Origin of the sequence: Rhizobium sp. BK456 (assembly GCF_014194045.1) — a bacterium.
In the GTDB taxonomy this organism is placed as follows: Bacteria; Pseudomonadota; Alphaproteobacteria; order Rhizobiales; family Rhizobiaceae; genus Rhizobium; species Rhizobium redzepovicii.
In genome coordinates, this window is record NZ_JACIAO010000012.1 from 115344 (window position 1) to 230686 (window position 115343).

The 115343-nt window shown below is 62.5% G+C and carries 101 protein-coding genes and 2 riboswitches (2 of these 103 cut by a window edge); of the genes, 39 read left to right on the forward strand and 62 right to left on the reverse strand.

Features of this window, described 5'->3' with window-relative positions; all coding sequences use genetic code 11:
* The 8 genes from atzF to FHX03_RS28130 form a co-directional block, all read right to left on the reverse strand.
* Positions 1-1751, reverse strand: partial view of an allophanate hydrolase gene (atzF, locus tag FHX03_RS28095; protein WP_183856452.1) — the 5' portion only. The gene continues 55 nt to the left of window position 1, outside the view; 1751 of the gene's 1806 nt are visible here — the first part of the coding sequence; its start codon is at positions 1749-1751; its stop codon lies off the left edge, out of view.
* Position 1752: 1 nt separating this feature from the next.
* Positions 1753-5292, reverse strand: coding sequence for an urea carboxylase (uca, locus tag FHX03_RS28100; RefSeq protein ID WP_183856454.1), 3540 nt, complete (start codon positions 5290-5292; stop codon positions 1753-1755).
* Between the two features lie 3 nt (positions 5293-5295).
* On the reverse strand, positions 5296-5946 hold the full coding sequence (locus FHX03_RS28105; protein ID WP_018516560.1) for an urea amidolyase associated protein UAAP2: 651 nt from the start codon (positions 5944-5946) through the stop codon (positions 5296-5298).
* 12 nt (positions 5947-5958) lie between these two features.
* On the reverse strand, positions 5959-6780 hold the full coding sequence (locus FHX03_RS28110) for an urea amidolyase associated protein UAAP1 (protein WP_097627865.1): 822 nt from the start codon (positions 6778-6780) through the stop codon (positions 5959-5961).
* Positions 6777-7607, reverse strand: coding sequence for an ABC transporter ATP-binding protein (locus FHX03_RS28115; RefSeq protein ID WP_097627866.1), 831 nt, complete (start codon positions 7605-7607; stop codon positions 6777-6779). Before FHX03_RS28115 ends, FHX03_RS28110 begins: the two co-directional genes overlap by 4 nt.
* The gene (locus FHX03_RS28120) at positions 7604-8422 is read right to left on the reverse strand and encodes an ABC transporter permease (RefSeq protein ID WP_097627867.1); all 819 of its coding nucleotides are present in this window, start codon (positions 8420-8422) and stop codon (positions 7604-7606) included. The genes FHX03_RS28115 and FHX03_RS28120 overlap by 4 nt, the downstream gene beginning before the upstream one ends.
* 65 nt (positions 8423-8487) lie before the next feature.
* Positions 8488-9561 (reverse strand): putative urea ABC transporter substrate-binding protein, encoded by a 1074-nt coding sequence (locus FHX03_RS28125; RefSeq protein ID WP_097627868.1) that lies wholly within the window; start codon positions 9559-9561, stop codon positions 8488-8490.
* 74 nt (positions 9562-9635) lie between these two features.
* Positions 9636-9744, reverse strand: a riboswitch (guanidine-I (ykkC/yxkD leader).
* Between the two features lie 211 nt (positions 9745-9955).
* Positions 9956-10876, reverse strand: coding sequence for a helix-turn-helix domain-containing protein (locus FHX03_RS28130; RefSeq protein WP_097627869.1), 921 nt, complete (start codon positions 10874-10876; stop codon positions 9956-9958).
* Positions 10877-10962: 86 nt separating this feature from the next.
* Between FHX03_RS28130 and FHX03_RS28135 the strand changes: the two genes are divergently transcribed.
* From FHX03_RS28135 to FHX03_RS28155, 5 genes are all read left to right on the forward strand, one after another.
* Entirely contained in the window at positions 10963-12237 is a 1275-nt protein-coding gene (locus tag FHX03_RS28135; RefSeq protein ID WP_097627870.1) for an extracellular solute-binding protein, read from the forward strand.
* A 79-nt stretch (positions 12238-12316) separates the two neighbouring features.
* Positions 12317-13177 (forward strand): carbohydrate ABC transporter permease, encoded by an 861-nt coding sequence (locus tag FHX03_RS28140; RefSeq protein WP_017992298.1) that lies wholly within the window; start codon positions 12317-12319, stop codon positions 13175-13177.
* Positions 13174-14010, forward strand: coding sequence for a carbohydrate ABC transporter permease (locus FHX03_RS28145; RefSeq protein ID WP_183856456.1), 837 nt, complete (start codon positions 13174-13176; stop codon positions 14008-14010). The genes FHX03_RS28140 and FHX03_RS28145 overlap by 4 nt, the downstream gene beginning before the upstream one ends.
* Before the next feature lie 20 nt (positions 14011-14030).
* Complete coding sequence (locus FHX03_RS28150; protein WP_183856458.1) at positions 14031-15113, forward strand: ABC transporter ATP-binding protein; 1083 nt, start codon at positions 14031-14033, stop codon at positions 15111-15113.
* Between the two features lie 38 nt (positions 15114-15151).
* Positions 15152-17155, forward strand: coding sequence for an aldo/keto reductase (locus FHX03_RS28155; protein ID WP_183856460.1), 2004 nt, complete (start codon positions 15152-15154; stop codon positions 17153-17155).
* Positions 17156-17198: 43 nt separating this feature from the next.
* Here FHX03_RS28155 and cydX read toward each other — a convergent pair whose 3' ends face one another.
* The 7 genes from cydX to FHX03_RS28190 form a co-directional block, all read right to left on the reverse strand.
* The gene (gene cydX, locus FHX03_RS28160) at positions 17199-17321 is read right to left on the reverse strand and encodes a cytochrome bd-I oxidase subunit CydX (protein ID WP_018448946.1); all 123 of its coding nucleotides are present in this window, start codon (positions 17319-17321) and stop codon (positions 17199-17201) included.
* Positions 17322-17421: 100 nt separating this feature from the next.
* The gene (gene cydB, locus FHX03_RS28165; protein ID WP_097627874.1) at positions 17422-18576 is read right to left on the reverse strand and encodes a cytochrome d ubiquinol oxidase subunit II; all 1155 of its coding nucleotides are present in this window, start codon (positions 18574-18576) and stop codon (positions 17422-17424) included.
* A gap of 6 nt (positions 18577-18582) precedes the next feature.
* Positions 18583-20163: a cytochrome ubiquinol oxidase subunit I gene (locus tag FHX03_RS28170; protein ID WP_183856462.1), complete on the reverse strand. Its 1581-nt coding sequence runs from the start codon at positions 20161-20163 to the stop codon at positions 18583-18585.
* Between the two features lie 74 nt (positions 20164-20237).
* Entirely contained in the window at positions 20238-21926 is a 1689-nt protein-coding gene (locus FHX03_RS28175) for an amino acid ABC transporter ATP-binding/permease protein (RefSeq protein ID WP_183856464.1), read from the reverse strand.
* Positions 21923-23653, reverse strand: coding sequence for a thiol reductant ABC exporter subunit CydD (cydD, locus tag FHX03_RS28180; protein WP_183856467.1), 1731 nt, complete (start codon positions 23651-23653; stop codon positions 21923-21925). Before cydD ends, FHX03_RS28175 begins: the two co-directional genes overlap by 4 nt.
* A 4-nt stretch (positions 23654-23657) precedes the next feature.
* Complete coding sequence (locus tag FHX03_RS28185; protein ID WP_097627878.1) at positions 23658-24236, reverse strand: GbsR/MarR family transcriptional regulator; 579 nt, start codon at positions 24234-24236, stop codon at positions 23658-23660.
* A gap of 287 nt (positions 24237-24523) precedes the next feature.
* Positions 24524-25123: a HupE/UreJ family protein gene (locus FHX03_RS28190; protein ID WP_183856469.1), complete on the reverse strand. Its 600-nt coding sequence runs from the start codon at positions 25121-25123 to the stop codon at positions 24524-24526.
* Between the two features lie 269 nt (positions 25124-25392).
* Here FHX03_RS28190 and FHX03_RS28195 point away from each other — a divergent pair, with 269 nt between their 5' ends.
* Positions 25393-26424: a hydroxyacid dehydrogenase gene (locus FHX03_RS28195; protein WP_183856471.1), complete on the forward strand. Its 1032-nt coding sequence runs from the start codon at positions 25393-25395 to the stop codon at positions 26422-26424.
* A gap of 20 nt (positions 26425-26444) precedes the next feature.
* Here FHX03_RS28195 and FHX03_RS28200 read toward each other — a convergent pair whose 3' ends face one another.
* Positions 26445-27452, reverse strand: a complete 1008-nt coding sequence (locus FHX03_RS28200) for a Tim44 domain-containing protein (protein WP_097627880.1) — start codon at positions 27450-27452, stop codon at positions 26445-26447.
* An 83-nt stretch (positions 27453-27535) separates the two neighbouring features.
* Positions 27536-27994 carry a YbaK/EbsC family protein gene (locus FHX03_RS28205; RefSeq protein ID WP_054184262.1) on the reverse strand — a complete coding sequence of 153 codons (459 nt, stop codon included), beginning with the start codon at positions 27992-27994 and terminating at the stop codon, positions 27536-27538.
* Positions 27995-28338: 344 nt separating this feature from the next.
* On the opposite strand from FHX03_RS28205, the gene FHX03_RS28210 reads away from it, so the two are divergent.
* The 7 genes from FHX03_RS28210 to FHX03_RS28240 are packed head-to-tail and all read left to right on the forward strand — an operon-like array spanning position 28339 to position 35522.
* Complete coding sequence (locus FHX03_RS28210; RefSeq protein WP_097627881.1) at positions 28339-29685, forward strand: extracellular solute-binding protein; 1347 nt, start codon at positions 28339-28341, stop codon at positions 29683-29685.
* 59 nt (positions 29686-29744) lie between these two features.
* Complete coding sequence (locus FHX03_RS28215) at positions 29745-31046, forward strand: carbohydrate ABC transporter permease (RefSeq protein WP_183856473.1); 1302 nt, start codon at positions 29745-29747, stop codon at positions 31044-31046.
* Between the two features lie 2 nt (positions 31047-31048).
* Complete coding sequence (locus FHX03_RS28220; protein ID WP_003595691.1) at positions 31049-31891, forward strand: carbohydrate ABC transporter permease; 843 nt, start codon at positions 31049-31051, stop codon at positions 31889-31891.
* Positions 31891-32946, forward strand: coding sequence for an ABC transporter ATP-binding protein (locus FHX03_RS28225; protein WP_183856475.1), 1056 nt, complete (start codon positions 31891-31893; stop codon positions 32944-32946). The genes FHX03_RS28220 and FHX03_RS28225 overlap by 1 nt, the downstream gene beginning before the upstream one ends.
* A complete protein-coding gene (locus FHX03_RS28230) occupies positions 32946-33725 on the forward strand; it encodes a glycerophosphodiester phosphodiesterase (protein WP_097627884.1) in 780 nt (259 codons plus the stop codon). The genes FHX03_RS28225 and FHX03_RS28230 overlap by 1 nt, the downstream gene beginning before the upstream one ends.
* On the forward strand, positions 33709-34713 hold the full coding sequence (locus tag FHX03_RS28235; RefSeq protein ID WP_097627885.1) for a LacI family DNA-binding transcriptional regulator: 1005 nt from the start codon (positions 33709-33711) through the stop codon (positions 34711-34713). Before FHX03_RS28230 ends, FHX03_RS28235 begins: the two co-directional genes overlap by 17 nt.
* Positions 34713-35522, forward strand: a complete 810-nt coding sequence (locus FHX03_RS28240; RefSeq protein ID WP_097627886.1) for an inositol monophosphatase family protein — start codon at positions 34713-34715, stop codon at positions 35520-35522. Before FHX03_RS28235 ends, FHX03_RS28240 begins: the two co-directional genes overlap by 1 nt.
* A 74-nt stretch (positions 35523-35596) precedes the next feature.
* Here the strand turns inward: FHX03_RS28240 and FHX03_RS28245 are convergent, their stop codons facing one another.
* The 11 genes from FHX03_RS28245 to FHX03_RS28295 form a co-directional block, all read right to left on the reverse strand.
* Positions 35597-37255, reverse strand: a complete 1659-nt coding sequence (locus FHX03_RS28245; protein ID WP_183856564.1) for a GGDEF domain-containing protein — start codon at positions 37253-37255, stop codon at positions 35597-35599.
* 128 nt (positions 37256-37383) lie between these two features.
* Positions 37384-38247 (reverse strand): glycerophosphodiester phosphodiesterase family protein, encoded by an 864-nt coding sequence (locus FHX03_RS28250; RefSeq protein ID WP_179867144.1) that lies wholly within the window; start codon positions 38245-38247, stop codon positions 37384-37386.
* Between the two features lie 71 nt (positions 38248-38318).
* Positions 38319-39413 (reverse strand): aminotransferase class V-fold PLP-dependent enzyme, encoded by a 1095-nt coding sequence (locus tag FHX03_RS28255; RefSeq protein ID WP_183856477.1) that lies wholly within the window; start codon positions 39411-39413, stop codon positions 38319-38321.
* Between the two features lie 11 nt (positions 39414-39424).
* Positions 39425-40204, reverse strand: a complete 780-nt coding sequence (locus FHX03_RS28260) for an ABC transporter ATP-binding protein (protein ID WP_183856479.1) — start codon at positions 40202-40204, stop codon at positions 39425-39427.
* Positions 40201-40995: an ABC transporter ATP-binding protein gene (locus FHX03_RS28265; protein ID WP_097627890.1), complete on the reverse strand. Its 795-nt coding sequence runs from the start codon at positions 40993-40995 to the stop codon at positions 40201-40203. Before FHX03_RS28265 ends, FHX03_RS28260 begins: the two co-directional genes overlap by 4 nt.
* Positions 40992-41825, reverse strand: coding sequence for an ABC transporter permease (locus FHX03_RS28270; protein WP_183856481.1), 834 nt, complete (start codon positions 41823-41825; stop codon positions 40992-40994). The genes FHX03_RS28265 and FHX03_RS28270 overlap by 4 nt, the downstream gene beginning before the upstream one ends.
* Positions 41822-42811 carry an ABC transporter permease gene (locus FHX03_RS28275; RefSeq protein ID WP_097627892.1) on the reverse strand — a complete coding sequence of 330 codons (990 nt, stop codon included), beginning with the start codon at positions 42809-42811 and terminating at the stop codon, positions 41822-41824. Before FHX03_RS28275 ends, FHX03_RS28270 begins: the two co-directional genes overlap by 4 nt.
* Before the next feature lie 40 nt (positions 42812-42851).
* Positions 42852-44462 (reverse strand): ABC transporter substrate-binding protein, encoded by a 1611-nt coding sequence (locus FHX03_RS28280; RefSeq protein WP_183856483.1) that lies wholly within the window; start codon positions 44460-44462, stop codon positions 42852-42854.
* 122 nt (positions 44463-44584) lie between these two features.
* Positions 44585-45982 (reverse strand): LLM class flavin-dependent oxidoreductase, encoded by a 1398-nt coding sequence (locus FHX03_RS28285; protein WP_183856485.1) that lies wholly within the window; start codon positions 45980-45982, stop codon positions 44585-44587.
* 17 nt (positions 45983-45999) lie between these two features.
* Complete coding sequence (locus FHX03_RS28290) at positions 46000-47061, reverse strand: ABC transporter permease (protein WP_064650313.1); 1062 nt, start codon at positions 47059-47061, stop codon at positions 46000-46002.
* Positions 47058-48542 (reverse strand): sugar ABC transporter ATP-binding protein, encoded by a 1485-nt coding sequence (locus tag FHX03_RS28295; RefSeq protein ID WP_183856487.1) that lies wholly within the window; start codon positions 48540-48542, stop codon positions 47058-47060. The genes FHX03_RS28290 and FHX03_RS28295 overlap by 4 nt, the downstream gene beginning before the upstream one ends.
* Before the next feature lie 235 nt (positions 48543-48777).
* Here FHX03_RS28295 and FHX03_RS28300 point away from each other — a divergent pair, with 235 nt between their 5' ends.
* Together FHX03_RS28300 and FHX03_RS28305 are read left to right on the forward strand one after the other, a co-directional pair.
* The gene (locus FHX03_RS28300; protein ID WP_183856490.1) at positions 48778-49824 is read left to right on the forward strand and encodes a substrate-binding domain-containing protein; all 1047 of its coding nucleotides are present in this window, start codon (positions 48778-48780) and stop codon (positions 49822-49824) included.
* An 80-nt stretch (positions 49825-49904) separates the two neighbouring features.
* Positions 49905-51113 (forward strand): acyl-CoA dehydrogenase family protein, encoded by a 1209-nt coding sequence (locus FHX03_RS28305; RefSeq protein ID WP_183856491.1) that lies wholly within the window; start codon positions 49905-49907, stop codon positions 51111-51113.
* A 74-nt stretch (positions 51114-51187) separates the two neighbouring features.
* Here the strand turns inward: FHX03_RS28305 and FHX03_RS28310 are convergent, their stop codons facing one another.
* Positions 51188-52405: an SfnB family sulfur acquisition oxidoreductase gene (locus tag FHX03_RS28310; RefSeq protein ID WP_183856493.1), complete on the reverse strand. Its 1218-nt coding sequence runs from the start codon at positions 52403-52405 to the stop codon at positions 51188-51190.
* Between the two features lie 322 nt (positions 52406-52727).
* On the opposite strand from FHX03_RS28310, the gene FHX03_RS28315 reads away from it, so the two are divergent.
* A complete protein-coding gene (locus tag FHX03_RS28315) occupies positions 52728-54065 on the forward strand; it encodes an LLM class flavin-dependent oxidoreductase (protein ID WP_097627900.1) in 1338 nt (445 codons plus the stop codon).
* 6 nt (positions 54066-54071) lie between these two features.
* Here FHX03_RS28315 and FHX03_RS28320 read toward each other — a convergent pair whose 3' ends face one another.
* The gene (locus FHX03_RS28320; RefSeq protein WP_183856495.1) at positions 54072-55130 is read right to left on the reverse strand and encodes a substrate-binding domain-containing protein; all 1059 of its coding nucleotides are present in this window, start codon (positions 55128-55130) and stop codon (positions 54072-54074) included.
* A 135-nt stretch (positions 55131-55265) separates the two neighbouring features.
* Here FHX03_RS28320 and FHX03_RS28325 point away from each other — a divergent pair, with 135 nt between their 5' ends.
* The 7 genes from FHX03_RS28325 (at position 55266) to FHX03_RS28355 (ending at position 62535) form a co-directional block, all read left to right on the forward strand.
* Positions 55266-56300 carry a Gfo/Idh/MocA family protein gene (locus FHX03_RS28325; RefSeq protein ID WP_183856497.1) on the forward strand — a complete coding sequence of 345 codons (1035 nt, stop codon included), beginning with the start codon at positions 55266-55268 and terminating at the stop codon, positions 56298-56300.
* Positions 56301-56311: 11 nt separating this feature from the next.
* Entirely contained in the window at positions 56312-57214 is a 903-nt protein-coding gene (locus tag FHX03_RS28330) for a sugar phosphate isomerase/epimerase family protein (RefSeq protein ID WP_183856499.1), read from the forward strand.
* Positions 57215-57276: 62 nt separating this feature from the next.
* A complete protein-coding gene (locus tag FHX03_RS28335) occupies positions 57277-58509 on the forward strand; it encodes an ABC transporter substrate-binding protein (RefSeq protein WP_183856501.1) in 1233 nt (410 codons plus the stop codon).
* A gap of 284 nt (positions 58510-58793) precedes the next feature.
* Positions 58794-59696 (forward strand): carbohydrate ABC transporter permease, encoded by a 903-nt coding sequence (locus tag FHX03_RS28340; protein ID WP_183856503.1) that lies wholly within the window; start codon positions 58794-58796, stop codon positions 59694-59696.
* On the forward strand, positions 59693-60523 hold the full coding sequence (locus FHX03_RS28345) for a carbohydrate ABC transporter permease (RefSeq protein ID WP_183856505.1): 831 nt from the start codon (positions 59693-59695) through the stop codon (positions 60521-60523). The genes FHX03_RS28340 and FHX03_RS28345 overlap by 4 nt, the downstream gene beginning before the upstream one ends.
* Positions 60520-61590 (forward strand): ABC transporter ATP-binding protein, encoded by a 1071-nt coding sequence (locus FHX03_RS28350; RefSeq protein WP_183781263.1) that lies wholly within the window; start codon positions 60520-60522, stop codon positions 61588-61590. The genes FHX03_RS28345 and FHX03_RS28350 overlap by 4 nt, the downstream gene beginning before the upstream one ends.
* Positions 61591-61701: 111 nt before the next feature.
* Entirely contained in the window at positions 61702-62535 is an 834-nt protein-coding gene (locus FHX03_RS28355) for an inositol monophosphatase family protein (protein ID WP_183856507.1), read from the forward strand.
* A gap of 5 nt (positions 62536-62540) precedes the next feature.
* Here the strand turns inward: FHX03_RS28355 and FHX03_RS28360 are convergent, their stop codons facing one another.
* The 4 genes from FHX03_RS28360 to FHX03_RS28375 are packed head-to-tail and all read right to left on the reverse strand — an operon-like array spanning position 62541 to position 66509.
* Complete coding sequence (locus FHX03_RS28360) at positions 62541-63620, reverse strand: ABC transporter ATP-binding protein (RefSeq protein ID WP_183856509.1); 1080 nt, start codon at positions 63618-63620, stop codon at positions 62541-62543.
* Positions 63621-63649: 29 nt separating this feature from the next.
* On the reverse strand, positions 63650-64477 hold the full coding sequence (locus FHX03_RS28365; RefSeq protein WP_183856511.1) for an ABC transporter permease: 828 nt from the start codon (positions 64475-64477) through the stop codon (positions 63650-63652).
* A complete protein-coding gene (locus FHX03_RS28370; RefSeq protein WP_183856513.1) occupies positions 64474-65364 on the reverse strand; it encodes an ABC transporter permease in 891 nt (296 codons plus the stop codon). The genes FHX03_RS28365 and FHX03_RS28370 overlap by 4 nt, the downstream gene beginning before the upstream one ends.
* Entirely contained in the window at positions 65364-66509 is a 1146-nt protein-coding gene (locus tag FHX03_RS28375; RefSeq protein ID WP_183856515.1) for an extracellular solute-binding protein, read from the reverse strand. The genes FHX03_RS28370 and FHX03_RS28375 overlap by 1 nt, the downstream gene beginning before the upstream one ends.
* Before the next feature lie 189 nt (positions 66510-66698).
* Between FHX03_RS28375 and msrA the strand changes: the two genes are divergently transcribed.
* Entirely contained in the window at positions 66699-67208 is a 510-nt protein-coding gene (msrA, locus tag FHX03_RS28380) for a peptide-methionine (S)-S-oxide reductase MsrA (RefSeq protein WP_097627911.1), read from the forward strand.
* Positions 67209-67451: 243 nt separating this feature from the next.
* Positions 67452-68231 (forward strand): class I SAM-dependent methyltransferase, encoded by a 780-nt coding sequence (locus tag FHX03_RS28385; protein WP_183856517.1) that lies wholly within the window; start codon positions 67452-67454, stop codon positions 68229-68231.
* A 51-nt stretch (positions 68232-68282) separates the two neighbouring features.
* On the opposite strand, the gene FHX03_RS28390 is transcribed toward FHX03_RS28385, so the two are convergent.
* From FHX03_RS28390 to FHX03_RS28415, 6 genes are read right to left on the reverse strand one after another with little or no spacing between them, the layout of a single operon-like run.
* The gene (locus FHX03_RS28390; protein ID WP_183856519.1) at positions 68283-69572 is read right to left on the reverse strand and encodes an amidohydrolase family protein; all 1290 of its coding nucleotides are present in this window, start codon (positions 69570-69572) and stop codon (positions 68283-68285) included.
* A 25-nt stretch (positions 69573-69597) separates the two neighbouring features.
* On the reverse strand, positions 69598-70542 hold the full coding sequence (locus tag FHX03_RS28395) for an ABC transporter permease (RefSeq protein WP_183856521.1): 945 nt from the start codon (positions 70540-70542) through the stop codon (positions 69598-69600).
* Positions 70539-71588: an ABC transporter permease gene (locus tag FHX03_RS28400; RefSeq protein WP_183856523.1), complete on the reverse strand. Its 1050-nt coding sequence runs from the start codon at positions 71586-71588 to the stop codon at positions 70539-70541. The genes FHX03_RS28395 and FHX03_RS28400 overlap by 4 nt, the downstream gene beginning before the upstream one ends.
* Positions 71578-73110 carry an ABC transporter ATP-binding protein gene (locus FHX03_RS28405; RefSeq protein WP_183856525.1) on the reverse strand — a complete coding sequence of 511 codons (1533 nt, stop codon included), beginning with the start codon at positions 73108-73110 and terminating at the stop codon, positions 71578-71580. The genes FHX03_RS28400 and FHX03_RS28405 overlap by 11 nt, the downstream gene beginning before the upstream one ends.
* Complete coding sequence (locus FHX03_RS28410; RefSeq protein ID WP_183856527.1) at positions 73107-74519, reverse strand: amidase; 1413 nt, start codon at positions 74517-74519, stop codon at positions 73107-73109. The genes FHX03_RS28405 and FHX03_RS28410 overlap by 4 nt, the downstream gene beginning before the upstream one ends.
* Before the next feature lie 8 nt (positions 74520-74527).
* Entirely contained in the window at positions 74528-75514 is a 987-nt protein-coding gene (locus FHX03_RS28415; protein WP_183856529.1) for a BMP family protein, read from the reverse strand.
* A 269-nt stretch (positions 75515-75783) separates the two neighbouring features.
* Here FHX03_RS28415 and FHX03_RS28420 point away from each other — a divergent pair, with 269 nt between their 5' ends.
* The 3 genes from FHX03_RS28420 to FHX03_RS28430 are packed head-to-tail and all read left to right on the forward strand — an operon-like array spanning position 75784 to position 77956.
* A complete protein-coding gene (locus tag FHX03_RS28420) occupies positions 75784-76413 on the forward strand; it encodes a CDP-alcohol phosphatidyltransferase family protein (RefSeq protein ID WP_183856531.1) in 630 nt (209 codons plus the stop codon).
* The gene (locus tag FHX03_RS28425) at positions 76410-77030 is read left to right on the forward strand and encodes a lysophospholipid acyltransferase family protein (RefSeq protein WP_183856533.1); all 621 of its coding nucleotides are present in this window, start codon (positions 76410-76412) and stop codon (positions 77028-77030) included. The genes FHX03_RS28420 and FHX03_RS28425 overlap by 4 nt, the downstream gene beginning before the upstream one ends.
* Positions 77027-77956: a phosphatidate cytidylyltransferase gene (locus FHX03_RS28430; protein WP_097627921.1), complete on the forward strand. Its 930-nt coding sequence runs from the start codon at positions 77027-77029 to the stop codon at positions 77954-77956. Before FHX03_RS28425 ends, FHX03_RS28430 begins: the two co-directional genes overlap by 4 nt.
* Before the next feature lie 13 nt (positions 77957-77969).
* Here the strand turns inward: FHX03_RS28430 and FHX03_RS28435 are convergent, their stop codons facing one another.
* The 3 genes from FHX03_RS28435 to FHX03_RS28445 form a co-directional block, all read right to left on the reverse strand.
* Entirely contained in the window at positions 77970-78293 is a 324-nt protein-coding gene (locus tag FHX03_RS28435) for a chaperone modulator CbpM (protein ID WP_183856535.1), read from the reverse strand.
* 2 nt (positions 78294-78295) lie between these two features.
* A complete protein-coding gene (locus FHX03_RS28440) occupies positions 78296-79210 on the reverse strand; it encodes a DnaJ C-terminal domain-containing protein (protein WP_097627923.1) in 915 nt (304 codons plus the stop codon).
* A 120-nt stretch (positions 79211-79330) separates the two neighbouring features.
* Positions 79331-79798: a universal stress protein gene (locus FHX03_RS28445; RefSeq protein ID WP_183856537.1), complete on the reverse strand. Its 468-nt coding sequence runs from the start codon at positions 79796-79798 to the stop codon at positions 79331-79333.
* 160 nt (positions 79799-79958) lie between these two features.
* Here FHX03_RS28445 and FHX03_RS28450 point away from each other — a divergent pair, with 160 nt between their 5' ends.
* Both FHX03_RS28450 and yghU read left to right on the forward strand, forming a co-directional pair.
* Entirely contained in the window at positions 79959-80861 is a 903-nt protein-coding gene (locus FHX03_RS28450) for an NAD(P)-dependent oxidoreductase (protein ID WP_183856565.1), read from the forward strand.
* Positions 80862-81053: 192 nt separating this feature from the next.
* On the forward strand, positions 81054-81929 hold the full coding sequence (yghU, locus tag FHX03_RS28455; RefSeq protein WP_097627926.1) for a glutathione-dependent disulfide-bond oxidoreductase: 876 nt from the start codon (positions 81054-81056) through the stop codon (positions 81927-81929).
* 84 nt (positions 81930-82013) lie between these two features.
* Here yghU and FHX03_RS28460 read toward each other — a convergent pair whose 3' ends face one another.
* From FHX03_RS28460 to FHX03_RS28480, 5 genes are read right to left on the reverse strand one after another with little or no spacing between them, the layout of a single operon-like run.
* Positions 82014-83528 (reverse strand): ABC transporter substrate-binding protein, encoded by a 1515-nt coding sequence (locus FHX03_RS28460; RefSeq protein ID WP_183856539.1) that lies wholly within the window; start codon positions 83526-83528, stop codon positions 82014-82016.
* Positions 83529-83547: 19 nt separating this feature from the next.
* Positions 83548-85257, reverse strand: a complete 1710-nt coding sequence (locus FHX03_RS28465) for a dipeptide ABC transporter ATP-binding protein (protein WP_183856541.1) — start codon at positions 85255-85257, stop codon at positions 83548-83550.
* A complete protein-coding gene (locus tag FHX03_RS28470; protein WP_097627929.1) occupies positions 85254-86105 on the reverse strand; it encodes an ABC transporter permease in 852 nt (283 codons plus the stop codon). Before FHX03_RS28470 ends, FHX03_RS28465 begins: the two co-directional genes overlap by 4 nt.
* Positions 86102-87040, reverse strand: a complete 939-nt coding sequence (locus FHX03_RS28475; RefSeq protein WP_097627930.1) for an ABC transporter permease — start codon at positions 87038-87040, stop codon at positions 86102-86104. The genes FHX03_RS28470 and FHX03_RS28475 overlap by 4 nt, the downstream gene beginning before the upstream one ends.
* 51 nt (positions 87041-87091) lie before the next feature.
* Positions 87092-87982 carry a proline iminopeptidase-family hydrolase gene (locus FHX03_RS28480; RefSeq protein WP_183856543.1) on the reverse strand — a complete coding sequence of 297 codons (891 nt, stop codon included), beginning with the start codon at positions 87980-87982 and terminating at the stop codon, positions 87092-87094.
* A 142-nt stretch (positions 87983-88124) separates the two neighbouring features.
* On the opposite strand from FHX03_RS28480, the gene FHX03_RS28485 reads away from it, so the two are divergent.
* Entirely contained in the window at positions 88125-88901 is a 777-nt protein-coding gene (locus tag FHX03_RS28485) for a helix-turn-helix transcriptional regulator (protein WP_183856566.1), read from the forward strand.
* 83 nt (positions 88902-88984) lie between these two features.
* Complete coding sequence (locus tag FHX03_RS28490) at positions 88985-89887, forward strand: proline iminopeptidase-family hydrolase (protein WP_183856545.1); 903 nt, start codon at positions 88985-88987, stop codon at positions 89885-89887.
* A 43-nt stretch (positions 89888-89930) separates the two neighbouring features.
* Here the strand turns inward: FHX03_RS28490 and FHX03_RS28495 are convergent, their stop codons facing one another.
* The 3 genes from FHX03_RS28495 to FHX03_RS28505 form a co-directional block, all read right to left on the reverse strand.
* Positions 89931-90842 (reverse strand): acetamidase/formamidase family protein, encoded by a 912-nt coding sequence (locus FHX03_RS28495; protein ID WP_183856567.1) that lies wholly within the window; start codon positions 90840-90842, stop codon positions 89931-89933.
* A 300-nt stretch (positions 90843-91142) separates the two neighbouring features.
* Entirely contained in the window at positions 91143-94616 is a 3474-nt protein-coding gene (locus FHX03_RS28500; protein ID WP_183856547.1) for an ATP-binding protein, read from the reverse strand.
* A complete protein-coding gene (locus tag FHX03_RS28505) occupies positions 94616-95884 on the reverse strand; it encodes an exonuclease SbcCD subunit D (RefSeq protein ID WP_097627934.1) in 1269 nt (422 codons plus the stop codon). Before FHX03_RS28505 ends, FHX03_RS28500 begins: the two co-directional genes overlap by 1 nt.
* Before the next feature lie 405 nt (positions 95885-96289).
* On the opposite strand from FHX03_RS28505, the gene FHX03_RS28510 reads away from it, so the two are divergent.
* Positions 96290-96994 carry a GntR family transcriptional regulator gene (locus FHX03_RS28510; protein ID WP_097627935.1) on the forward strand — a complete coding sequence of 235 codons (705 nt, stop codon included), beginning with the start codon at positions 96290-96292 and terminating at the stop codon, positions 96992-96994.
* Between the two features lie 112 nt (positions 96995-97106).
* Positions 97107-98075 (forward strand): dihydrodipicolinate synthase family protein, encoded by a 969-nt coding sequence (locus FHX03_RS28515; RefSeq protein WP_097627968.1) that lies wholly within the window; start codon positions 97107-97109, stop codon positions 98073-98075.
* A gap of 122 nt (positions 98076-98197) precedes the next feature.
* On the opposite strand, the gene FHX03_RS28520 is transcribed toward FHX03_RS28515, so the two are convergent.
* The 7 genes from FHX03_RS28520 to FHX03_RS28550 form a co-directional block, all read right to left on the reverse strand.
* Complete coding sequence (locus tag FHX03_RS28520; RefSeq protein ID WP_097627936.1) at positions 98198-99232, reverse strand: Ldh family oxidoreductase; 1035 nt, start codon at positions 99230-99232, stop codon at positions 98198-98200.
* A gap of 150 nt (positions 99233-99382) precedes the next feature.
* Complete coding sequence (rbsK, locus tag FHX03_RS28525) at positions 99383-100312, reverse strand: ribokinase (protein WP_097627937.1); 930 nt, start codon at positions 100310-100312, stop codon at positions 99383-99385.
* On the reverse strand, positions 100309-100770 hold the full coding sequence (locus FHX03_RS28530) for an RbsD/FucU family protein (RefSeq protein WP_097627938.1): 462 nt from the start codon (positions 100768-100770) through the stop codon (positions 100309-100311). Before FHX03_RS28530 ends, rbsK begins: the two co-directional genes overlap by 4 nt.
* A 39-nt stretch (positions 100771-100809) precedes the next feature.
* Positions 100810-101838, reverse strand: a complete 1029-nt coding sequence (locus tag FHX03_RS28535) for a LacI family DNA-binding transcriptional regulator (protein WP_097627939.1) — start codon at positions 101836-101838, stop codon at positions 100810-100812.
* Between the two features lie 16 nt (positions 101839-101854).
* Positions 101855-102766 (reverse strand): carbohydrate ABC transporter permease, encoded by a 912-nt coding sequence (locus tag FHX03_RS28540; protein WP_088936811.1) that lies wholly within the window; start codon positions 102764-102766, stop codon positions 101855-101857.
* Positions 102766-103884, reverse strand: a complete 1119-nt coding sequence (locus tag FHX03_RS28545; RefSeq protein ID WP_183781280.1) for a carbohydrate ABC transporter permease — start codon at positions 103882-103884, stop codon at positions 102766-102768. Before FHX03_RS28545 ends, FHX03_RS28540 begins: the two co-directional genes overlap by 1 nt.
* Positions 103885-103956: 72 nt before the next feature.
* The gene (locus tag FHX03_RS28550) at positions 103957-105600 is read right to left on the reverse strand and encodes an extracellular solute-binding protein (protein ID WP_183781283.1); all 1644 of its coding nucleotides are present in this window, start codon (positions 105598-105600) and stop codon (positions 103957-103959) included.
* A gap of 336 nt (positions 105601-105936) precedes the next feature.
* On the opposite strand from FHX03_RS28550, the gene FHX03_RS28555 reads away from it, so the two are divergent.
* On the forward strand, positions 105937-107004 hold the full coding sequence (locus tag FHX03_RS28555) for an ABC transporter ATP-binding protein (RefSeq protein WP_097627942.1): 1068 nt from the start codon (positions 105937-105939) through the stop codon (positions 107002-107004).
* 111 nt (positions 107005-107115) lie between these two features.
* On the opposite strand, the gene FHX03_RS28560 is transcribed toward FHX03_RS28555, so the two are convergent.
* Positions 107116-107562, reverse strand: a complete 447-nt coding sequence (locus tag FHX03_RS28560; protein ID WP_183856549.1) for a GNAT family N-acetyltransferase — start codon at positions 107560-107562, stop codon at positions 107116-107118.
* 135 nt (positions 107563-107697) lie between these two features.
* A riboswitch (TPP riboswitch) is annotated at positions 107698-107828 on the forward strand.
* Between the two features lie 93 nt (positions 107829-107921).
* Between FHX03_RS28560 and thiC the strand changes: the two genes are divergently transcribed.
* The 4 genes from thiC to FHX03_RS28580 are packed head-to-tail and all read left to right on the forward strand — an operon-like array spanning position 107922 to position 111694.
* Positions 107922-109748, forward strand: a complete 1827-nt coding sequence (gene thiC, locus FHX03_RS28565) for a phosphomethylpyrimidine synthase ThiC (RefSeq protein ID WP_097627944.1) — start codon at positions 107922-107924, stop codon at positions 109746-109748.
* A 1-nt stretch (position 109749) separates the two neighbouring features.
* A complete protein-coding gene (thiO, locus tag FHX03_RS28570) occupies positions 109750-110730 on the forward strand; it encodes a glycine oxidase ThiO (protein ID WP_131711324.1) in 981 nt (326 codons plus the stop codon).
* Positions 110721-110918: a sulfur carrier protein ThiS gene (thiS, locus tag FHX03_RS28575; protein WP_097627946.1), complete on the forward strand. Its 198-nt coding sequence runs from the start codon at positions 110721-110723 to the stop codon at positions 110916-110918. Before thiO ends, thiS begins: the two co-directional genes overlap by 10 nt.
* Before the next feature lie 2 nt (positions 110919-110920).
* Positions 110921-111694 (forward strand): thiazole synthase, encoded by a 774-nt coding sequence (locus FHX03_RS28580; protein ID WP_097627947.1) that lies wholly within the window; start codon positions 110921-110923, stop codon positions 111692-111694.
* Between the two features lie 124 nt (positions 111695-111818).
* Here the strand turns inward: FHX03_RS28580 and FHX03_RS28585 are convergent, their stop codons facing one another.
* The 3 genes from FHX03_RS28585 to FHX03_RS28595 all read right to left on the reverse strand — a co-directional run.
* Positions 111819-112715 carry a GGDEF domain-containing protein gene (locus tag FHX03_RS28585; RefSeq protein WP_183781297.1) on the reverse strand — a complete coding sequence of 299 codons (897 nt, stop codon included), beginning with the start codon at positions 112713-112715 and terminating at the stop codon, positions 111819-111821.
* A gap of 171 nt (positions 112716-112886) precedes the next feature.
* Positions 112887-113639, reverse strand: coding sequence for a DUF6030 family protein (locus FHX03_RS28590; RefSeq protein WP_246699302.1), 753 nt, complete (start codon positions 113637-113639; stop codon positions 112887-112889).
* Between the two features lie 503 nt (positions 113640-114142).
* A protein-coding gene (locus FHX03_RS28595) for an HlyD family type I secretion periplasmic adaptor subunit (RefSeq protein WP_183856550.1) crosses the window boundary here: on the reverse strand, positions 114143-115343 show its 3' portion. 239 nt of this gene lie beyond the right edge of the window; the window shows 1201 of its 1440 coding nt (coding positions 240-1440); its start codon lies beyond the right edge, outside the window; it ends in the stop codon at positions 114143-114145.

Genomic DNA, 115343 nt, shown 5'->3' on the forward strand with positions numbered 1-115343 from the left:
TCCTCCGCACCTTTCACCGCATGGGCCTCGCAGACGAAGCCGGAGACGCTGGAACCGTCTTCGAGCGTCAGCTTACCGATGCCGAGGGGTGCCGGAATCTTCTGGACGAACCTGCCGAAAGCATCGGCCGGCAGTGCCCAGACCTCGACCTCCAGCCCCTGACCCTTGTGGCCGGGTTCGCGCAGCAGCCCTGGTTTCGCTGGCGTGGTATTGGGCAAGACGAAGAGGCGATAATCGCCGGCCGTGCGGCAGGTCTTGACCAGACGCCCGCCGGCGCCTGCCAGTTCGTGATTGAGCGGCATGCCGGTCAGATGCGCACCGACGACCGCGATTTCGATGAAACCGTCATCGCCAGGCACAACACGGCTTGCTTCGGGGATCGCCGCCTGCCGGTCGATGCCCATGCCGGAACCCGCTGCGCGGTGCAGCGCATCGGCAAGCGGCGCCAGCGCATCGTCGGTGAAAGCGGGTGCGATGACGGTGACGCCACCCGGCAAGCCGCCTTTCCCGAAGCCGGCCGGAACGGCGATTGCCGCGCAATCGAGCAGGTTGACGAAATTGGTGTAGCGGCCGAGGCGGCCGTTGAGCACGACGGGATTGGCCAGCATGTCGGCGACCGTATAGGTGGTTGGCGCGGTCGGCAGCAGCAGAACATCAGCCTTTTCCCATTCGGCCTCGGTCTTGCGGCGCAGCTCCTCCAGCCGGTAACGGCCGTTGAAGGCCTCGACCGCGGTCTTGCCCTTGGCGCCTTCGATGATCCCTCTGACCGTCGGATCGAAATCGGCGGCGTTGGTGGCGAGGAAATCCTCGACCGCCGCCAGACGTTCGGCAACCCACGGCCCGTCATAGAGAAGGGCGGCAGCCTCGCGGAACGGCGTGTAATCGAAGGGCACGATGGTCGCCCCGAGCGCTTTTGCCCGCTCGATCGCCTGATCGTAGAGCGCCTCCACCTCCGTGTCGCCGAAGAACTCCCGCTCGGCGTCGGTCAGAACGCCGATGCGCAAACCCGACACAGGCAGGTTTGCCGGTTTGGCGCGACGCGAGAAAGCATCGGCGGCATCGAAGCCTTCGGCGACCTTGCGGATCGCAACACCGTCGCCGACGGTCGCAGCAAAGATGGTGACGCAGTCGACGCTCTTGCAGGCCGGTATAGCGCCGGTATTCGGCAGGAGGCCCGGCGTCGGCTTGATGCCGACTAGATTGTTGAAGGCAGCCGGCACCCGGCCGGAGCCGGCCGTATCGGTGCCGAGCGCAAAGGCCGCAAGGCCGGAGGCCACCGTGACCGCCGATCCGGAACTCGAACCGCCTGAGATATAGGCCGCATCGAAGACCGAACGCGGCGCGCCATAGGGAGAGCGCGTGCCGTTGAGGCCGGTCGCGAACTGGTCGAGATTGGTCTTGCCGATGATGATGGCACCGGCCGCCTTCAACCGGGCAACGACGGTCGAGTCCGCCTCCGGCCGATATTCATAGGCCGGGCAGGCGGCAGTTGTCGGCAGGCCGGCGGCATCGATATTGTCTTTCACGGCAAAGGGAACGCCCCAGAGCGGCAGGCTGTTTGCCTCAGGCGCGCGTGCCATCAAGGCTTTGGCGGCAGCGCGCAGCTCCTCATCCGGCACCGGGGTGATGAAGATTGCCGGATCTTTCGCGGCGGCGCGGCGGGAGATCACCTCTTCGATGGCATCGAGCGGCGTCAGACCGGATTGATAGGCGGCGCGAAGGCTTGAGAGATCGAGGATGGTCGGCAGCATGTCAGCATTCCTCCAGAACGACGATGATATCGCCGGCTTTGACGTTTCTTCCCGGCCCGGCGCGCAGATCGCGGACGCGGCCTGCCGCATGGGCGGTGACGTTGATTTCCATCTTCATCGATTCGATGATGGCAAGTGTATCGCCAGCCGCAACCGGGGCGCCCGGCTCGACCAGCAATTTCCAGATATTGCCGGGCACGGCGCTGGCAACACCGAAGCAGCCGTCGGGAATATCCCCATCCGGGCTTTCGCCGGTGCCTTCATCGGTGACGAAGCTGTCGAGCCCGGCGTCCTTCCAGCGCTGGCGTTCGGCATCGAAGGCGGCCTGCTGCGTTGCCTTGAAACGGCCGATCGACGCCGCGTTAGCCTGCAATTCCCTCTCATAGGCGGCATAGGAGAATTCCGTCTCCTCGATCCTGATCGGATAACCGCCATGCGGGAAGGCGGCACGCGCCTCTGTCAATTCCTGATTGCTGACCGGGAAGAAACGGATCTGGTCGAAGAAATTCAGCAGCCAGGGCTTGCCCCTGGCAAAGGCCGGCGTCTCCCGCCAGGTGTTCCAGACCTGGATGGTGCGGCCGAAGAGCTGGTAGCCGCCCGGTCCTTCCATGCCGTAGATGCACATATAGGCGCCGCCGATGCCGACGGCATTTTCCGGCGTCCAGGTACGGGCGGGATTATACTTCGTCGTCACGAGGCGATGGCGTGGGTCGGTCGGGGTCGCAACCGGCGCGCCGAGATAGACGTCACCGAGACCCAGCACGAGGTAGCTTGCGTCGAAGACGATATCGCGGACGGCCTGTTCATCGGGAAGACCGTTGATGCGGCGGATGAACTCGATATTCGAGGGGCACCAGGGCGCATTCGGTCGCACGAGCTCCTGATATTTGCGCATCGCAAGTTCGGCATCCGGATCGTTCCAGGAAAGCGGCAGGTGCACGATGCGGCTCGGCACCTTGACCTCCTGCGCTGCCGGAAGCGTCGCCTCGATCTCGGAGAGCAGCCCAAGCAGGCGCCGGCGCGTCAACTGCGTGCCGTCGTAATGGATCTGCAGCGAGCGGATACCGGGGGTGAGGTCGACGACGCCAGGGAGGCGGGCCTTCACGACCGCCTGCATCAGCAGGTGCACCCGCAGCCGCAGCGCGATATCGAGCGTCATCGGCCCATATTCGACGAGCAGATTGTCGTCGCCTTGGCGGCGATAAACGACAGAAACCGGGCCATCCTCGCTGATACCGAGGATCGGCGAACCTGTTTCTTCCGAGGGCCGCCGCACCGCCGGGCCGGCGATCGGGTCTTCCGGCCGAGCCAGCGCATGAAAACGGATTCGGTCGCCGGGCTTGAACTGGCCCATCTTCCACTGCTCTTCGCGGGCGATCACCGCCGGGCAAGCGAAGCCGCCAAGGCTTGGACCATCGGGCCCGAGAATGATCGGCATATCGCCGGTGAAATCGATCGCCCCGATCGCATAGGCGTTGTCGTGCAGGTTGGAGGGGTGCAGCCCCGCCTCACCGCCGTCGCTTCGTGCCCATTGCGGGGCTGGGCCGATCAGGCGCACCCCGGTGCGGGCACTGTTGAAATGCACCTCATAAGCCGTCGAAAACAGCGTCTCGATATCGCTGTCCTGAAAGAAATCGGGAGCCCCGTGCGGGCCATAGACGACGCCGACATCCCATTCGCGCGTCAAGGCGGCTGGCTCCGTCGCCGGTCTCACCGGTTCGGCCGGTACCTGTCGGGCAAAATGCAGCACGTGCCCTGTCTTCAGTGTGCCGGTGGCGTTACCGCCGAATTGGCCAAGGCCGAAGGTCGCGCGCGAGCCGAGCACAACGGGAGCGGCTAAACCACCGGCGACGGCGAGATAGGCGCGCTGTCCCGGTCCTTCGATGGTACCGATCGACAGAACCTGACCGGCGCGGATTGTCACCGGGGCGTCATGCGGCAATTTTACGCCGTCGCATGTCATTGGCATCCGCGCGCCAGCAAGCGCGATCGTCTGGTCGGCATAAAATCGCAATGTCGGACCGGAAACGGTCAACTCCAGCGCAGCCGTCACATCGGCATTGCCGACCAGCCGATTGGCATGGCGGAAGGAGCGCTCGTCCATCGGCCCACTCGGCGGCACGCCGACATGCCAGAGGCCGAGCCGGCCCGGAAGTTCCTGGATGCTTGACTGCGCCCCGGGCGCGAGAACCTCGACGACATCGGGAACGAAGGCGAAGTCGCGTAGAGCCGTCGTTGCCACCTTGGCGCTGGCCAGCAATTCGGAAGCGGCGATCGCCCTCAGGTAAGCGAGATTGGTCTCGATGCCCGATATCGATGTTTCGGCGAGTGCCGCCTTAAGCTTCTCGATCGCCGCCGGCCGGTCTGCCGCCGCCACGATCAGCTTGGCAAGCATCGGGTCGTAGAAGGGCGTGACCTCGGTTCCCGTCTCGATCCAGCCGTCGACGCGGGTGCTTTCCGGAAAAATGACTTCGGTCAAAAGGCCGGCACTCGGGCGGAAATCGGCATGCGGCATCTCGGCATAGATCCGCATCTCGATCGCCGCACCCTTCGGCGTCAGACCCCCAGCACCCGAGAGCACATCCTCGCCGGCCGCCTGACGGATCATCCATTCGACGAGGTCGATGCCGAAGACAGCTTCCGTGACGGGATGTTCGACCTGCAGGCGGGTATTGACCTCGAGGAAATAGAATTCCTGGCGCTGGGGATCATAAATGAACTCGACAGTGCCGGCCGATTCATAGGAGACCGAGCTTCCCAAGTCGACCGCCGCCTTGTGCAGCCGCGCCCTTGTCTCCGCAGAAAGGCCAGGCGCAGGCGTCTCCTCGACGACCTTCTGGTTCCGCCGCTGCAGCGAGCAGTCGCGTTCGCCGAGCGCGATCACGCCGCCCTTGCCGTCGCCGAAGATCTGCACCTCGACATGGCGCGCTTCGGCAACGAAACGCTCGATGTAGACGCGCGCATCGCCGAAGCTGGCGCGCGCGGTCCGCTGCACGCTTTCGAAGGAAGCCTTGAGGCCGGCCGCATCGGCGCAGAGCTGCATGCCGATACCGCCGCCGCCGGCCGTGCTCTTCAGCATGACGGGATAACCGACGGTCTCGGCAGCCGAAAGCGCCTCGTCGACGCTCTGCAAGAGATCGGTGCCGGGCAGTAGCGGCACGCCGCTCGCTTTCGCCAATTCGCGCGCCGTATGCTTCAAGCCGAAGGCCGACAGATGCTCTGGGCGCGGGCCGATGAAGGCGATGCCTTCAGCGGCGAGCCGCTCGGCAAAGCCGATATTCTCCGAGAGGAAGCCGTAGCCTGGGTGCACTGCCTCAGCGCCCGTCGCCTTGCAGGCGGCAATGACGGCGTCGACATCAAGATAGCTTTCGGCAGCGGGCGCCGTGCCGAGGCGCATGGCCTCATCGGCGGTCAGTGCCGGCTTCGAGAATCGATCGACATCGGAATAGACGGCAACGGAGGCAATGCCCATCCTCTTCAATGTGCGGATGACGCGGACGGCGATTTCGCCGCGATTGGCGATAAGGACTTTGGTGAACATCGATCAGTCCTCGCCGTCCCAGATCAGCACCCGGATCGGCGTGGGATCGAAGCCGTTGCAGGGATTGTTGATCTGCGGGCAATTGGAGATGACGCAGAGCACGTCCATCTCCGCCACCAGTTCGACATAATCGCCAGGCGCGGAAATGCCGTCGACGATAGTCATCTCGCCGTTCGGCTTGATCGGCACGTTCATGAAGAAATTGATGTTCGGCACGATGTCGCGCTTGCTCATGCCGTGTTTTGTCACCTCGATCACGAAATTGTCGCGGCAGGCATGCAGGTATTTGGTTCCGTGGCCGAAACGCACCGTGTTGCTCTCGCAGGAGCAGGCGCCGGCTGATGTATCGTGGCGGCCGCAGCTATCGGCCGTCATGACCAGCATGACGTTGCCCTCGTTCGAAATGATCTTCGTGCCGGTGCCGATATAGGCGCCGCCTTGTGCCCGCATCGTATCCTGGTTGGAATAACGCTCGGCAAAGTCATCGGCGCGATAAAACAGCGTATCGATTGCCTGTTGGCCGTAGCTGTCCTCGATGCGGATGGTCTGACCCTTGCGCACGATGCCGGACCACGGCGCTTCGGCCGGGATGAAATGTTCCTGCACGGCGTTTTCGAGGCTGCGCGAAGCTGAAGTCTTGATGAAATCGGTCATCGTCATTCTCCCTCAGGCCAGCATCGAGGCGTTGTTCTCGAAGCCGCGAAGGGCTTCGGCGGTTGCTGTGCGCGAGAGATCGTCCACTGCGGGTGCGGGCGCGCGAAAGCGCGTGACGATCACCGGCTTCGGCGCATAGACCGGGTCGGGATCGAGCGGATGCGGGCAATTCGAGAAGCCGACGATCATGTCCATCTCGGCGCGCAGTTCGGCATAATCGCCGCTGTTGGAGAGTTTGCCGCGCCAGTGGAAGCCACCGTTGTCGTCGACGCGAACCGGGGCGAAGAGATTGAGAATCGCAGGAATATCGCGTCTGGTGAGACCAAGCTTGCCGGCGACGAGCACGAGATTGTCGCGAGTGTTGCGGGTCTTCACGCCAGGATATTTTGCGGCGTTCGAAGCTGCCGTCGAACCACCCATCAGGCAGTCATGGGCGCCGGAACTGTCCTCAATCAGCGAAAACATCACCCGGCCCATATCTGAGAAGATGACGCGGCCCTTGCCGAGGGCGGTCGTCCACTGAACCTTGACCGTATCGACCAGATTGAGCCGTTCGCTTGTATCAGTGGCGTTCCAGGCAACGAGCACCACAGTCGATCCGCCTTCGCCCTGATCGATGCGGAGCGCCTCGCCGCGCTTCAGCGCGGTCGACCAGTACCAGCCGCCGGGGATGGTTTCCTGATGGATGATCGCAGCCGCATCGATGCCGGGGGCGGGCAGGGGGCTCGGCGCCGGTAGGGCCTTCGGCGCGAATTCCAGCCCCTTTTTCTGATGTTCCTCGTAACGCTGCCGGTTGGCGGCGATCTCTTCGGGCGAACGTCTGACATGCATCATGGCTTTTCTCCTGACGGACTGGAAGCCGGGTCGTCCCGGCGAAGGCCCAGAGAAATGACCGGGCCGTCCCGGTCGGGGCTGAAGATGGTGGGCGCGCCGGCAAGCCTCGGCGGCCAGATCGAAATGTCCTTGGTGATCGTCGCGCCGTAGCGCTCCTTTTCCTCCGGGCGGTCACGCTTGCGCTCGAAGGCGACGACCCGCGTCGCCAGCGTGAATGCCTCGCGCATGTCGTGCGTCACCATGACGACGGTCATCTGCGTCTCGTGCCAGAGCCGCTTCATCAATGTGTGGATTTCGGCGCGGATGCCGGGGTCGAGTGCGCCGAATGGCTCATCGAGCAGCAGCACCTTCGGTTTCATGATCAGCGCCTGCGCCAGCGCAAGGCGCTGCTGCATGCCGCCTGATAGTTGCGCCGGATATTTGTCCTCGGCGCCGGAAAGGCCGACTTCGCCGATCAGCCGCCGAGCTTCGTCGACGGCATCGCGGCGGGCAGCGCCAAAAAGCTTGGCCTTGTAGCGGGACGCCGAGAGTTCGCGCCCGAGCAGCACGTTTCCGAGGACCGTCAGATGCGGGAAGACGGAGTAGCGCTGGAAGACGACGCCGCGATCCGGGCCTGGCTCCTGCGGCAGCGCTTCGCCGTCGAGCAGGATCGTGCCCCGCGTCGGCCGCTCCTGGCCGAGCAGCATGCGCAGGAACGTCGACTTGCCACAGCCGGACGGTCCGACAAGGGCCACGAAGGCGCGCGCGGCGACAATCAGCGACACATCTTCGAGGACGATCTGGTCGCCATACTCTTTCCAGACCTTTTCGATCACCAACTCGCTCATGCCTGCTTCTCCAGCTCCGACCAGGGGAAGACGGCGATGCGGATGCGATCGAGGATATAGTTCATGATCACGGCGAGCAGCGTGATCCAGACGACATAGGGAAAGATGACGTCCATCGAGAGATAGCGGCGGACGAGGAAGATGCGGTAGCCGAGACCGGAATCCGACGAGATCGCTTCTGCCGCGATCAGGAATAGCCAGGCAGGACCGAGTTGAAGCCTGAGGCAGGTGATCAGCCGCGGCAGGATCTGCGGCAGCACGACACGAAGGCCGATCTGCCAGGAGGAGCCGCCGAGCGTTTCAGCCTTGACGATCTGCTCACGCGGCAGCTCCAGCGCCTTCAGCGCAAGGTCGCGGATCATCGTTGGCGCAACGCCGATGACGATGAGCGCGATCTTCGAGGCTTCGCCGAGCCCCATGGCGATGAACAGGATCGGCAGCAGCGCCAGCGGCGGCACCATTGAGATAACGGCGACGAAAGGGGAGAGCAGCGCCCTCATATAAGGCAGCATGCCGATCAGCATGCCGATGACGAGCGCGGTGATAGTGGAGATGCCAAGGCCGGCAAACAGGCGCACCAGGCTCGCTCCGGTATCGGACCAGAGCAGGTATTCGCCGGTGCGCGGATCGGCGATGAAGGCCAGGCGATCGATCGCATCGGCAAAACCGGCAAGACCGGGCAGCAGTTTGTCGTTGGCATTTTCCGCCAGCCGCGCCGCCGAGCCGAACGTGTAGGCAACGACCAGCAGCACGAAGGGCAGCAGCGTCAAGGCAAGCTGCGCGCCCCGGCTCGGCTTCGTGTTGATCCAGCGCATAGGGAAAGCTCCGCTGATGAAGGATGGGCGGCGCAGGGAAGGCCGCGCCGCTGCTTAAAAATCGCTCAGAGCGAACCGTCAGCGGCCGCCTTCATGTAGGTCTCGGTGAACCGCAGCTTGACGTTGCCGCTATCGCCGAGGATCTTGCCGTCCGGCATTTCGATGCCAATGACGTCGGCGGACGGCGCGCCATTGCCGAGCAGGCCTTTTTCGAACAGGAAGTTGCGGACGAGATCCATTGTCTTCGGCAGGCTGCCCGAGGCAGTGAAGGCAACGGCATCGGCCGGCTTGGCAAACAGCTTGGTGGCTGCGAGTTGGGATTCGAAACCCTTGAGATCGGTGCCCGATGCCTGGCCCATCGCCTCGCGGGCGGCCTTGCCGTCGGCACTGTCTGATGTCAGCAGTGCTGCGGTTTCATACCAGATGCCGGCGAGCGCCTTGCCGAAATTCGGGTTGTCCTTCAGCACGCCTGAATTGGCGACCATCAGGTCGATGATTTCGCCCGGCACCTGCGAACTGTCGAAAACCTTCTTGGCCGTGGGATCTTCGAGGATGGTCGAGACCAGCGGATTCCACGTGACGACAGCCGTTACGTCAGCCGTCTTGTAGGCAGCGACCATGTCGGCATCGGAAGTGTTGACCACTTTGACGTCGCGCTCGGTCATCTTGATGCTTTCGAGCGCCCGGGCCAGCAGATAGTGCGAGACGGAGAATTCGACGAGATTGACGTTCTGGCCCTTGATGTCGGCAAGGCTCGCCTTGTCTTTCAGGATGACCGCATCATTGCCGTTCGAAAAGTCGCCGACGATCACGGCTGTGGTATCGACGCCGCCGGCGGCCGGGATCGACAGTCCGTCCATATTGGTCAGCGTCACGGCATCGAAGGCACCGGCCGTGTACTGGTTCATCGATTCGACGTAGTCGTTGAACTGGGTGACCTCGATTTTGATGCCGTATTTGTCAGCCCATTTCTTGACGATGCCGTGATCGGCCGCGTATCCCCACGGCATCCAGCCGACATAGATCGACCAGGCGACCTTGAAATCGGTCTTCTGTTCGGCTTTCGCGATGGAGCCGACGCCCAGCGCCAAGGATGCCGTCAGTGCGGTGATTGAAAGAAGCTTCGAAAAAGTCTGCATTGAAATTCCCCTTTTGCTTTTCGTCAAAAGGGATCGGCAATGACCATCGTGCCGCCAATCCCTTGGCTTACGAGGTCTCCCGGGCTTTTGTCCCGCCGTGCACCCGGCGGGATGTCTCCCCCGCCGGTGGCAGCTCTCGGACCAGCCGCGCCCTGCGACGCCGGAACCCTAGCCACCAACTCTGCAGCTATCGAAGCAAAGGGCGTGCCAAACTATAAATTGTTGAATTCATTGACGGTGAACAGGCTGTCTTTCGCCCGCAGCCTGAATAGTGCATGCACTTGCACAGTAAATGCGCACTTTCTGCCACCATCTTAAGCGCCGACGTCTTTCTGCTCAGAGGAAAGGCAAGCGGCAGAACAGGTAAAACGCCGAAGTGCGACACGTCCCCGATCTAGTTCCGGAAGGCGCCGGCGGGGACCGTCGTCACCAGCCGGATATCGCGGCGGAAGTCCGATGGGGACATGCCGGCGATATGGCGAAAGGATTTGTTGAACGCGCTGATCGAGCCGAAGCCGCTGTCCATCGCCACCTGCAGCACGTTGGCGCCTTCGCTCATCAGCATCGCCTGGGCGCGCGACAGCCTGAGCAGCGTCACATATTTGCTCAGCGTCATGCCGGTCGATCGCTTGAAGAGGTTCATCGCATATTTCGGATGCAGGTCGGCGGCGCGGGCAATGTCGACCGAATCGATGTCCTGCAGGAAATTGGCGGCGATGAAATCGCACATGCGTGCAACGTTGCGCGAGGAATTCGGATGCGGCTGATCGCCTTCAAGGCTGGCGACCGTCTTCGATGTCGTCATCGAATAGGGTTCGAGCGCGATACGCTCGATGCGCAGCAGCAATTCGTCGACCGCGTGCTGAGCCTTGGCGGAATCACCGGACTTGGAATAGCGGAACCAACGGGCGAAATTCTCGTTGTCGGCAGCATCGGTCGCCGAGGTCAGCAGCGTCTCGCCCTTCATCAGCCGGCTGGAAATGCTGATCGGCAGGCGCAACCGGAAGAAATAAATGAGCGGCAGATGGGCGCCGGCATAGAGCGAATCATCCGAGGATTCATCCATCTGATGCGGCTGGCCACCCCAGAAGAGGCACATTTCGCCGGCGTTCAGCCGAAATTCGTGGTCGCTCATCCGATAATGGACAGTGCCGCGCATGACGAAGTTGACCTCAACCTGCGCATGCCAGTGCGGCATAGCCATGACCAGCGGATGGTCATGAAACATCTGCAGCGCCGTCGGCGAACCCTCTATGCTGCTTGCGCCGGGCTGATAGATTGCACTCGTGCCGACCTTACTTTCCGCCAAATCCATGTTCCCTTTTTAGGAGACAGCCGCTCCCTTGCGGATAGTCTAACCGCGTTCGTGAAAAATCGGCAATTGAAAAGGGAGGATTTTCAATGCGCTTCAAACTTCTCGCTGCGACCGCAGCTGTCGCACTGCTTGCTTCCGGCTCCGCATTCGCTGAGTCGGCCAATCTGACCATCTGGAGCTGGAATGTCGCCGCATCGGCATTGAAGTCCACGCTTCCAGGCTTCAACAAACAGTTTCCCGATATCAAGATCACCGTCGAGGACCTCGGCAACAGCCAGGTCTTCGACAAGACGCTGGCTGCCTGCGCCGCCGGCGGCGACGGCCTGCCTGACATTGTCAGTATCGAAAATTTCGAGGCTGAAATCTTCTGGAGCCGTTTCCCGGATTGCTTCGCCAATCTGAAGGAGCTCGGCTACACGCCCGAGATCCAGGCGAAATTCCCTGATTTCAAGCGCACCGAGCTTGAAGTCGGCGATGTCGCCTATGCCATGCCGTGGGATTCCGGTCCTGTCGCCGTCTTCTACCGCCGCGATCTGTACGAAAAGGCCGGCGTCGATCCGAGCACGATCAGCACCTGGGACGATTTCATCGCTGCCGGCAAGAAGATTTCCGCCGCCAACCCCGGCGTCGTCATGGCGCAGGCCGACTTCAACGGCGACAGCGAATGGTTTCGCATGATCGCCAACGAACAGGGCTGCGGCTATTACTCGACCGACGGTCAGAACATCACCATCAACCAGCCGGCCTGCGTCGCCTCGCTGCAAAAGGTGAAGGAGATGAAGGATGCCGGGACGCTGACGTCGGCCAACTGGGACGAAAAGATCCAGGCCAATACCGCCGGCAAGGCCGCAAGCCAGCTGTATGGCGGCTGGTATGAGGGCACCGTGCGCTCGACCTCTCCCGATCTCAAGGGCAAGTGGGGCGTCTACAGAATGCCGAGCCTGACCGCCGATGGCCCGCATGCGGCCAATCTCGGCGGTTCGTCGCTCGCCATTTCGGCGACATCCGCGAATAAGGAAGCCGCCTGGAAATTTGTCAATTACGCCCTCGGCACGGATGAGGGTCAGATCACCATGCTGAAGGAGTTCGGTCTGGTTCCGTCGCTGCTTTCGGCTGAGAAGGATCCCTTCGTCAATGAGCCGCAGCCCTATTGGGGCGGCCAGAAGGTCTGGGCGGATATTCTGGCGACACTGCCGAAGATCGTACCGAGCCGCGGCACCGCCTTCCAGAGTGATGCGGAAGCCATTTTCAAGGCGACGCAGACGAAGTTCTTCGCTGGCGGCTATCCCGATGCGAAGGCGGCTCTCGACGACGCCGCCAAGCAGATCGCTTCGGCGACCGGCCTCCCTATCGCGCAATGAATGACGATGCCGGGCGCTTCAGGCGCCCGGCTTTCCCCCGGCAAAGCGGCCGGTCATTCATTCGTGAGGAGGAGGCTTGATGCCGTTCAGAACCCGGAGCGCCTACGCGTTCCTCGCCCCCTATCTGCTGGTCTTTGCCACCTTCTGGGTCTGGCCGATCATCAATTCGTTCCTGATTTCGTTTCAGAACACGCGAATCAATCCGTGGAAATTCAGTTTCCAGGCCAATTGGGGCCGGCTCTTCTATGACCCGGCCTTCTACAATGCTCTTTACAATACGCTGATCATCCTGCTGATTCAGGTGCCGGTGATGATCGCACTCGCGACGGTCATGGCGGTAATGCTCAATTCGCCGCTGCTGAAAGCGCGGCCGCTCTTCCGCTTCGCCTTCTTTGCGCCCGTCGTCGTCGGCGAGGTCGCCTATGCTGCCGTCTTCCGGCTGATGTTCAGCCTCGATTTCGGCATCATCAACAAGCTGATCTCGGCCGTCGGTCTCAGCCCGGTCTCCTGGTTCGACAATGCAAATGCCGCCATGGCGCTGATCATCCTTGCCGTCACATGGCGCTGGGCGGGCTACAACGCCATCATCATCCTCGCCGGCCTACAGTCGATTCCTGACGATGTCTATGAGGCGGCGACACTCGACCGGGTGAGCAAGATCCAGCAATTCTTTCATATCACCCTGCCGCTTCTGAAACCGATCATCCTCTTCTGCGTGGTTCTTTCAGTGATCGGCACCATGCAGCTCTTCACCGAGCCCTTCCTGATCACCAATCGTGGCGGTCCCGGCGGCGGCACCGAGACGCTCGGCCTGCTACTTTATCGCCAAGGCTTCACCTCGCTGAACTTCGGCTATGCCTCGGCGATCGCCTATACGATGGCTGCCCTTGCCGTGGCGATCTCGCTTCTCAATCTCTGGGTCGGGAGGGATCCGAAATGAGATCCAAATCGCAATCCCTTCTGCTGCGTCAGATCGCGCTGCATGCCGCACTGGCACCGCTTGCTCTGATCTGGCTGTTTCCGCTGTGGATGATGTTCGTCTTCTCGACGATGCCCGACAACGGCATCTTCAGCCCTGACATCGTGCTCTGGCCATCGACCAACTTCATCGAGAATTTCAAGAACCTGCAGGCCGATACCGATTTCATCGGCGCCATGGTGATCTCCGTCGGCGTCGCGCTCATCTATACGGTCCTGTCGGTACTGCTGACCTCGATGGCGGGCTGGGCGCTGGCGCGGTACCGTTTCGTCGGCCGCTCCATCGTCATCGCCATCATCCTCGGCACAATCACGCTGCCGTTTTCGGTGGTCGTCATCCCGCAGTTCATCATGGTGGCACGCGAATTCAAGCTGGCAAACACCTGGGTGGCGCTGATCGTGCCGCCGCTGTTCAATTCGCTCGGCGTGCTGTTCATGCGGCAATCCTTCTCGATGATGCCAGGCGAGCTCTTTGATGCCGCTCGGGTCGAAGGCGTCAAGGAATGGCAGATCTTCCTGCGCATCGCCCTTCCGCTGGCGCGTCCGACCATGGCGGCACTGGCGATCATCCTCTTCCTCGCCTCGTGGAACAACTACCTCTGGCCGCTGCTGATCAATTCCAAACCGGGAATGATGACGGCGCCGGTGGCATTGGGAACGCTGATCGGCCTCACCAAGGTCTCCTGGGGCGGCATCATGGCCGGCGCGGTGCTGCTGACAGCGCCGATCCTTGTCGTCTTCGTGGCTCTCCAGCGCCATTTCATCGCCGGCATCGCGGCCGGCGCAATCAAATAATCGAACAATAGGGAGGCTGCATGGCAGAGCTTTCACTCAGCAATATCGTCAAGCGCTTCGGCGGCTTCGAGATCATCCATGGCGCCGATCTGGAGGTGAAGGACGGCGAATTCGTCGTCTTCGTCGGCCCCTCCGGCTGCGGCAAGTCCACGCTGCTCAGGATGATCGCAGGTCTCGAGGACATCACCTCAGGCGAGCTTCGGATCGGCGGCAGGGTCGTCAACGACGTCGAACCGGCCGATCGCGGCATCGCCATGGTCTTCCAGTCCTATGCGCTCTATCCGCACCTCACCGTCGAGGAGAATTTGAGCTTCGGCCTGCGGATGAACGGCAACCCGAAGGCCGATACCGAGCGGCGTGTGCGCCACGTCGCCGAGATCCTGCAGATCACCGAGCTGATGAAGCGGCGGCCGAAGCAGCTTTCCGGCGGCCAGCGCCAGCGCGTCGCAATCGGCCGCGCCATCGTGCGCGAACCGGAGGTTTTCCTGTTCGACGAGCCTCTGTCGAACCTCGACGCCGAACTGCGCGTCCAGATGCGCGTCGAAATCTCCAGGCTGCACAAGCAGCTCGGCACGACGATGATCTACGTCACCCACGACCAGACCGAGGCGATGACGCTTGCCGACAGGATCGTCGTGCTGCGCGCCGGCAATATCGAACAGATCGGCGCCCCGCTCGACCTCTATGACGATCCCGCCAACCAGTTCGTCGCCGGCTTCGTCGGCTCGCCGAAGATGAATTTCCTCAAAGCCGTGGTGGTCGAAACGCAGCCGGGCGGGGCGGTGATCGCGCTGGAAAGCGATGCCAATATGCGCCTGCCGCTGCCCGTCACCGAACCCATCGAAGCCGGCACGAAGGTGACGCTCGGCATCCGTCCCGAACATTTCGTCGATGCCGGCATGGGTGACGCCGATCTCACCGTCGCCATCGACGTCGCCGAACATCTCGGCAACACCAGCTACATCTATGCCGCCATCGGCAGCGAGCAGCTGATCATCGAGCGGCCGGAATCGCGCACCGCCGGCAATCGCGAGACGCTGACCGTCGGCCTTCCTGCACGCCACACATTCCTTTTCGACGGCGTCGGCAAACGGCTTCGCTAAACCACAAATCCCAAGGCAGAAAGACGAAAGAGGTTTCCATGACTTCCGATCAACCGATCCGCTGGGGCATCATCGGCCCCGGCACCATCGCCCGCACCTTTGCAGACGGCGTCGCTCATTCGCGCACCGGCAAACTGGTGGCGATCGCCACCCGCGACCCTTCAAAGCCGGGACTGGCAGAAAACTTCCCCGGCGCCCGCATCGTCAACGGTTATGAGGCGCTGCTTTCCGACCCCGAGATTGATGCGGTCTATATCTCCGTGCCTCATACCGGTCATGCCCAATGGGCGATCAAGGCCGCGCGCGCCGGCAAGCATATCCTTGTGGAAAAGCCGATCGCGCTTTCGGCCTATGATGCCGAAGCCGTTTATTACGAGGCCAAGAAGGCCGGCGTCTTTGCCGGCGAGGCCTTCATGTACCGCGTGCATCCGCAGACGGAGAAGCTGGTCGAACTGATCAAGAGCGGTGTCATCGGCACGCTGCGCATCATTCGCTCGAGCTTCGGCTTCAATATGGGCAGCTACAGGCCGGAGCACCGGCTGTTCGCCAACGATACCGCCGGCGGCGGCATTCTCGATGTCGGCGGCTACCCGGTCTCGATGGCAAGGCTGATCGCCGGCGCCGCGGACGGCAAGGCCTTCCTCGACCCGGAGAAGGTTTCGGGCGTCGCCCATCTCGGCCAGAGCGGCGTCGATGAATGGGCCTCCGCCGTGCTCAAATTCCCGAACGAGATCATTGCCGAGGTCTCCTGCTCGATCATGGCGCAGCAGGACAATGTGCTGCGTATCATCGGCTCCGAGGGCCGGATCGAAGTCGCCGACTTCTGGTTCGCCTCCGGCCATAAGGGCGGCGTGGGCAAGATCGAGATCTTCAAGGGCGGCAGCCGAGAAACCGTCGAACTCAGGGAGGATCGCTGGCTCTATTCCTTTGAGGCAGATGCGGCGGGCGATGCCATCCGCGCCGGCAGAACCGAGTTCAGCTCTCCCGGCATGAGCTGGGCGGATTCGATCGGAAACCTGCGCGTGCTCGACCAGTGGCGCGCCTCGGTCGGCCTCGAATACGGCGTCGAGAAAGCGGCAAAGCGAACGGCCAACATTGCCGGCGGTGCTGTCACGCGCGGCAACAGCATTCCGCAGCGTGAGATACCCGGCATCTCCAAGCCGGCCTCGGTCGTGACACTCGGCTTCGAATTCTTCCCGAACTTCGCCGCCGCCTCGCTGACGCTCGACGCCTTCTACGAGGCCGGCGGCAATGCCTTCGATACGGCCTTTGTCTATGGAGCCGGCAAGACGGAAGCGATCTTCGGCGACTGGCACACGAGCCGAAAGGTCCCGCGCGAGGAGATCGTGCTGATCGGCAAGGGCGCGCATTCGCCCCTCTGCTATCCCGACATGATCGCCAAGCAGCTCGACCAGTCTCTCGACCGGCTGAAGACCGACTATGTCGACATCTACTTCATGCATCGCGACAATACCGACGTGCCCGTCGGCGAGTTCGTCGATGCCATGGATGCCGAGGTCAAGCGCGGGCGCATCCGTGGCATCTTCGGCGGATCGAACTGGACGCGGGCGCGCTTCGACGAGGCGATCGCCTATGCCGAAAAATCAGGCAAGGCGGCGCCGGCGGCTCTCTCCAACAACTTCTCGCTTGCCGAGATGCTCGATCCGATCTGGGCCGGCTGCGTCGCCGCTTCCGATGACGACTGGAAAAAGTGGCTCAACGAGAAGCAGATTCCGAACTTCGCCTGGTCGAGCCAGGGTCGCGGCTTCTTTACCGACCGCGCCGGCCGCGACAAGAGAGATGACGAGGAGATCGTCCGGGTCTGGTATTCCGAGCGCAATTTCGGACGCCGCGACCGCGCCATCGAGCTTGCCAACAAGCTTGGCCGCAATCCGATCCACATCGCGCTCGCCTATGTGATCGCCCAGCCTTTCCCGGTCATTCCGCTGATCGGGCCGCGCACCGTCGCCGAGCTGGAAGACAGCCTCTCGGCGCTCGACATCAAGCTGACACCTGATCAGGTGAAGTGGCTGGAAGGCTGAAGCAATAGAGAGGGCGCGGTTCAAAACCGCGCCCTTTGCTTTTCTACTTGCGCGGCTCGGAAGTTTTCTTCCTGGCCGCATCGTCCATCAGCTCGTACCACATGGCGTTGAGGACAGCGAAGGCCGCGGCTAGCGGCAGGCCGAGGATCCATGCAAAATACCACATCGTTTGGTCTCCCTCAGAGCAATTCCAGGAAAAGTGCGAAGCGGTTTTCCGTCCGGAATTGCGTAGAAACAAAAGGTTAGAGCGGTTCTCCTGAATCGCTCTAGTAAGCGTGACTGTTCTTGTCGGTGATCGACTTCTCATCGACCTTGCCCCACAGAACCTTGTAGACCCAGGCTGTGTAGGCGAAGATGATCGGCAGGAAGATCACCGTCACCACAAGCATGATGAACAGCGTCATGTGGCTGGAGGATGCATCCCAGACCGTCAGGCTCGATCGCGGATCGAGCGAGGAGGGCAGGATGAACGGGAACATCGACAGGCCGACCGTCGAGATGATGCCAAAGATCGCCACCTTGCTGAAGAGCAGCGTCATGACCTCGCGCCTTGCCCGCATGGCAATGAAGGCCAGTGCCGCGCCGACGAAGCCGAGGACGGGCGCGATGATCATCCACGAGTGGGTGGTGTAGTTGGTGAGCCACGCGCCTTTCTCCAGCGCCACGGTCTTCAGCAGCGGATTGGAGGGACCGATCGGGCTGATATCGCTGGTGATGCGATAGCCACCGACGCCGATCCACAGGAAGAGGCCGCCGAGTGCGAAAAGCACGATAACGGCAAGGGCGGCGATGCTGCCATAGCTTCTGGCACGCACCGCGACCGGGCCACTCGACTTCAACACCAGCCAGGCCGCACCATGCATCGTCAGCATGGCTAGCGAAAGCAGGCCGCAGAGCAGCGCATAGGGGTTGAGCAGGGCGAAGAACGAGCCCTCGTAGAAGATCCGCATATCGTCGGCAAAGCGGAAGGGCACGCCCTGCAGCACATTGCCGACGGCGACGCCGAAGATCAGCGACGGCACGAAACCGCCGACGAAGAGCGCCCAGTCCCAGCCGTTCCGCCAACTGGCGCTTTCCCGCTTCGAACGATATTTGAAGCCGACCGGGCGCAGGATGAGCGCGAAGAGGATCGCGAACATCGCCAGATAGAAGCCCGAGAAGGACACCGCATAAAGCGGCGGCCAGGCGGCGAAGATGGCGCCGCCGCCGAGGATCAGCCACACTTGGTTGCCCTCCCAGGTGGCGCCGATGGTGTTGATCGCCACGCGCCGTTCCGTGTCGGTCCGGGCGACGAAAGGCAGAAGGGTGCCGACGCCGAGATCGAAACCGCCTGTTGTCGCAAAGGCGATCAGCAGCACGCCGAGCAGCAGCCACCAGATGAGACGCAGGGTTTCATAGTCGATGAGTTCGTGAAGGATCATGGCAGGTCACTCCGCGGCCGAGACGAGGGTTTCGGAAATCAGAACCGCTTCCGGCTCGTCGTCCGGCTCCGGTCCTTGCTTGATTGCCTTGATCATCAGGCCCATCTCGATGACGATCAGCGTCGTGTAGAGTGCCGCAAATCCGATGATGGTCAGAAGCACGGTGCCGGCGCCAAGGCTGGAGACGGCGGCGGCCGTCGGCAACACGCCTTCGATCACCCAGGGCTGGCGGCCGAACTCGGCGACGACCCAGCCGAGTTCAATGGCAACCCAGGGCAGGGGGATCGCCAGCACGGCAATCTTCAGAAGCAACGGATATTTGTCGAGATGGCGGCGCGCCGACAGCCAGAAGAAGGTGGCGGTCAGCAGGATGAAGAAGATACCGAGGCCGACCATGATGCGGAAGGACCAGAAGAGCGTCGGCACGTGCGGGATGGTATCGCGCGCGGCCTGAACGATCTGCTCGTCGGTCGCCTGGCGAGGATCGTCGACGTAGCGCTTCAGAAGAAGAGCATAACCAAGATCATGGCCGAGATCCTCGAAGGAGCTGCGCACTTCCAGCGCAACCTGATCCTGCGCCGGTGCCGAACGGATCTGCATCAACGCGTCGTAAGCCTTGATGCCATCGCGGATGCGGGTTTCGGCCTGCTGTTCGAGCTTGTCGATGCCGGGGATTTCGGTGGTCAGCGACCGCGTGCCGATCAGGCCCATGACCCAGGGAATGTGCACGGCAAAATGCGTTTCGCGGGCTTCCTGGTCGGGGAAGCCGAAGGCGGTGAAGGCGGCCGGCGCCGGTTCCGTCTTCCACATGCCCTCGATTGCCGCGAGCTTCATCTTCTGGTTCTCGGTCGCGAGATAACCGCTCTCATCGCCAAGGACGACGACCGAAAGCGCCGAAGCGAGGCCGAAGGAGGCGGCGACCGTCATCGAACGCTTGGCAAGCTCGATATGCCGGCCCTTGATTATATACCAGGCCGAGACGCCGAGCACGAAGATCGAAGCGCAGACGTAACCTGCCGATACCGTATGGACGAATTTCGCCTGGGCCACCGGGTTGAAGACCACATCGAAGAAGCTTGTGATCTCCATGCGCATCGTTTGCGGATTGAGCGCCGATCCCACCGGGTTCTGCATCCAGCCATTGGCAATCAGGATCCACAGCGCCGAGAAGTTCGAGCCCAGCGCCACCGCCCAGGTGGCGACGAGATGGCCGACCTTCGACAGCTTGTCCCAGCCGAAGAAGAACAGACCGACGAAGGTCGCCTCGAGGAAGAATGCCATCAGGCCCTCGATCGCCAGCGGCGCACCGAAGATGTCGCCGACATAATAGCTGTAATAGCTCCAGTTCATGCCGAACTGGAATTCCATGACGATGCCGGTGGCGACGCCGATCACGAAATTGATGCCGAAGAGCGTGCCCCAGAATTTCGTCATCTGCCGCCAGATCTGGCGGCCGGTCATCACATAAACCGTTTCCATGATCGCCAGGAGCACGGACAGGCCGAGCGTCAGCGGTACGAACAGAAAGTGGTAAAGCGCCGTCAGCGCGAATTGGAAGCGCGAAAGTGCTACGATATCTAGTTCCATTGTCTTTCTCCCACGGTCCCACGGGGCCGGAGCGTTCCTCAAGCGCCGGATGGCGTGAGGGCATGCGGTTTCGCTCAATCCGGCCGAAGCCGGTCGAGTGCCTTTTCGAACGCCGCCTCTCCACGGCGCGAAACCTCTGTGATGCGGCCGCCTTCGATGACGGCGATGCGGTCTGCGATGGCAGCCTCGCGGCGGATATGGGTGGCGATGACCAATGAGCGGCCGGCCGCCATTGCCGACAGGCGGCCAAGCACATCGCGGGCGGTGGCGCCATCGAGGCCCTCTGTGGGTTCATCTAGCAGCCAGAGCGGCGTGTCCCGCAGGAAGAGCCGGGCAAGCGCCACCCGGCGCGACTGGCCGCCGGAAAGACCGAGCCCGCCTTCACCGAGCGGCGTATCGATCCCACGCGGCATGGCCTCGATATCGGCAAGCAGACCGGCAGCGGCGAGCGCGTCTCGAAGGCGGGCCTCGCTCGCATCCGGGTTGGCCAGAGCGAGATTGCCGCGCAGGCTGTCCTCGAAGAGTTCCGTCCGCTGTGTCAGCAAGGTCGCTCTTGTCGCCGCAACACGCCCCGCGCTCGCCGGCAATTCGCCGGAAAGCAGGGCGAGCAGGCTCGACTTGCCGGCGCCGCTGCCGCCGACCACGGCCAGCCGCTCGCCTGGCCGGAGCATCAGGTCGATGGTTTGGAGTGCCGGCACGGCGGAATTTTCATGGAAGGCGGAGACATCCGTCAGCGATAAAGCATATCCCGGCAACGCCGCCGCCAATGGCTCGGGTGCCCGCGCGACGGCAAGCCGCGGCGCGACCCGCTTTGCCGCAAGCAGCGTCCGCCCAAGTTCCAGGGCGCCGCGGCGCAGTGCCGCGAACGGTTCGGTCGCCGCGAAGGCAACCAGCAGGCCAAGCGCTGCCACGGGAGCGGTAATCGCCTTCGTCTCCGCAAGAGCGGCGACGGCAAGCAGCGATGCCGTCAACAGCAGGGTGGAGACCAGGCCGAAGCCAAAGGTCAGGCCGGTCTCGACGCGGTTCAACCGATCGTCGGCGCCGGCGGTGTAGTGGTCTGCCGCAGCGATGGCCTGCCTTTGCGCCGCAAGCCGTCCGGCCATCAGCAGGTCGGTCTGGCCGGCGACGAGATCGATCGTCCGCGACCGCAGCGCCTCGATGCCATGGGTGCGCCGGCGTGCATATTTGCGCGCCGCCCGGGCGGCGATCAAGGGCAGACCGAGGCCGGCACCAATGAGAAAGAGACCGGAGAACAGGCCGAACAGGGGATGCATAAACCCCAGCACCAGGCTTGCCGCGAAGGTAGCGCCGAGCGCTACCGCCCCCGGCACGAGGATCCTGAGATAGAGGCTGTCGAGCGCATCGATGTCGGCCGTCAGACGGAAGAGCAGCCGTGCCGGACGATGCAGAAGCATGCGCGCCGCGCCCGGTTCGGCGAAGCCGCGAAACAGTCTTTCGCGCAAGGCTGCGAGCACGCCGAGCGTCGCATCATGGGTCGCAAGCCTTTCCCCGTAACGCGCCGCGGTTCGGACGATGGCGAGCAGGCGGATGCCGGCCGAGGGCGCAAAGACATCGAAGGTGATGGCTGCGGCGGAAAGTGCGGCAAGCGAGGTGGCGGTGATGAACCAGCCGGACAGGCCCAGCAGGGCGATGCCCGCCGTCACCGTCGCCGCCGAAAGTGCGGCGCCGAGCAGCAGAGCGCGCCGGCGCTCAGCCAAAAACAGACGCAGGATCGGCTTGAGGTCTGCAGCAAATGTGCTCATTCGGCGGCCTCCCTGATCATGATGTCGGCGTCGATGCGGATGCTGCGCTGCATGCGCGCGGCCAGCCGCGGATCGTGGGTGGCAACGATCAACGTCCGCCCCCTCGCGAGCGAAAGCAGGCTCTCGGTCACTTCGGCGGCGGTGGCGGCATCGAGATGCGCGGTCGGCTCGTCGGCGAGGATGATCCTCAGATGCGGATTACAGGCCGCTCGCGCGATCGCCAGCCGCAACGCCTCGCCGCCGGAAAGCCCGATACCGCCTTCGCCGAGGGACCGGCCGCCATAGGCCTCGGCCGCCTTTCCGAGTCTCGCGGCATCCAGTGCGTCGGTCACATCGCCGCGCAGCACGCCGGGTCTGCCAAGCGCGATATTCCCCGTTATGGTGCCGGCAAAAATATGCGGCTTCTGACCGATCCACGCCATACCGTCCCGCAGGTTGGCGGCAGTCTCATCCGCGAGCTCGACATCGCCGATGACGATGCGGCCGCCGGTGCAGGGTGCCAGCCCCGCCATCAGCGACAGAAGCGTCGATTTGCCGGAGCCGCTGGCACCGAGAAACGCCAGATGTTCCCCGGCAGCGATATCGAGGTTGAAACCGTCATAGATCAGCGGTTCGTCGGAGCCATAGCGAAAAGCGAGATTTTCAAGGCGGATGGCCGGCGCCTCCGTACCGGCAGCTGTCGCGGCTTCGGCCGACCCTCGGATGGGCAGGCCACCGGCGGCAAGGGCATCCAGCGCTTTCAGCGCCGCTTCGCCGGCCGCCCGGTCGTGCCAGACGGCCGAAAGCTCGCGCAATGGCTCGAAGAAGGCCGGCGCCAGCAGCAGGATGAACAATCCCTCAGTCAGGTCGAGTCGGCCTGCCCAGGTGCCGAAGCGGATTTCGCCAAGCAGGCTGAAACCGACATAGACGGCAATCATAGCCACGCCGAGTGCGGCGAAAAGCTCGAGCACGGCCGAGGAGAGAAAGGCGATCTTCAGCACCGCCATGGTTCGCAGCCGCAGCGATTCCGCCTCGCGGCGCAGTCTGAGCGCGGTGGCATCCACCGCGCCGAGCGCCCGGATCGTCGCCAGTCCGCGCAGCCGATCGAGCAGGAAGCCATTGAGGCCACCGGTCGCAACAAGTTGTTTTTCGCTGGCTGCCTGGGCGCGCCAGCCGATCAGGGCCATGAAGATCGGGATCAGCGGCGCAGCGAACAGCAAAACCAGCGCGGCGATCCAGGAAACCGGAAGGACGAAGGCAAGGATGACGAGCGGCACGAGGCTCGCCTTCATCCGCGCCGGCTGGAAACGGGCGAGATAGGGCACGACCAGTTCGGCCTGCTCGCCGATGACGCTTGCGGCTTTGCCGGAAGCCGGCCGGCCGCGATCGATCGGCGACGACAGGGAAAGGGCGGCGACGGCGGCCTGCCGCCTGCGGCTGAGCTCGGCGCGCGCCACATGAAAGGCCAGGCGGCCGCCAGCCGCGTCGAGACAGCTTCTTGCCAATCCGAGGAGGAGGATGCCGAAGGCCGGCCAAAGCACGTCGTGCAATCCGCCGCCATCGGCAATGCGGCCGACCGAGATGGCGAGCAAGCCGGCCTGTGGGATCCAGATGGCGGCGGCCAGCGCCTGCAGTATCGCCGCCCTGCGCAGTCCAACAATCGCCGCGTCACTGCGAGGCGAAACGGCATCGCCGTCCAGCGACCGCGTTTCTTGTTTGTCTGTCGCGTCGAAGAAAGCATTGCCCATCGCGCTAACTCTTGCTCGCAGGATTCGGCCGGCGGCTGCGGCCGAGCGAAACGACCCGGTCCTTGGCCTCCAGAAGCTTTGTTACTTTCGCGCCCAACGAGAGTAGCGTTGCGAGCCTTTCGGTTTCAAGTTGTTTTACGTCTTCATACCAATGGGTCAGTTGCTCGATCAACGTGTGCATTTCGCTCATGCGCTGCTGCGCATGGCGTTCGGCCTCGCTGGCGGGGCGCTGCATCAGGATTTCGCGCAGAACCGACAGCGTCGGATCGACTTCACGCTTCTTTCGTTCCTCGGCAAGCGTCCGCAAGATCAGCCAGACATCATCCGGCGTCGTGAAGAAATCGCGGCGATCGTCCGGCTTGTGTTTGAGAAGGACAAGGTTCCAGGCCTGCAATTCTCGCAGGCTCATCGACACGTTGGAGCGGGAGATGCCGAGCGACTCGGCGATCTCCTCGGCGCAGAGCGGCGCCGGCGAGACGAAGAGCAGAGCGTAGATCTGGCCAACCGTGCGGTTGATTCCCCAGCGCGATCCCATTTCGCCGAAATGGAGGACGAAGGACTGGACGAGAGGCGGAAGGTTCATCGTTGTTTCCGTTGTGTCTGTGATTTCATAAATTTCTGAAATCACTATACTGACTTTCGCGCCTCGCCGACAATCGGCAAGGCGGCCCTGCGTCAATTTGGATGTCCGTTCGTTGATCGTGGGTCGGATATAGCCCGCCGCAGCATGGCTGGATTTGATTTGGATCAAGTCCGCCGCACTTTGCCGCGATGACGCAGAAAGGCCCGGTTATGGGTTACCGGGCGTTCTGATCGGAATGCGATGATAGATAGGATACCGCTTTCGCAGGCGGCTCAGATATTGTCGGCTCAGATCAAGCCGGCCAGGATACCGACGCCTGCAATGGCGGCAACACTGCCAGCCGCGCGCGTTACGAAGGCGCCCTGACGTTCACCGGCGCGGCCGATGATATAGCCGAGGGCGAGGCCGGCGGCATGCAGCAGCGCGGTCGCGACCATGAAACCAGCGGCATAGGCGGCGCCGCTCGCATCTTCCGGCATTTCGGCGCCGTGCGCATGACCATGAAAGACGGCGAAGAGGCCGATGACGCCGAGCGCTGCGGCAAGCGGCGCCTTGACATCAAGGGCAATGACGGCGCCGAGAACGACGACGGAAAGCGCAATGCCGGTCTCAACGAAGGGAAGATCAGTCCCGGCAACGCCGAGAGCGCCGCCGAGCGCCATGACCAGAACGAAGGTCGCCGGCACGAGCCAGGTGGCGCGACCGCCGAGCTGAAATGCGAAAACGCCGACCATCACCATCGCGAGGATATGATCGACGCCGGACATCGGATGGGCAAAACCATGGCTGAAGCCCGCAGCCTCGCCGGTCGCGGGATGGGCGTAGGCTACGGCTGGAAGCGCGGTGGCAGCCAAAGCAAGCAGGCCGCTCTTGAGTGCTGATTTCATGCTCATCCCTCGTAAGTTTTCGAATATCCTGCGGCCGTCGAAGACCGCCGCGATTTCAAGCTGCGCGGATCACGCTAATTCAAGGAGCCCGTTCCGTCAACGTAAATGCCATAAAATAGCAAGGCAATTCAATTGCTTATCTGATAGGCAAATGCCGTTTTCGATAGCTTCTTCCATTGCTCCAAGATCCGCCTGGAAACCTCCCGGCACAGGGGCTATCAATCATCCGGCGGAGCCAGCGCAAATCGCCCGCAATGGAGGAGACGCCCATGACGAACAACGAGCGGCCGCTGGCGATCAGCGCGCCCGAACCGCGCACGCTCGATCTGATCTTCAGCGATCAGGCGCGCGCCGAGCTGCATGCGAAATACGATATCGTCGAGGCCGACCCCGACAATATCGCCGGCCTCGGCGACCAAATCCTCGGCAAGACCCGTTACATTATCGGCCAGCCACCGCTTTCGAGGGAAACGCTCGCGAGAATGCCGGCCCTGCGCTCGATCCTTAACGTCGAGAGCAATCTTCTCAATAATATGCCTTATGAGGTCCTTTTTGAGCGCGGCATTCATGTCGTGACGACAGGCCAGGTCTTTGCCGAGCCGGTCGCCGAAATCGGTCTCGGCTTCGCACTGGCCTTGGCGCGCGGCATCGTCGATGCGGATGTCGCGTTCCGCCAGGGAGACGAACTCTGGGGCGGGGAGGGCAATGCGGCTGCGCGGCTGATCGCCGGCTCCGAGATCGGCATTGTCGGCTTCGGCGATCTCGGCAAGGCGCTGCGCCGGCTGCTCTCCGGCTTCAGGGCCCGCATCAGGGTGTTCGATCCCTGGCTGCCCCGCTCGATCCTCGAGGAAAACGGCGTCGAACCCGCAAGCCTGGAGGAGGTGCTGACGAAGAGCGATTTTGTCTTCGTCGTCGCGGCCGTCACCAGTGAAAACAAGGGATTCCTCGGCGCCGATGCCTTCGCCGGCATGCGCCGGGGCGCCGCCTTCATCCTGCTCAGCCGCGCCGACGTCGTCGATTTCGAAGCGCTGATGGCAGCCGTCTCGTCCGGTCATATCGTCGCGGCAAGCGACGTCTACCCGGAAGAGCCACTGCCGCCCGACCACCCGGTGCGGAGCCTGAAAGGCTTCATCCGCTCGGCGCATCGGGCCGGCGCGCTCGACAGCGCCTTCAAGAAGATGGGCGACATGGTGCTCGAGGACATGGACCTGATGGATCGCGGCCTGCCGCCGATGCGCTGCAAGCGGGCGGAACGCGAAACGGTTTCGCGCATGCGTTCCAAGCCTGTCGCAGTGAATTAAGCCGGCAGACGCGCGCCGCCTCAGGCGGCGCGCTGCTCGCTTCCCTGGATCGCGGCGAGCTTCCAGTCGGCGCCGGGCTTACGCACGAAGGTCCAGACCTCGATGCTTTCGCTCGGGCGGCGATCGTCGCCGGAAACGACGCGACCGCTGTCGCGTTCGACCATGGCATCGATCGAGGAGTAGCGCATGGCAAGCGTCGCATATTCCTGGCCGTCTTCGCGCCAGGCCTCGGCAATGTCGCCCTGCAGCAGCTTGACGTCGGAGACTCGGTTGCGCACGCCGTTGGTGGCGTTTTCGCCGAGTTCCTCGGCAAGATAAGACATCGCCTCAGGCGTCGTCAGCCGGCGCAACGCGGCGTAATCTTCGGCACCGTAAGCGGTCTGAATGCTGGTCAGCAATTCCTCGAACTGATCGAGATCGGCCTGCGCCAGCCCAATCTCGTCGCTCGGCCGGTGGCCGCGTGAGGACGCCCCTGAACCGGCACCCGAACCGATCGCCGGGATATGGAAGGACGAATTGTTGGCGGGCGACATGTTGTAGGACCGGCTGAAGGAGCCGCTCTGGCCGCCGGCGCCGTAGGAGGGCTGGCGGCGATTGGCGAAATAACGCATGGCGAGCATGACGGCGCCGCCGATCAGCGCGATCTGCAGCAGCATGCCGAGAAAGCCGAAGCCGCCGCCGAAACCGTGACCGAGCAGCATGCCGAGGAGGCCGCCGGCAATCAGGCCGCCGATCATCGAACGGCCGAAGCCGCCGAAGAGACCGGGGCGCTGGGCGCCGAAGGACTGCTGCGCGGTCGCTGGTGCCGTGGTCTGCGGGCGCGGCGTCATCGACCGTTCGATCGGCGCGGCGGGGCCGGGCGCCGTGCTGGTGACAGGCGGAGCCTGGAAGGTGCGGGTACCGCGGCTTCCGAAACCGCTGCTGCCGGCCCGGCGCGCTTCTGCATCGTCAAGGGAAGCAAAAACGGTAGCGCCCGTCAGAGCGGCAATTGCCGCGAACTTGGCAAAACGCGAAATGGCACTCGGCATTCCTGATCTCCTGTCATGCGCAGTCACGGCATGTCGGGAGAGAATATAGGTACTCTTTCCGCCGTTTGAAGTTCTTTTGCCGCTTACTGGCAGACATCGACCCAACTGGCGCCGGTCAGCTCGGCCAGCCGTCCGGTTTCGATGCGCACGGCCGAATTCGTCGAGCCGGCCGCCGGCACGACTTCATCGAAGCGTTTCAGCGAGATATCGCAATAGATGGGTAACGGCGAGGGCAGGCCGAACGGGCAGACGCCGCCGACCGGATGGCTGGTGACCGCCACGACCTCCTCGGCGTCGAGCATGCGCCCCTTGGCGCCGAACGTGTCCTTGAACTTGCGATTGTCAAGCCTTGCCGTGCCGCCGGCAACGACCAGCATCATCTGCTCGCCGACACGCAGACAGATCGTCTTGGCGATCTGGGCCGGCTCGACGCCATGGGCCTCGGCAGCAAGCGCCACCGTCGAGGAGCTCTCGGCGGTTTCGATGATGTCGATATCGGGTGCGTGCGCACGCAGGAAAGCGCGGACAGATTCAAGGCTCATGGCGACATGCTAGCGCATCGGCCCAAAAATCGGAACCGCTTTTCGGAAGGGACGCGAGGATCGAAAGCGTGGAAGCCTGCTTTGCGCGTCTCGAAAGACATGCAGGTCCGCAGGAGGGCAAGCACGATTTGAAGCGTAAAATGCACTCCCGAAAACCGCCGCTTGCAAGTCTTAAAGACATCGTCATAATAATTTTGCACACGTGCTCAATTTTGTCATTCGGCCGTTACAACAAACCCCTAGAGCGGACATCGTCACGTTTTCGTGGGGTTTCGGAGCGGCCATCATCAGCAGTGCTGACCCGCCAAGAGGCTTCACACTGCTCTTCTAGGGAGACGAAGAAGATGACCATTTTGCCGACACTGAAATCCCTCACCATTGCTGCCACCATCCTGGCCTCGAGCTCTGCAATTGCGCTTGCCAAGGACGTTCACATCAGCGTCTGGGCCGGCGGCACCGGCCCGAACGACGTCTATCGTCTCGACGCCATCGAAATCGCAGCCCAGCAGCTGCAGCGCGAAGCCGCCCTCAAGGGCGAAGACCTGAAAATTACCGTCGAGAAGAAGCCCTATTCCGCCTGGGAAGACTTCAAGCAGGCGCTGACCCTTGCCGCCGAAGCCAAGACCGCCCCGAATATCGTCGTCAGCGGCCATGAAGACATCGCACCCTGGTCGCAGGCCGGACTGATCGTCCCGATCGAGGATTACGTCGATCTCGACTCATGGCCGCTCAGCGACATCTATGAAAACCTGTTGAAGATCGCATCCTACAACGGCACCGTCTACGGCATTCCGCAGGATGCCGAATCCCGCCCGATGTTCTTCTGGAAGCCTTACATGAAGGCGATCGGTTACAGCGATGCCGATCTGGACGCGCTGCCGCAGAGCGTCCAGGACGGCAAGTACACCATGAAGAACCTGCTCGAAGACGCCAAGAAGATGCAGGACAAGGGCCTCGTCCAGCCCGGATACGGATTTTATCCGCGCACCAGCAACGGCCCCGACTACTGGCAGTTCTACACCTCGTTCGGCGGCACGATGGAAGAAGACGGCAAGCTCGTTTTCGACAAGGCGGCGATGACCCGCACCTATCAGTTCTTCGCAGACGCCGTTAAATCAGGTGTCACCAAGAAGAACCATATCGGTATGCCAGGCGACCAGTGGTGGAAGGAAGTCGCCACCGGCAAGGCCGGCATCTGGGACGGCGGCACCTGGCACTATGCCCGTCTTGTCAACCAGGAAGGCCTGAAGGACTTCTTCGGCAACGTGATCTTCACGCTGATCCCCGCCGGCGAAGGCGGCAAGGCCAACACGCTGACCCATCCGCTCGTCTACCTCTTGACCGCAGGTCACGACCAGGAAGACACCGAGATCGCCGCCCAACTGGTCAAGATCGCCTCCGAGCCGCGCACCAATGCGCTGCATGCGGTCAAATCAGCCCATCTCGGCATCTCCAAATCGGAATCCACCGTCGAATTCTACTCGGCCGACCGCTGGACCCGCGAAGCCACCGAGCGCCTGCTGCCGCATGCCAATGCGATGCCGAACAACTCCGATTTCGGCAAATATTGGAACATCATGTGGAAGAACCTCGAAGCATCATGGACCGGCGCCAAGACCGTAGACGCCGCTGTCGGTGACGCAGAGAGCGAGCTGAAGAGCACGCTCGGCGACAAGATCGTCATTCGCTGAAACACGCCTCCGGGTGGCGGCAAACCCGCCGCCCGGTCGGTTCCGCGAGGAGGCCTCCCATGAAATCGTCCAGAACGCTCGGACTGATCATGATCACCCCTGCGGCGATCATGATCGTGCTGTTCTTCCTGATGCCGGTGGTTCTGACGGCGGTCTTTTCGATGACCAACATGACGACGGCGACCGGCATTTCCGGCGGCGTCTACCAGATCGCGCCGAACTCCCTGATCGCGCTGAAATCGGCGATGCCCGAGATCGCCACCGAGATGGCCGCACCGCGCTACACCATCGACGAGGCGGGCCTCACGGCCGTCGAGGGTCTCGGGCTTGCGCCGGGGATTGCCGCGGAATTGCGCGCCAAACATGCAGGCGAGGTCTTCCCGGCACGCCGCGATGTCGAGCGGATGATCAAGGATCTTGCCGAGCGGCCTTCGACACGTGAGGTCAAGCAGATCTCCGAACAGTTCAACCGCTCCGTCCTCAACACCCGCTTCGACAGCAAGGAGCAGCTGTTTTCGGCGCTGGACAGTCTGGGGTTCAGGCTGACGCCGGAACAGAAGGAAACCGTCGCCAAGACCACCTATACCGGCTGGACCTGGACGACAGACAATTTCGCACGCATGGCCAGGTCGCCCGATATGGCGCGTGTGCTTTTCAACACCGTGCTCTATGTCGCGCTGGTGCTGACGCTCTTCAACGTCGGTTATGCCCTGCTGCTCGCGATCTGGACGCATTACATGCCGCCGACGCCCGCCTCGATCTTTCGCGGCATCTGGCTCCTGCCGCGCATCACGCCCGTGGTCATCTACGTACTGCTGTGGAAGTGGCTTGCCTGGGACAGCGGCTTCATCTCTGTCCTGATGGGCAAGTTCGGCTACCCCCCGAAGAACTACCTGCTCGATACCGCCTATAATGCCTGGTTCTTCGTCGTGCTGATCAACGGCTTCATCGGCGCTTCGATGGGCATGCTGGTGTTCTCCTCGGCGATGAAGGCCATTCCGAAGAGCCAGTTCTACGCAAGCGAGGTGGACGGCGCTTCGCGCTGGCAGCAGATCCGCTATATCATCCTGCCGCAAATGCGCTGGCCGATCCTCTTCGTCACCTGCTACCAGACGCTGTCGCTGCTCGCCTCCTTCAATGAAATCCTGCTCGCCACCAATGGCGGCCCGGGCAACGCCACCGAGGTCTGGGCGCTCTCCGCCTATCACACCGCGCTCAGGAATTATGCCGGCAACCTCGAATACGGGTTGGGCGCGGCCATGGCGCTGGTGCTCGTCGTCATCGGCGTGATGCTGTCGCTCCTTTATCTGCGCGTCTTCAACTACGGCACGCTCGTCGCCAAGCCCCTGATCGAGGACTGACCATGGCCGAACGCTCGCAGCCCTCGGCAAATTATCGCAGCTGGCCCGTCATCACGGCGCTGACGATCGTCAGCCTGCCGCTGCTCCTGATGTATGTTTATCTCTTCCTCGACACCGTGACGGTGAAACAACCGGATGCGTTGCTGCCCTCCGGTTTGACGATCAATCACTGGCGCTTCCTGTGGCAGACGACGGCAGGCAAGGCAAATATCTGGCACGTGACGCTGAATACGCTGCTGTTTTCGGCCTGCACCACCAGCCTGGTGCTCATCGTCTCGTCGATGGCCGGTTACGTGCTGTCGCGGTTGAACGTGCCGGCGCGCGGCTTCTTCCTCGCCGGCGTCATGGTGCTGCACGCCTTCCCGTCGGTGACGCTGATCATCGCCATCTTCATCGTTCTGCAGATGATCGGCCTCTATAATTCGCTGATCGGCGTCATTCTGGTGAAGGCGGCGATCGACCTGCCGCTCGGCATCTGGCTGATGAAGGGTTTTTACGACACGGTGCCCTGGGAAATCGAAATGGCCGGCGTCGTCGACGGCGCCTCGCGTTTCCGCGTCTGGCGCAGCCTCGTGCTGCCGCAGGTCAAGCCCGGCATCATGGCGCTCGGCCTGTTCTCTTTCCTCGCCGGCTGGGGCGAGTTCATCCTGCCGCAGGTGCTGGCGCCGGGCAATCAGGTGCAGGTGCTGTCGGTCTATCTCGCGGGCTTCCTCGCCGACGACAACAATTACGATTTCAATATGTTCAAGGCGGTCGGCCTCTTCTACCTCATCCCGGTGCTGATTGCTTACGCACTCTTCAACAAATATCTCATGAACATCTACGGCGGCGGGAGCAAAGGCTGATGCGCATCCTCCTCGACAATTTCTCGAAGAGCTTCGGCTCCACCAAGGTCATCGAAAACATGCAGCTCGAAGTCGGCGACGGCGAGATGCTGGCGCTGCTCGGCCCTTCCGGCTGCGGCAAATCGACGACGCTTTTTGCGGTCTGCGGCATTCACCGGCCGACCAGCGGGCGCATCCTCTTCGGCGACCGCGACGTCACCGACCTGCCGAGCCAGGCCCGCAATGTCGGCGTCGTCTTCCAGTCTTATGCGCTCTACCCGCACATGACGGTTGCCGAAAACATCGGTTTTCCCCTGAAGGTGAAGGGCGTGCCTGCCGCCGACATCCGCAAGGAGGTCGAGCGCATTTCCGAGCTTGTTCATATCAGCAACCTCATGGAGCGCCGTCCGGCGCAGCTTTCTGGCGGCCAGCAGCAGCGCGTGGCGCTGGCGCGCGCGCTGATCCGCAAGCCCGACGTGCTGCTGCTCGACGAACCGCTCGCCAATCTCGACGCCAAGCTGCGCCTCGAAATGCGCTCGGAAATCCGCCGGCTGCAGCGTGAGACCGGAATCACCGCCATCCTCGTCACCCATGACCAGGTGGAAGCGATGAGCATGTGCGACCGCATCGCCATCATGAAGGAAGGCGAGATCGTCCAGATCGCCACGCCGGCCGAAATGTACAATGATCCGAAGACCGCCTTCGTCGCCGGCTTCCTCGGCAACCCTCCCATCACCTTCCTGCGCGGCATCGTCGACAAAGGCGTCTTCGTCATCCCGGAAAGCGAAATCCGCGTGCCGCTGCCGGGATCCATCTGCGCCGCCGAGGGCACCAAGCTGATGCTTGGCGTCCGGCCGGAGCATTTCACGCCTTCAGGCGATACACCGGTGTCCGGCAAGGTCACCTTCGCCGAAACGCAAGGGCGCGAAAACCTTTACGATGTACGTCTTGCCGGCGGTCCGCTGCTGCGCTCGATCCAGCCGGTGCGCAACGATATTCACGTCGGCGACGATGTCCGTTGGGCGATCGACAGCCGTGGCGTCTTCGTCTTCGACGAAAATGGCAGGAGGCTCTGATGAGGCGCGATTTCCAGGCATTTTTCGAGCGTAACGGCTGGCCGTCGGCCAAGGGCCGGCTGCCCTTCTGCATTGGCCATCGCGGCGCAAGCGGCCATGAGCGCGAGAACACGATCGCCGCTTTCCGCCGCGCTGCCGAACTCGGCGCCGAGATGTGGGAACTCGATACGCAGCTGACCCGCGACGGCGTGGTCGTCGTCTCGCATGACGACTATCTCGAGCGCGTCTTCGGCATCGACCGCCGCATTTCGGAAATGACGGCCGCCGAGCTCGCCGCCCTCGACGGCGTCGATGTCCCGAGTTTTTCGGAGGTCGCCGCCCTCGGCCGCGAGACCGGCACCGGTCTCTATGTCGAGCTCAAGGCGCCCGGAACCGGCCTGCTCTGCTGGCGCCATCTTGCCGAGATGAACCAGCGATTTGCCTGCCTCGGCTCCTTCGACACGGCGCAGGTGCGGGAACTCCGCAACGCCGGCTGCGACTTCCCGCTTTCGGTGCTGATCCGCGTCGGCCATGATCCGCATGCACTAGGTGACGAGGCCGGCGCCGATATCCTCCATCTCTGCTGGGAAAGGGCAGGCGAGCGGCCGCAGGATCTGGTGACCGAGGCACTGATGCACCGCGCCTTCGAGGCCGGCCGCGAGATCGTGCTCTGGCACGAGGAACGGCGGAGTATTCTCGACGACATCATGAAGCTTCCGGTTCTCGGCATCTGCACGGATTTGCCCGATCTGATGCGGCCGTCGGCAGAGAGGGAAAAAGCAGTTGGCAGACAGGGATAAGGGACCGCGCAAGGTAACCTCCTTCGACGTGGCGCGTGTGGCCGGTGTTTCGCGCGCCGCCGTGTCGCGCGCCTTCACGCCGGATGCCAGCGTCTCGCCGAAAACGCGTGAGAAGGTCTTCCAAGCCGCCAAGGATCTCGGCTATCGGGTAAACTATCTTGCCAGAAGCCTCACCAACAAACGTTCCGATCTCGTCGGCGTCGTTGCCGCCGGCCTCGACAACCCGTTCCGGACGCTGCAGATCGAGAACCTGGCGAGAGTGCTGATCGCCCGCAATTTCCGCCCCATCCTGCTGCCGACCTCTCAGGAGGCGGATACCTCGACAGTCATCGGCCAGCTGCTGCATTACGCCGTCTCCGGCGTCATCGTCACCTCCGACGCACCGCCGACCGAAATCTGCGAACAATGTGCTGCCGAAGGCGTGCCGATCGTGCTGATCAACAAAGGCAACGATATCCCCTTCGTCGACCGCATCATCTCCGACGATCGCATGGCCGGCTATCTCGCCGCCGCCCATCTGATCGACAGCGGCGCGCGAAAGCTCGCCGTCATGGCCGCACCCGCAATATCCTATACGGCGCGGCGGCGGAGCGAAGCCTTCATCGCGCGGTGCAAGCAGCTTGGCGTCGATGCGCAGCTGCTGCAGGTCAGGATCAACGACTACAAGAGCGGCTATGATGCGGCCGGCGAGCTTGCCGCATCCGGCATCGACGGCTTGTTCTGTGCCAACGACTACATGGCCTGCGGCGTTGTCGACCGGGTCATGCAGGGCCGCAGCCGCGACGATGCGCCGCCGCTCGCCATCATCGGCCATGACGACATCCCCCAGGCGAGCTGGACCGCCTACGACCTCACGACCATCCGCCAACCCTGCGATCTCCAGGCCGAACAAACGGTCGATCTGCTGATGAGCCGGATGGCTGAACCGGACCTGACGGCGCGCGTCGAATTCACGCCGATAACGCTGATAAGAAGAAGGACTGCCTGATGAATCCCGCATTCGATGCCGCCGCCATCCGTGAACGGGCGGAGGTCGCCGTCACAGCCGCCCTCGAGGCCGGACGGGAAGCGGCCCGGTTTCGGCGCGACTCCAATCCCGGCACGCTGACCGTCGAGAACAAGGGATTGCAGGATTTCGTCACCATCGCCGACAGGAACGCCGAACAGGCGCTCCGTGACGGGCTGCTTTCACGCTTTCCGGGCGATATGTTCATGGGCGAGGAAAGCGGCGGGCGATCGGGCGAGGGCGGCACATGGGTCGTCGATCCGATCGACGGCACGACCAACTATATCAGGGGCTTCCGGCATTGGGCCGTCTCGATCGCCTTCGTCGCCGCCGGCAAGGTCGAGATCGGCGTCGTCTACGACGCCACCGAGGACAAGGTCTTTCACGCCGTCCGCGGCGGCGGCGCCTTCAAGGACGGGGTTCCGGTCCATGCGGCGGCGACCGCCGATCCAGCCAATGCGCTTGTCATTCTCGGCCATTCCCGCAAGACGAGCTTCGACGACCATCTCGCGCTCTCGCGGCGGCTCCACGAACGCGGCATGGATTATCGCCGCATGGGCGCGGCCGCGATCGACCTCGTTCGTGTCGCCGAGGGTGCTGCCGATCTCTATTACGAACGCCACCTCAATGCCTGGGACATGCTCGCCGGCGCGCTGATCGCCGAAGAGGCCGGCGCTGTGGTGGCGATGCCGCCGGTCGATAGGCTGCTTGCGCAGGGCGGACCCGTCATCGCCTACTCGCCGGGGCTTGCCGGCGAATTCGCGTTCATTCTCGACATCGAGGGGCTATAGATACACCTCTCCCCAGACGCGATCCGCCCGATTTGTGAGACTGCAAACTTCGCCCGAAAGTTACGGAACGCCCGTTACGCAACAACGCGATTGCGGCCGCTCTTTTTCGCCGCATAAAGATTCTGATCTGCGATCGCCAAAATCTCGTTCGGAGAATTGGTGGATAGAGTACTACCGGCGACACCGATGCTGATCGTCACATGCAGCCCGTTGCAGACCTCGGACCAGTCCCACCGCTCAATGGTCGAACGCAACTTCTCGCAGATATCGGTAGCGCCTCGGGGAGTGCCGGCGAGCAAGACGACGAATTCCTCGCCGCCAAAGCGAATTGCCTGATCGGTAATGCGCAGCTGGCCGCGCAGTATAGTTCCAATGGCACTCAGGACCCGGTCGCCGATCATGTGAGAGAAGTTATCGTTGATCGACTTGAAGTGATCGACATCCAGCATCGCGATCGAATATGGACGTTTCTCAGATGTCAGCGCTTTAAAGCGGCTGTCGAGATATTTGCGATTATAGAGCCCGGTCAGTGCGTCCAGATAGACGGCATTGGCAAGGATATCGGTTTGCTCCTGCAATTTCTGATAGGAGGCCTCCAGCGTTTCTGCGCGCTTCGACTCCGTTTCGGCAACTTCCTTGAACCGTTTGGTTTCATAGTAGATTTCGGCGAGACGTGCGCGCCGCTGGGTACTCTCGGCGCTATTGCGCAAATAGGCCTGGTGGTATTTCTTATGGGCCTCCAGCGCCTGATCGAACTGCCCCAGCCCCTCATAGGCCTGCGACAGATAAAGATAGATCTGCACATAGGAATCGAAACTGCCGCCGGCGTCGATCAGCTCCACCGCCTCGAGAAGCGGCGACAGGGCTTCGGTGAATTTTCCGGAATTGTTGTAGATCTGGCCCAAAGTGTAGAGATATTGCTGCCTGTCCCTGACATAGCTGTTCTCTTGAAACAGCCTATAGCGGCCCATGCATCGGAGCGCCTTGTCATGCTCGCCCAGGTGGCTGTAGAACTCGGCTTGGTTGCCGAGACAGAGGCGAGCGGCCCAGCTGTCGCCGATCTCGATTGCGATGTCGAGCGCTTGTTCGGTCAGTTCCAGCGCTCTGACCAGCATCTGGTGTTCTTCCTCCGGCTGGCCGAGCGCCCGCGCGATATACCCGCCTTCCGAATGAGCGCCGCCGAGATTGATGAGCCACCAGCATTCATAGTTCTTATTTCCGATCGATCTGGCGAGCTCGACGGACCTCTCGCTCATTAAGATGGCCCGATCGGGCTGTTTGTTGCACCAGAAGATAATTCCGATGACGTTAGTGGCCAGGCTTTGTGCTTGCGAGTCCGCGGCTTTGTCGGCCAGATCCAAGGCGCGGGTCGCTTCTTCGATTGCTTCCTCCGGCAAGCCCAGTTCCAAGAGCAGCCATCCGAAATAAGCGCGGGCACAGGATTCCTGTTTGCGCGCCCCGGTCAATTTCCAGAAGTCTACCGCCCGGCGGACATGCGTCAGTCCAAGTTCGGCCTTGCCGATCTGAAAACAATACCAAGCAATGTCGGTGTCGCATTGCGCGGCGAGCCGATCGTCGCCCCGCGCTTTGGCATCCGCAAGAATTTCGCCGGCCAGTGTGAGTGCCTCAACCGATCGGCCCGTACACCCAAAATGCCACGCTTCCTGCAAGCTGGAATTTGCTTGTTGCGCAATTGCTTTAGTATCAACAACTTGCATATCGGACACCAACAGTTGTCTGCTGGATATGGATAGCATCAGAAGTTTAAAATGATGCAAATTACGCAAAACATGCGACTAAGTGCATGATGCTGAAAAGTGTGATCAGTTTTTGGACGACATCATGCTCCAACGCTCGCCGGTTAAACCGCCATGCGGCGGCGCCAGGCGCGTTCGGTCGCCGGCGCCTCGTCGGTGGTGATCTGATCCGGCTTCAGGGCCGTCAGCGCCGAAAAGCTTTGCCATTCCTCTTCGCTGAAGCCGGCCTCCCGATCCTTCAGGGTGAAAGTCCAGGCATCGACACGTTTGCCTTCGTCCTGGCAAAGCGCGATCATATCCAGCCCCGCATTGGCGGCATCAAGGATCAGCGGCCAGTGCAGATAGATCGTGTCCGGTTCGGACGGGCCGCGCAGGTCAGCGCGCAGTTCCGTCTCGACCGCCTTCCAGCCGTCGGCCATCCTGATATCGTAGAGTTTGTTGGTCGGATCGATGCCGCGCAGGAGATGGGGAAGCTTCTCCTTGACCGCGACGATGAGGTCGAGACTGTCGCCACTGACGATCACCGAGGCGGCGATATCGCGGAAATGCGTGGCCAGATGCGCGACGCCCCTGGCGCCGATCGCTTCGTAGTCGTCCTTCATGTCGAATTGCAGCAATGCGGCTGGATGCGTCGATTGCATCATGGCAGCCAGATCCTCGCTGAGGATCAGCGGCCGGTCGCCCTCTTGCATCTTGATATCGCTGAGGTCACTGACGCTCTTTTCGGCGACCGGTCCATGTCCTGTCGTCTCGCCTTCGAGTTCCCTGTCGTGCAGCACGACGAACCCACCGTCGGCGCGGACGCGCAGATCGAGCTCCATAGAGGCGCCCGCCGCAAAGCCCTCCGCCATTACTTCGGCGGAAAACAGCGGGTCGGAAAACCGCTTGCGCAATCGGTGCCATTTCAGGCGGGTGCGATGCCCCTCATGTGAAATCTCCAGGCCCTGCGCATCCAGCAATTTCGTCATTTGCACCAAGTCTCCGCGATACCACTCTCCTGCCTTGATGAGCCATGATTATTAAGGGCCGAATACGGCTTTCATCGGCTGTAGGCTGCGGATATTGCCTCCGCAGCGGCTGATATATCCGAGGGATGGCCGGTCTGCCTGAGGGCCGCGCCATACGCCACGACGTTCGAGAGCACCGTCTGGAATGCGGCGCGCGGACCAGTGTGGTTCAGCCGCAAGAGACGGGCCGGCCCAGTTCCGACGCCTTCGGTCAGCTCGACTCCCAACTGCCCGGCGGCTGCGATCAGCGCGGCAGGCGCCAGTGCCTCCGGCACCGGTACCGCCGTCACCAGGTTCGACGCCCTTGCTGCCGGCACCCAGGCCGGGGCTCCGAGTGCGGCAAGTCCCGCCCGTGTCGCCGCTGCCGCAAGCACATGACGGGCGACGATATTCCCCATGCCCTCGGCCTTGACGCGGTCGAGCGCCGTTTCCAGTGCGAAGAATTCCAGCGGCGCCGGCGTTCCCGGCAGGCCGCGTCGCCCGCTGTCGACCCAGGTCTTCAGATCGGCCAACGACAAGATCGAATCGCGCGGTGCACCATCTCTGAGAATCAGATCCCAGGCGCTACGGCTGACCGAGAGCGCGGAGACGCCGGCCGGCCCGCCGAGCGCCTTCTGCGGACCGATCACGGCGATGTCGATGCCGAGGTCGCCGACATCGAGCCCGTGGCCACCGACCGAGGCGACGGCGTCGACGACGGTGACGATGCCACGAGCCCGGGCAAGCGCCAGTATCTCGGGCAGCGGATTGAGAATGCCGCTCGCGGATTCCGCGTGCACAAGAGCGAGCATATCGAACTTCGGACCCGTCTGGAGCGCCTTGGCGACTGCTTCGATCTCGATCGGCAGGCCCGGTTCGGCGACGATATCGGCGACCGCCGCGCCACCCCGTCGCAGCCATTGCCCGAACCAGCCGCCATAGGAGCTGGTGATGATGTTCAGTGCTGTGAGGCCCGGGCGCGCAAGGCTGACCGCCGCCGCCTCCAGCGCCACCACCGCCTCGGCCTGCACCAGCAATATATCGTTGCGGCTGCGCAAGATGCCGCCGATCCTGTCGGCAAGGACGGCGTAGCGCTCCGCGGGATAGGAGGGCACGCCATGCAGGGGATTCCAACCAAGATCGGACATGGATACTTCCTTCAGCAGGGATCGGTCACGAGACGGGGGACGGCGGCAACGAGCGCACGGGCAGCCTCGGATTGCGGCGCTGCGACGACCGCCGCGGCCGGACCGGTCTCGACGATCCGCCCGCCATCCATGACGGCGATACGGTGGGAGACGGCCCGGACCACGGCAAGATCGTGCGAAATGAACAGACAGGCAATGCCCTGTTCTTTCTGCAGATCGACCAGGATCTCGAGGATCCTGCCACGCACGGTCACATCGAGCGCCGAGACTGCCTCGTCGAGCACCAGCAACGAGGGCCGTGTCGCAATCGCACGCGCAATCGCCACACGCTGCCGCTGGCCGCCGGAGAGTACCCGCACCGGCCGGGCGGCATGATCTGCGGTAAGGCCGACGCGCTCCAGCAGCTCGACGATCTCGCCCGAGCGCCGGTTTTGTGCGACGCCGTGGATGCGAAGCGGATCGTCGAGCACCGCACCAACGCTCGCCAACGGATTGAAGGCGGCGAGCGAATCCTGAAACACCATCTGCATACGCGCCCGCCGGCGGCGCAACGGCGCGCCATTCAGCGCGAGCCAATCCTCTCCCTCGAAGCGGATCGAACCGGCATCGGCCGAGAGGAGCCGCAGCAGGATGCGCGACAATGTCGATTTTCCGCTGCCGGAAGCGCCGACGAGGCCGAGCGTTTCCCCGGCCGCGATGGTGAGCGACACATTATCGAGAGCGGCAATCCGGCGTCCCGCAGACGAAAAACCTTTCGACAGGTTTTCGATGGAAAGCAGCCTGTCGTTCATGACGGCACCTCCACGATCAGCGGCGGCGTCGCGAGGTCTCGATGGCTGGCGATCAGGGCGGCGGTATAGTCGCTCTTGGGCGCCGAAAGCACCGAACGGACGGGGCCTGCCTCGACCAGCCTCGCATTGCGGAAGACGGCGATGCGGTCGACGAAGCCGGAGGCCAGCGCGATGTCGTGGGTGATGAAGAGCAGCGTCATGCCGTCCTCGCGCACCAGCCCGTCGAGCAGGCGGACGATCTCGGCCTGGACGACAACATCGAGCGCGCTGGTCGCCTCGTCGGCGATCAGCAGCGCAGGTCTAGCGGCAATGGCTGCGGCGATCGCCACGCGCTGGCGCTGGCCGCCGGAGAGCTGATGCGGAAAGGCCCGCATCGCCTTGTCGGGCTGCGGTATCCGTACCCGCTCAAGCAATTCTTCGGCCCTGACATAGGCCTGTTTCCAGCTGAGGCCGAGATGGCGCCTGGCGCCCTCGGCGATCTGCTCGCCGATCGTCAAAACGGGATTGAGGCTGGAGCCCGGATCCTGGAAGACGAAGCCGAAATCGCGGCCTGCGCGGGTCGGATGGCCAAGGCCGGGCCAAAGTATCTCGCCGCGGACTGTCGCTCCCTCCGGCAGCAGACCGGCAATCGCGCGGGCAAGCGTGCTCTTGCCGGAACCGCTTTCGCCGATGATCGCCAGCCTTTCGCCGGCGACGATATCAAGGTCGATATCGTCGAGCGCGGCCGCACCGCTGCTGCCGCGCCCATAGGTGACCGAAAGCTGTCGCAGGCTCAAAAAAATCCCGCTCATGCCGCCCTCACGCCGTCATCGCCAAGCGCCTTGCCGAGACCCTCGCTGAAGAGATGGACGCCGAGCACGGTGACGGCGAGTGCCGCACCCGGTATGACCGAGAGATAGGATGCCGAACGCAGCACGCTGCGGCCCTCGGCGATCATCGAACCCCAGGTGGCGATATTGGGATTGCCGAGGCCGAGGAAGGACAGCGCAGCCTCGGTGAGGATCGCACCGGCGACGATGGTGGCCGAAAGCGCCAGCACTGGCGGCAGCGCGTTGGGTAGGATTTCCCGGAAGGCGATCTCGGCCGGATGCATGCCGATTACCCTTGCCGAGGCGACGTAATCCTGCTCGCGGATCGCCAGCACCTGCGCCCTCGTCAGCCGCGCCGGATCGGCCCAGGTGCCGAGTGCGATGGCAAGGACGACAACCGGCGTCGACACGCCGATGGTGCTGACGAAAGCTAAGGCGAGCAGGAAGGCCGGCACGATCTGGAAGGCGTCGACCACTCGCATCAGCGCCTCATCGATGAGCCCGCCGGCAAAACCGGCAGCCAGGCCGACGCAAAGCCCCAGCACCATGGCCGCAAACGCCGCCGCCATGCCGACGGCCAGCGAGGTTCGCGCGCCATAAAGCAGGCCCGCCAGCACGTCGCGGCCGAGACGGTCGGTGCCGAGCGGAAAGGCGGGATCGGTGAACGGCGCCAGCAGGGCGCGGCCGGCAATTTTCAGCGGATCGCCCGGCGAAATAACCGGAGCGAGCAGCCCGGCCGAAAGCAGGACGAGAAGGATCACAAATCCTGCAGCACCTTCCGGCGTGCGCAGCAGTCGCCGCAGCCAGCTCATGCGCCGCCCTCCGATGCGCCGATGCGCGGGTCGAGTGCGGCATAGACGAGATCGACGAGGAAATTGACCGAGATGACCAGGACGGCGCTGGTGACGATGATGCCCATCAACAACGGCGCGTCGCGGCCGTTGACCGCCTCCTGCGCCAGCCGCCCGAATCCCGGGATCGCAAAGATGCTCTCGATCACCACGCTGCCGCCGAGCATGGCCGCCGATTGCAGCCCGAGCATGGTGACGAGCGGCAGCAGCGCGTTGCGCGCGACATGGCGCAGCACGATCCGGCTGCGCGACAGACCCTTGGCCCGGGCGAAGAGCACGAATTCAAGCTTCCAGGCCTCGGCCATGCCGCTGCGCATCACCCGCAGGAACAAGGCGAGATAGATCAGGGCGAGCGCGCCGACCGGCAGAACCAGATGATCGGCGATATCGAGCGCGCGCGAAAAACCCGTCTTGCCGGAAGCGATCGTCTCGACGCCGGCGATCGGAAACCAGCGCAGCTTCACCGAAAAGGCGATGCTCAGCACCAGGCCGAGCCAGAAGCTCGGAATGGCATAGACGATCAATGAGCCGATCGACAGCAGCCGCTCACGCAGACCGCCCGGCCGCGCTCCGGCAAGGATGCCGAGCGCTGAGCCGAGGCCGAAGGATAGCGCCGTCGCGCTGCCCATCAGCAGCAGCGTATTGGGCAGGCGTTCGGCAATGAGCGCACCGACCGGCCGGCCGAAGGCGACCGACCAGCCGAGATCGAAGCGTGCGAGCGAGGAAAGATAGAGCCAGAGGCGCGCGAACATCGATTGGTCGAGGCCGTAGCTCTCGCGCAGCGACTGCCTAAGTGCGGCATCGCCGCCGCCGATCGAGCCAAGATAGGCGTCGACGGCATCGCCCGAGGCGGATTCAAGCAGGAAAAAGGTGAAGATCACCACGATCAGCAGCACCGGAATGCTGCTGATCGCCCTGCGCCTCAGGAGGATGATTGCACGTCTCACGCCGGACAGGGCCTCTGGAAGAGAATTGCCGCCGATCCTATCACGATTGCAGCGCCGTATCGCCCCAGTTCGAGACAGCCCAACGCGGGTTATCCGCGACGTTGAGCACGCTGTCGCGTGCGACGGTGATGAAACCCCATTCCGCGACGTTGATCAGCGGCAGATCGGCGACGACGAGCTGCTGGAACTTGCGGTACAGATCGGTGCGCGCCGCCGTGTCGACAGTCTCCGAGGCCTGCTTGATGATCTTGTCGAGCTCCGGATTGACGTAGCCGCCCTGATTGGAGAAGGGCACGCCGGCTGGCGTCCCGGACTGGACGAGAATGGTGGTGGAGATCGCCGGATCACCGCGGAAGACCGGCGGACCGACGGCAAGGTCGAAGTCGTGGTCGGTATAAACAGCCTTCTGGTGCGCGGCCGCATCGGCATTGACGATCTCCGCATTGATGCCGATCACGGCGAGCGCCTGGCGAAGGTAATCGCCGAACTGCCGGGTCTCGTTGAAATAGGGCGCGGGGCGAAGCTTCAGCGAAAAGCGGTTGCCGTCAGGCCCTTGGCTGTAACCCGCCTTGTCGAGGATTTCGTTGGCGGCAGCAGGGTCGAACGCATAGGTCGCGACATCGGGTGTATAGAACTCCGGCGCATTCTTCGGCACCGGGCCGGTCGAGGCTGCGGCGTAACCGAGGAAGATCGTGTCGACCACGAATTTCTTGTCGATCGCCTGGGCGATTGCCTGACGGACCCTGAGGTCGGAGAGCTCCTTGCGGCGGTGATTGATCTCGACGACGAGCTGGTAGGTCAATGCCTCGTAGCCCTTCGAAACCACCTTGATCCCGGCGACCTTGGAGATACGGTCGAGATCGGCGAGCGGCACCGCCGAGAAGGCGGCAAGCTGGATTTCCTCGGCTTCGAGTGCTGCACCCGCCGCTTCGCGGTCGGGCAGCACGCGGAAGATGATCTCGTCGAGTCTCGGCTGCTCCTTGTCCCAGTAATTTTCGTTGCGCGTCAGCCGGTAATATTCGCCGGGCTTGTGTTCGGCGAACTTGAACGGACCGGTGCCGATCAGCGTGTTATTGGCAGGGTTGGTCGCGATGTCGGTGCCGTCGAAAATGTGCTTGGCGACGACGCTGGTGACAACAGGCAGCGCGTTACGGATCAGCTGGAACGGCGTCGGCTTGGAGAAGCGGAAGATGGCGGTGTAATCGTCGGGCGTATCGACGGCTTGAAGATTGGCAAAGACCAGGCGGCCGAGATTCTGCATCGTCTTCCAGACGTTGAGCGCCGAGAAGGCGACATCGACCGAGGTAAACGGCTTGCCATCATGCCAGGTGACGCCGTCGCGGAGCTTGAAGGTGACGGAGAGGCCATCGGTCGAGCCTTCCCAGGAGGTGGCGAGACGCGGCGAAAGCCCATCCTTGCCGTCGAACGACGCTTCGGCGAGCGGCTCGATCACCTTGCTTGCGACGAAAAATACGCCGTTCGAGGCGACGATGGCGGGATTGAGGTTCTTCGGCTCGGAATCGGCTGCAACGATCAGCCGGCCGCCGGCGGGCGCGGTCTGCGCGAGCGCCTGCCGGGCGAGCGCCGTCGAGGCAAGGAGCAGGGCGGTGCCCTTCATCAGCGTGCGCCGCGAGATAGATGGTACGGTCATGACCTCTCCTGATCGGTGAAAATCGAGTGCCCATATTCAGGGCGAAATGCAAATTGTCATAGAGGTTAGATTCGAATGGTCGGACTGGGCGAGATATTTTTTGTCACCCAGCCATTATTCGCTCAGCCGTTGGCGGCGACACGTGCGGGCGCGTCGAAGAGATTGCGATATGCGGCGCCGGGATGTGGCGCGACGAGCCGCGGCCCTGCTCCCCCGAGCTTTTCGCGCAGCGTTCCTTTGGCGTATTCGGTCTTGTAGACGCCGCGCTTTTGCAGTTCCGGTACCAGCAGATCGACCGCGTCCTCGAAACTTTCGGGCGTCACGGCATAGGCAAGATTGAAGCCGTCGACATCGGTGTCTTCGATCCATTCCTGCATCAGATCGGCGACCGTCTGCGGCGAGCCGACGAAAACCGGGCCGAAACCGCCGATGCCGACCCAGTCGGCCATTTCGCGCACCGTCCATTCCTTGGTGGGATCGATGGTGGTGAAGGTTTCGACGGCCGATTGCACCGCATTGGTATGGCGGTGCCGCAGCACCTCGTCCGGCCCGAACTGGCCGAAATCGATGCCGGTCCAGCCGGAGATCAGCGTCAGCGCACCCTCGAAGGAGGCGTATTTGCGGTATTCATTAAACTTCCGCTGTGCCTCCGCATCCGTTTCGCCGAGGATGACGGTCTGCAGGTTGAAGGCAAGGATTTCGCGCGGGTTGCGGCCGACGCGTTCGGCCGCCTCGCGGACATTGGCGACGTAACGCTTCAGCACAGGTTTCGACGGGGATGCGACGAAGATGCACTCGGCATGGGCGCCGGCGAAATCCTTGCCGCGGCTGGAGGCGCCGGCCTGGTAGAGCACTGGCGTGCGCTGCGGCGAGGGTTCGCTCAAGTGAATGCCGGGCACGTTGAAATGCTTGCCGGAATGGCGGATCGGGTGGACCTTGTCAGGATGGGTGAAGATACCGCTTTCCCGGTCGCGGATGACGGCGCCGTCCTCCCAGCTTCCCTCCCAGAGCTTGTAGCAGACCTCGAGATATTCCTCGGCAAGATCGTAGCGGTCATCATGCTTCGTCTGCGCCGGCTGGCCGATATTGAGCGCCCCGCTGTTGAGGTAGGAGGTGACGATATTCCAGCCGACACGCCCTTTCGTTAGATGGTCGAGCGTCGATATGCGGCGGGCGAAGGTGTAGGGGTGCTCGAAGGAGAGCGACGCCGTCAGGCCGAAGCCGAGGTGCTCGGTCTCGTAGGCCATGGTGGGGATCAGCTGCAGCGGATCATTGACCGGCACCTGCGCCGAATGGCGAAGTGCGGCGTCGACATTGCCGCTCAGCACATCGTAGACGCCGAGCACGTCGGCGATAAACAGTCCATCGAACTTGCCGCGCTCCAGCGTCTTTGCCAGATGCACCCAATAGTCGAGATCCTTGTAGGTCCAGGACTTGTCACGCGGATGGCGCCAGAGCCCCGGCGACTGGTGTCCGACGCAATTCATATCGAAGGCGTTCAGCCTGATTTCGCGGGTCATGTCTTTCTTCCTTGGAATTAGGGATTGCTGCGGCCGAGGCCATAGGTGAGGGCGAGTGCGCCGACGAGCACGGCGCCCTTGACGAAATCCTGGGTGTAGTAGGGAGCGTTCAGCATGGTGAGGCCGTTCAGCAGGACGCCGACGAAGACGGCGCCGGCAATGGTGCCGAGCACGTTGGGACGCCTGAGATTGAAGACGGCGAAACCGATTAACGCGGCAGCAACAGAATCCATCAGCAGCGAACCGCCGGAGGAAATGTCGCCGCGCCCGACGCGGGCGGCGATCACGATGCCGCCGAGCGATGCCAGCGTGCCCGATAGGACATAGGCGAGCGTCTTCAGCCGCACCGTCGAAGCGCCGGCAAGCCGGGTCGCGACCTCGTTGCCGCCGGTCGCAAACAACAGCCGGCCGATGCGGGTGCGTTCGGTGAGGATGAAGAGTGCGATGGCGACCACCGCCATCAGCACCACCGAAACGGGCAGGGTGCCGAGGATGCTGTAGCGGCCGATCAGCAGGAAGGCCGGATCGTAGGCGCCGGTCGCCTTCGACCCGTCGGGTAGAGTAAGGCCGGCCGAAATCGACCGGCCGGCGGTCGGGATCAACTGCAGGCCGGAAAGCAGAAACATCATCGCCAGCGTCGCCAAGAGATCCGGCACCTTCAGGCGGACGATGAGGAAGGCGTTGACGAGGCCGACCAGAGCGCCAAAGGCGAGCACCAGCGGCACCGTCGCATAGGCATCAAGGCCCCAGACGATCATCGCATAGCTGGCCGCCATCACGCTGGATGCGGCGACCGCGCCGATCGACAGATCGAAACCGCCGACGGCCAGCGTGACGGTGACGCCGGCGCCGAGAATGGCGACGACGGACACCGCCTGCAAGATGCTCATCAGATTGGCGATATTGATGAAGGCGGGTTGGGCAATGGTGAAGCCGACGATGAGCAGCGCCAGCAGGATGAACACCGCGCCCGCCCGCAGGAACGCCCCGAGGGCGGCGAGACGGCCGTTATCGGCTTGCGGCGATGCCTTCGGCCGGACGCTTGCCTGTGGAAGTGTGTCGTCGTCGATCGTCGTCATGCGGATATTCCCTGGATGGCAGAGGCAAGAGCGGCCCCCTCTGCCGCGGGCCTCAACACGTGGCGGTCGATGACGAGGATGCGGTCGGCCACCTCATAGGCCTCCTCCGGGTCGGAGGTCGCAATCAGCGTCGCCCGGTCGGTGCGGGCGCGGATTGCCCGGATGATGTCGTGACGGGCACCGACATCGACGCCCTGGAAGGGTTCGTCAAGCAACAGAAGCCGGCTCGGTTCGGCCTCCCAGCGAGCGATCACCGCCTTCTGCTGGTTGCCACCGGACAGCGACCAGACCGAGGCGAACGGACCCGCGGCCTTGATGCCGAGACGCGCGATTGCCTGTTCGGCCTCGCGTCGTTCACGGCCGCCGACGAGGAAGCCGCTCGGATACCATTTGCCAAGATGCGGCAGGCTGATCGTCGCCGACAGCGAATGGCCCGGCCATGCCGGCGGCATCAGCGAGGAGCGATGACGGTCTTCGGCGGCCATGGCGACACCCGCCGCGATTGCATCAGCCGGGCTTTTCGGCCGGTACGGCCGGCCATCGAGGAACATTGTGCCGCCGGCAAGCGCCGTCACGCCGAAGATCGCCTCGAGCAGCCGGCTCTTGCCGGCGCCGAGCACACCGGTCACCGCCACCACCTCACCCTCATGTAATGACAGATCGAAGGAGGTGGCCCCAGAGAGCAGTCTGATATCGCGCATCTCGAAAATCGCCGGACCGGTCGCAGGCCGCGCATCCGGCCGAGCCGCCTCCAGTCTGCGGCCGATCATCGTCTCGATGGCGCTCGAAAAATCGATCGGCCGCGAGAAAGTGCCGACGACGCGGCCGCCGCGCATGACGAGCGCGCGGTCGGCGATGGCTTCGAGATCGGCGGTACGATGCGAGATATAGAGGATCGCCAGTCCGCGCTTGCGAAGCCTAAGCAGAATATCGAAGAGGCGCCGGCTTTCTTCTCCGGAAAGGCTTGCCGTCGGCTCGTCGAGAATGAGAAGATCGGCGCGGTTGGCAAGCGCCCGGGCGATCGCCACCAGCTGCCGATCGGCGCTGGTGAGTTCACCGAAATCACGGTCCAGCGGCAGACTGAAGCCGGCGGCATCGAGCATGGACTGCGCGGCACGGCGGACGCCGACGCGCGAGACGAAGAAGGGCGTGCTGCGATCGGCGAACCGGTTGAGCAGCAGGGCATCGGCAACCGTCAGGCCGGCGGCACCGACGAGATCCGTCGACTGGTGCACGGTGACGACGCCGGCCTTTGCCGCTTCGGCCGGACTGCGCGGCGCAAACGGACGACCATCCAGATTGATCGCGCCGCTATCGGCCGGAAGCACGCCGGAAAGAATCTTGACCAGCGTCGATTTGCCCGCACCGTTTGCACCCATCAGCGCCACGATCTCACCGCGGTCCATCGAAAGATCGGCACCGGCAAGCGCCCGCGTCGACCCGAAACTGCGGGTGATATTTTCAATGTGAAGAAGCGGCATCGATAGTGTCCGGGACTGCATTCGAAGCCGGAGTGTGCCCCGTCCGGGCGGTCGAACTCCAGGCACGCCTTTCCCTCACGAACTGTCCTCGGGAAACAAAGAATCTCCTGCAGCACGTAAAATCGGATCATTTACTCTACTAAAAACATAGAGATTATATCTAATAATTCAACGCGTCGCGAGGGCTTCCAGACCTGTCAGACGACGCCTCCGATTTGCTAGAAGGAACGCGACGATGAAATCCCTCGCACGGCTCGCACTGTCTGCCGCCGTCATTCCGTTCACTTTCATTCAAGGCGCAAAAGCCGACGGTCTGTCCGGCGCTCCGGCCCCCTTCGATAAGGGTGGCGTCAAGGTGGCTCTGATCAGCTACATCTCGGCCGGTGATTTCTTCCAGGCTTACCAGGCGGGGGCTGAAGCCCAGGCCAAGGCGCTGGATATCGACCTGCGCATCTTCCCCGGCCGGCAGGATGCCGCAGAACAGCGCGAACAGATCCTCCAGGCGATCAATCTCGGCGTCTCCGGCATCGTCATCGACCACGGCCTGCCGGAATCGCTCGGCGACGTCGTGCAGCAGGCGCTCGACAAGGGCATCAAGGTCGTGGCCTTCGACGTCAACCTCAACAACCCCAAGATCCCGCAGGTGGAGCAGAGCGATCACGAGCTTGCATCACTGGCGCTCGAACAGGTGGTGAAGGACAACGGCAACAGCTTCAACGCCGGTTATGTCTATGTCGCCGGCTTTGCGCCGCTCGACCGCCGCAACGAGGTCTGGGACAAGTTCAAGTCGGACAATAAAGGCGTGGTCGAAAAGGCGCGCTTCGGCAATGTCAGCGACACAACGGCGACCTCGACCGCCGATCAGGCGAAGGCCGTGCTGACCGCCAATCCCGATATTTCAGTCGTCTTCGCCCCCTATGACGAATTCGCCCGCGGCGTGAAGCTTGCCGCCAACGACCTCGGCATAGCAAACAAGCTCAAGATCTATTCGGCCGACGTCTCGACGGCCGATATCCAGGAAATCACCGAGGAAGGCAGCCCTTGGGTTGCGACCGTCGCGACCAATCCTGCCGTCGTCGGCGCCGTCTCCATTCGCGCCGCCGCCCTCGAAATCGCCGGGCAGACGGTTCCTCACCAAATCACCGTGAAGCCGACGCTTCTGACGCAGGAAAGCCTGCGCGCAGCCGGCGTCAAGACGATCGAGGAACTGGCCGAAAAGATCCCGGCCTTCAGCACGAGCGATGCTGCGACCGCCAGCTGGATCCCGGACAAGCTGTTCTGAGACCACGCACTTCGATCCTTCCGGCGGAAGCCTCTGCGGCTTCCGCCGGATCATCTTTTTGGAGAATTGGAGTTCCGCCCATGAGCCAATCCAATGTCATCTTCGCGGCCAGCCGCAACCCGACGCGCGAAGAGCTCTTTGCCCGTGCCGAGGATATCTCGGCCGACCTTTCCAGGCGTGCCGCAGACCTCGACCGCGAAGGCCGCCCGCCGCTTGCCGAAATCATCAAGTTGAAAAATGCCGGGCTGCTCAATGCGTTGCATCCCACGCAAATCGGCGGCGGTGGCCTCGATTGGGTCGACGGGCTGAGGCTGGTGCGCATCCTCGCCCGTGGCGAGAGCTCGATCGGCCAGTTGCTCGGCTACCACTATGTCAACAGCCAGTACATCTATTGGGCCCTCGATCCGGCGCGCGCCCATGCGCTGGGCAGCGATACCGTCGCCAGGAACCTCTATTGGGGTGCAGCCGTCAATCCGCGCGATCCCGGTCTGGTGCTCACCCGTCGGGGCAACGGCTATGTGCTGAACGGACGCAAGTCCTTCTCCACGGCGGCGCGGGTTTCCGATTACATCAATGCCAATGCGGCGCTCGACGACAAGATCGCCGGCTTCGCCGTGCCGACCAATCGTCCAGGCTACGTCGCCAACGACGACTGGAACAATATTGGCCAGCGCCTGTCGGACAGCGGCAGCGTCGAGTTCCGCGACTTTCCCGTCTACGAGGAGGATTTCGTCGGCGAGCCGGCTGTACCTGATGTGGCGCCGCCTGTATTGTCAACCTTCAACACGCCGTTTATCCAGCTGGTCTTCGTCAACTTTTATCTCGGCACCGCGGAGGGCGCGCTGCAGGCGGCCGTCGATTACGTCCGCAACACGACCCGGCCATGGATCACCTCCGGTGTCGAGCGGGCGGCCGATGATCCATATATCCTCGAACGTGTCGGCGAATTCACCGCGGCGCTGAAGGCCTCGGCGGCCCTTGCCGACAGCGCGGCATCAGCCGTGCAGGCGGGCCTTGCCCGCGGCGGCGACGTCACCGCACGCGAGCGCGGCGAGGCAGCGGCGGAAGCCTATGCCGCCAAGGTCCACGCCACCCATGTCTCGCTCGACATCACCTCGCGCGTCTTTGAACTGACGGGCGCGCGCTCGACGGCCGACAAATACCGCTTCGACCGGTTCTGGCGCAATGTCCGCACCCATACGCTGCACGATCCCGTCTTCTACAAGGCGAAGGAAGTCGGTGAATTCGTGCTGAACGACAGGATACCGGAGGTCAGCCTCTATAGCTGAGCGGCCATCTTCATCGAAAGCAAAACCCCATCGCCGGCACCGGCGGTGGGGTTTTCGGTTGGAGAGGGGAGATTTCAGAGCGCGCCGTTCTTCGGCGGCGTCACGCCGTTCAGATGGTAGTTGCCGACGACGTGATATTTCCAACGCACGGGATCGTGCAGCGTATGGGTGCGGGCATTGCGCCAGTGGCGGTCGAGGTTGAGGCCTGTTTGTACCGACGAGGTGCCGGCAAGCTCGAAAAGCGTGTTCGAGGCCTCGAGCGCCACTTCGGTCGTCAGCACCTTCGCCGCAGCGACGGCCAGCGTGGCCGCGATCACTTTTTGCTCCGTCGTCTCGATCTGCGCGGCATCGACCTTGTGGCCGGCGCGCTCGACAAGAGCGGTTGCCGCTTCGAGCCGGATGGCGATCTGGCCGACCCTAGCGATCGTCAGCGGATCGTCTGAGGCACGCTCAAGGCCGCTATCCATCCAGGGGCGCGATTTCGTCCTGACGAAATCAAGCGTTTCGGCGAAGGCAGCCCTGGCGATGCCGAGATCGACGCCGGCATGGATGATCTGGCCGACGGAGCCGATCGTCGTCGGCCGCTCGAAACCCTTGTGATGGAAGACGACGGAATCGGCGCTGACATAGACATTGTCGAGGATCGTCGTGCCGCTGCCGGTGGTGCGCTGGCCGAAACCGTCCCAATCGTCGACGATCTCGACACCTTCGGTGCCCTTCGGCACGAAGGCCATCGTCAGCCGCTCCTCCGGATCGAGGGCGAAGACAGTGATCCAGTCGGCGAAGAGCACGCCTGTGGAATAGAACTTGCGGCCGTTGATCCGGTAACCCGGACCGTCGCGGGTGATGCGCGTATTGTAGTGGCCGACCGTCTTGGTGCCGCGCTCGGATAGCGCGTTGCCGAAACGATCGCCGGCCAGCACCCGGCCGAAGAAATAGCGCTGCTGCTCCTCGCCGCCGTCGGTTCTGAGCGCCTCGAGAATATAGAAATGGTTCTGCGGGATCTGGCCGATCGAACCGTCCGCCTCAGACAGGATCGCGGTGATCTCGGCAAGCACGGCGTTGGAGACGTCGAGCCCGCCATATTGCGCCGGCACGGTGATCGCCAGAAGGCCGGACTGGGCGAGAAGATCCAGTTCGCTAAACGGCAGGATCCGGTCGGCGTCGCGCTCGGCTGCGCGTGCGGCAAATTGCGCCGCCAGTCTGCGGGCGGTGGCGATCGCCTCATCATCGCTGCCGATACGGTCGGCCAGGGGCCGGATCTGATCTGCTTGCCTCAGCACGGTGTTCATCGATGTCTCCAATTCTGACGAGCCTATCGGTGAAAGAAATTAAGCGTCGAGATAAGAGCACAAATTCTATAGATGCGACAGAAAATGAAAAGTGTTTGCTTATCGGGCTTGGATCGCCGCGATTAGTGTTGCGGTCGGACACTCGTGCGACGACATCGCCTGGGAAGCGATAAAATTCCTGCCCAGAACCGGCGTTCCCGGTCTCGATTTGACGACGGCGACCTCCTACGTAACCGATGTCAGGTGCGTCACCGCGCCGGTTGCAGAAAGAACGCCCAATGCGGGGCAGGGCGGCCGCCTTGCCCGATCCATGAGGAAAATCATGACCCGTTCACGGCAGTTGCGCCTCGGCGCCTTCATGCGCCCCGTCAGCCTGCATACCGGCGCCTGGCGCTATCCCGGTTCTTATCCCGACGCCAATTTCAATTTCGCCCATCTGAAGTCCTTCGCGCAGGCGCTGGAACGGGCGAAATTCGACGCCTTCTTCATGGCCGATCATCTTGCTGTGCTCAACATGCCGGTCGAGGCGCTGAGGCGCAGCCACACCGTGACCTCCTTCGAGCCCTTTACGCTGCTCTCGGCGCTGGCGGCGGTGACGGAGCGCATCGGCCTCGTCGCCACGGCCTCCACCACGTTCGACGAGCCCTATCACATTGCCCGGCGTTTCGCCTCGCTCGACCATATCAGCGGCGGCCGCGCCGGCTGGAACATCGTTACGACGTCGAACCCTGATGCCGCGCTCAACTTCGGCCTCGACGAACATGTGGAGCATGGCGAGCGCTATCATCGCGCCCGGGAATTCTATGATGTGGTCACCGGGCTTTGGGATAGTTTCGCTGACGATGCCTTCATCCGCGACCGGAAAAGCGGCCTGTTCTTCGATCCGGAGAAGATGCATGTGCTCGGCCACAAGAGCGAGGAACTGAGCGTCCGCGGACCGCTCAATATCGCCCGGCCGCCGCAGGGCTGGCCTGTCATCGTCCAGGCCGGCCAGTCGGACCCCGGCCGCCAGCTTGCCGCCGAGACTGCCGAAATGGTCTTCTGTTCGCCGCGCGATCTTGCCGCCGGCAAGGCGCTTTATGCCGATATCAAGGGACGCATGGAAACGATCGGCCGCAACCGCGACCATCTGAAGATCCTGCCCGCCGCCTTCGTTATCGTCGCCGATACGATCGATGAAGCGCGGGCCAAACGCGCCACCCTCGACAGCCTGGTGCACTACGACAGCGCCATCGCCTCGCTTTCGATCGCGCTCGGCCATGACGTTTCCGGCTTCGATCCCGACGCACCGCTACCATCAGATATTCCCGACACCAATGCCAGCAAGACTGGCCGCGCCCAGGTGCTGAAGCTTGCCGCCGAGGAGAAGCTGAACGTCCGCCAGCTGGCGCAGCGTTACGGCGGCTATGCCGGCCTCGCCTTCGTCGGCACGCCGGCAAGCATTGCCGACGAGATGGAACGCTGGTTGGAGGAGGAAGGCTCGGACGGCTTCAATATCGTCTTCCCCTATCTGCCGCAGGGTCTTCTTGACGTCACCGAGCGACTGGTTCCGGAGCTTCAGCGCCGCGGCCTGTTCCGCAGCGAATATGACGGCACGACGCTGCGTGAGCATCTTGGTTTGCCGCGGCCGGAGAACCGGTTTTTCGCACCCCCCACGTGAGGCGTGTCAACCGCTCGAACTCCTTTTCGCCGTCGCGATCTCAAACGCGTCGCTTTCCCCCGGCACCAGTTCGAGCGGCCAGACAATATTGCGCCCCCCTTCGGGATAGAACGCGCGATAGGCCGGCACATGGGCGAGAAGCGTCTGTCCGAGCGCGACGCCGAGATCGTAGAGCGACATACGGAAGCAGCTGAGCGAAGGGTTTAGGAACCGTGCGCGCGGGGCATCGCGGAAGCCGATCACGGCAAGGTCGCGCCCGGGCATGACGCCCGATTCCATCAGTCGGCGATAGAGGCCGATCGCCATCAGCTCGTAGATCAGGATCACCGCCGTCGGCCGTTCATCGAGCAGCAGCAGCTCATGGGCCGCCTGGTAGCCGCCCTGTTCGCTCGACTTGACGCGAATGACGAGAGACGGATCGAAAGCGATACCGTGCCGCGCGAGCGCGCGGCGATAACTCTCGAGAAAGACATGGCCCAGGTTGACATCGCTCGACGGCGCCGTGATCGCGATCCGGCGGTGGCCGCGCGCGACCAGCCGGTCGACGGCGCGTTCGGCCACGCCTTCGAAATCGAGGTCGATCCAGGGGAAATTGCCTGGGGAAAGGCTGCGGCCGACCGCAACGAAGGGGATCTTTGCCCGCGACAGAAGATCGATGCGCCGGTCGAAGCGCTGCGTATTGGAGATGATCATCGCATCGACGATCCGGCGCGCCACCATTCGCTTCAGATATTCGTGCGGATCCTCGTCGCTCGGGCAGGGTAGCATGATCAGGTCGAGTTTGTGGCGGGCAAAGACGCTTTGCAGGCCGCTGGTGACGCCGAGGAAGAAGTTGTCGGCATTTTCGACCGCCTCCATGCTGGATTCGATCATCAGCCCGATTACCTTCGTCTCTCCTTGTCTGAGACTCCGTCCCGACTGGTTGGCGACGTAACCGAGTTCCTCGGCCGCCGCCAGCACGCGCTGCCGCGTTTCCTCATTGACATCGGGCTTGCCGTTTAGCGCCCGGGAGACCGTGCCGATCGAAATATCCAGGTGTTCGGCAAGCTGGCGAATCCCCTTCATCGCTGACGATTTTCCTCCCGTCCGTAATTTCCCATTTGGCGTCTATTGACACCGCAAAATGTTTTCGCCTACAGTCGTAAACGTTTACGGAGTGCGTGTCACGAGGAGAGTTGACGCCATTCCCTGGAGGAAATCGTGAAATTCGGTGCCATTCTGTGCGGGTGCGGAGCTATGTCCAAAGGTTGGTTGCGCGCCATTGCGTCCAACCCTCAACTGGCTGACTCCATCGATATCGTCGGCCTCGTCGACCTCAACCGCGAGACGGCGGAAAAGCTCGCTGCCGAGTTCGGACTCGAGAGCGCCGTCATCGGCTCGGATCTCTCCGAGGTCATCGCCGCCACCAAGGCCGATCTGGTCTTCGACATCGTCATTCCGGCCGCCCGTTACGATGTCGTTTCGACGGCGCTCAAGGCCGGCTGCCACGTGCTCAGCGAAAAGCCGATGGCCGCCTCGCTTGCCGAGGGCGCCGCGCTGATTGACCTTGCCGCCGAAACAGGCCGCATCCACGCCGTCATCCAGAACCGCCGTTTCATCTCGGGCATCCGGCGCCTGCGCCGCTTCGTCGACAGCGGCGCGATCGGCGAACTCACCGGCATTCATTGCGATTTCTTCCTCGCGCCGCATTTCGGCGGCTTCCGTGAAGAAATGGACAATGTCCTGCTGCTCGACATGGCGATCCACACTTTCGATGCGGCTCGTTACGTCGCCGACCGGAAACCGCTCGCCGTCTATTGCGTCGAGCGCAATCCGACGGGGTCGTGGTACCGGCACGGCGCCTCGGCGAACGCCATCTTCGAATTCTCCGACGACATCGTCTTCACCTATCGCGGCTCCTGGTGCGCCGAGGGCGAGCGCACCAGTTGGGAAAGCCAATGGCGTCTCGTCGGCTCGAAGGGCATGCTCACCTGGGACGGCGAGGAAAATTTCAAGGCGACCGTTGCCGGCGAGGAGCCCGGCCTGTTGCGCGGCTCTGCCGCCGTAAACGTTCCCGGGCCGGAACATGAGGCGGAAACCCACGGCCATGCCAGCGTCATCGCCGATTTCATCGCGGCGATCCGCACCGGCAAACATCCCGAAACGGTCAATTCCGACAATATCCGAAGCCTCGCCATGGTCTTCGGCGCGATCGAAAGCGCCAAGACCGGCAAGCGTATCGAAATTTCAGCATAGGATGACGTGACGTGAGCAACCCTGCAAAATCCATTCGCATCGGCACCATGGTCAGCGGCAACAAGGGCGATGCCGCCACGCGCATCGGCGAGATTGCCGACATGGGCTTCGAAAGCTTCGAACCCTTCTTCTGGCAGACGACCAAGGGGCAGAATCTCGCCGAACTTGGCAAGCGCTGCCTCGAGGTGATCGGCGACCGCGACATCACCATCTCGACGCTCGGCATGTTCGGCAATCCGCTGGAAGAGAGCGCCATCGACCTGGAAACACTGCAGGGCTGGAAGGACTGCATCGACAATGCCCATCACTTCGGCGCATCTTGCGTCGCCGGCTTCACTGGCCGCGTCCGCGGCAAACCGCTGACCGACAGTTTACCCCGCTACAAGCAGATCTGGAGCGAGCTCGCCAAGCGCGCCGCCGATAACGGCATCAAGATCGCCTTCGAGAACTGCGCCATGGACGGCAACTGGGCGACCGGCGACTGGAACATCGCCCATAATCCGGATGCCTGGGAGCTAATCTTCAACGAGACGCCGGACGACCATATCGGGCTGGAATGGGAACCGTGCCATCAGATGGTCTATCTGATCGACCCCATGCCGCAGATCCGCAAATGGGCGCACAAGTTCTTTCACGTCCACGGCAAGGACGCGACCATCCGCTGGGAGATCATCAAGGAACACGGCATCTTCGGCAAGGAGAAATTCGTCTTCATGCGTACGCCGGGCTTCGGCGACAGCAACTGGACCGACATCATTTCCGAGCTGCGCCTTGCCGGCTGGTCCGGCTCGATCGACATCGAAGGCTGGCACGACCCGGTCTATCGCGACGAACTCGAAATGACCGGCCAGGTCTATGCGCTCAACCACCTCAAGCATGCCCGGGGCGGCGAATTCGTCGTCGATCCGGTCTGATGATATCGTTTCCGGCAAGGAGGAATTGCCGGAACCGGGGATAACCGCAAAGGAGGAGAACCATGGCTATCCGCAAATATGCAATTCTCGGCGCTCTGGCGCTTGCAGGCGTTTCACTCTTCGGCCTTTCGGCCAAGGCCGAGGACGTCACGCTGACGCTCTGGTCGCTGGATAAGGACACCCAGCCGGCGCCGAACCTCGTCAAGGAGTTCAACGCCCAGAACAACGGCATCAAGATCGAATATCGGCTGATCCAGTTCGACGACGTCGTCACTGAGGCCATGCGCGCCTATGCCACCGGCCAAGCACCCGATATCATCGCCGTCGACAATCCGGAGCATGCGATGTTCTCATCGCGCGGCGCCTTCCTTGATCTCACCGACATGATCGCTAAGTCGAGCGTCATCAAGCCGGATAATTATTTCCCCGGGCCGCTGAAATCGGTCGAATGGGACGGCAAATATTTTGGCGTGCCGAAGGCGACAAACACGATCGCGCTCTATTACAACAAGGACATGTTCAAGGCGAAGGGCCTCGATCCGGCGAAGCCGCCGCAGACCTGGGACGAGCTGGTCGAGGATGCGCGCAAGCTGACCGACCCTGCCAAGAACGTCTACGGCCTCGCTTTCTCGGCCAAGGCCAATGAGGAGGGCACCTTCCAGTTCCTTCCCTGGGCGCAGATGGGCGGCGGCAGCTATGAGCATATCAATGCCGACGGCGCGGTGAAGGCACTCGGGATCTGGAAGACGATCATGGACGAGAAGCTCGCGTCTCCGGATACGCTGACGCGCGGCCAGTGGGATTCCACCGGCACATTCAACTCCGGCAATGCGGCCATGGCGATTTCCGGTCCCTGGGAGCTCGACCGCATGACCCAGGAAGCGAAGTTCGACTGGGGCGTCGCCCTGCTTCCGGTTCCCAAGGAAGGGGCCGAACGCTCGTCGGCCATGGGCGACTTCAACTGGGCGATTTTCGCCAGCAGCAAACATCCGGCCGAAGCCTTCAAGGCGCTCGAATATTTCGCCTCGCAGGACGACAAGATGTTCAAGAATTTCGGCCAGCTTCCGGCCCGTTCCGACATCACCATTCCCGAGACCGGCCAGCCGCTGAAGGACGCCGCCCTCAAAGTCTTCCTCGAACAGCTGAAATACGCCAAGCCGCGTGGGCCCCATCCGCAATGGCCGAAGATCTCCAAGGCGATCCAGGACGCCATCCAGGCGGCGCTGACCGGCCAGATGAGCCCGAAGGACGCACTCGACCAGGCCGCGGATAAGATTAAGGCTGTCTTAGGCTAGCCAGCGTCGAGCCGGCCGTTCGCTCCCTCTTCTCCCCAACGGGGAGAAGAGGCCCGAAGGGCAGATGAGCGGGGTGAGGAGCGCAAGCGACGAGCATTCTGAACGCAAGTGAAGAATAGCAAGCGCCGAACTCGGCGCCCCCTCATCCGGCTGCCGCCACCTTCTCCCCGCGGGGGAGAAGGGGACTACCCACCGATGGCGAAGGCCATCAACCATTTCCTCCCGGCAGGGGCCGTCTTCCGCATCATGCGCCAGGCGGCCCCGATCGGAGCATCGGAGGACGCATGAAGAGGATCCTGATGAGCGTCAGGGACGGCCGTGGTTTCGATATCGTGCTCGTCGCTTTCCCGCTCGGCTTTCTGTTCCTGATGGCGGGTCTGCCGCTCATCTACAATGTGGTGATGAGTTTCCAGGAGGTCGACATGTTCAGCCTCGGAACCTTCTCGCGTCCTTTCGTCGGCTTCAAGAATTATACCGGCCTCTTCGCGCAGCCGGAAACGCTGCCGATCCTCTACAATACCGTCATCTTCGTCACCGGCTCGATCGCCGGCCAGTTCCTGATCGGCTTCGGGCTGGCGCTGTTCTTCTGGGTCAATTTTCCCGGCGCCTCATGGATGCGCGGCCTGTTCCTCGTCTCCTGGGTGATGCCCGGCCTTGTCGTCGGCGCCATCTGGAACTGGATTCTCTCGGGCGATTTCGGCGTCCTGAATTTCATCCTCAGGGAAAGCGGCATCATCTCCGGCAATATCTTCTGGCGCTCCGATCCGCATTATTCGCTCTATGCCGTGATCATCGCCAATATCTGGCTCGGCACCTCGTTCAACATGATCCTGCTGTCCGTTGGCCTTGCCGGCATTCCCGCCGATCTCTATGAAGCCGCCGAACTCGACGGCGCCAATGTCTGGCAGCGCTTCTGGACGATCACGCTGCCGATGATGCGCTCGACCATCGGCGCCATCATCGCGCTCGGCCTGATCTTCACCCTGCAGCAGTTCGATCTTTTCGCCGCGATCACCTCGGGCGGGCCGAACAATTCGTCGAACGTCACCCAATATTGGGCCTGGGATCTTTCCTTCCGGCAGTATGATTTCGCCAAGGGCGCGACGATCTCCGTCATCATGATCGTCTTCGTCATGTTCGCCTCCGTCGTCTATGTCCGGTCCACACGCCATGAGGTGCGCGGATGAGCACGACGACCAATCGCGACCGCTTGATGCTGGCAATCTCGATCGTCATGGCGGCGATCTATCTCTTCCCACTCTACTGGATGTACATCACCGCGCTGAAAAGCGGCTCGGAGATGTTCGCCACGCCGCCGAGCTTCTGGCCGGCAGCACCCCAATGGGGCACCTACACCTATGTCTGGGAAAGCCGCGACATGCGCCGCTACCTCTGGAATTCGCTGGTTATCGCTCTCGGCTCCATGGCGCTGATCACGGTGCTCGGCGTCGGCTGCGCCTATGTGCTCGCCAGATACCGCAACGTCTGGGTGGATATCGGCCTGTTCCTGATCCTAATGCTGCAGGTCCTGCCGGCATCGCTGATGATCACGCCGATCTTCGTCGGCTTCTCGCAGATCGGCATGCTCTCCACGCCGCGACTCGCCGTCATCATTGCGGTCGCCGCCAAGAGCATGCCCTTCTTCGTCATCCTGGTGCGCGCCACCTTCATGAGCGTGCCCCAGGAGCTGGAGGAGGCGGCCCTCGTCGACGGCAATTCGCGCGTCGGCGCCTTCTTCAACATCGTGCTGCCGCTCGCCCGCAACGGCATCCTCGTCAGCGCCATCCTGATCTTCATGCAGGCCTTCGGCGAATTCGTCTATTCGAAATCGATGATCCAGGCGGTCGACCTTCAGCCGGCAAGCGTCGGTCTCAACTCCTTCATGGGACCGAACACCAACGAGTGGAACAACATCATGGCCTACGCCACGATGTATGTGACACCCATCCTTGCCATCTTCGTTCTCTTGCAGCGCCGCATCGTATCCGGCCTCACCTCTGGAGCCCTCAAATGACCACACAGATCGAGCTCAGAGGCGTCAATAAATATTACGGCGCCTTCCACGCCCTGAAGAACATCGACCTGTCGATCGCCAAGGGTACTTTCGTCGCGCTCGTCGGCCCGTCTGGCTGCGGCAAGTCCACGCTGCTGCGTTCGCTTGCCGGCCTCGAAAGCATCTCGACCGGCGATCTGCGGATCGCCGGCGAGCTGATGAACGGCGTGCCGCCGCGCAAGCGCGACGTCGCCATGGTGTTTCAGTCCTATGCGCTCTATCCGCATATGACGGTCGAGGAGAACCTGACCTACAGCCTGCGCATTCGCGGCATCGCCAAGGCGGAAGCCAAGAAGGCGGCCGAAGAGGTGGCGGCGACGACCGGTCTTTCGCATCTCCTCAAGCGCTACCCGCGCGAACTGTCCGGCGGCCAGCGCCAGCGCGTCGCCATGAGCCGCGCCATCATCCGCCATCCTAAGGCCTTCCTGTTCGACGAGCCGCTGTCCAACCTCGACGCGGCGCTGCGCGTCCATATGCGCAAGGAAATCCGGTCGCTGCACGACCGGCTGAACGCAACCTTCGTCTACGTCACCCACGATCAGGTCGAAGCGATGACGATGGCCGACCATGTGGTGGTGATGCGCGACGGCGTCATCGAACAGCAGGGGGCGCCACTCGATCTTTACGACCGGCCGGCAAACCGCTTCGTCGCCGGTTTCATCGGCTCGCCGGCGATGAATTTCATTCCCGCGATTGCCGCCGAAGACGGCAGGAGCCTGATCCTGGATTTCGGCGCGGTGAAACAGTCGCTTGCGCTCACCCGCACCGTCGAGCCAGGGCGCAAGCTCGTCGCCGGCATCCGGCCGGAACATATCGGCGTCGTCGAGCCCGGGCATGGCAGTTTCGACGTCCCGATCGCATTCGTGGAATCAACCGGCTCGTCGACCTTCATCGTCGCGGAGACCCAGCCGGAATTGACGATCGTCGAGACGCGCCGCGACAGGGTCAAGACGGGAGACAGGATCGGACTTTCGATCGATCCGGGGCAGATCCATCTGTTCGACGCATCGACGGACCGTGTGATATAACATCGCCGGCGCAGAGACGCTGACGGTTTCATAAAACCATCATCAGCCTCTGCGAAGGGATTGCTCCCGCACGAGTCACTCCGTCACATCTGCAGCATCCGGATCTTCATCATGACATCCTCCCTGATTTCAGCGCGCCTTTCCCCCACGGCGTCGTCCCGCCTCCTCGTGCTTGCCGAAGCGGTGGCGAAGGCGGGCGAAATCGCCCGCCGCTCGCTGCGGCGGCGAACCTCTCAGGAAATGCTCGCCAAGGCGCCGCGAGACTATCAGACCGAGATCGATGTCGCCGTCGAGCGGATCATCGTCGACGAAATGACCAAGGCCTTCCCGGACTACGCCATCCAGGGCGAGGAAGCCGTCGGCAACCGCACGGCGGGGCCGGAAACGCCGATCATCTACATCGACCCGATCGACGGCACCACCAATTACGCCTGGGGCCTCCCGCATTTCGGCATGACGATCGCGATCGCCGAGGGCGGTCGGCTGGTCGCCGGCGTCGTCTATGACGCGATGCAGGATGAGCTGTTCAGCGCCGAGATCGGCGGCGGCGCCTATCTCAACGGCGAACGCATCCGCTGCGCGGATGTGGATGACATCGAGAACGTGCTCATCGGCGCCGGCCTGCCGATCCCCGGCCAGGTGCAGGCGGTGGCGGAAGAGACCTATTTCGACGCCATCAAACGGCTGATGGCCAACACGGCAGGCGTGCGCCGCCTCGGCTCGGCGGCGCTGTCGATCGCCTATGTCGCCTGCGGCCGGCTGGACGGATTCTTCGAGGACGGGCTCGCGATCCATGATTTCGGCGCCTCGGCGCTGATGGTCGAGGAGGCGGGCGGCATCGTCACCCGTTTTTCCGGCGCCGCCGTCGACGGGAAGGGCGATATCCTTGCCGCCAGCAAGGTGCTGCACCCCTGGCTTAGGGAAGGCTTCCTGGCGAAGGCGTAATTGCTTCAGACCGGCAGCAACCGTCCGAGCTGCGCACCGGTCGTTGCCGGGGCTCCCTGGTGAACGAGCGTATTGTCGCGGAAGACGAAGAAACTCGTAAAATTCGGCTCGACCTTCATCCCGGCCTCCATCCGATCGTCGGGCGCCACCATTGCCTTCAGGCGGCTGCCGTCTGCAAGATCGATATCGACCATCTTGTGCGTGCCGAAATCGACGATGCGATGGACGCTGGCCGCGTCTGCGCGGTCCGAAAGACGGATCGTCAGCGCTTCCGGGCGGGTGGCCAGCGTCACCGGCCCATCCTCGACGGGAACGGCAAGCGGGAAGAGCGGATGGTCGCAGACGCCGTTTCGGGTGCGGCTCTGGACGAAATTCATCGAGCCGATGAAACCGGCGACGAAGGCCGTCTGCGGCTGCCGATAGATGGTGCTCGGCAGCGCGATCTGCTCGGTGCGCCCATCACGCATGACGACGATGCGGTCGGCAAGCGCCAAGGCCTCGTCCTGGCCATGGGTAACAAAGAGCGTGGTAATGCCGAGGCGCTGCTGGATATCGCGCACTTCCTCCCGCAGCCTTTCGCGCAGATGCTGGTCGAGGCTGGCGAAGGGTTCGTCGAGCAACAGGATCTTGGGCTCGAGCACCAGCGAACGCGCAAGCGCGACGCGCTGCTGCTGTCCGCCCGACAGTTGCGTCGTCATCCGCCGCCCGTAATCGGCAAGGCCGACCATATCGAGCGCGTTCTCGACGCGCTCACGGATTTCGGATTTCGGCAGGCGCCGAAGCTTCAGGCCGAATGCGATATTGTTGAAGACATCCATATGCGTCCAGAGCGCGTGGCTCTGAAACACCATGCCGGTCGGGCGCCGCTCGGGTGGCAGGTTCGTCACATCACTGGCATCGATGCGGATCGTGCCGCCGCTCGGCCGCTCGAAGCCGCCGATCATTCTGAGAAGCGTCGACTTACCGGAGCCGGACGGGCCGAGCAGACAGACAAGCTCGCCGTCGCCGACTTCGAGCGAAAAGTCGTTGACGGCAAAGGTGGTTCCGAACAGTTTCGAAACGCTCTCGATTGCCAGATGTGCCATTCTCAAACCCTTTCCTCGATTGAGCCTTCTCAGGCGCCAAAAGCTCTGGCAAAGGCGCCGGTGCCGATAACGCGGCGGGCAAACATCAGCGCGATGAAGGACGGCACCCACAGCATGACGGAAAGCACGGCGCCGTATTGCACGACGATTTGATTGTTGATGAAGCTGATCATCAGCACCGGCATACTGCGGATCCCAGGCGCCCCGATCAGCCAAGCGCCTTCGGTCTCGTAGAAGGTGCCGACGAAGGTCAAGAGCAGGGCGGCTGATATCGTCGGTGCGGCCTGCGGCAGGGTGATCGACCAGAAGACGCGCAGCGGCGCAGCACCGGCATCGCGGGCCGCCTCTTCCATGCGCCGGTCGACATTCTGGAAGGCTGCGACCGGGATCCAGATCATCAGCATCAGCGTGCCGACGAGCTGGATCAGCACCACGCCCCAGAAGGTACTGATCAGGCCGAGCTGCAGGAAGATGCCGGCAATGGCGACCAGCAGGCCGAATTTCGGAAAGGCATGCGATGCCAGAAATGACAGGAACAGAATGTTTCTGCCGGGAAAACGCAGGCGCGCGAAGGCATAGGCCGCGGGAAGGCAGATGACGGCGGATAGGAGCGTCACCGTCGCCGTCAGCCGCAGGCTGAGAAACAGGGCATCCCAGACATCCGGCCGCGCCAGCGTCTGGCCCCAGAACCGCAGGCCGAACTGCTGCGGGATCACCGATGGATAACGCCAGATCTCGGTGAAGGCCCAGGTGCCGACGACGATCAGCGGCAGGGCGATGAACAGCGTCAGCAGACAGGCGAAGACGAGGCCGACCCAGTCGAAGCGAAGGGTGATGCGCGATCCGCCGGCACTCATGGCCGGGCCTCACGGTTGCGGGCGATCGACCGGATGTAGAAGATGCCGAAGACCAGGCAGAAGCCGAATGTGATGACGGCCTGGGTCATGGCATCAAGCGGATCGTTCATGTCGGCGAAGGTGCGCTGCATGAACGGCCCCATCATTTCAGGCGATGCCGGGCCGAGCACATAGGGAAGGGTGAAGGCGGAGAAGATGCCGAGCACGGCAAAGGATGCAGTAACCAGCATGGAATTGCCCATGCGCGGCAGGATGATCGAGACGAAGACCCGAAGCGGCCTTGCGCCGACGTCGCGGGCCGCCTCGACGGCGCTGTTCGAAACGGAGGAGAGGCCGGCCGTCAGCATCAGTACCGTCAGCGGAAGATTGTCCCAGACGAGGCCGATGACCGGTCCCCATGGCGTCAGATAGGGCGTGCGCAGCTTGGGCAGGCCGACGGCGTTCAGCAGCAGGTCGACGGTGCCGTTCGGCCCGACGGTCCTGATCAGCGCATAGGCGAGGATAATCGACGGCACGAACATCGGGAAGATCGCCAGCGCCTGCACATAGGCGGCAAGGCGCCCTTGCGAGAAGCGAAGATAAAGCGCGATCGGAAAGCCGATCGCCAGCAGCAGGGTGCCGCAGACGGCAGTGGTCCAGAGCGTCATCCACAGGTTGGCGAGGCTGTAGCCGTCGGTGAAGAAGAAGCGGTAGGAGGCGAACGTCAGGTCCGTCGCGCCATCGGGGCCTCGAACGAAGATGGTGCCGACGACCGCCGTAAAGATCGGATAGACGATCAGCCATGCCAGCAGCAAAACCGGCAGGGCGACGAGGAGGAGCCCGATCGAGCTCCCCCTGTCAATGGGTTGGTGGCGGCGCGGTGCCGCCAGCGCGGTATCGGCGGACATCAGGTGCGGCTGATACCGGGAGCGACGCTGCGGTACCAGCCGTCGTTGATCGCCTTTTCCCAATCGCCGCTCGGGAAGGTCGGAATGGTCGACGGAATGACGTCGGCGTATTTCTTGCGCAGATCGTCGGAGATGTGATCCCAGGAGATGGCGGGGAAGCCGCCGATCTGGGTGATGATCGCTTCCTGCATCTCCTTCGTCAGCATGAAGGCGGCAAGCTTCAGCGCCGCATCCTTGTTGGCGCCGTTCGAGAAGACGGTAATGCTGGAGAAGCCGCCGCAAAGGGCGAGATCGCCAAGCTGCACTAGGCCGGTCGTCTCCGGCAGCACGCCCTGCGCGATCGCCTGCAGCACCTGGTCCGACCAGACCGGCACCATGGTGACGACACCCTGGGCAAGCAGCTGGATCGACTGGGTGTTGCCTGATGTATAGGCGCCCTTATCGTAGAGCGAAGGGGCGAGATCGTTAAGGATCTTCCAGGCCGGCGTCAGTGCCTCGGTACCGTAGTCCGCCGTGTAATTGTCGACCTTGAATTTCTTCGGATGGCGGCCGTTCACCTCATGAATGGCGCGGCGGACGAAATTGCTGCCCGAACCGCCCTTGTCGGGTCTGTTATAGATGAACTGGCCCGGATTGGCCTTGATCCAGGTGGTGAGCTGCTCCCAGCTCTTCGGCGCGTCCTTCGGGTCGAGCTTGGTCGTGTCGTAGGCCAGCAGGACCTGCGAGCCGCGATAGGGAAGGGAGTAGGGAGTATCGAGGGCGAGCGGATTGATATGGTCATAGCCTTCGACGTTTTCGGCTGACAGTTTCAGCCAGAGGCCGGCATCGATGCCGCCCGCCGGCAGGCGCGGATCGAATTGCTCGAAAAGATCGGCCTGCGGATCGGTTTTGGTCTTCAGCGCTGCGAGCGCGCGATCAGCGATGGCGCGCAGGCCGTTATTGTCGCCGGCATCGGTCACCTTCAGGGCGACTTCAGGATGGGCTTTTTGAAAGGCGGGGCGGATGATGTTGTTCCAGAGGTCGATGATATTGGCATCCGAACCGCTGTAGAGGTCGATCGTGCCGGCCGCGGCCGATGCGAAACGCGGAAGAGCCAGAAGACCGGCCGCAGCCGACGATGTGATCAGAAATTCACGCCTGTTCATAACCCATCTCCATCAGGTATCGAGGCTCCGCCTCCGCAGGATTGTTCAGGACTTTGCTAGCGCCGGCGCGTAACATCGACATGACAGGAACGGCGCTATTCGGAGAGAATTGCACAGCTGTGCTTATTTCCGCCCATATGGAAATCGGCGGCTGCAGACACTATCTCTGGGCAAACAAGGAGACACCCAATGACCGAAGAACGTGCAGTGCTCGCCGGTGGCTGCTTCTGGGGCATGCAGGACCTCATCCGCCGCTACAAAGGCGTGATCTCGACCCGCGTCGGCTATACCGGCGGCGACGTGCCGAACGCCACCTACCGCAACCACGGAACCCATGCAGAGGCAATCGAGATCATCTTCGATCCAGCCAAGATCAGCTATCGCGAAATCCTCGAATTCTTCTTCCAGATCCATGACCCGAGCACGCGCAACCGCCAGGGCAATGACGTCGGCGCGAGCTACCGCTCGGCGATCTTCTACACCAGCCCCGAGCAGGAGAGCGTTGCAAAGGATACGATCGCCGATGTCGACGCATCCGGCCTCTGGCCCGGCAAGGTCGTCACCGAAGTCGTGCCGGTGAGCGATTTCTGGGAAGCAGAACCCGAGCACCAGGACTATCTGGAGCGGATCCCGAACGGCTATACCTGCCACTTCGTCCGGCCCGGCTGGAAGCTGCCGGCCCGCCAGAAGATCGCCTGACGCAACCATGCGTGCATGCCGGAAGCGACGCCGGCATGCACGGCACGTCCCGCCGGGTCAGAACCCAGTATGATCGGCCAATGACGCACCAACTGGTCGATGTCGTGAGCGTGAATTTCATGCCCCTCCGCCGGCAATCGCAGATTGCGATCGGTCTTCATCTTGCCAAACTGATCCTAACATGCAACCTGTTTGCGTGACGGCTCCTCGGACTGCCCTATCGAACAAAGCAGAGTGAGTGTTATGGCGTTGGATCGTGCCGACTTTTACGATGCGGAATTGGCAAGACACAATCGGCACCTGCGGAATGCCGCCGGCGTGCGCGCGGATGATCGGGTGCTCGATATCGGCTGCGGCGCTGGGCAAACGACGCGCGAGGCCGCCCGCGCCGCAGCGCAAGGAGAAGCGGTCGGTGTGGACGTTTCGGCTGAAATGCTCGAGGTCGCAAGGCGGCGGAGTGCTTCGGAGGGTTTGCGAAATGTGGCTTTCGAGCAGGCAGACGCGCAGTCCCACATGTTCCCGCCGTCCAGTTTTGACCTCTGCATCAGCCGGTTCGGGGTGATGTTTTTTGCCAATCCGGCGGCGGCCTTTGCCAATATCGGCCGAGCGATGCGGCCGGGCGCGCGCCTTGTGTGGATGGTGTGGCAGAGCCGGGAGCGCAACGCATGGTCCGGCGCCATCCGGCAGGCCCTCGGGACCGAAACTGCCGTTTCCGCAGGTGCTCCCGATCCGTATTCGCTCGGCGATCCCGGCGTTGCCACGGAGCTACTGAGCACGGCCGGCTTTACCTCGATCGACTTTATCGACGTTCGGGAGCCGGTTTTCTATGGACCGGACGCCGATGCCGCATCCAATGCACTTGCCGGCCTCTATCTTGTGACGGACGCGCTCGCCCGCACGAACGAACAGCCTGACAGACCATTGCAGCGGCTGCGCGATTTAATGGAGGCGCATATGACCCCGGAGGGCGTGCTGTTCGACTCGCAGGCGTGGATCATCACCGCTCGCCGGGCGCCGGAGTAACGGAGAGGCGGACAGCGCGCGAATCTCACCGACGGCCAGCGCCATCCCCTCTCAATAGCGGGGGATATAGTCCAGGCCGCCATCGATCCGGGCGGGGCGCCCGTCCAGGAAAAGCTCGCCGATGCGCGGCGCCGAGCGGGCGACGACCTTGCCGCGCCGGATCACCGCCAGCCGGTTCGGCTTCAGCCGCAGCGCTTCCAACGTGTCGCTTGCCTGGAGGATGACGAGGTCGGCATTGCATCCCTTTTCCAGGCCGTAGCCTGCAAGCCCCATCGTCCTCGCCGAATTGACGGTCAGCGCGTCGAAGATCCTCTTCTTGTCGTCGATGCCGGCCATCTGCGCGACATGGATCGCCATATGGCCGACCTCCAGCATGTCGCCGGACCCCATCGAATACCAGGGGTCCATGACGCAATCGTGCCCGAAGGAGACATTCAGCCCGGCATCCATCAATTCGCGGACCCGGGTCATGCCGCGGCGTTTCGGATAGGTGTCGTGCCGGCCCTGCAGCATGATGTTGATCAGCGGATTGGGGATGACGTTGATCTCGGCCTCCGCCATCAGCGGAATGAGCTTGGAGACATAATAATTGTCCATCGAATGCATCGAGGTCAGATGCGACCCGGCGACCCGCCCTTTCAGCCCGAAACGAATGGTTTCAGCAGCCAGCGCCTCGATATGGCGCGAGTGGGGATCATCGGTTTCGTCGCAATGCATGTCGACCGGCAGGCCGCGATCGGCAGCGATGCGGCAGAGCGCCTCGACCGACGCCGTGCCTTCGCCCATCGTTCGTTCGAAGTGGGGAATGCCGCCAACGATGTCGACGCCCATGTCGAGAGCGCGGTTTAGGGTGTCGATCGCGCCGGGCGAGCGGTAATAGCCATCCTGAGGAAAAGCGACCAATTGCAGGTCGATATAGGGAGCGATCTTTTCGCGAACCTCGATCATCGCCTCGACGGTCACCAGCCTGGGATCGCTGGTGTCGACGTGGCTGCGAATGAAGAGCAGCCCCTGGGTGACAGCCAAGTCGCAATAGCGCAACGCACGATCGACCAGCTCTTCTTTTGTCACGATCGGGCGCAGCTCGCCCCAGAGCGCGATCCCTTCAAGCAGCGTGCCCGAGATATTCATGCGCGGTAAGCCGAGGGACAGGGTTGCATCCATATGGAAATGCGGATCGACGAAGGGCGGACTGACCAGCCGACCGGTCGCGTCGATCTCTTCACCCGCCTGCGCCTGGAGATTGCGCTCAAGAGCGATGATCTTGCCGCCCTGGATGCCGATATCGATCCCCTTTCGGCCATCGGGGAGATTTGCATTTCTGACGATCAGATCGAACATCGGAGCCTCATTGGACAGAAGTGGTTCAGCGTTCACCGCGCCGATAGGGCTGCATCAGTGCCTGCGGAACGCGGGCGCGGCGGGCCATGACGGCAAGGGCGGCAATGGAAAGGATATAGGGCGTCATCAGAAACAGCTGATAGGGCACGAGCCCGCTGAGTGCGGTTTGCAGCCGAAGTTGAAAGGCGTCGAAGAAGGCAAAGAGCAGCGCGCCGAACAGCGCGCGGCCGGGCCGCCAGGAGGCGAAGACGACGAGTGCGATGCAGATCCAGCCGCGCCCCTGCACCATGGTCGGGAAGAAGCTGTTGAACGCCGACAAAGTCAGGAAAGCGCCGCCCATTCCCATCAGCGCGCTTCCGGCAATCACCGCGCCGTAGCGCACCTTCATCGGATTGACGCCCTGAGCTTCCGCCGCATGCGGATTCTCGCCAGTCATGCGGATCGCAAGGCCGATGGGCGTGCGGAAGATGATGTAGGCCATCAGCAGAGCGATAAGGATCGCAAGATAGGTCGGCGCTGTCTGCGTGAAGAAGGCCGGCCCGATGAAAGGCAGGGTCGAAAGACCGGGAATGGCGATCGGCTGGAAGGGCACGATGGTGGGTGGGGTATTGGCAAGCGGCACGATCAGCCGGAAGACATAATAGCTGAAGCTGGAGGCAAAGAGCGTCACGCCGAGGCCGGAGACATGCTGGGAGAGGCCGAGCGTCACCGTCAGGCCCGCATGCAGCAGGCCGAAGACGCCGCCGGCTAGCGCCGCAATCAGCAGGCCGGACCAGAGATCGGCGCCGTGATAGACGGAAAGCCAGCCGATCATCGCACCGAAGGTCATGATGCCTTCGATGCCGAGATTGAGCACACCGGCCCGTTCGCAGAGCAGTGCGCCGAGCGTGCCGAAAATCAGCGGCGTGGCGATCCGCAGGATTGCCGCCCAGAGCCCGGCGGCGGTGATGATGTCGAACAATTGCATCATCGCCGGATCCTGTATTGGGTGAAGAACAAGGCGATCAGCATCGTCAAAAGCGACAGCGCCACCGTGACGTCGGCGATATAGGTGGGGATGCCGAGGCCGCGGCTCATACCATCCGCGCCCACGAACATGGTGGCGGTGAGAATGGCGGCGACGACGACGCCGAGCGGATTGAGGTTGGCGAGCATGGCGACAACAATACCCGCATAGCCGAAGCCGGGCGACAGATCGGTCGTCACATAACCCTTGACGCCCATGACCTCGATCGCCCCCGCCAACCCTGCAAGCCCGCCCGAAAGGCAGGCGACCTTCACCAGCGTTCTGCCGAGTGGGACGCCGGCGAAGATCGCGCCGCCGGGATTGAGGCCCGCGGCGCGCGACTGCATGCCGAACACGGTGCGGGACTGGATGAAATGGACGATGATGGCCAGCGCGATCGCGATCGCAAAGCCGATATGCAGGCGCGAGCGGGCGATCAGCTTCGGCAGCATGGCGTGATCGCTAACGGATTGCGACTGCGGCCAGCCGAAGGCGAGCGGGTCCTTGAGAACGCCGTCGATCAGCATCGAGACGAAGAGCACGGCGATGAAATTCAGGAGCAGGCTGGTGACGACCTCATCGACCGAGAAGCGCAGCCGGAGCCAGAGCGGGATCAGGATCAGCACCATGCCGGCAATCGCGCCGATCAGCAGCAGCAGCGGAATGAGAATGGGGCCGGGAAGGTTGCCGAGCAGCTTCGAACTCGCCGCCGCAACAGCGATGGCGCCGAGATAAAACTGGCCTTCGGCGCCGATATTCCAGAGCCGCGCCCGGAAGGCGACGGCGGCGGCGAGCCCCGTCAGCATCAGCGGCGTTGCCCGCGTCAGCGTTTCGGTAGCCGAAAGCCGGGATCCGAAAGCGCCGATCAGGATGCGCCAATAGGCATCGAGAACCGGCGCGCCGGCAATTGATATCAGGATACCCGCCAGCGCCAGCGCTGCGATGACCGCGACGACAGGCGTGACGATCAGCAGGTAAAGCGGGCGGTGTTCGCGGCGCTCAAATCGCATGATCGGCCTCTGGGCTTTCCTGCCATTCGCCAGCCATCATAAGTCCCAGCCTGCGGGCATCCGCACCGTCGGCTTCGACGGGCGGTGACAGGCGGCCGCCGACGATTGCCTGTATGCGATCGGCAAGCGCGATCACCTCGTCGAGATCCTCCGAGATCAGCAGCACGGCGGTACCCTGCCGGCGGGCTTCGAGCAGGCGTGCGTGCACGGCTGCCACGGCCCCTTCATCGAGACCACGCGCCGGCTGCGCCGCAATCAGGATGCGCGGCCGCCGATGCAGGTTGCGGCCGAGAATGAGTTTTTGCATATTGCCGCCTGAGAGCAGCCGAGTGCGAATGGCAGGGCCGCCGCCGCGAACATCGAACCCGTCGATAATCTCTCTGGCGAAGGCCGTGCCGGCCTTGCGGTTGACGAGGCCATGCCGCGAAAAGGCCGGTGAGGTGATGCGCTCCAGCACGACGTTTTCCCAGATCGCCATTTCGCCGATCACGCCCTCCTCGTTGCGATCCTCGGGAATGCGGCCGATGCCGGCTTCGACGACATCGGCAACGCCGAGATTGCCGATGGCTTCCCCGAACAGCAGAAGGTCGCCGGCACTCCGCGAGAGCGTGCCGGAGAGAAGATGCGCCAATGCCGCCTGGCCATTGCCGGAAACGCCGATAATGCCGAGGATCTCGCCCTGGTACAGGCGGAAGCTGATCGATTTCAGCCGATCGACGCCGCCGATGCGCACCGTCACATCGGCCGCTTCGAGGGCAACGGCACCAGGTGTCGACGGCTCGCGCACGGGCCGCGTCACACGGCGCCCGACCATCAGTTCAGCGAGTTCCGCCTTGCTGGTTTCCGACACCTTGCGTTCGGCGACCATCTTGCCGCCGCGCAGGACGACGATGCGATCGGCGGCCGCCATGACCTCGTCGAGCTTGTGGGAGATGAAGATCAGCGACAGGCCCTGGCGAGCCATTTCCTTCAGCGTCGTGAACAGCCGTTCGGCCTCGATATTGGTCAAAACCGCCGTCGGCTCGTCGAGGATGAGGATCCGGGCATCGTTATAGAGCGCCTTGAGGATTTCGACCCGCTGCTGCTCACCAACCGACAAGTCGCCAAGGCGGGCATCCGGATCGACCTTAAGGCCGAAGCGCTCGGAAATTGCCAAGAGCTTTGTCCGCGCCGCTGATGTCCTTGAGCGCCAGGACCACAGTCTTTCCGTGCCGGTCATGACATTTTCAAGGACGGTCAGATTGGGCGCCAGCGAAAAATGCTGATGTACCATGCCGACGCCGGCGCGGATCGCCGCGCGCGGCTTGCCCTGCGGCACCTCCGTGCCCTCGATCAGGATTCGGCCGGCATCCGGCATGTAGTGGCCGAAAAGGATGCTCATCAGCGTGGTCTTGCCCGCACCGTTCTCGCCGAGAAGGGCGACGACCTCACCCCCGGCAAGCGTCATGGAAATATCGTCATTGGCAAGATTGGCGCCGAAGCGCTTGCTGACGCCGATAATCTCCAGCACGGGCCCGGTCATGACGGCAGCCCTGCAACGGGAAAGCGGTGGCGCCACCGCCCCTCGGTCTCCAGACGTGCGGCAAGTGACAGGAGCCGCGGCTCGTGGCCCATCGGCGCCATGATCTGCACCGGCAGCGGCATGGCGTGCTCATCCTGTCCGAAAGGCAGTGTCAAAGCAGGAAAACCCGAAATATTGGCGAGGCAGGCAAGCGGCGCAAATGCCGTCATCCGCTCGAGATGCAGATCCGTGTCGGCATGATCGGACGGAAAGGAGCCGATCGCAAGAGGCGCAGACGAAAGCATCGGCATGAGGATGCAATCGACCCTGTCGAATAGCGCCCAGAGCTTATGGCTCACGAGGACGGCATCGTTCAGCGTGTTCCAGAGCGATGTCGCCGACAGCGCCCGTCCGCGCGCCGCGAAAGCCTGCGTCAGTCGCTCGGCTCTGCTTTCATCAAGCGCCGCCGCCTCGATGAGCGCCGCAAGGTTGACGGAGACGATATCGGCGAAGGCGCGGCCGCTTGAAGTGACACTCCATGCGAACTCGGTCCAGCTCAGCGGAACGATGACGTGCCCGTCGCTCTCAAGGGCACGAGCCGCAGCCTCGACAGTTGCAAGCCGATCACCCTCGGTCGGATAGGCCGCTCCGGTATCGGTCAACAGGCCGATCCGCAAACGCTCGTTGTCGATATCGACAGGGGCGGGATCCGCAAAGGGACCTCGTGAATTGCCGCTCAGCTCGTCGAAAATCAGCGCCGTATCCCGCACCGAACGGCAAACCGCGAGTTCGCTCGCAATGCCGGCGAGGTGATTGCCGAAAGATGGCCCGCCCGGGATGGCGCCGCGCGTCGGCTTCATTCCAACAAGGCCACAGCAGGCAGCGGGCACACGAATCGAACCGCCGGCATCGGTGGCATGCGCAATCGCGACGATCCCGGCGGCAACCGCTGCCGCCGCACCGCCCGAGGAACCGCCCGCGGTGCGGGCCGGATCGAGCGGATTGCGGCAGATCGGCCCGACTGCTGGTTCGCTCGCAAGCGACAGTCCGAATTCCGGGCTGGTCGTCAGGCCGAACAGACAGAAGCCGGCCTCGCGGAAAAGGGAAGCGAGATCGGAATCCGCTTCGCCGCCCCTTCTTTCGAAGAGACGGGAGCCGGCCGTCACCGGCAACCCAGCGAAGGGGCCGCCAAGATCCTTCGCCAAGATCGGCACGCCGGCAAACGGCCTGTTGGAAAAGCGTTCGGGCTCGCTCCGCCGCTCCCGGTCGCGACCGTTTGCCGAGGCGAGACCCATGGCGGCATCGAGATAGGCGATCGCGCCGAGCGGCTCCTGCCGCTCGGCTGCGGCAAGAGAAGCCTGCATCGCCTCCGCAGCGCTCAGGCTGCCATGCCTGATTGCTGCCGCGAGATCGGTCGCATCGCCTTTCATCAGCCTGTTTACTTTGGCTCGTCCATCATCTTCGGAACTTCGAAGGTGCCGGCCTTGATCTCCGCCCGCTTGGCCTCCATCGCAGCCTCGGCCTCAGCGGGTGCTACACCCTTGACGAAGACGATATCGCTGCCGCCTTCCTTCATCAGGCCGTAGGACGTGTAGTTCCTGCCGACAGGCTTTCCGGCGGCGACATCGGCGATCGCGGCATCCAGGATCGGGCGGAAATACCACATGGCGTTGGCAAACACCGTATCCGGGTAACGCGGCGTATAGTCGATCAGCGAGCCGACCGACTTGATGCCGCGCTCCTTGGCGGCATCGGCAGTGCCGATGCGCTCGCCGAACAGGATGTCGGCGCCGGCGTCGATCTGGGCAAGACCAGCTTCCCGCGCCTTCGGCGGATCGAAGAAGGTGCCGATGAACGAGACCAGGTGCTTGGCGTCCGGATTGACGGCCTTGACGCCGGCCGCAAACGCATTGATCAGCATGTTGACCTCGGGGATCGGAATGGCGCCGACGGAACCGACGACATTGGACTTGGTCATTTTGCCCGCGAGCATGCCGGCAAGATAGGCGCCGTCATGGTTCCAGGTGCCGAAGACGCCGAAATTGTCGCCAGCCTGCTCGCCGCTCGACCCGAGCACGAAGGCTGTATCGGGATAATCGGCCGCGACCTGCCGAGCTTCTTTCTCCACCGCATAGGCCTCGCCGATAATCAGCTTGTTGCCCTGTTCGGCATATTCGCGCATGGCGCGGGGATAATCGGTGCCGGAGACGCCTTCGGAGAAGACATATTCGATGACGCCTTCCTTGGCCGCGTCCTGCAGGGCCTTGTGCAAACAGGAGTTCCAGGCATTTTCGACCGGCGATGCATGGATGCCCGCAACCTTCAGCGGCGCGGCAGCTCTCGCCAGCGGGACAAAGCCGCTGACGCCAAGCGCAATGCCTGACGCGATCACTGTCCGGCGTGAAATAAGGATGTCTTTGGTCATTGACTGCTCCCCTTTTTTTACCGTTTGGTTCAAAAATCATAGGTAGCGCCCAAAAATGTGTCAAGCGCCAAATGGGCTTAAAAATCAGGCTGTTCGATCCATCGCCCCGGATCCTTCAGCCGTTTTTCCGAACTCGTATCGCGTCGGGATTCGGCCGAATGAACGCGGCCTGGCGCGAGCGGGACCTCGCGCGGAATTTAGAGTGCGGGACGGCTTGGCGCGACGACATCGGCAGGATATGCAAGGAGATCGGGTTTGGGGAAATGAAAATGGGGGAAGAAGAGGCCGCCTCACGGCGACCGATTGCGAGCCGGTCGTCGCGCTGGGCGATCGGCATGAGCGCATGGCTCGCGCGCACCGGCGTCACGCCGAACGGTATTTCGCTGCTGTCGATCCTCTTTGCCGGCATCGGCGCGGCGCTGATCCTGCTCACAACGCACCCAATCGTTATGATCGGCGCCGCGATCTCTGTGCAGCTGCGGCTCGTGTGCAACCTGCTCGACGGCATGGTCGCAATCGAAGGCGGCAAGAAAACCAGGAGCGGGCCGATCTATAACGAATTCCCCGACCGGATCGCCGACAGTCTGCTGCTCGTCGCCGCCGGTTATGCCTGCGGTTTTGCCTGGCTTGGCTGGCTTGCTGCGCTGCTCGCCGCACTCACCGCCTATATCAGGGTCTTCGGAGGATCGGTCGGCCTTGCCCAGGACTTCAGCGGCATCATGGCCAAGCAGCGCCGCATGGCGGTGCTGACGGCCGGCCTCGTTGCCCAGAGTGTGGAGACACTGGTCTTCGCCAGCCATCGATCGCTGATCCTAACCTCCGCCATCATCGCGGCCGGCAGCCTCGTCACCTGCGTCACGCGCACGATAACGCTTGTCCGTTCGATGGAGAGACCATGATTCCTCTTATTCGTCGTCTTCTGGTGCTGTTCGTCCGTATCGTGGTCGGCGCCCGAAGCGAGTGGCGGGGCTGTGCGCCCGACACGCGCCGCCGCATCTATTTCGCCAATCACAACAGCCATGTCGATACCGTCGCCGTCATGGCCGCCCTGCCGTATCCGGTGCGGCGGCTGACCCATCCGGTGGCGGCGCGCGACTATTGGGGAACCAGCGCCTTTCGCCGTTTTATCGCCGAGAAAGGCCTGCGCGCCGTCCTGATCGACCGCAAGCCTCTGCCGGACAGCAACCCGCTGGAGCCCCTCGAGCGCCTTCTCGAAGAGGGGCGTTCGATCCTGATTTTTCCCGAAGGCACGAGAAGCGCCACTGAAGAGATCGCCCCGTTCCGCAGCGGCATCTATCGCCTGGCCTGCCGCTTTCCCGATGTCGACCTCATACCGATCCATCTCGACAATCTGCAGCGTATCCTGCCGAAAGGAAGCATGCTGATCGTCCCGATCACCTGCACCGCGCGTTTCGGCAAGCCGCTGCGCGTCGAACCCGGCGAGGAAAAGAATGCCTTCCTGGCCCGCGCCCGGGCCGCGGTCGTCGAGCTCGCAGACGGGGGGCCTGTCAGATGACCAGCCTGTTTTCCCTGGTACTTGCCGCCATCCTCGCCCTGCTTGCCGCCGCCTCGGCCATCGGCTTCATCCTGCAACGGCGCGCGACCGAGCCCGGCTCCGTCGCCACCGTCCACAACCTCAACGCCCGTATCCGCTCCTGGTGGATCATGGTCGCCATATTCGGCGGCGCGATCCTGCTCGGCGATACGGCGGTGGTCATCCTGTTCGCGTTCCTCTCCTTCATGGCGCTTCGTGAATTCTGGACGTTGACGCCGTCGCGGCGCGGCGACCACCTGGCATTGTTCCTCTCCTTCTTCGTCGTCCTGCCGGTGCACTATGTGCTGCTCGGAACGCTATGGTACGGCCTCTTTGCGATCTTCATCCCCGTATATGCCTTCCTGATCCTGCCGGCGGTGGCGACCCTGACGGGCGATGTCAACGAATTCCTGGCGCGCAGCGCCAGGGTGCAATGGGGCCTGATGCTGACGGTCTATTCGATCAGCCACGCGCCGGCGCTGCTGATGCTGCAGACCGACACACCGTCGGCACTTCTTCTCGTCTATCTCGTCATCGTCGTGCAGCTCAGTGACGTCTTCCAGTATGTCTGGGGCAAGCTTCTCGGAAAGCACCGCTTCTCGCCGAACATCAGCCCGTCGAAAACGCTGGAAGGCCTGATCGGCGGCGGCGCCTCGGCGATCCTTGTCGGAACGCTGCTCTATCGCCTGACGCCGTTCTCGCCGCTGCAGGCCGCGGCCGTCAGCACCGTCATCGTCGTCGCCGGCTTCTTCGGCGGCTTCGTGCTCTCGGCCATCAAGCGCGATCTCAATGCCAAGGACTGGGGCTATGTGATCGAGGGCCATGGCGGCGTGCTCGACCGCTTGGATTCCATCACCTTCGCAGCGCCGCTGTTCTTCCACATCGTCCGCTATTGGTTCACCACCTGAGAATTCGGCCGATCTAAAACCGGTCGATCTCCTCGAGGCTCTCGAGCAGCCGGCGCTGAACATCCCGCTCCTGCTTGCCGATGGCCGCCATCAGCTTGCCCATCGTTCCCCGCAGGCCGTGCAATTCGTCGACCAGCTCCATGACGATATCGACGCCGGCTTCGTTGACACCCATGTTTCCCATGAGGTCCAGGATCAGCCTGGCGCGTGCAACGTCGGCGTCGCGAAATTGCCTCCGGCCGTCTGATGTCTCCGGGATCAGCCAACCCTGTTCGATCCAGAGGTCAAGCTGGATGACGTCGATTTTCAAGTAAAGACGGAATTCGAGATCATTCATGATCAAGCCTCCATGTTCTTTCTCGGATCGTAGGAGTTTGCCGTTGCCCATTCCTTCATCAAGGCCGTCAGCCGTTCATCCGGGGCGTCGGGCAGCACAATCTTCAGCGAAATGTAGACGTCGCCGTGTTCGCCGCCACGTTTTGCAACACCTTTGCCCTTGAGACGCAGGACCTTGCCGCTGTTCGAATAAGGCGGGAGCGTCAAATTGACTGGTCCGGAAGGGGTCGGCACACGGACTTTGCCGCCGAGCACGGCCTCGCTGAGGGAGATCGGTAGTTCCAGGCGGATATCGTCGCCGTCTCGCGTGAAGAAGCGGTGTGGGGTCACACGGATTTCGATCAGGGCATCACCTGTCGGCCCGCCTCCAATGCCCGGCTCGCCCTTGCCGCGCAGCCGCAAGGTCTGGCCGTCGCGCGTCCCCGGCGGGATCTGTACGTCCAGCGCCGGACCGTTCGGCATCTTGACCTCCGTCCTGGTGCCGTTGACCGCCTCGAGAAAGTCGACCTCCATGGAGAATTGCCGGTCACGGCCACGACCACGGGTCTGGCCGCCGCCGGCACGACGTGAAAAGAAGCTGGCGAAAATATCGTCGGCATCGCTGAAATCCGCAAAGCCGGCGCTGTTGTGGTAGGGATCGCCCGGCCCGCTCTTTGAGGCATAGTCGCGGTAATAATTGCGCTGCGCCCGCTCGGCGCCTGTTATATCGATCTCGCCGCGATCGAAGCGTCCGCGTTTTTCCTCGTCGCTCAAGATCTCGTAGGCGGTTGAAATTTCCTTGAACCGTTCCTCGGCCTTTTTGTCGCCGGGGTTGAGGTCGGGGTGAAGTTTCTTGGCGAGCTTGCGGAACGCGCTTTGAATATCCTTTTGCGTCGCATCCCGTTTTACGCCCAGAAGCTCATATGGATCCTGGCTCATGCATATCTCCGGTCAGGCAGCGAATACTGCTGGTTGGCTTGGGGATGATATAGGTTGTCGGGCCGCCGCCGGGGAGGGGAGGCCGGTCGCTCCGATCGACTTCGTCAATCCGCAGCGGAACTAAAACAACGTCGCGTCTTCCACTTGAGGCGCCGAGCCTTCATGCGCGGGATCGGGTCGCCGGTCGATGAGAACCGAGCACCCGGCGTGGCGCACGACCTTGTCGACGATCGAGGAGAAGACGTAGTCGGTGATATCCGTCACATGGGATGAAAGCAGGATGAGATCGGCCGACTTCTCCCTTGCAACGGAAACGAGCACGGAGGCGGCGACGCCGATACGAACCTCGATCGTTGCCGGAACTCCCATCTCTTTACAAAGCGATGCAAGCTTCTTTTCGGCGTCGACGATCGCGGTCGTTTCGAATTCTTCGGGAAGCTCCGTCAGGTGACGGTGGGGGATACCCTCGATGACGTGCATGACGACGAGGCTCCCGCCTTTATCCACCAGCGCAGCAGCCCGACGCAAAAGGCGGCTTGCCGTTTCCCTGGAACCCATGCCGATGCCGCAGATGATCGTCCGATACATTGAAATCCATATCCTCGAATGCGAATGATAACACCGATCATACCGGTGTCGACCATTCCGGCATTGACGAATATCAAGAAAAAGTGCCGCAACGGCAGCGCGCATGAAACGGCCAACTGCTTGTGAACGAACCTCCGGCTGTATCGTCGCAGTTGACGGCATGGTCTCCAGCAACATTTCTAACCCGGTGTCGTCACTGATTGAGGTTCACATGCCGAATTTTGCGATTATCGGATCGGGTGCGATGGGAAGTGCCGTCGCCAAACGGCTGATCGACCACGGCGCTACGGTGCTGACCTATCTTGAGGGCAGGAGCGAGCAGACGATTGTGCGGGCAAAGGCAGCCGGCATGGTGCCGGTCGGCCACCAGGAGCTGACGAAGGCTGAGTTGATCCTGTCGATCGTCCCACCGGCGCAGGCGATCAAGGTCGCCGGACTCGTCGCGGACATATCGTCGGAGATGCAGGCGCCGCCTCCCTTCATCGACCTCAACGCGATTGCGCCGAAAACGATGCAGGCTTTGGCGGCACGCTTCGAAGGCAGCGGCATCGAGGTGCTTGACGGAGCGATCATCGGCGGGCCGCCGGTCCCCGGCAAATCAGGTCCGACCATCTATATCAGCGGCGATACCGCGGAGCGGAGCCGGCTGCTCGAGGATTGCGGCCTCAGGATCCGCAGGCTCGACGGACCGCTCGGCGCCGCCTCGGCCCTGAAGATGTGTTATGCCGGCATCAACAAGGGATTTACCGGCCTCGGCACCGCCATGCTGCTTGCCGCATCGCGCTCGGGTGCTGCCGAAAGCCTGAAAGCCGAACTCTCCGAAAGCCTTCCGGACGTCGATCGCAAGCTGTCGAGATCCATTCCCGACATGTACCCGAAGGCCTATCGATGGGTCGCCGAAATGCAGGAGATTGCCGATTTCCTTGGAGACGATGATCCCGCGGCGACCATCTTCCGCGGCATGGCGGACCTCTTTGCCAGGATGGCTGGCGACGTGGAGGGCAGCCGCGTGCTCGTCGGACAGCTGGACGAGATCATCGCTTCCTCGGGAACCGAAAACTGATCGCAATGGTCAAGCAATAGTCGCAGCAACCGAATATGAGAGATGGAGCCATGGGCTTTCCAACACTCTGACGATTGTGTGAACCTTCTCCGACACCTCTGACAAAACCTCATCGCCTCTGCTATGTCAGGAAAAATGCGGCGGCCCCAACCGGCGCCGCGCTCTGTCCGATCAATGCCAGGAGTTTGAAAGATGAGCGGTTCTCCCGATTATACACCCCCGAAGGTCTGGACCTGGAACAAGGCGAATGGCGGCCAATTCGCCAGTATCAACCGCCCGATCGCAGGGCCGACGCATGACAAGGAGCTTCCGGTCGGCCGCCATCCGCTGCAGCTCTATTCGCTCGGCACCCCGAACGGCCAGAAGGTCACTATCATGCTCGAGGAGCTGCTGGCGCTTGGCCATGAAGGTGCGGAGTATGACGCCTGGCTGATCAAGATCGGCGATGGCGACCAGTTCGGCAGCGGCTTCGTCGCGGTCAATCCCAATTCCAAGATACCGGCGCTGATGGACCGTAGCGGGCCAAAGCCGATCCGTGTCTTCGAATCGGGCGCCATCTTGACCTATCTCGCGGAAAAGTTCGGCGCCTTCCTGCCGACTGAACCGGCCGCCCGCGCCGAATGCCTGTCATGGCTGTTCTGGCAGATGGGAAGCGCCCCCTACCTGGGCGGCGGCTTTGGCCATTTCTACGCCTATGCGCCGACGAAGATCGAATATGCGATCGACCGATTTGCAATGGAGGTGAAGCGTCAGCTCGACGTGCTCGATCGTCGCCTTGCCGAAAGCGAGTATCTGGCAGGCAGCGATTATACGATCGCCGATATTGCCGTCTGGCCCTGGTATGGCGGGTTGGTGAAGGGCTGGACCTACGGCGCAGCCGAGTTTCTGCAGGTGGAAGAGTATAAGAACGTGCTGCGCTGGGCAGACAGCATCTACAGCAGGCCGGCCGTGCAACGCGGCCGGATGGTCAACCGCCTCTCCGGTGAGCCCTCGAGCCAGTTGCACGAGCGCCACGACGCCAGCGACTTCGACACCAGGACGCAGGACAAGCTCGCTGCCGCCGAGTAAGCAAGCGGCCCCAGCCACGTGTCGCAGCAACAAATTATGTTCCGCCGCCTTTACGGCGGCGGAACATCTGCATGCTGTCAGAACTCAGTTCTTGACCGTATCTTCCAGGAAGAACCGGCCGAGCGGGTTCTGGTAGAAGTTCTCGATATTCTTGCGTGAGACGTTGATATAGGGGCTGTAATAGAGGTCGATCCAGTTGACGTCGTCCTTGGCCATCTTCTGCAGATCGACATACATCTGTTCGCGCTTCTTCGGATCGAGCTCGAGACGCGCCTTGGCAACCAGTTCCTTCACCGCCTCGCTCTTGTAATTGGTAGAGTAGTTGTTGTTGGAATCGTGGCCGAGGACGAAGGTGGTCTTCTGGTCCGGATCGAGAATGTCGTTGGTCCAGTAGTTGACCGAGATATCGTAGTCGCCGGCAACCGTCATGTCCCATTCCTGGCTCGGATCGACTTTCTGCAGGTTGGCGGTGATGCCCGCCTTCTGCAGTTGCTGCTGGACCAGCACGGCCGTCTGCTCGTCGACTTCGTCGCCGGCGCGCACCAAATAATTCAGCGTCAGGTCCGAGGCGCCGGCAGCCGCCAACAGCTCCTTTGCCTTCTCTGAATCATAAGGTCGCTGCAGATTGTCGGCATAATAATAGAGTGCGCCCTTCGGAATGTAGGAGTTGGCGACCGTGCCCTGGCCGAAGGTAACGGTATCGACGATCGCCTTCTTGTCGATCGCGAGATCAAGCGCCTGGCGGACTTCCTTCTTGCCGAGCGCGCCATGCGCATGGTTGATCAGCAGATGATCCTCGCGGGTCGAAGCGTCGATATCGACGTTGAGGTTGGGGTCCTTCTTCAACTCCTCGACGCGGGAGAAGGGCACGAAGATCGCCGTATCCAGTTCACCGGCCTGGACGTTCAGCATGCGGGTATTGTCGTCAGGCACCGAGATCCACTCGACACCGTCGAGCTTCACCCGGTCCGCCTGCCAGAAATTCGGGTTCTTCTTGAGAATGACGCGGTCGCCGCGCCGCCATTCCTCGACCACGAAGGCGCCGGATGCGATCGGCTTTTCGCCATAGGCGTCGGGACCAAGCGATTCCATGCCCTTCTTGGAGATGACGGAGGCATTCGGCAGTGCCAGAGTCGAAAGGAACGGCGCGGACGGGTTCTTGAGCTTGATCGTCAGCGTATGGGCGTCGGTTGCGACCGCCGTGTCGATCACCTTGTAGGAATCGCTCCAGAGCGAGGCCGCGTCATCGCGGATGCGCAGCAGGCTGTAGGCCGCGTCCTCCGCCGTCAGCGGCGAACCGTCGGAAAATTTCGCGTCGCGGATCTTGAACGTGTAGGTCAGCCCGTCATCCGAGGTGGTCCAGCTTTCGGCAAGGCCCGGCTCCAGTTTCGTGCCAGTCTTGTCGACGCGGATCAACACGTCGTAGACGTTGGAGAACACCCAGTTGTCGATGTTCTGCGCTGTTTTGATCGGATCGAATGTCGTCGAATCCTCGCGGCGGCCGATGGTGAGTACACCGGCGGCCTCCGCATAGCTTGCACTGAGCGTCAGACCGGCGAGCAAGGCTGCAAGCCCGATTGATTTCCACCTGTTTGTCATGAGTTCGTTCCCTTCGTTGTTATGGCATGCGCTTGATTGATTGAATCGGCTTCGAATGCGGATCGTCCTTGCCGTCGGCGTCTTGAAGCAGCCGCTTGTCAGGATCGATGTCGGGAATGGCGGCGATCAGCGCCGCCGTATAGGGATGTTTCGGCCGCGCGAAGACTTCTTCTGAGCGACCTTCCTCGACGATCTCGCCGCGATACATCACGACGACGCGTTCGCAGAGATTGCGGACGATTGCGAGATCATGGGCAATGAAGATCAGCGTGAGGTTCATCTTCGCCGTGAGCTCGCGGAAGAGCTCGATGATCTGCGCCTGGATGGTGACGTCGAGGGCCGCCACGCATTCGTCGGCGATGATCAGCTTCGGATCGACGGCGAGGGCTCGGGCAATGCCGGCACGCTGGCACTGGCCGCCGCTCATGCTGCGCGGTTTGCGGCCGGCGAATTCGCGTTCGAGGCCGACGAGATCGAGCAGTTCGCCGATCCGCGCCTGGATATCGCTCCTGGCGACCTTGCCCTGCACCTTCAGCACTTCGGCCAGCATCTGCCCGATCGTCAGCCTCGGATTGAGCGCATTGTATGGGTCCTGGAACACCATCGCCGTCTCGCGCCTGAGTTTTGCCAGGCCAGCACTTTTCTGCTGGGCCAGATCGACGCCGTCGAAGGTGACGTGACCGGACGAAATCCGTGTGAGACCGAGCACAGCACGGGCAAGCGTGCTCTTGCCGCTGCCGGATTCACCGACAATGCCGACCGTCTCGCCGGGCATGATCTGCAGGCTGACGCCGGCAACGGCGCTGACATTTCTGGCACCGCCCTTGAACAGGCTGCCGCCGGTTTTGAAGCGCACGTGGAGATCGTCGATTTCAAGCAATGGCCTCACCGGCTGGCCGGCTTCGGCAATGTCCGGCAGCGGCGCTGATATCTCGCCCGGCAGGGAAGGGTGGCTGTTGATCAGGTTGATCGTATAGGGGTGCTGCGGCAGCGTCAGGATCGCCCGCTTCGGCCCCTCCTCGATGAGCTTGCCGCCGCGCAGCACGGCGATGCGGTCGCAGGTCTGGGCGACGATGCCGAGATCGTGGGTGATCAGAATGATCGACAGCCCGCGCCGGTCGCGAATCTCCATCAGCAGCCGCAGGATCTGCGCCTGGATGGTCACGTCGAGCGCCGTGGTCGGCTCGTCGGCGATCAGGATCTTCGGACTGCAGGACAGCGCCACGCCGATCATCGCCCGCTGCCGCATGCCACCGGAAAATTCGTGCGGGTAGCTGTCATATTGGCGCACGGGATCGGGAAAACCGACCTGCGCCAGGATTTCCGTCGCTGCGGTGCGGGCCTCGCGGGCACCGAGGCCCTGGTGATAGCGGATGCCCTCGGCGATCTGATCGCCGATCCGCATCACCGGGTCGAGATGGCTGGTCGGGTTCTGGAAGATCATGCCGATCTCGCCGCCGCGCACTTTCAGCATCTCGCCATCGTCGATCCGCATGAGGTCGCGCCCTTCGAGCAGGACGCTACCGCTTTCGATCTTCAGCAGCGAGGAGGGCAGCAGGCGCACCAGGGAACGGCAGAACAGGCTCTTGCCCGAGCCGCTTTCGCCGACGAGGCCGAGAATCTCACCCTTGCCGAGGTCGAGCGAGACCGCATCGAGCAGCGTGCGCGGGCCGGAATCTACATGCGCCCTGACTGTGAGATCGCGAACGGATAGCCTCGAGCCGCTCATTCATGCACCCCCAGCAGTTCGCCGAGGGCATCGCCCAGCATGCTGAAGCCGAAGGCGAGGCAGACGATGGAGAGGCCGGGAAACAAAGTGATCCACCATGCCGTGGTGATGAAGCTCTGTCCTTCGGCGACCATGACGCCCCATTCGGCAATCGGCGGCTGGACGCCGAGGCCGAGATAGCTGACGGCAGCGCCGCTGAGCAGCACCAGCGTCGCATCGGACATCGAAAAGACGATCGAGCCGGCGATCGCGTTCGGCAGCAGGTGGCGGAACATGATCCGTGGGCGGCTGAAGCCGAGGCTGACAGCGGCAACGGCATAGTCGCTGCCCTTCAGCACCAGCATCTGCGCCCGGATCAGCCGCGCATAGGAGACCCAGCCGACCAGCGCCATGGCGATATAGAAACTGCCAAGACCCGGGCCGAGGATGGCGATGATCGACAGCATCAGCACGAGGAAGGGGAAGGCGAGGATGATATCGACAAGACGCATGAACAGCGCATCGACGATGCCGCCGAAGAAGCCGGCGATCGTGCCCACGATCGTGCCGATCAGGAACGGGAAGATGACGCCGATCAGCGCCATCTGCAGGTCGAGGCGCGCGCCCCAGATAACGCGGGAGAGAATATCGCGGCCAAAATTGTCGGTGCCGAAGGGATGCAACAATGAAGGCGCCTGCAGGCGCACCTCGGCATTCTGCATGATCGGGTCGTAAGGCGCGACGAGGGGCGCACCGATCGCCAGCAGGACGAAGAACAGCAGCAGGCCGGCACTGAGCACAAGCATCGGCCGCCGGCCGAAGAACCGGCGCCAGCCGAGGGAGGCGGGGGCGACCGCCTCGATGCTCATAGCTTCACCCTCGGATCGACGGCGACAGTGACGATGTCGGCGATGAAATTGATAAGCACAGTGGCGCAGGCAAAGACCATGGCGACGCCTTGAACCACCATGTAGTCGCGTGAGAAGATCGCCCTGACGAGCAGCTGTCCCATGCCGGGCAGCGCAAAGACGCTCTCGACTACCACAGTGCCGCCGATCAGCCAGCCGATGTTGACGGCAAGCAGATTAATCGTCGGCACCAGCGAATTCGGCAGCACATGCCGCCAGAAGACGATGCCTTCGGGCATGCCGCGGGCGCGCGCCGCGGTCGCCACATCCGATTTCAGCTGCTCGATCATTGCCGCCCGCAGGCTGCGCGTCAGCACGGTCGAGAGCGACAGCGCAACCGTCAGGCTCGGCAGCACCAGATGCGACAGCTTTTCGCCGATCGTCGCGCCATAGCCCGAGACCGGCAGGATACCGAGATCAACGCTGAACAGGATGATCAGCATCAGCCCCAGCCAGAAGGGCGGAAATCCGATGCCGAAGGTCGAGATGATGCGCACCGCATGATCCGGAGCCCGGCCGGCATTGCGTGCGGCGATTGCCGACATCGGCACTGCGATCAGGACCGAAAGCACGACGCTGGAGACGACGAGCGCGAGCGTCGGCTCGACGCGGGTGACGATCAGCTTCAGCACGTCGATCTTGTAGAGGATCGACTTGCCCATTTCGCCATTGGCAAGATTCTTGAGGAAATAGACATATTGCAGCCACATCGGCTGGTCGAGACCGTACTGGGCGCGGATGCTGGCGAGAGCCGCCGGCGTCGCGCGCGTGCCAAGAATGTTGCGCGCCGGATCGCCGGGAATCAGCCGAACCAGGATGAAAGTGATGACGCTAATGCCGAAGATGACCGGCAGAAACTGCAGCGGTCGCGTCAGAACGAATTTATAGCGATGCATGACGGCGATCGCCCCTTTGTCTTCGTCGGGTTCGGTCCGCTTCCTGTTGCATCAGCCTGCCTCGTGCCGGGCGAGAAAATCGAGAAGTGCTGGATAATAATCCTGCGGGTTCTCATAGAACGGCATGTGGCTGGCATTGGCAAACACCTTGAGCTCGGCATTTGGCAGGGCAAGCTTCATCCTCAGCGCACAGGCCGGCGTCAGCTCGTCATGCTCTCCAGTCGTGATCAGCACCGGCAGCATCAGGCGCGGCAGATCGGGGATGCGGTTCCAGTCCTTGAGGTTGCCGGTATAGAGAAACTCGTTCGGCCCTTGCATGGTCTCATAGGGCGCCATGTTCCAATCGTCGAGCGAGCGGCGCACCGGCGCCGGCCATTCCGCCAGGCGGCAGACGTGGCGATAGTTGAGAATGGTGACGGCTGCGAGATATTCCGGGTGATTGTAGGTGCCCTGCGCCTCGTGCTTCTGCATCATCGAGACCGTTTCGGGACCGAGTGCCGCCCGCAGCCGTTCCAGTTCCGAAATCAGATGCGGCATGTCGGCAACGGTATCCTCGAGGATCAGCGTCTTCAAATTTTCGGGGTAGGTCAACGCGTAGTCGATCGCCAGCCACCCGCCCCAGGAATGGCCGAGCAGATGGACTTTGCCGAGCCCCAGCGCCTTGCGCACGGTCTCCGTTTCCTCGACATAGCGGCCGATCGTCCAGAGCGAGAGATCGTCGGGCCGATCGGATGCGCCGGTGCCGAGCTGGTCGAAGGCGATGACGCGGTAGCCCTTGTCGATCAGGCAGGAATGCGCCTCGCGCAGGTAATCGCAGGGCAGGCCGGGTCCGCCATTCAGGCAGAAAACCGTCTCGCTGCCGGCCCCGAAGCTATAGGCAACGACGTGATGACCGTCGACATCGATCTCGAACCGCTGGTCCGGCCGTATTTCACGCCACATTGATCGCTCCGGCAGAAGATTTCGCTTGCTCAATATTTGGGCATGGTTAATTTTTTATCGCAAATCTCGCTCCGTGCCAGCTATAAGAAGTGATAGGGTGGGGTGCATGCCGAACCGGGAGCCGCCCATGCTTGACGAGGCAATGATTGACGACATCGGAACGATCAGACGGCAGTTTACGGCGCACGAAACGCTGGAGGGCCGGATCGACCAGGCCTTCGAGGCGATGAAGCAGATCGGCTTCGAGGCGCTGATCTACGACTATACGCCGGTGCCCTACGATCTCGACGGCGCGATCATGATACCATCGCTGCTGAAGCTCCGGAATATTTCCGACGATATGCACGACTATTGGTTCGACCGCGGTTATTTCCGCATCGATCCTGTCCAGCAGGTGGCGCTGCGCAGCACGGCGCCGTTCTTCTGGAACTACGACACCGATGCCGACACACTGATCAATCGCTTCATCAGCGACGACACCGCGCCGGTAGCGCGCTACCTGTACGAACGCGACATGTCGACCGGCGTCACCGTGCCGGTCCATATGCCGGGCGGCGACTATGCAACAGTTACCGGCATCCGCTTCGGTGGGAACAGTGAGTTCGAACGGCATGCGCTGCGTTATATCGCCGACTTCAACCTGCTGGCCCATGTCTTCCACGAGACGGCGTATTCGCTTTTCGACAAGAAGGCGTTGAGCGTCGGCACGGTCCGATTGACCGAGCGGGAACGCGAGTGTCTGCGCCATTCCGCGGAAGGTTTTTCCGCCAAGGAAATCTCCCGCATCATCGGCCGTTCGGTGCCGACCGTCGTGATGCATCTCAATGCCGCAGCAAAGAAGCTCGGTGCGCGCAACCGCACCCAGGCCGTGGTGCGCGCCACCCATTACCGCCTACTCGAGGACCGGCCGGCCGATTAATGGTCACCCTATAAGTTGTGATAGCTGCCTTGGCCGCTGCCGCCGCGTTATGGTTTCCGACATGCCAAGAGATGGAGACACCGGTGGCCGAAACCGTGACGAATGAAGCCTATTTGCCTTTTCACGACTATCGCACCTGGTATCGTGTCACCGGATCGCTGGAAAGCGACAAGCTGCCGCTCGTCGTCGCCCATGGAGGACCCGGCTGCACCCATGACTACGTCGATTCCTTCAAGGACATCGCCGCGCTCGACGGCCGCCCGGTCATTCATTACGACCAGCTCGGCAATGGCAACTCTACCCGCCTTCCCGACAAAGGGCCGGATTTCTGGACGGTCGGCCTGTTTCTCGAAGAGCTGGACGCGTTGCTTGCCCATCTCGGCATCCAGCATCGTTATGCCTTTCTCGGCCAGTCCTGGGGCGGCATGCTCGGCGCCGAACATGCGGTGCGCCGGCCGCCAGGCCTGAAGGCGCTCGTCATCGCCAACTCGCCGGCCAACATGTACACCTGGGTTTCGGAAGCGAACCGGCTGAGGCGGGAATTGCCGAAGGAGGTGCAGGACACGCTGCTGAAGCATGAGGTGGCGGGAAGCCTGACCGATCCGGATTATATCGCCGCCTCCCGCGTCTTTTATGACCGCCATGTCTGCCGCGTGGTGCCGTGGCCACCCGAAGTGGCGCGGACATTCGAAATCATGGACGAGGACAGCACTGTCTACCGCAACATGAATGGCCCGACCGAATTTCATGTCATCGGCACGATGAAGGACTGGACGATCGAAAACAGGCTCGACCGCATCGAAGCCCCAACGCTGCTGATCTCCGGCCAATACGACGAGGCGACACCCCTGGTGGTAAGGCCCTATCTCGACCGTGTTCCCGGCTGCGAATGGGTGCTCTTCGAAAATTCCAGCCACATGCCGCATGTCGAGGAAAAGCAGCTTTGCCTAGCGACCGTTTCCGCTTTCCTGTCACGGCACGATTGAGGAAGTGCCGCCGGCCAATCATTGATCGCCAGCTGGCGGTCGCCTATCGACGAACCAGCCATTTCTTGGCAACACGGCAGGCCATCGTATAGGCCGGATCGAAGACGTTGCCGACGTCGTAACGCACGACTTGGCCGAGCAGATGACTGGCTGCCGTTCTGTCCAGGCCATAATCCGACGCCAGCCAGGTCAGCATTTCGCTGGTGGCATGCTGGAGCGCCTGGTCGAGCGGTCGGGCGTTGCCGATGGTGAAGATGTCTTCGGCAGTTTCCCCGCGCGGCCATACCAGTCCGGCCTTTTTTTCCGCCGTCAGGCGAACGGTGACTTCGAAGGTGGTCTCGATGCCGGTTCCGACAATCTCACCATCTCCCTGCACGGCATGGCAATCGCCGAGAAAGAACAAGGCGCCGGGAGCCGACACGGGAAAGCGAACCGTGGTGCCGGGACCGAACAGCCGATAATCCATGTTGCCGCCATATTCGCCGCTGGTCGCGGTCGATATCGCCTGGCCGAGGCTGGGCGCCACGCCGAAACAGCCAATCATCGGGGCGAGCGGCAGAACGAAATTTTCCAGGCCTGCGACCGGCTCGGAAAGCCGGACGGTCAAGGCCTCGCGGTCGATGGCCCAGATGGCGATATCGCGTGGCGGCAGGTCACGCACCGTCTCGGGATCGACCACACTGGCGGCGACGACGCTTCGGGTAAACCCCGTGTCTCTGGTCGGGATCATGCTGACGATCTCGACCTTCAACGCATCCCCGGGCTCGGCGCCTTCCACGAAGATCGGGCCGTTCATCGGATTGCCGCCGGTTGCCTGCTTGACGCCATCCTTGTCATGTCCGGCGGCGTCGAGAGTCTCGGTCACGACGGTGTCGCCATCGGCGATGCGCAGGGCTGGCGGAAGGGAGCCGACGACATTGTGAAAGCTCGTCGGAATGAAGCGGTGAGTGGTCATGAGAATACAGCTCTCGCTCGTTTCGAATGCCATGAGGCCTGCGGCTGGACGCCGGGTAGACTAGATCAGAGATCGCCAGCAATGCCAATATCCGCAGCATCACTCGGGGTTTTCTTCGATCTCGATGATCAGTTCGGGTAGCCAAGGGCCGATATAGGTCTCGCGTCGCGCTTTAAGATCCCTCAGCCGATCGAGCGAAGCAACGGGTAGGACGGCTGCTGATGTCTGATCTCGCCTACATTCTCCGGACAGCAGATGTAAGTAAGCACCTATGCGGCGGGCGACATATCTTGCGGCCAATCATGGCAGTTGGTGGATGGTCACGTTCGGAACGACATCCCGTGCGATCTCGCAGAGATGCCAGTGATGCGTGAGGTAGATGACCTGTCCTACCTTTGCCATGTCGCCGAGCAGGCGGAAAACCTCTTCGGAGCGAGGATTGTCGAAGCTCTCCATAATATCGTCGGCGACGAAGGGCACGGGTCGGCGAAGCGCTGCGAATTCCTCATAACCCGCCAGCCGCAGCGCCAGGTAGAGCTGGAACTGCGTGCCCGTCGACATCGCGTCTGCAAGTTTCGAGCCGCCATCACGTGATACGCCGATCAGTATTTCCCTGTCCCGGTCGGGCTGCGTCGTCAGGCCGGAATAGTTGCCGCCGGTGATCAGGTGAAAGGCTTCCGATGCGCGGTTCATCATCGAGCTGCGATGTTTTTCGCGATAGATGTGCAGCGCCTGTTCGGCCGCGAGCGTGCCGGCGCGCAGCGTCAGATGCCGCACGGCCAGTTCCTCGATCTCGAGGAAGATGGTTCGGCGTTTGGCCTCGATACGGGCCACCGCGTCGTCCCCGCCGACGGCCTCGAGCTTCTGCCACGCCAGCGACACGTCGGAATAGAGAAGCTTCGCCCGTTCGGTGAGATCTTCGATCCGGGCGGCAAGCTCCATTGCATCGCGCTCGACGGCATCGGAGTCGACATCGGCAAGGCGCCGTTCGGCCTCGGAAAAACTCGTCGCGCGTAATGCTTCGGTGATCTGACCGCGCAAGGTGGCGGCCCGCTGCTCCAGCCGGTCGCGCTCTCGGGCCTGGCTCAAGAATGCGTCGACTGAGGCAAGCGAGTCCGTGCCGAAATAGCTGGTCAATTCGTTCCTACGGGCATTGTGAACGGCCAGTTCTTCCTCCAACGCCCGTTGTTTCTCCAAGTGTTTTTCGAGATCCGCCTGCCGGTCTGCCCGAAGTTGCGCCGCATGCCGCGCAGCCTCGTGGCGTTCGACGAGCGCATTGGCGGAGGCGAGCGTATCCGCCGCCAACCGGCTGAGGCCGCAGTCTGCGAGAAGACCGGCAATATCCCCGCGGAATTGCTCCTGGTCGCGTTCCATCGCGGCAACGCGGCTGGCGAGGTCATCCCGTTCCTTCAGGATGGCGGGCAGTGTGCCAAGCGCGTTCAGCATGGCGCGGACGGCCGCCATCGAGCCGGCCTTGTCGGCAAACCAGCTTCGCGACAGCGCCCCCGCCCATTCCCGATCCCAGGCCGCTATAGTGGCTTCCGCCTCCTGCCGGTCGCGCTCCCGTTCCCTGAGATCGTGGCCGAGATCGTCGATGGCCTTCTCATGCGCCTGCCGCGCCGCCCACTCGGCTTTGCCGGCGGCAAGCATCTCATTTGCTGTCTGCATCAGCTCGGTCACCGGCAGATGGTTTGCGTCACCAAGACCAGCATCCGCAAGACTGGCCGCAAGCGTCGCGGTATGCCCGTCCAGTTCGCCGCGAAGCGCGTCCACCGTCTCTTCGGCTCGCTGGAGATCGCCCCAGGCGGCCAGCGCCGCGGCCCGCTTGGTGCTCCAGGTCTCGAGTGTCGCAATAAGCGCTGAAGCTTCGGCGTCATATTCGATGGTGCCAGGCAGCAGACCACGTATGCGTTCGGCAAGCGCCTCATGTTCGGCGCGCGCCTCGGCGAGCAGTTCCCGTTGCCGTTCGATCGCCGCTGCCGTTGCCGCTTCCGTCTGGCGGAGCTGGCGCAGCTCCGCCAGCTCCTGCGCCCGCGACAGCCGGCCGGCGGACACCACGTCGTCCTTCCGCATCCGCTCCTCGAATGCCCGGGCAGTGGCGGCATTCAGGCTGGTGAGATGAACCTGCCAGGCGGCATCGCGTTCGTCGCGCAGTCTCACGGCCTCGGCATCGTCTATCGAACCGCCGGCGACGAAGGCGGCGATCCGGGCTCTGGTCAGCGCCTGTTCGGTGCCGAGATCGCGCCGTCGCGCCTCGTGATCCCCGATCCGCTTGTCGATAGCGGTCGCCTGGCCACGCCAGGTTTCGATCTGCCGAGGCTCCGCCGCGCTCGTCAATTGCAAGGCCGCGGCGTCGCCGGTCCAGGGCGCGAGCTGGGCAAACTGGCTTGCCTGCATTCGCTTCGCCTGGACAAGGGAACGTTCTTCCATGGTGAGCCGCACTGCGAGATCGGACCCGGTTAGCCGGCTGAGAGCGGCCTCGATGCGGCCAAGCCGCGCCGGATCGAGCACCGCGGCTCCGTTATGCGAGCCGTCTTCCTTGCTCAGCCTTTCGAGATTTTCGCGCGCCCGCACCAGCTCGCGCCCCGCGGCAGCCAGTTTCGCCTCGACGCCGGAACGCCGTTCGATGAGGTCGCGGATGGTGCCGATCAGCGAGGCGGGCAGCAGCAGTGCCTCGGGCGTCGCATTGCCCGGCTGCTCGAGATCGGCAAGCAGCCGTACCAGCACACCTTCCTGTTCGGCCAGCGCCAGCCGGCGTTTCGGCAGGTCGCTCTCAGCCGCGAGATAACGCGCCCGGCCCTGATCCAGCAGGTCCATATGGGCGGCGACCGCCAGCGCCTTGTCGTCGATCGCGATCGCCTCGATCTCGTCGGCAAGCTGGCGCAGCGTGCGGTCAACGGTTTCGACAAGCGCCTGCAGCCGCGTCTCATCGCGGGATAGCTGCGGCAGCAGCGCGAACCATTCGGATGGCGGCCGCGGCAGATCGCCCATGCCGGCTGCATCGGTGTCCAGCCGCCTGAGCTCTAGCGCCGCGGGCAGGGCACCGAGAAGGCGTGTGAGTTCCTGATGCCGGGCCTTGGCCTCGGCCAGTTCCCGCGTGGTCCCGGCATAGGCGGCCTCGGCCTGCTCGTGGGTCGATTTCAGGGCAGAATAGGTGGAGGCAAGCGTGTCGATGGCGTTGCGCTCGGCCTTCAGCGCTTCGAGCGCGCGTTTAAGTTCGGCGAGCTTCGTGCTGGACGACCGCCTCTTGTAGATCCCATTGGCTTCGTCGGCGGCCGTTACCAGCGAACGGCTGAGGCCTGCGAGGCCGGAGCTTGCCGAGAACAGCAACTCGCCGAGCTCGCCCTTGCTTTGAATGATGGCATTGCCGCCGTCCTTGAGCGACTGGTCGTCGAGCGAGAACATGGTACGGTAGGCCTCGCGGCCGATGCCGCCGAGCGCGCCGGCGAGCAGCGCCTCGTTCACGGCTTGCCCCCGATCGTCTACGAGGCTGCCGGTCCGAAGCTTGAGCCGCGCCAGCTCGTATTCCGCATCATCGAATTCCAGCCGCGCGCCAACCTTCATCGTGTTGTAAGGATGCAGGAAATTGTAGGTGCTGCGCTCGCCTATGCCGTAAAGCAGATCGAGATAGGCGGCAAAGGTGGTCGACTTGCCCGCTTCGTTGAGGCCGTAGACGATGTGCAGGTCGGGCGAGCCCGGAAGGGCCGGACCGAAACCGATCGAGTGGTCGGTGAATTTGCCATAGCGGGTGAGGTCGAGGCGGCGCAGGCGCATCAGCTTTCTCCCCGGTCCGCGGCCTTCATTCGGGCGGCGATGTCGTCGGCGCCGTTGGCGAGAATGTTGTCGATGAAGCATTCGAAGCCCGCCTCGTCATGGCCGGCGAATACTCGGCTCTCGGCCGGCAGGTCGGCGAGCAGGTCCCGAACCATCTCCCTGATATCGTCGCGAAACCCGCTACGGGAGATGACCTCGTCCCGCATCAGCGCAGCCAGCCCCACGATGGGATCGGCAGCGGAGGCGTCTGCAAGGGTCGAGGGCGCTTCGAAGGCGAGCTCCAGCTTCTCGATCCAGGTCCGGCCGATCAGATCGCCGCGCTGCTCGGCTTCCGCCTGCATGAGGTCGACATCGCGGCGAAGCTGCCAGGAGAGCGGCGTGCGGCCGGAAAGCCTGAGGCGGGCGACGAGATGCGGCGAGGCCGTGCGGTCGCGTTGTGCCGTCAGTGCCGCTTCGACCGCCATGGCCGCATCGCGCCAATCATCGACACCCGTGAGGTCGACATCGACGCGCTCGAACTGCGCGACGCTGGTGCGCCGCTCCTCGACCGTCACGGTCCGGTCGTCCGCCACGGTCACCAGCGATACGGTCTTGACGCCCGACTCATTGATGTCGCGGCCCTGCGGCATGCCGGGCATGATGATCGTCGCCGCGCCGGGATGCTGGCTGCGCTGGTGGAGATGGCCGAGCGCCCAGTAGTCGAACCCCGAGGCGTGAAGGTCGAGCACGTTGCAGGGCGCATAGACGTCATGGCCGGCCGATCCGGCGAGGCTCGTGTGCATAATACCGATGTTAACCGCACCCGCCACCGCCGGCTTGAATTTCGGCAGAAGGGGGTCCGGCGCGTGCGGCTTGGCGAAGCTCATGCCGTGGATCGCAACGGACAGGCTGCCTTTCGTCACCTCCACGATCTCGGCATGGCCGCCGAAGATCTTCACCGTATCGGGCATTACCAGTTCCCTGGCGATCTTCGACATTGCATCGTGATTGCCGCGAATCTTGAAGACATGAATCCCCGCTCGGTGCAGCCGTTCCAGCTGGCTTGCCAGGAAGCGCGCCGTCTTCATCGACGTCTGCTCGCCGTCATAGAGATCGCCGGCGATGACGAGCGCATCGACCTGTTCCTCAAGGCACAGGTCAACGATCGCCACCAGCGCCTGCCGGCTGGCGTCGCTCACGAGATCGGCCAGATCGGCGTTGCGAAGCGCCAGCGACCGCAGGGGAGAATCGAGATGGAGATCGGCCGTGTGGACGAAACGATAAGCCATGAATGCAGAATCGTGTTGCGATAAGATCGTGTAACAGGTGCGGGCTGACCGATAATCGTGCGGTCGTTGTCACCTGGCCGTAAGCAATAGAATATGGAGCACGCGTCCAAGGGGCGCGAGCGAAATGGGCTCTTCAAACCGGCCCATCCACAATCAATGTTGCGGGCAGCGCCGATACCGCAGCCGATGGCCCTGCTGTCTCAGCCGATTGGCGACCAACATGGAGAGGCATGGCAGGCAAAAGCTCCTGTTCCATAACAGAACTTATGCAATTTTGTTATGTTATAACATTGTAAATTAAGCTTATCGCACGCTTATCGAAGGTCGCCCTTTCCCTGGCATCTCCCCGCGGTTTGCTGCAGCTTGAAACCCATTGTATTTGTCGTGTCGACAAGAGGAGTTTTTATGCGCGACATCGACCCCGGTTCTCATCCCGAACGCAAACGCGGCTCCGGCGTGAAAATGGTCTACGACCTGCTGCGCGATGAGATACTCGACCTCAAGCTCGCCCCCGGCAGCCCGATCGACGAAGTGCAGTTGGCGGAGCGGTTCAAGATGTCGCGGACACCGATCCGCGAAGCGCTGGTGCGCCTCGCCGGTGACGGGTTGATAGAAACGCTGCCGAACCGCTCGACCATGGTGTCGAACATCGACTTTCTCAATCTCAGCACCTTCTTCGACGCCCTCGTCCTCATGTACCGGGTGACGACGCGCCTTGCGGCACAGAACCATCGCCCCGAGGACCTGCCCTCTATCCGTCGCTTCCACGAGGACTATTCGGCGGCAATCGAAGCGCGCGACACGCTGGCGATGATCGCGACCAACGCCGCCTTCCACGCCGCCATCGCCGAGGCCGGGCGCAACCCCTATTTCACCGGCCTTTTTCGCCGGCTGCTCGATGAAGGCCGGCGGATTCTCCGGCTTTATTACCAGTCCTACGATGAACTTTTCCCCCGGCAGTTCGTCGATGAACATGCTGAGATCATTGCCGCGATCGAGGCACGCGATGTCGAGGAGGCCGATCGCCTGGGCAAGGTTCACGCCGAACAGATCGTCGCCCAGGTGCAGAAGCTTTTCAGCCGCAACGGCAAGCTCGACATAGCACTATAACAGATCTTGTATTTTTCTTGTCGACAAAAAGAACACAGGATGTTATTTCCATCCGTGAACAGGTCGGCGACCTTTGCCGATCAAGCCTCGCCCAGCGCTGAAGGAGATCGACATGAAGGCCACAATTTTTTCCGGCGTCATTCCCGCCCTGATGACGCCCTGCACGGACGACCGCACGCCAGACTTCGACGCACTGGTGCGCAAGGGCAAGGAATTGATCGAAAAAGGCATGTCCGCCGTCGTCTATTGCGGCTCGATGGGTGACTGGCCGCTGCTGACGGATGGGCAGCGCATGCAGGGCGTGGAGCGTCTGGTGCAGGCTGGCATTCCGGTCATCGTCGGCACCGGCGCCGTCAACACCGCCTCTGCCGTCGCGCACGCCGCGCACGCCCAAAAGGTCGGTGCCCAGGGCCTTATGGTGATCCCACGCGTCCTGTCGCGCGGCACAGTCGTTGCCGCCCAGAAGAACCACTTCAAGGCGATCCTTTCGGCTGCCTCGAACCTGCCGGCCGTCATCTACAACAGCCCCTATTACGGCTTTGCCACCCGCGCCGATCTGTTCTTCGCGCTGCGCCAGGAACACAAGAACCTCGTCGGCTTCAAGGAATTCGGCGGCGCGGCCGACATGCGCTACGCGGCCGAAAACATCACCAGCCGCGACGATGACGTCTCGCTGATGATCGGCGTCGACACCTGCGTCTTCCACGGCTTTGTCAACTGCGGCGCCGTCGGCGCGATCACCGGCATCGGCTGCGTGTTGCCGAAGGAAGTCATCCACATGTGCAACCTCGCACAGGGCGCGGCCGCCGGCGATCCGGATGCCCGCCAGCGCGCCCTGGAACTGGAATCGGCGCTTGCCGTTCTCTCCTCCTTCGACGAGGGCCCGGACCTAGTTCTCTACTTCAAGCACATGATGGTGCTGAAGGGCGACAAGGAATACACGCTGCACTTCAACGAGACGGATGTGCTCTCCGAGAGCCAGCGCGGCTATGTCGAAGCCCAGTTGAAGCTGTTTGACACCTGGTACGCCGAGTGGAGCAAGCTGCCGGGCGCCGTGCAGACATATAAAGCCTCTGCATAATCCATCGGTTTGAGTTGACGGCCCTCCTCTCTGAACCGATCCCCGACGGTTGATGTCCAACTTTCGGGTTCAGTTCATTCGGAGGGCTTGTCATTTGTAAACCAGCGAGAAAGATGCAGTCGTCACGAGAACGCGTCGAGACTTTTGTCGAAAAGGCGATCAAGCAGTTCCAACTCGACTGCCGTCAGTACGATACCTTCCATCTCGGACTTCCGGCGGGCGGCAAAGCGGCGTTGCGACGGCAGGCGGGCGCCGCTGCCGACGATCGCTTCGAAGAGCAGCTCGGCACGGGCGAAGGGATCGCCGGGGCGGCCGGCGGCAAAGGCTTGCGGCGACATCGCAATGATGAGTTCGCCATGGAACGGGGCGAGTGTCGTCGTGCCGAGATAGTCGAGCACCTCAGGGCTGGTGAGGTCGCCGATCATGATACCGGCGAGAAGTTCGATCATCGTGCCGATGGCCGATCCCTTGTGTCCGCCGAAGGGCAGCATGGCGCCTGCAAGGGCGGCTTCCGGATCGGTCGTCGGATTACCGTCGGCATCGATCGCCCAGCCCTCGGGAAGCTGCTTGCCGGCGCGGCGGTGCAACTCGATTTCTCCTCGGGCAGCGACGGAGGTCGCAAAGTCGAAGACGTAGGGCGAAGTGTCGTTGCGCGGCCAGCCGAAGGCGAAGGGGTTTGTACCGAGCAGCGGCTTGTTGCCGCCGGCAGGCGCGACGGTCGCATAGCTCGGGCACATAACGAGGCCCGCAAGACCCTCTTTGGTCACCGCCTCCACCTCCGGCCAGAGCGCTGAGAAGTGGCTGCAATCGTTGATGACGAGGGCGGCAATGCCGAGCCTGCGGGTGCGTTCGGCCAGCGCCGGCAGACCGAGTTCGAAGGCCGCATTGGCAAAGCCGCCTTTTGCATTGACCTTGACGATGGCGGAACCTTCGTTGAGATCCAGTTCCGGCACGGCGTCCGGCTTCACCTTGCCTGATTTGACTGTGCGCAGCGCGCCCTCGATACGGTAGATGCCGTGCGATTTGCAGGCGTCGCGCTCACCGGCAACGATGACGCGGGCAAGCGCACCGGCCTGCAAGGTGTTGAGGCCGGCCTTGCGGAAGATGGCTTCAATACGGCTATGCAAGTCGACAATCGTCAAGGTGGTCATCGTCATGCTGCGCTTCTCCTCGGCCGACTTTACGGGGCCCTTTCTGCATACATAAAGTATGCAGGATTTCAACTTCTGCAGTTCACCGATTGGCAAATTTCGCAGGCAACTCTGGTTTTTCGCCGCCGACCATCAAGCGCACCTTGCGGTGTTCAATCATGAGGAGGCCATCAAGGCGTTGATCTCGGCGCGCGACGGCATGGCGGGGGCGGTGCCCGGCCGGGTTACGGCGATTGCAGCGGTCGCAGAGCCGAAACGGACGGCCTCGATCGGTGTTTGTCCTTCGGAAATCGCCGTCGCGAAACCGCCGAGAAAGGCGTCCCCCGCCCCGGTGGTGTCGATGACATTTCCTGCCGAGAATGCAGGGACGAATTGGCTCTGATCAACGGTGTGATAATACGCGCCGCGTCCGCCAAGGGTGATGACCGCCGCCCGCGCTCCTCGATCCAGCAGGGTGCGGCCCGCCGCACGGACCTGCTCATCGGTTGTGATTGCATGCCCCACCAATTCGGCGGCTTCCACCTCATTGGGTACGATGAAATCGCACAGGCCGTAGATCTCATCCGGGATGGCGCGCGCCGGCGCGGGGTTGAAGACCGTCGTGACCCCTGCCCTTTTCGCCATCGAGAGACCGTGCAAGGCGGCCTCGAGCGGCTGTTCGAGCTGCGTCATGAAAATCTGAGCGCTTTCGATCGCCGCCCGGTTCGCATCGACATCTTCGATGCCGATAAGGCCCGCGGCGCCCGGCACGACAATGATGGCATTGTCGCCGCTCACTTCGTCGACGAAGATGAAGGCAGCACCACTGGAAACGCCGTCCATTTTCATCACATTGGCTTTGACACCCGCCGCCGCATAGGCCGCAAGAGCCATCTCGCCGAACGGGTCGTTGCCTACCCGTGAAATGAAGGTCACCTTGCCGCCGGCCTTTGCCGCGGCGATCGCCTGGTTGGAACCCTTGCCTCCCGGCCCGAGCGTGAAACCCGATCCCATCAACGTCTCGGCAATATGGGGCAGGCGTTTTGCTTTATAGGCGGTGTCGGCTGCAAAAATGCCGAGGATGACAATCCCGCTTTTCTTGCTCATCTCAGAGCCTCATCCGCCGGAATGACGCCCTTGGTCAGAAGGAAGCATCCGTAGAAGCGCAATTCCCCCGTTGCGATGACGCAATAGGCCTTTTTGGCGATTTCGTAGAAGGCCATGCGTTCGACGGGATACATCGGCGATGGCTTGCCCTCGGCACGATCGACGATCGCCTGGACTTCCTGCTGAATCGGGGGAATTTCATCCGGCTTGCCGATCACTTCCATGCGACCCACCGATGGCTGGATCGGCGTGTCCAGCGGCAAGACCGAAAGGATCGCATCGATTGCCTGCGGCGCGGGAATGTTTTCCATGGTCAGCAGCGTCCCCAGGCGAGTCTGCCGGGCAATCGAATCCGACGGAAAATTCATGTCTGAGATGACGAGATAGTCGCCGTGTCCCATATTGCAAAGTGCTTGAAGAATGTCGCCGTTGAGTTCGGCCCGAATTCCCTTGAGCATCGATCTTCCATCCTTTCGTTGCCGGAGCACCGGCCTGCTTCAATTCGTATGGCCGGCGCTTTCCGCCTTGGACTGCGGGCTTGGGCCGCTCGAACCGCGCACGATCAGCGATCCGTCGACCATTTCGTCCTCCGCGACCGGCGGTTCCGCCAAGAGAAGGCCGACCGCACGCCGGGCCAGCATGTCGGCCGGCTGGCGTATGGTCGTCAGCCTGGGAACGACAAGATTGGCGAGCGATATATCGTCAAACCCTGTCACCGACAGTTTGCGCGGCACGTCGATCTTCAGGTCGCGCGCTGTGCGCAGCGCGCCGATGGCCTGCTGATCGCTGGCAGCCGCAATCGCCGTCGGCCGGTCCTGTGGCGGGCGCGAAAGCAGGTCACGGGCAATTCTTTCCCCGGACTCGTAGTCGAACCTGCCATAGGCAATTTCCAGTTCAACGGGTTCGCCGGTCTTGCCGAACTCCTCCAAGCGGCCGACGAAGCCTTCCTTGCGCATGCGCCCCGCCTCGGTATCGGCCGGTCCGGCAATATAGGCGATGCGTCGGTGCCCCAGTCCGTAGAGATGGTCGGCAATCAGCGCGGCTGCCTGCGCATGGTTGGTCGACACCAGAGGAAATGTGCCGAAGCGCCGGTCCAGCGAGATGATCGGCACCGATGCCGGCAGCTGGAGGCCCGAACCGTCGCTCGAAGCCACGACGATGATGCCGCGCACCGACCGATGGAGGAAGGCTGAAACGTGGCTCTGCTCCGCCTCGCGGTCGTCATGCGAGCTTGCCAGCATAAGGCTATGCGCACGCTCCAGCGCCGCACGCTCGACGCTTGCCGCAAGTTGGGCGAAGAACGGATTGGTGATGTCGGGAACGATGAGGCCGATGACGTCGGTTCTGCTGGTGCGCAGCGCTCTCGCGGTGACGTTCGGGCGGTAACCGAGCGCTGAAATAGCGTCGTTGACCTTTTCCCGCAGCATGGGTTTGACCGCGGTTTCGCCCGACAGCACACGCGAAACGGTGCCGACAGAGACGCCTGCATATTCGGCAACATCCTTGACTGTCGGCATCTTTGACATTTTTGACATCCCGCAGCTACTTGACGGCGCCCGCGGTCATCCCGGCGATGATGTGCTTTTCCAGGACGACGCCGACGACGACAAGCGGCAGGATGCCGGCGGTGGAAAGGGCAGCCATCGACCACCAGTTGATGCCCTGGCTGCCTGTCTGGCTGGCAATCATCACCGGCAGCGTGTTGGTATTGGTGGAGGTCAGCAGTGCGGCGAAGAAATATTCGTTCCAGCACAGGATCAGCGCCAACAGGAAGGCGGCCACCATGCCCGGCAGAACGAGCGGCACGATGATGCGGGCAAAGGCGCCCCAGATCGACAGGCCATCGACCAGGGCTGCCTCCTCGAGTTCTACCGGGATCGTGGCGAACTGGTCGCGCATGATCCAGACGACGATCGGCAGCACCATCAGCGTATAGACGGCGATCATGCCGGCATAAGTGTCGAGCAGCGCCAGCTCCTTATAGAGAACCAGGAACGGCAGGGCGAGGACGACCGGCGGCATGATCAGCTGCGACAGGAAGAAAAAGGAAATGTCGGAATTGCGCATATGGCCGAACTTGTAGGAAAAGCGGCTGAGGCCGTAGGCGGCCAGCGATCCGAGCACGACCGCAAGCGCGGATGCGGTCACGGAGATGATGACGCTGTTCCAGAGCCGGCGCATAAATTCATCGCGCACCGTCGATACCTGGGAGATCGTATCGGGAGAGAGCCCGAGCGAGCGCCAGCCGAGCCAATTGGGCGTAAAATTGAACCAGGGGACCAGATTGCCGCGCATGACATCGGCAGCCGTTTTGAACGAGGTCGAAACCGTCCAGAACAGCGGGAAGATGCAGACACACGCCCAGGTGACGAGCAGCCCGTAGACGGCCAGGCGCATCGCCCACCAGCGAATGCGCTGAGCTCGCCCGTATTTTTCGAAATCGATGCGAACCATCAGAGCCTTCCTGTCATCCGCTTCACGATACGGTCTGCGATCTTCATCAGCATTGTCATCCCGAAGACGATGATCACCAGATAGACGAGCGCGAGCAAGGTACCGTACCCGACATTCGACCGGTCGCGGTATTCACGATAGATGAAACTGGTAACGGAGTCGGTCGCGCCGCCCGGGCCTCCCGACGTCACCGTGATGATGATGTCGGCGAGCTTGAGCTTGAAGATCACGCGGATCATCACCGCCGTCACCGAAACCGGCAGCATGAGCGGGAAAGTGACCTTCCAGAAGCGCTGCCATTTGGTAGCCCCATCGACTTCGGCCGCCTCCAGCACCTCCCTGGACAAGCCCTGCAATCCGGCAAGCAGCATGATCATCATGAAGGGAATGAAGGTCCAGGCATCCATGATCATGATCGACAGCTTCGCCGTCAGCGGATCGCCGAAGAAGGACGGGTTTTCCCAGCCGAGCCAGCGGGCGAAGCGCGCGATCGGGCCGAAACGGGTCTCCAGCATCGATTTGCCGACCATCCAGCTCACCGCGACCGGCGACAGCATCAAAGGGATGAGGAAGGTGACCCGCCAGAATTTTCGGGCGATAATTTCCTGGTTGAGGAGCAGCGCCAACCCGAACGCGATTGCATATTCGACCACGATCGCCAGGCAGTAAAGGACCATGTTCAGCAGGGCATTAGCATAGAACGGATCGGCGATCATCCGGCGCACATTGTCGAGCCCATTGAAGCGCCGACCGGTCGAGGAGGCGAGGTTCCAGTCGGAAAAGCCGATCCAGAGCGCGAAGAGCAGCGGGAAGACCACCATCGACACGACGAAAAGCGCGGCAGGCAGAACAAAAAGCGCCTTCTTGCCCGGCTCGCCGTAGATGACGACGCGCGTGACGCAAAGAACGGCGGCCCAGAGAAAATAGGCATAAAGAACCGGCCGCCAGTTCGCAAAACCCCAATCGGTCCAGCCGAGTTCATGCGCCCCCTGCAAGACAAAGGATGTTATGAACCATATGGCGCTCAGCCATAGAGCCGTGCGGCCCCAGAAACGACGGCTCGCGGAAATGGAGCCGGCTTCGACCGTGTGGAGCAGGTCGCCTTCGACTGTCGACATGATTTTCCTCGCCCGGACAGAATGGGCGCCGGCGAACCGCTTCCGGTCCGCCGGCGTATTGGTGTCAAACGATCAGAGCCCGAGGCTCGCCCGATAGAGTTTCAGCTGGCTGTCGCGGCCGATCTGGTCGGTGATCTTTTCCCAGGCGGCCGCAATCGCATCCGCGGTCTCCTGCGCCGACTTGTACTGTCCGGCAAAGCCCTTAGCCAATTCGTCCTCGGCGACGGAATAATATTGGAAGATACCGGGAATGCGCGGTTCGATGGCGGCGTTCGGGTGGTTGTAGCTGTCCGCGTTCGAACCCAGGTAGTCCTCGATATAGGCGCGGTCGTAACCTGCCTTTTCCCATTCGTCGTAGTTGAAGTTGGACTGGCGGTAAGGCTGGAAACCGGAGGGATAGGCCGACGTCCACAAGGACAGATCCTTGCCGCCAAGATGGGCGGCGGCGGACCAGGCCGCCTTTCGCTTCTTCTCGTCGCCGGAGACCTGCTTGGTGACATAGATGCCCCAGCCGAGATAGGCCATATTGGGCGCTTCGTTATACTTGTCTTCCCACTGCCCGGTCTTACGGTTGTAAACCCGGTTGGAGCCGCGGTTGATGCCGAAGCCGACCACATCGCCGACGACCGACGAGTCCGAAGTGCGCGCGCCGGACCCGACGTCGCCCCACCACATCAGCATGGCGCCGGTGCCCGCCAGGAACTGCGAGAAGGCCGTGGTGCCGGGGTCGGCATTGATCTGATCGGCCGGATAGGCCTTGGCCGCGATCAGATCCAGGACGTCCTGGATCGCCTGGACCCATGCGGGGTTATTGACCAGCGGCTTCATGTTTTCGGGATCGAACAGCCAGGCCGGATCGCCGGGATATTTGGCATAGGCCGTCGCGCGGTTCTCGATGAAATAGAAGCCGAAACCACCCCAGCCCTTCAGCGGGTCGAGATAGCCATAGGCCGGCTGGCCGGTCAGAGGATCGGTCTTGCCGATCAGCGCCTTGGAGGCCGCGTTGACCTCCTGCCAGGTCTTCGGCGGCTCGGCCATCCCGCTGATGGAGCCCTCTCCGAAGTAATCCTTGCGATAGGCGAAGGTGTGGCAGTCGCCGTCGATCGTGACGCGATAGGTCTTGCCGCCCCAGGTGCCGACCGGCGGCTTCAGGTAACTCACCAGGTCGTCGGCCTCGATCTGCTTTGCAGCCCAGTCCGGCATCTCGTCCAGCAGTCCGCGTCCGGCAGTATCGCCTTCGAACGGAGCGCCCATTTCCAGAATGTCGAAATCGACCGTGCCGGTCGCGATCGACTGCTGAAGGCGGGCATTGTAGTCGGCTTGCGCAAGGTCGATCCAGTTGATCTTGGCGCCGGTATAAGCCTCCCAGGGCTTCAGGAAGCCGCGGAACAGGAAGTTGTGCAGGTTTTGATTGTTGAGCCCCATGAAGGTCAGCTCGACACCGGCAAATTCGCCCTGCTTGACGTTGGCCTTGGTCGGACCGAGGCAGAGTTCGCCGACCTTCTGCCAGTCCGCATCCGTCGGCGAGCCCTTGCCGACGCCCGGGATCTGCAGGATCTGGGCGCGCAGATCGTCGGCGGCGGCAATCGCCATGCCGGGAATTCCGCCCATCGCGCCCGATAGACCGAGCAGAGCCGCAGCACTCGCAGTTCCGCGCAGGACGTCGCGGCGACTTGCCTGACGGCGCATCAATGCATCGTATATTTCGACTTTCATACTTTCCTCCTCCACGTTTTTGCGCTGCCGCCAGCCCGTCTTTCCGGATTGGCTCCGGTCCGATTTTCGCACTGGTCTCATGCAGAACGATCTGGTAAACAAAAAAATGAAACGTTTCATATTGATGTTCGAAACCGCTCCTCTCGGCCTCGCCAGCGAGAATTAGACGGCAAGCGGCAAAAGTCAACATGAAATGAAACGTTTCATGGAGGAGGTCTGACAGCATGTACGAGCAGCGGCAGGGTGCGTTTCGCCAAGCCTCATGCCTTGGATTTTGTCGAGAGATGCATATCTCCCGGAACCGCCGGGGGAGCTGGAAAGCGAGTGGGGAGGCACATGGCTGAGGTCAATATTTCGGAGGCGCGCAAGGCCTATGGCGCCGTAAATATCCTGCATGGCGTTGATATCGACATTCGCGACGGTGAATTTGTGGTGCTCGTCGGCCCGTCCGGTTGCGGCAAATCGACATTGCTGCGCATGGTCGCGGGGCTCGAAAGCATCACCGGCGGCACCATCTCGATCGGCGGAAAGGTCGTCAACAATCTGCCGCCGAAGGATCGCGACATCGCCATGGTCTTTCAGAGCTATGCGCTCTATCCGCACAAAACCGTTGCCGAAAACATGGTCTTTGCGCTCCGTCTGCAGAAACAGCCTGCCGATATCATCAAGCAGCGGCTGCAGGCGGCGGCCGAAACGCTTGACCTCGTGCCCTATCTCGACCGCTATCCGCGCCAGCTTTCGGGCGGCCAGCGCCAGCGCGTGGCGATGGGACGCGCCATCGTCCGGTCACCGCAGGTTTTCCTGTTCGACGAGCCCTTGTCGAACCTCGACGCCAAGCTGCGCGTGCAGATGCGCAAGGAGATCAAGGAACTGCACCAGCGACTGAGAACCACGACGATCTATGTCACCCACGATCAGGTCGAAGCGATGACCATGGCCGACAAGATCGTGGTCATGCAGGGCGGAAAGGTCGAACAGATTGGCACGCCGCTGGAACTCTACGATCGTCCCCGCAATACATTCGTTGCGGCCTTTATCGGCTCACCGTCGATGAATCTGCTGAAAGGCCGCTACAAGGCCGATGGTGCGATCTTCGTCACCGAGACCGGCGACGAGATCGCGCTCGGTTTTAACCCGCAGGCGTCCGAAGGGCAGGCCGTGCTTCTCGGCGTGCGGCCCGAGCACCTGTCGCTCAGCCCAAGCGGCCTCGACACGACCGTCAGCGTCACCGAACCTACCGGCCATGAGACGATGGTTTTCCTGCGCTACGGGACCGGCGAGCTTGTCGCGGTGCTGTCCGACCGTCACGAGTTTAAACCGGGGCAGGTCGCGACGATCGCCGCTCGGCCAGGAAAGCTTCATCTTTTCGATGCGGCATCCGGCAAGACATTACGACCGGATTGAGCGGTATCGCTTCAAAAGCCGCCGAGATAGGTTCAAAGTGAAGATCGGGCTGACGGACCTCGAATTCTTCCGCTCGGCCTCGGCTATGGCTGGCCACCGCAGACGCGGCCGCTACGCACTCGATTTGGAGTAGAGACCAAGGTTGTTGCCGAGGGCGAACCCGCAACCCTGATAAAATTTCGACAACGCCCCTTCTCGCTGTGAGACCAACCAGACGCTGCTGCATCCCTCGGCCTTTGCTGTTTCGAAAACTGCTGATAGCAGCGCAGTCCCTATTCCCGCACCTTGGGCTTCAGGCAGCACCGACAACTCGTCAAGATAAACGACCGGACCGGCATGGCGCCGCTGTCGTATGCCCAACGCGATCCCCAGCACCTTGCCTCCGTCAAAGGCCGCAAGCGCAATGGATTTCGGCGTTCCAAGCACGGTGTTTACATTTTCAGCCGCCGCTTCAAGCGACCAATTCTCGTTCCACGGAGGTCCCGAATAGGCGCTGACCAGCACAGTGGCGGCGTCATTGAGATGTTTTAGCGTAAGACGTTTAATCCGAAACGACATAAATCCACCTGACGTTGAGTGAATTGACATTTGCCGCAGTTCGATCCGTAACGCAACAGGCTCCGAGCCGGACGATCTACGGAAACGACAAAGCTGTAAGCTTGACACAACCAGCGACCGCGCTTTACGACTGTCGGTATTCACCAGGGGGGTCCCGCAAGGGGCTGAGATACTGCTGGACAATGAGGCTTTGCCTGTTGTGGCGCAGTGACCCGTTGAACCTGATCCAGTTCATACTGGCGTAGGGACGGTGCAAGCGCTCGAAGGCTTTGGATTCACGCGTGGAATCCGTGCCGGTGTCTTTCCATCATTCCGGCTGATTGACTGGGTCTCCAACTTACAACTTGGAGCCTCAAACCATGACCATTGCCGCAAAGAACCTCACCCTGACCGTCACCACCGGCCCGTTGCCGGCATCGCGGAAGATCCATATTCCAGGAGATATTCATGGCGATATCCGCGTGCCGATGCGCGAAATCAGTGTCCATCCGACTGCCGGCGAGCCGCCTGTCATCGTCTATGATTCCTCCGGCCCCTACACGATCGAAGGTGCGGAGATCCGCATCGAGCAGGGCCTGTCTCCACTGCGCCGCGACTGGGTGCTGGCCCGCGGCGACGTCGAAGCCTATGACGGCCGCCATGTCCGCCCCGAGGACAACGGCTTTGTCAGCGGCGACCGGCTGACGCCGGAATTTCCGGGGCGGCGCCGGCCGCTGCGCGCCAAGGACGGCAAAGCCGTCACCCAGCTCGCCTACGCACGGGCCGGCATCATTACGCCGGAGATGGAGTTCGTCGCCATTCGCGAGAATCTCGGCCGCAAGGCCAAGGCTGAAGTGCTGGTGCGTGACGGCGAGAGCTTCGGCGCCGATATTCCCGATCATGTGACGCCGGAATTCGTCCGCCGGGAAGTCGCCGCCGGCCGGGCGATCATCCCCGCCAACATCAACCACCCCGAAAGCGAACCGATGATCATCGGCCGCAATTTTCTGGTGAAGATCAACGCCAATATCGGCAACTCCGCCGTCACCTCGTCGATGGCTGAAGAAGTCGAGAAGATGGTCTGGGCCGCCCGCTGGGGCGCCGATACGGTCATGGATCTGTCGACCGGGCGCAACATCCACAATATCCGCGAATGGATCATCCGCAATTCGCCGCTGCCGATCGGCACGGTGCCGCTTTATCAGGCGCTGGAGAAGGTCGGCGGCATCGCCGAGGATCTTAGCTGGGAAATCTATCGCGATACGCTGATCGAGCAGGCCGAACAGGGCGTTGACTATTTCACCATCCATGCCGGCGTGCGGCTGCGTTACATTCCGCTCACCGTCAACCGCGTCACCGGCATCGTCTCGCGTGGTGGCTCGATCATGGCCAAGTGGTGTCTGCATCATCACCGCGAAAACTTCCTCTACGAGCATTTCGAGGAGATCTGCGAGATTTGCCGGGCCTATGACGTCTCCTTCTCGCTCGGCGACGGCCTTCGCCCCGGCTCGATCGCCGATGCCAATGATGCGGCCCAATTTGCCGAACTCGAAACGCTCGGCGAACTGACGAAGATCGCCTGGGCCAGGGATTGCCAGGTGATGATCGAGGGGCCCGGCCATGTGCCGATGCACAAGATCAAGGAAAACATGGACAAGCAACTCGCCGTCTGCGGCGAGGCGCCCTTCTACACGCTGGGGCCGCTGACCACCGATATCGCCCCCGGCTACGACCACATCACCTCCGGCATCGGCGCGGCGATGATCGGCTGGTTCGGCACGGCCATGCTCTGCTACGTCACCCCGAAGGAGCATCTCGGCCTGCCCGACCGCAGCGACGTCAAGACCGGCGTCATCACCTATAAGATCGCCGCCCATGCGGCCGACCTTGCCAAGGGCCATCCCGCGGCGCGCCTTCGCGACGATGCGCTGTCGCGGGCACGTTTCGAATTCCGCTGGGAAGACCAGTTCAACCTCTCCCTCGACCCGGAGACGGCCCGCTCCTTCCACGATGAGACGCTTCCGAAGGAAGCGCACAAGGTGGCGCATTTCTGTTCGATGTGCGGCCCGAAATTCTGCTCGATGCGCATATCGCATGACATCCGCGCTGAAGCGCAGAAGGAGGGGCTGGACGCGATGGCGGCGAAATACCGGGAGGGCGGCGATCTCTATATGCCGATCGAGACCTCCGCGCACGGGGCGGACTGACATGCGCGTGCTTGTCAAAGGCGCCGGCGTCGCCGGCCTCACCGTCGCCCGCGAGCTGCATGCCCGCGGTGCCGATGTCACGGTCTTCGACCCGCATCCGAATTTCGCCCATGCCGCGTCCTGGCTCGCCGGCGGCATGCTGGCGCCCTGGTGCGAGCGGGAAAGCGCCGATGAGGCAGTGCTGACGCGCGGCCTCGATGCCGCCGATCGCTGGGAAGCGATCCTGCCCGGCAAGGTCGTCCGCAACGGCACGCTGGTCGTTGCCTCGACGCGCGACCATGGCGAGCTGAAGCGATTTGCCAGCCGCACGACCGGTTATCAATGGGTTGAAGAGGACGATATCGCCGCCCTGGAGCCCATGCTCGCCGCCCGTTTCAGGCACGGTCTGTTCTTCCCCGGTGAGGCGCATCTGAACCCTCGCCAGGCGCTGCACGGGCTGAAAGAGCAACTGACGGCAAACGGCGTCACCTTTACCGGCGTAGATGTGAGCGATGACGATTTCTCCGATATCGTCGACTGCACAGGTGCCGCCCGCATCGGGCAAGAGCGCGATCTGCGCGGCGTGCGGGGTGAAATGCTCTATCTCCATACCGAAGAGGTCACCCTTGCCCGGCCCGTCCGCCTGCTGCATCCGCGCTTCCCCGTCTATATCGTCCCGCGCAGCAACGGGTTGTTCATGATCGGCGCAACGATGATCGAGACCGATTCCGACGGCCCGATCACCGCACGTTCGCTGATGGAATTGCTGAACACGGCCTATGCGCTGCACCCGGCCTTTGCCGACGCCGCCGTCGTCGAGACCGGCGCCGGCATTCGCCCTGCCCTGCCCGACAATCTTCCACGCGTCCTGCGGGAGGGGAAGGCCGTCGTTTTCAATGGCCTCTATCGCCACGGCTTTCTGCTGGCGCCGACCATGGCGGCCGAGGCTGCCGATCTCGTTTTTTCCCAACAGCCGAAGCAAAGGAACACCCAATGCAACTGATCATCAATGGCGAAGCCCAGACAACCGCCGCCACAACGCTTTTGCAGCTTCTGGCCGCGCTCGACTACGAAGGCGACTGGCTGGCGACCGCCGTCAATGGCGAACTGGTCCATCGCGAGGATCGCGGCGAGCATATGCTGAACGATTATGACCGGATCGAAATCCTGACCCCGATGCAGGGAGGCTGAGCATGCTTAATCTTTACGGACGTCAAATCGCATCACGCCTTCTTCTCGGCACCGCCCGTTACCCCTCACCCGCCATCCTCGCCGAAGCCATCACGCGCTCTAAAACGGAGATCGTCACCGTATCGCTGCGCCGCGAAATGGCCGGAGGGCGCAATGGCGGCGCTTTCTTCGACATGATCCGTGCACTCGGCGTTCACGTTCTTCCCAACACGGCCGGCTGCCACGGCGTGTCCGAGGCGGTGCTGACGGCGAAGATGGCCCGCGAAGTGTTTCGCACCGATTGGATCAAGCTGGAGGTGATCGGCAATCACGACACGCTGCAGCCGGATGTTTTCGCGCTCGTGGAAGCGGCCGGCATTCTGACCGGCGAAGGCTTTCAGGTCTTTCCGTATACGACGGACGACCTGGTCGTTGCCGAGCGTCTGATCGACGCCGGATGCCGGGTGCTGATGCCCTGGTGCGCGCCGATCGGATCTGCGGCGGGACCACAAAACCTTTCAGCCCTTCGATCGATGCGGGCGCATTTTCCCGACGTACCGCTCATCGTGGATGCCGGCATCGGCCGGCCTTCACATGCTGCTATCGTCATGGAGCTCGGCTTCGATGGCGTGCTGCTGAACACCGCGGTTGCCGGCGCCGGCGACCCCGCCGCAATGGCGGAGGCCTTTGCCAAGGCAATCGATGCCGGCAGGCAGGCATTCGGCGCCGGCATGCTGGAGCCGCGCGACATGGCCGTTCCTTCGACGCCCGTGATCGGAAAGGCGGTGTTTGCATGAAGTCGACGGTTTCTGCTTGATCTTCGCACAGCCGACGCTCATCGGTTGGGTCTGCGATATACTTCGAACGGATTACGGGCCAGACCACGCGTGGCGACCGGTGTGCTTGGATGCAGTGACAGTTTCAAGCAGCGCGGACCCGATCGCGGCCGCCAAGTTTGGCGGCGTATAGTGCTTGATCGGCGCGTCTATAGAGTTCAGCCGCAGTATCCTCACTGAGGGAGGCTGCAACGCCTGCCGAACAGGTGTAGGCAAAATCGGGGGATTCCGTCAGCGGGCGGGAAAACCGGATCATCGTCAACATGTTTTCGATGATCTCGACGGCGTCCTCCAAAGCCGTGTCCGGCATCGCCAAAACAAACTCTTCTCCTCCGACGCGACCGAAACAGTCGTTGCGCCGGACATGCTGGTGGATTCGTTGCGCAAAGTCCTTCAGCACGAGATCACCGGCGTGATGGCCGAGCCTGTCGTTGATGTGCTTGAAGTTGTCGATGTCGAGCACGGCAAGGCATCCCTCGCTACCGTCTTTGGCGGCAACAAGCATGTCCTCTATCCGCGCCATGACGAATCTCCGGTTTGCAACCCCGGTCAGCTCATCGGTCTGCGAAGCCTTGACCGCAAAGTCGCGGTCCTGCCGGACACTTCTCTCCTCGGCACGCAGGGTTGTGATATCGCTTGCAACGCACAGCATCCAGCCGTTTTTCTGGACAGACTCGGTCATCCAGAGCCAGCGGCCGTCCATCAGGTCTGTTTCGAACGCCCGGTAGCCGATTTTCCCCCGGCGGGACTGCGTCGAGCGCAGCCACTCGTCGAAATTTTTTGCGTGAATGACAGTGCCCTGACCGCGTTCGAAATTGCGTCGCATGAGGTCCGGCCAAAGCGGGGTCTCGTCCCGCTCGATGAAATACGCCGACCGGAACGCAAGGTTGGCGTAGCGCAGCCGGTCGCTAGAGTCATAGACCGCCATGAGCGTCGAGGTGTTCGCGGAGAGCTGCAGAAGCTGTTCAGCGATCTCGTCCATATTGGATCCCGTCTGGTTACCGCAACCATGCATACCGCGCCATTTCTACGTGAAAAGTCTCGTGAGACAAAGGCCCCTAAGTCGGTTATCGGCCTCTGAATGCCTGGCGGGCACCAGAGATATCCCGATAAGCGCTGGCTCCAAGTGGATGTTGCAGATATCGCCCCGCCGTCATTGGGCGCAACTGGCCGATAGTGACGTGCCCAAGCTGTCCGTGAGACGCGGATCTGTTGTGGCTAGCCACCGCTCTGGGGAAAAATACGTCTTCGTCCTCACCTGCGAATCTGACGTCGCCTTCAGACCAAGGACAAAATTGAAGTTATTTTCGCTGCCGGCTTCGCGCGTGAAGCTGAGATAGGAGCCGAATCGCTCGTATTCGACATTTCGAAGGTTTTGGATCGACGCAAGAGTATCCTCGAAATCGCGCCAGCACGCCTGCTTCACGATGATCTCGAAAATGCGCAGGACGGCCGGGGCGAGGTGCCCCTTCGCGTCTGTCGCCGGCCCAATGATCTTGGCGCGGATATCGACAACATCGCCGGTTTCATTTCCACGAACCTTGACGAAGGTGGAACTGAGGGGACGCACCTCGTCCCGTTCGTAGATGCGCTGAAAATAACATTCATAACTGCGATTGCGCATCGATGCGGCTTTCCAGTCGCTCATCTCGATGCCGGCCCCTCGAAGAGCACCGCACATATTCGGGCCCGAAACGCGCCACATCCGCAGAAATTGACTTGCCCATTCCGGCTTCGGGACCTCGATCAGCGTCAGCGATATAGACATCGGCGGGAGAGGAGAAAGAGCCGCCGTGTCGGGGCCGACGGCTATGGGCACTGATTGGACAGCCGTGTCGAGAGCTCGATCGTCAGAGAGCCCCACCGGATCGTCGAGGTCGTGGAGTTCACGGTAAAAGACAACCATGCCTGCAAAAAGCAAACCGGATATCAAAAGTATCGACCAAAGCAGCCAGAGGCCGCGGCTCCGCAATCTGGAATTCCAACGCCGATAGGGGATGTCGGGAGGAGGATCGACTGCTGATAACGTTTTATCCACGGCGACCTCACAAACAAAATCGGAGCGGATGCGAGTTTGAACCCAATCAAGCTCGATCCCGTTTGCAACCAGCCGCTGTCGGTCGGCGCGTCAGCCAATGCCCCTGCTGGCGGCTCTTTCTGAGGTGAGCAACGCATGTGCAAAACGGTACAGTCTGTCCGACTCACCTTCGACACTTTTGAGTGTGAGGTCGCCTCTGTGGAGCGTCAAGCAGCAAGCCTGCGGGACGGCATTCACCCCCTCAAAATTGGCGGGAAGAGCGCATTGGCCGCCTCAGGACACCTACATCAGACCGCTTCGCGACAACCGCATTGTCAGCCGCCCATTGATCTTCATACACTCGGTATCGCGTTCGCGGCAGACCGATCCGCCTACGGTTCGCGTATTGCGTTATCCAGGCCCCGCAGCAACGGATACAGGAAATAGGAGATCACTGTGCGCTTGCCGACCTTAATCTCCGTGGACACGGTCATGCCGGGAAGCAGCCGCACCGGCACGTCCGACGCATTCAGCCTGGTGTCGGCGAGCAGGACGCGGGCTTTGAAGAAGGGAGCAGCCGACTGGCTGGGGGTGGTGGTTTGATCCTGCTGGCCGGTCAGGAACGTGTCCTCGCTGATGGTGCGAACGTTGCCGGAGGCCGTGCCGTATTTCTGGAAGGGATAGGCGTCGAGCTTGATACGCGCTTCCTTGCCGACGGCCACCCGGCCGATGTCGCGGGTGTTGATCGAAACTTCGGCTTCGAGCGGCACGTTGATCGGCACCAGGGTAACGATCGGTTCGGCTTCGCGCACCACAGACCCGATGGAGCGCTGGGCGAGATCCAGCACGACGGCGTCGGCGGGTGCGGTCAGCGCCACCATGTTGCGGCGCAGCTTCATCTTTTTCAGTTCCTCGTCGGCCATGTCGCGCTGGCCGCGCAGTTCCACCAGTTGCTCCATTGCGGCGCGGCGGAAGTCCTCGATAAAGGCTTGGCGGTCGGCTCGGAGCTTGGCAAAGGAGTGGGCGGCCTCGTCGGCCCGGCCGCGGACGGCAGTTAGATCGGATTCGACGTCGAGGCGGGCGTCGCGGGAGCCGAGCAGCGTGATCAGCGAACCGCTCTGGTTGTCATAGAGCCTTTCCCGCGCTGCTTCGATCTGAGAGAGCCCATCACGCCTGTCATTGAGCACCGCCTCCTGGTTTTTGCTCGCCACAAGAGCGGCGGATTGGCCGGCGATCTGCTGATCGAAATTCTGCAACTGCGCCACGTAAAAGGCCCGTCGCTGGCCAAAGAGCTGCGCCTGCAACATCTGGTCGGGCGTATCTCCTGCCATCTTCGTATAGTCGTCGCCGGCAAGCTCGGCCTCGATGCGCCTTACCTGGGCATCGAGTGCGGAGAATTTCGCCTGCTGCTGGTCGACATCGGCCTGGCTGAAGGTGGCGTCGAGGGTCGCGAGCGTCTGACCGGTATGCACGACCTCGCCGGCCTTCACCTCGATCGTGCGGATGATCGAGGTTTCGAGCGGCTGTACGACGATGGTCGGCTGGGTGGTGACGAGCTTGCCTGGCGCAATCACCACCTCATCGATCGAGGAG

Coding starts and splice junctions, on each gene's coding strand:
- FHX03_RS28210 (WP_097627881.1), top strand. CDS start 28,339: ATGACCATTTTGCCGACACTGAAATCCCTCACCATTGCTGCCACCATC.
- FHX03_RS28545 (WP_183781280.1), bottom strand. CDS start 103,884: ATGTCGACAGTCGAAGGCGACCTGCTCCACACGGTCGAAGCCGGCTCC.
- msrA (WP_097627911.1), top strand. CDS start 66,699: ATGACCGAAGAACGTGCAGTGCTCGCCGGTGGCTGCTTCTGGGGCATG.
- FHX03_RS28150 (WP_183856458.1), top strand. CDS start 14,031: ATGGCAGAGCTTTCACTCAGCAATATCGTCAAGCGCTTCGGCGGCTTC.
- FHX03_RS28170 (WP_183856462.1), bottom strand. CDS start 20,163: ATGGAACTAGATATCGTAGCACTTTCGCGCTTCCAATTCGCGCTGACG.
- FHX03_RS28440 (WP_097627923.1), bottom strand. CDS start 79,210: ATGAGCCAGGATCCATATGAGCTTCTGGGCGTAAAACGGGATGCGACG.
- FHX03_RS28285 (WP_183856485.1), bottom strand. CDS start 45,982: ATGACCCGCGAAATCAGGCTGAACGCCTTCGATATGAATTGCGTCGGA.
- FHX03_RS28220 (WP_003595691.1), top strand. CDS start 31,049: ATGGCCGAACGCTCGCAGCCCTCGGCAAATTATCGCAGCTGGCCCGTC.
- FHX03_RS28465 (WP_183856541.1), bottom strand. CDS start 85,257: ATGAGCGGCTCGAGGCTATCCGTTCGCGATCTCACAGTCAGGGCGCAT.
- FHX03_RS28295 (WP_183856487.1), bottom strand. CDS start 48,542: ATGCCGCTTCTTCACATTGAAAATATCACCCGCAGTTTCGGGTCGACG.
- cydD (WP_183856467.1), bottom strand. CDS start 23,653: ATGGGCAATGCTTTCTTCGACGCGACAGACAAACAAGAAACGCGGTCG.
- FHX03_RS28225 (WP_183856475.1), top strand. CDS start 31,891: ATGCGCATCCTCCTCGACAATTTCTCGAAGAGCTTCGGCTCCACCAAG.
- FHX03_RS28305 (WP_183856491.1), top strand. CDS start 49,905: ATGAGCCAATCCAATGTCATCTTCGCGGCCAGCCGCAACCCGACGCGC.
- thiC (WP_097627944.1), top strand. CDS start 107,922: ATGACCATTGCCGCAAAGAACCTCACCCTGACCGTCACCACCGGCCCG.
- FHX03_RS28515 (WP_097627968.1), top strand. CDS start 97,107: ATGAAGGCCACAATTTTTTCCGGCGTCATTCCCGCCCTGATGACGCCC.
- FHX03_RS28415 (WP_183856529.1), bottom strand. CDS start 75,514: ATGACCAAAGACATCCTTATTTCACGCCGGACAGTGATCGCGTCAGGC.
- FHX03_RS28500 (WP_183856547.1), bottom strand. CDS start 94,616: ATGCGCCTGCGCCGCCTCGACCTCACCCGCTATGGCAAATTCACCGAC.
- FHX03_RS28370 (WP_183856513.1), bottom strand. CDS start 65,364: ATGTCCGCCGATACCGCGCTGGCGGCACCGCGCCGCCACCAACCCATT.
- FHX03_RS28280 (WP_183856483.1), bottom strand. CDS start 44,462: ATGACCGTACCATCTATCTCGCGGCGCACGCTGATGAAGGGCACCGCC.
- FHX03_RS28505 (WP_097627934.1), bottom strand. CDS start 95,884: ATGGCTTATCGTTTCGTCCACACGGCCGATCTCCATCTCGATTCTCCC.
- FHX03_RS28420 (WP_183856531.1), top strand. CDS start 75,784: ATGGGGGAAGAAGAGGCCGCCTCACGGCGACCGATTGCGAGCCGGTCG.
- FHX03_RS28105 (WP_018516560.1), bottom strand. CDS start 5,946: ATGACCGATTTCATCAAGACTTCAGCTTCGCGCAGCCTCGAAAACGCC.
- FHX03_RS28230 (WP_097627884.1), top strand. CDS start 32,946: ATGAGGCGCGATTTCCAGGCATTTTTCGAGCGTAACGGCTGGCCGTCG.
- FHX03_RS28585 (WP_183781297.1), bottom strand. CDS start 112,715: ATGGACGAGATCGCTGAACAGCTTCTGCAGCTCTCCGCGAACACCTCG.
- FHX03_RS28175 (WP_183856464.1), bottom strand. CDS start 21,926: ATGAGCACATTTGCTGCAGACCTCAAGCCGATCCTGCGTCTGTTTTTG.
- FHX03_RS28265 (WP_097627890.1), bottom strand. CDS start 40,995: ATGAGCGGGATTTTTTTGAGCCTGCGACAGCTTTCGGTCACCTATGGG.
- FHX03_RS28300 (WP_183856490.1), top strand. CDS start 48,778: ATGAAATCCCTCGCACGGCTCGCACTGTCTGCCGCCGTCATTCCGTTC.
- FHX03_RS28435 (WP_183856535.1), bottom strand. CDS start 78,293: ATGAATGATCTCGAATTCCGTCTTTACTTGAAAATCGACGTCATCCAG.
- FHX03_RS28485 (WP_183856566.1), top strand. CDS start 88,125: ATGATTGACGACATCGGAACGATCAGACGGCAGTTTACGGCGCACGAA.
- FHX03_RS28110 (WP_097627865.1), bottom strand. CDS start 6,780: ATGATGCATGTCAGACGTTCGCCCGAAGAGATCGCCGCCAACCGGCAG.
- FHX03_RS28470 (WP_097627929.1), bottom strand. CDS start 86,105: ATGAGCATCGAGGCGGTCGCCCCCGCCTCCCTCGGCTGGCGCCGGTTC.
- FHX03_RS28125 (WP_097627868.1), bottom strand. CDS start 9,561: ATGCAGACTTTTTCGAAGCTTCTTTCAATCACCGCACTGACGGCATCC.
- FHX03_RS28145 (WP_183856456.1), top strand. CDS start 13,174: ATGAGATCCAAATCGCAATCCCTTCTGCTGCGTCAGATCGCGCTGCAT.
- FHX03_RS28120 (WP_097627867.1), bottom strand. CDS start 8,422: ATGCGCTGGATCAACACGAAGCCGAGCCGGGGCGCGCAGCTTGCCTTG.
- FHX03_RS28580 (WP_097627947.1), top strand. CDS start 110,921: ATGCTTAATCTTTACGGACGTCAAATCGCATCACGCCTTCTTCTCGGC.
- FHX03_RS28115 (WP_097627866.1), bottom strand. CDS start 7,607: ATGAGCGAGTTGGTGATCGAAAAGGTCTGGAAAGAGTATGGCGACCAG.
- FHX03_RS28510 (WP_097627935.1), top strand. CDS start 96,290: ATGCGCGACATCGACCCCGGTTCTCATCCCGAACGCAAACGCGGCTCC.
- FHX03_RS28425 (WP_183856533.1), top strand. CDS start 76,410: ATGATTCCTCTTATTCGTCGTCTTCTGGTGCTGTTCGTCCGTATCGTG.
- FHX03_RS28290 (WP_064650313.1), bottom strand. CDS start 47,061: ATGACGACGATCGACGACGACACACTTCCACAGGCAAGCGTCCGGCCG.
- cydB (WP_097627874.1), bottom strand. CDS start 18,576: ATGATCCTTCACGAACTCATCGACTATGAAACCCTGCGTCTCATCTGG.
- FHX03_RS28530 (WP_097627938.1), bottom strand. CDS start 100,770: ATGCTCAAGGGAATTCGGGCCGAACTCAACGGCGACATTCTTCAAGCA.
- FHX03_RS28335 (WP_183856501.1), top strand. CDS start 57,277: ATGGCTATCCGCAAATATGCAATTCTCGGCGCTCTGGCGCTTGCAGGC.
- FHX03_RS28345 (WP_183856505.1), top strand. CDS start 59,693: ATGAGCACGACGACCAATCGCGACCGCTTGATGCTGGCAATCTCGATC.
- FHX03_RS28355 (WP_183856507.1), top strand. CDS start 61,702: ATGACATCCTCCCTGATTTCAGCGCGCCTTTCCCCCACGGCGTCGTCC.
- FHX03_RS28190 (WP_183856469.1), bottom strand. CDS start 25,123: ATGAAATCAGCACTCAAGAGCGGCCTGCTTGCTTTGGCTGCCACCGCG.
- FHX03_RS28360 (WP_183856509.1), bottom strand. CDS start 63,620: ATGGCACATCTGGCAATCGAGAGCGTTTCGAAACTGTTCGGAACCACC.
- cydX (WP_018448946.1), bottom strand. CDS start 17,321: ATGTGGTATTTTGCATGGATCCTCGGCCTGCCGCTAGCCGCGGCCTTC.
- FHX03_RS28205 (WP_054184262.1), bottom strand. CDS start 27,994: ATGAGCCTTGAATCTGTCCGCGCTTTCCTGCGTGCGCACGCACCCGAT.
- FHX03_RS28365 (WP_183856511.1), bottom strand. CDS start 64,477: ATGAGTGCCGGCGGATCGCGCATCACCCTTCGCTTCGACTGGGTCGGC.
- FHX03_RS28375 (WP_183856515.1), bottom strand. CDS start 66,509: ATGAACAGGCGTGAATTTCTGATCACATCGTCGGCTGCGGCCGGTCTT.
- FHX03_RS28495 (WP_183856567.1), bottom strand. CDS start 90,842: ATGACCACTCACCGCTTCATTCCGACGAGCTTTCACAATGTCGTCGGC.
- FHX03_RS28535 (WP_097627939.1), bottom strand. CDS start 101,838: ATGTCAAAGATGCCGACAGTCAAGGATGTTGCCGAATATGCAGGCGTC.
- FHX03_RS28410 (WP_183856527.1), bottom strand. CDS start 74,519: ATGAAAGGCGATGCGACCGATCTCGCGGCAGCAATCAGGCATGGCAGC.
- FHX03_RS28390 (WP_183856519.1), bottom strand. CDS start 69,572: ATGTTCGATCTGATCGTCAGAAATGCAAATCTCCCCGATGGCCGAAAG.
- FHX03_RS28250 (WP_179867144.1), bottom strand. CDS start 38,247: ATGACGAAATTGCTGGATGCGCAGGGCCTGGAGATTTCACATGAGGGG.
- FHX03_RS28270 (WP_183856481.1), bottom strand. CDS start 41,825: ATGAGCTGGCTGCGGCGACTGCTGCGCACGCCGGAAGGTGCTGCAGGA.
- FHX03_RS28560 (WP_183856549.1), bottom strand. CDS start 107,562: ATGTCGTTTCGGATTAAACGTCTTACGCTAAAACATCTCAATGACGCC.
- FHX03_RS28450 (WP_183856565.1), top strand. CDS start 79,959: ATGGTCTCCAGCAACATTTCTAACCCGGTGTCGTCACTGATTGAGGTT.
- FHX03_RS28140 (WP_017992298.1), top strand. CDS start 12,317: ATGCCGTTCAGAACCCGGAGCGCCTACGCGTTCCTCGCCCCCTATCTG.
- FHX03_RS28350 (WP_183781263.1), top strand. CDS start 60,520: ATGACCACACAGATCGAGCTCAGAGGCGTCAATAAATATTACGGCGCC.
- FHX03_RS28550 (WP_183781283.1), bottom strand. CDS start 105,600: ATGAAAGTCGAAATATACGATGCATTGATGCGCCGTCAGGCAAGTCGC.
- FHX03_RS28155 (WP_183856460.1), top strand. CDS start 15,152: ATGACTTCCGATCAACCGATCCGCTGGGGCATCATCGGCCCCGGCACC.
- FHX03_RS28240 (WP_097627886.1), top strand. CDS start 34,713: ATGAATCCCGCATTCGATGCCGCCGCCATCCGTGAACGGGCGGAGGTC.
- FHX03_RS28460 (WP_183856539.1), bottom strand. CDS start 83,528: ATGACAAACAGGTGGAAATCAATCGGGCTTGCAGCCTTGCTCGCCGGT.
- FHX03_RS28185 (WP_097627878.1), bottom strand. CDS start 24,236: ATGAACCTTCCGCCTCTCGTCCAGTCCTTCGTCCTCCATTTCGGCGAA.
- FHX03_RS28520 (WP_097627936.1), bottom strand. CDS start 99,232: ATGACGATGACCACCTTGACGATTGTCGACTTGCATAGCCGTATTGAA.
- FHX03_RS28315 (WP_097627900.1), top strand. CDS start 52,728: ATGACCCGTTCACGGCAGTTGCGCCTCGGCGCCTTCATGCGCCCCGTC.
- FHX03_RS28395 (WP_183856521.1), bottom strand. CDS start 70,542: ATGATGCAATTGTTCGACATCATCACCGCCGCCGGGCTCTGGGCGGCA.
- FHX03_RS28445 (WP_183856537.1), bottom strand. CDS start 79,798: ATGTATCGGACGATCATCTGCGGCATCGGCATGGGTTCCAGGGAAACG.
- FHX03_RS28405 (WP_183856525.1), bottom strand. CDS start 73,110: ATGACCGGGCCCGTGCTGGAGATTATCGGCGTCAGCAAGCGCTTCGGC.
- FHX03_RS28135 (WP_097627870.1), top strand. CDS start 10,963: ATGCGCTTCAAACTTCTCGCTGCGACCGCAGCTGTCGCACTGCTTGCT.
- FHX03_RS28195 (WP_183856471.1), top strand. CDS start 25,393: ATGACGAACAACGAGCGGCCGCTGGCGATCAGCGCGCCCGAACCGCGC.
- rbsK (WP_097627937.1), bottom strand. CDS start 100,312: ATGAGCAAGAAAAGCGGGATTGTCATCCTCGGCATTTTTGCAGCCGAC.
- FHX03_RS28310 (WP_183856493.1), bottom strand. CDS start 52,405: ATGAACACCGTGCTGAGGCAAGCAGATCAGATCCGGCCCCTGGCCGAC.
- uca (WP_183856454.1), bottom strand. CDS start 5,292: ATGTTCACCAAAGTCCTTATCGCCAATCGCGGCGAAATCGCCGTCCGC.
- FHX03_RS28215 (WP_183856473.1), top strand. CDS start 29,745: ATGAAATCGTCCAGAACGCTCGGACTGATCATGATCACCCCTGCGGCG.
- FHX03_RS28200 (WP_097627880.1), bottom strand. CDS start 27,452: ATGCCGAGTGCCATTTCGCGTTTTGCCAAGTTCGCGGCAATTGCCGCT.
- thiS (WP_097627946.1), top strand. CDS start 110,721: ATGCAACTGATCATCAATGGCGAAGCCCAGACAACCGCCGCCACAACG.
- FHX03_RS28540 (WP_088936811.1), bottom strand. CDS start 102,766: ATGGTTCGCATCGATTTCGAAAAATACGGGCGAGCTCAGCGCATTCGC.
- FHX03_RS28255 (WP_183856477.1), bottom strand. CDS start 39,413: ATGTCCGATCTTGGTTGGAATCCCCTGCATGGCGTGCCCTCCTATCCC.
- FHX03_RS28340 (WP_183856503.1), top strand. CDS start 58,794: ATGAAGAGGATCCTGATGAGCGTCAGGGACGGCCGTGGTTTCGATATC.
- FHX03_RS28260 (WP_183856479.1), bottom strand. CDS start 40,204: ATGAACGACAGGCTGCTTTCCATCGAAAACCTGTCGAAAGGTTTTTCG.
- FHX03_RS28400 (WP_183856523.1), bottom strand. CDS start 71,588: ATGCGATTTGAGCGCCGCGAACACCGCCCGCTTTACCTGCTGATCGTC.
- FHX03_RS28130 (WP_097627869.1), bottom strand. CDS start 10,876: ATGGATTTGGCGGAAAGTAAGGTCGGCACGAGTGCAATCTATCAGCCC.
- FHX03_RS28430 (WP_097627921.1), top strand. CDS start 77,027: ATGACCAGCCTGTTTTCCCTGGTACTTGCCGCCATCCTCGCCCTGCTT.
- thiO (WP_131711324.1), top strand. CDS start 109,750: ATGCGCGTGCTTGTCAAAGGCGCCGGCGTCGCCGGCCTCACCGTCGCC.
- FHX03_RS28385 (WP_183856517.1), top strand. CDS start 67,452: ATGGCGTTGGATCGTGCCGACTTTTACGATGCGGAATTGGCAAGACAC.
- yghU (WP_097627926.1), top strand. CDS start 81,054: ATGAGCGGTTCTCCCGATTATACACCCCCGAAGGTCTGGACCTGGAAC.
- FHX03_RS28480 (WP_183856543.1), bottom strand. CDS start 87,982: ATGTGGCGTGAAATACGGCCGGACCAGCGGTTCGAGATCGATGTCGAC.
- FHX03_RS28320 (WP_183856495.1), bottom strand. CDS start 55,130: ATGAAGGGGATTCGCCAGCTTGCCGAACACCTGGATATTTCGATCGGC.
- FHX03_RS28590 (WP_246699302.1), bottom strand. CDS start 113,639: ATGGTTGTCTTTTACCGTGAACTCCACGACCTCGACGATCCGGTGGGG.
- FHX03_RS28475 (WP_097627930.1), bottom strand. CDS start 87,040: ATGCATCGCTATAAATTCGTTCTGACGCGACCGCTGCAGTTTCTGCCG.
- FHX03_RS28555 (WP_097627942.1), top strand. CDS start 105,937: ATGGCTGAGGTCAATATTTCGGAGGCGCGCAAGGCCTATGGCGCCGTA.